This window comes from Sandaracinobacteroides hominis (assembly GCF_016464365.1).
Lineage (GTDB): Bacteria > Pseudomonadota > Alphaproteobacteria > Sphingomonadales > Sphingomonadaceae > Sandaracinobacteroides > Sandaracinobacteroides hominis.
In genome coordinates this window covers 57672-173014 of sequence record NZ_JADCUC010000002.1, presented here as the reverse complement: position 1 = coordinate 173014, position 115343 = coordinate 57672, and the positions used below count along the sequence as shown (strand labels likewise).

Below are 115343 nucleotides of genomic sequence, written 5' to 3'. Positions count from 1 at the left end.
CGCGTGACATCCAGGTTGATCGGCTGGATTGCCAGTTGCTGCGACTTCATGCGGAAACCGGCGGCCTCCGTGTCGGTCGTCACCTGCGGCACCAGCCGGCTTTTCTGTCCCGTTGATTGCCCGGCCGTCTGCACCGCCGCCTGCGCATCCACAGCGCCGAATCCCGCCACCGCAGCGGCGCACAGAAGCGCAAGGCCCTTGAAGGACCTCCTAAGCTGCAGAAAAGACTCGGACTCGTAGTGCATAGCCCCCAACTGTTAGCTCAACCGACGCCAGAATCCCACGCTTTGTCGCAGGAAAAAGGCCTGAATTTGAATCCCTTCCGGCATTTGCCGGCGTGTGTGGCTTTTGACCCACAAATCGTTGCGCCCGGATTAACCGATCCGCCTTTGCCGAATTGTGTAATTCAAGACAATCGCAATCTGTTCGTTCATCGCCCGTTCCGCTGCGCCCCTCCAAGCCTTGTCCGCAGGACGGTCATCGCGCGTGGCGGATTGCGCAAAGCAAGCAGCAGTTGCGTTGACCGCCTGCCGCCCTGTATGGCCGCCCGCTGGAGATATGGCCGGCAGACGGCCGAAACACTTGTGCCCAAATATCCAGTGCCCACAGACGGAGCATCGCTTGACCGACGGATCCAACAGCCAATCGCGCACTCCCTTCAGCGCCGCTCTTGCCCTGGCCCTTGTTTCGGGCGCCGTGCTGCTGGCCGGCTGTGGCGGCAAGAAAAGCAGTCCAAAGGCGCTTGCCGAACAGCAATCGGTGCAGACCATCGGCGTCAATTCCTACCTCTGGCGCGCCAGCCTGGAGACGATGCAGTTCATGCCGCTCGCGCAGGTCGATTCAGCCGGCGGCGTCATCGTCGGAGACTGGTATCAGAATGCAGCCGTCCCCGGTGAGCGCGTCAAGGTGACCGTCGCCATCCTGGACGGCGCGCTGCGCGCCGACGCCGTGCAGGTTTCGGCCCAGCGCGAAGTCATGACCAACGGCCAGTGGGCGGCGGCCCCCGTCCGCGCCGGCACCGTGCAGCGGCTGGAGGAAATCATCCTCGAAAAGGCCCGCACGCTGCGCCAGGCCTCGCTCGCCCGAAACTGAAATGACAGACACCGTGGAAGCGAGCCGCTTCGATTCGGCAGCCGCTGATGTGAAATGGCAGGCCCGCTGGGAAACGGGCGGCCTGTTCCGCGCCGACAGCGCTTCAAACAAGCCAAAGACCATGGTGCTGGAGATGTTCCCCTATCCATCAGGGCGCATCCACATGGGCCATGTGCGCAACTATACCATGGGCGACGTGCTGGCCCGCGCACGGCGCATGCAGGGCCATGCCGTGCTGCACCCGATGGGCTGGGATGCCTTTGGCATGCCCGCCGAGAACGCCGCCATGGAGCGCGGTGTGCATCCCGGCGACTGGACCCGCGCCAACATCGCCGCCATGCGTGCGCAGCTGAAGCGCCTTGGTCTCGCCATCGACTGGTCGCGCGAACTCGCCACCTGCGAGCCCGACTATTACGGCCACGAACAGGCGCTCTTCCTCGACCTGCTGGAAGGCGGGCTGGTCGATCGCCGCGAAGCCTATGTGAACTGGGATCCGGTCGACAACACCGTGCTCGCCAACGAGCAGGTGATCGACGGCCGCGGCTGGCGCTCCGGCGCGCTGGTCGAACGCCGCAAGCTGACCCAATGGTTCTTCCGCATCACCGCCTTTGCCGAGGAACTGGCAGCCGATCTCGCCACGCTGGACCAGTGGCCGGAAAAGGTGCGTCTGATGCAGGAAAACTGGATCGGCAAGTCGAAGGGCCTGCGCTTCCGCTTCGATGTGGAAGATCCCGGTTCGGCTCCGGCCAGCTTCGAAGTCTTCACCACTCGCCCCGACACGCTGTACGGCGCCAGCTTCGCCGCCGTCTCCGTGGATCACCCGCTGGCGCAGGCCATCGCCGCCGCGCAACCCGCTGCAGCCGCCTTCATCGACCAGTGCCGCACCACCGGCACGGCAGCCGCCGAGCTCGAAACCGCCGAAAAGCTCGGCTTCGACACGGGCCTCTCGGTTGTGCATCCGCTGGATGCAACCCGCCGCCTGCCCGTCTTCATCGCCAATTTTGTGCTGATGGAATATGGCACCGGCGCCATCTTCGGTTGCCCGGCGCACGATCAGCGCGACCTCGACTTCGCCCGCAAATATGCGCTGCCCGTGCCGCGGGTGGTCGCCCTTCCCGGCGACGAAAGCGTGCCGATCGCCGATGAGGCCTATACCGGCCCCGGCAAGCTCATCAATTCCGAATTCCTGAACGGCATGGAGGTCGAGGCCGCGAAGGCCGCCGTCATCGCCCGCGCCGAATCCGGCGGCTGGGGCGAGGGCACCACCGTGTTCCGCCTGCGCGACTGGGGAATTTCCCGCCAGCGTTATTGGGGCACCCCCATCCCGATCATCCACTGCGAGGATTGCGGCACGGTTCCCGTCCCCAAGGCCGACCTCCCCGTCGTGCTGCCGGAAGACGTCACCTTCGATCGCCCCGGCAACCCGCTCGACCGCCACCCCACCTGGCGCAACGTCGATTGCCCGAAATGCGGCAAGCCCGCCCGGCGCGAAACAGACACGCTCGACACCTTCGTCGACAGCAGCTGGTATTTCATCCGCTTCGCCAGCCAGCCCGCCGACAAACCCTTCGACAAGGCCGAGGCCGAAAGCTGGCTGCCGGTCGCGCAATATATCGGCGGCATCGAACATGCGATCCTGCACCTGCTCTACAGCCGCTTCTTCACCCGCGCGCTGGCCAGCATCGGCAAGATCGACGTCAAGGAACCGTTCCGCGGCCTGTTCACGCAAGGCATGGTCACGCACGAGACCTACAAGGGCTCCGAGGGCCAATGGCTGGAGCCGACGGCAATCGAAAAGCGCGGCGACACCGCCATCGAAGTCGCCACGGGCTTGTCCGTAGAAATCGGCCGCACGGAAAAGATGTCGAAGTCGAAGAAGAATGTCGTCGATCCCGACGCCATCCTCGATCGCTATGGCGCCGACGCGGTGCGCTGGTTCATGCTCTCCGACAGCCCGCCCGAGCGCGACCTCGCCTGGTCGCTTGCCGGCATCGAGGGCGCGCACCGCTTCGTGAACCGCCTGTGGCGCATCGCCCTGCTGGCCCGCGACAGCGCGCAAGGCGCCGATGAATCTCTCACGCGCCAGCTGCACAAGACGATCGACGGCATCACCCAGGATCTCGACAAGCTGCAGTTCAACAAGGCCGTCGCCCGCGCCTATGAACTCGCCAACGCCATCGAAAAGGCCGCGCCCTCCGCTGCCCGCGCCGATGCCGCGAAGACCCTGCTGCGGCTCGTCGCGCCGATGGTGCCGCACATCGCCGAAGAAGCCTGGGCGCTGCTCGGCGAAACCACCCTCATCGCCGACGCGCCCTGGCCCGTCGCCGATCCGGCCCTGCTCGTCGACGCGGAGGTCACCTACGCCGTGCAGGTAAATGGCAAGCTGCGTGAAACCGTGCTGCTGGCCAAGGGCCTCGACCGCGCCGAGACGGAAACCATGGTCATGGCGCTGCCGAAGATCGCAGCGCTGGTAGATGGCGCGACGCCGAAGAAGGTGATCGTCGTGCCCGACCGGCTGGTGAACATCGTCCTGTGAGGATCCTCGCCCCCTTCCTGCTGTTGCTTCTGGCGGCCTGCAGCCTGCAGCCGGTCTATTCCGGCGGCAATACCGGCGGCGCTCAGACGACGCTCGGCGCCATCGAAGTCTCGCCGATCCCGGAAAAGACCGGATTCCTGGTCCGCGACCGGCTGCTGCAACGCATGCCCGCCTCCGAAGTCGCGCGCTATCGGCTGGACGTCGTCCTGGATGACGACATCATCGGCTTCGGCGTCCGCGGCGACAACTCGATCATCCGCGAACGCCGCACCTTGCGCGCCCGCTATCGCCTGGTCGAAATCGGCACCGATAAGGTGCTGCTGGATACCACCGCCGTCGCCGATGCCGGCATCGATGTCGTCTCCTCCGAATATGCAGTCGTCGCCGCCGAAGCCACCGCGGTCGAGCGCCTCTCGCGCGACATAGCCGACCAGATCGTGGCCCGCCTCGCGCTCATGGGCAGTACGGCCACCAGATGACAGCCGTAAAGCGCGCCGATATCCAGCGCGCGCTCGCCCGCTGGGACGGCTCCCATCGCCTGCTGCTGTTCCACGGCAAGGGCGAAGGCGAGAGTGCCGAGCTCGCCCGCGAAGCCTTGAAAGCGCTCGCAGACCCCGCCGATCCGATGGCGGTCACGCAATTCTCCAACGAGGAACTGCGCTCCGACCCCGGCAAGCTTGCCGACGAAGCCGCCTCGGTCTCCATGTTCGGCGGCCGCCGCGTCATCCGCGTCGAGGGCGCAACCGATTTCGCCACCCCGGCCGTCAAGCTGCTGCTGGAATCCGCCGCCGCCGGAAACCCCGTGGTGATCGTCGCCGGAGACCTCTCCAGGACCAGCAGCCTGCGCGCCCTCGCCGATCAATCCCCCCTCGCCCTCGCCGTCCTTTCCTACGAACCCGACGCCCGCTCCATGGGGGCGATGCTGGCCGACCGCGCCCGCGAACAGGGCCTGCGCATCGAACCCGCCGCCGCCCAGCGCCTGATCGCCCTCTCCGACAACGATCCGCGCATCCTCTCGGCAGAGCTGGAAAAGTTCGCCATCTACTTGGGCGCGACACCCGCGAAGCCGAAGACGCTCGATCGCACCCACCTCGCCCTGCTCGGCGCCGACAGCGCCGAGGAAGACATGAACGCCCTCGTCTTTGCGGTCGTCACCGGAGACCGCCGCGCCGCCGAGCGCCAGCTCCGCCTGCTCAACGGCACCAGCTCCATCCCCGCACTCCGCGCCCTCTCCCGCAAGCTGATGCAGCTTGCCGATGCCCGCAGCGCCGTCGATGGCGGCGCATCGCCGCAGGCAGCGGTAAAGGGCCTGCGCCCGCCGGTGTTCTGGAAAGAGGCCGATGCCTTCGCCGCCGCCCTATCCGACTGGCCCATGCGCCGCATCCGTGCCGCACAGGCGGCGATGCTGGAAGGCGAGCGCGCGATCAAGACCGCAGGCGGCCCCGGAGAGCCCGCAGGCTGGCAGGCAATCGTCCGGCTTGGAATGGGCGCCGAAAGCGCTTAGATTTCGGATTGATGGCAGCCCCCATACCCGCAACCCGAGGTTTCTTCGCAGACAAGAACCGCGCTTTCTGGACCCTCCAGATCGGCGGCTGGGCAGGCTATTTCCTGCTCCGCTCGCTGGGCGGCCTCGCCAACCGCATGGGCATCACCTTCATCCTGCCCACCATCCTCGTCACCGTCACCGGCTTCTCCATCACCCTGCTGATGGCCTGGGCCTATCGCTCCGCCATCCGCAAGAAGCCGATTTGGGCCTGGTCGCTCACCTCCCTGATCGTCGTCGGCGCCGCCATCCTCTTCTCCGCGATAGAGGTCTGGGCGCACGCCACCTTCTACGAACCGGGCTGGCGGCCGGAGGGCATAGAATTCTTCGGCGCCATCCTGCTCACGCTCGCCATCCTCGGTGCCTGGACCGGCCTCTACTATGGCATCAACTATTATCTGATGCTCGATGAACAGGCCGAACGCTTTGAGCGCATGTCGGCGCAGGCGAACGCCGCACAGCTGGAAATGCTGCGCTACCAGATCAACCCGCACTTCCTCTTCAACACGCTGAACTCGATCAGCACCCTCGTCCTCCTCGCCGAAACCGAGAAGGCGAACACCATGCTTTCCCGTCTTTCCTCCTTCCTCCGCTACAGCCTCGTCGGCGAACGCGAGGGGCAGGCAACGGTCGCGCAGGAGGTGCAAGCGCTGAAACTCTATCTCGAAATCGAGCGCACCCGCTTCGAGGATCGTCTGCGCACCCGCTTCGACATCGCCCCGGAGGTCGTGAACGCCCGCATGCCCTCGCTGCTGCTGCAGCCGCTGGTGGAAAACGCCGTCAAATATGCTGTCACCCCGCTGGAGGAAGGCGCCGATATCTGGATCACCGCCCGCCGCCTGGGCGACCGTCTGGAGCTCTCCGTTGCCGATACCGGCCCCGGCGTCGGCGAGAACCGGCCCAATCCGGAAGGCACCGGTGTCGGCCTCGCCAACATCCGCGAACGCCTGGCGCAGGCCTATGGCGACGACCAGCGCTTCGAGATCCTGAACAACGGCAGTTCACCCCTCGTTCAAGCCGGTCTGGCAAAGGGTCCGGGAGTACTCGCACTGATCGAGCTCCCGCTGCAGATCGTCACGCCGGCCGATTCCGCCCGGCACGACAGCCTCGCCGGGCCGAATTATGAGGTCGTGACATGAATATCCGCACCCTGCTTGTCGATGACGAGCATCTGGCCGTCCAGGGACTCGAACTCCGGCTGCAGCCGTTCAGCGATATCGAAATCGTCGGCCGCGCGATGAACGGCCGCGAAGCCATCCGTGCCATCCGCACCGAAAAACCCGACCTCGTCTTCCTCGACGTGCAGATGCCCGGGTTCGACGGCTTCTCGGTCGTCTCGGCGCTCGCCGACATTACGCCGCCGCTGTTCGTCTTCGTCACCGCCTATTCCGATCACGCCATCCGCGCCTTCGAAGCGCAGGCCGTCGACTATCTGATGAAGCCGGTCGAATCCGAGCGCCTCGCCCAGACGATCGAGCGCGTCCGCCTGCGTCTGCAGGAGAAGCGCATGAGCGAAGAGGCCGAGCGCCTCGCCGCCAAGCTCGCCGAGATGGACCCGGAATCGGTCTCCACCCTGCAACCCGCCAGCGAGCCTGCCTCGGATCGCTTCGAGCGCATCATCAACGTCAAGGATCAGGGCCAGATCTTCCGCGTCGATGTCGACACCATCGAGAAGATCGACGCCGCCGGCGACTATATGTGCCTCACCACCGCCGACCAGACACTGATCCTGCGCGAAACGATGAAGGACCTGGAGCGCCGGCTGGACCCGCGCAAGTTCCAGCGCGTGCACCGCTCCACCATCGTCAACCTGGACAATGTCAGGCAGGTGAAGCCGCATACGAATGGGGAATGCTTCCTAACGCTGGCGTCTGGGGCGACGGTGAAGGTGTCGCGCTCTTATCGCGATGTGGTGGCTCGGTTTCTTTAGCCAACGCCAAGTCGCCCTTACCGATATATATGTCGCCCCGGACTTGATCCGGGGCCCATTGCGGCGCGCACACAAACCTCCGCGCGGTTTGCTCAACTTAGGAAGCAATCCGGGCCTTATCCGGGCTTTGAGGTGATTGAAGATGATCCCGCCGCTGCTGCATGGTCAGATCGACTGCAGCGACTTATGTTTTCAGCAACCGTTGAAACAGATCGCTTCAAGGTCAAGCTGGTTTTCCATGACGTCAGCTATGAGCGGTTGAACGATTGCGCGTCGACCGTGTCACAGGTGCTTATCCCGCTGCCCTCTCCGGATGACCGGTAACTTCCGCTATTGTGGCGCAAGCAGCCGTAACATCAGCCTGTCCTACATACCCCGATTTATGCCACCACATCCAAATGCAGGCATCAAACCAACCCGCATTTTCCCCTGTCCTACACAAGTCCTCTTCGCTACGCGCGCGCTCGCAGGCGCCAGCGCATATGCGCAGGAGTCAGTGTGAAGTTTGTGAAGTTTGCCCAGGTAAATCTCCAACAGGCCGGTGTGGAGAGGCACGGCCGGCGGCAAAGCCGCCGAGTCCGTTTGGAGCAGTCAGAAAGCGAGATTGCGGGCAAAGCCCGCTCGTCGGACGGGTTCGGCGGGTTTTTCCCGCCGCCCCGCCGGCCGGGGTTTCGCGGACTCGCGTGTTCGGCTACGCCAAAAACGTCGGCCGCTACACCCCCCCAAGCCACCCCTGCGTCACCATGCAATAGAGCATCGGCAGGCTCAGCACCGTGTTGGTCCTGCTGAACAGCATCGCCGTCGTCGCTGCCTTCGCCTTGGTGTCGGCATCCACCTCCACGATCCCCAGCGCCTTCTTCTGGTTCGGCCAGATCACGAACCACACGTTGAAGGCCATGATCAGCGCCAGCCACATGCCCAGCCCGATCACCCGGCCCCCCGGCTGCAACGTCAGCGCCTCGATCAGATAGCCCGACAGCATCGCCACGATCAGCCCCGTCAGCACGGTGAAGGCCGCAGCCCAGCGGAACCAGAAAAGCGCTTCGGGCGCGATAAACTTCGAAACCGCCGGCTTCAGCTCGGCCGGAACCTTCGGCATGGTCGGGATCTGCACGAAGTTGAAGTAGTAGAGCAGCCCGATCCACATGATGCCGCACAGCACATGCAGGAAGCGGAAGATGCCATTGGCGTAATGCACCCCCGTCTGCAGCGCCTCTGCGTGGAAGCCAAAGGCCACCACCAGCAGCAGAATGACGCCCAGCAGCAGCGCATAGTTCAGGTTTGCCAGAATTTTCGCCATGCGAAGTCCCCTCTTCCCACTTTGGGCTTTTTTGGTCGGCTATCTTGCCGGTTGATCACCGAATCATGCCCGCAAGATGAAACGGTTGCAATCACTTCAATAACTTCCCATTCACCGCGACATGCGCGCCGGACCGTTCCTGCTCTATGCCATCGGCATCGCCGTCTTCTGCGCGATGGACGCCGTGATGAAGCATCTGGTGCTGGGCAACCCGGCGCTGATGGCGACCTTCTGGCGCTATGTGATGGCGATTCTCTTCACGCTGGGATTCTGGGTGCAGGCCGGCCGCCCCCGCATCACCCGTGAAATGCTGCCCGTTCACGCCCTGCGCGGCTGCGTCATCGCCGGCTCTGCCTTCCTCTTCTTCTGGTCGCTGGGGCAGATGCCGCTGGCGCAGGCGGTCACCATCGCCTTCATCGCGCCGCTGCTGGTGCCGCCGCTCGCCAGCCTGCTCCTGGGCGAACGCATGCAGGGTGGAAGCCTGCTGGCAGGCGCCGCCGGCTTCGTCGGCGTCATCATCGCCGTCGGCTTCGATGCAGAGGCCTGGACTTCCTCGCAGCTGGTCGGCGTCGCCGCCGTGCTGGTGTCGGCCGCTACCTATGCGCTTTCCGTCGTGCTGATGCGGATGCGCGCCTACAGGGACGGTCCCGCCGTCGTCAGCCTGCTGGGCGCCGCCATCCCGATGCTGGTGCTGCTGCCGTTCCTCTTCGCCTTCGTGCCTGTCGGCCAGATCCTGCCGCGCGGACAGGACTGGCTCTGGGTTCTGCTGGCCGGGCTGTTCGGTGCCATTGCGCTCCAGTTCATCGCCCGCGCCTATGCCCGCGCCGAAGCGCAGCTGCTGGCCCCGTTCGAATATACCGCGCTGGTCTGGGCCGCGCTCTTTGGCTGGCTGTTCTTCGCCGAGCCGGTCGCGATGCGCACATGGGCCGGCGCCGCCGTCATCGCAGCCGCCTGCATCTGGCAGGCCCGCCGCGCCACCGTTGCCACGCCCACCTCCCCAGCCGCCTGATACTGACAGCTTGGCCGGGACGTCGGGCGTTGCCAAAGTACGCCCAACGCTTTGGAGGCTAGAATATGAACGCAGAAACATTTCCGGGCTGGTCCACCGACACGCTCGACGACCGCATCGTCAATCCGCACGTCTACACAGAGCCGGGCACGTTGCTGGCAGACTATGCCACGCTGCGCGCCACCGATCCCGTGCACTGGACCGAACCCAAGGGCTACCGTCCCTTCTGGGCCATCACCAGCCACGCGGAGATCACCGCGGTTTCAAAGTCCAACACCCTCTTCATCAACCGCGAGCGCACCTATCTCTCGCCCATAGAGGGCGAAAACTGGGTCCGCTCGATGACGGGCGACAGCCACCTGTTCCGCACGCTTGTCGATCTCGACGATCCGGATCACCGCAAGCTCCGCCAGATCACCCACAGCTGGTTCCAGCCGGGCACGGTGAAGAAGAATCTGGAGCCCAAGGTCCGCGAAATCGCCCGCGAACATATCGACATGATGCGCAACAAGGGCGAGACGATGGACTTCGTCAACGAAGTCGCCCTCTTCTACCCGCTGCGCGTCATCATGGAGATCCTCGGTGTCCCGCGCGAGGACGAGCCGCTGATGCTGAAGCTGACGCAGGAAACCTTCGGCGCCCTCGATCCCGACGTCATCGCCCGCTCGCAGCGCATCACCGCGGGCAACAACCTCTGGGGCAGCTCCGGCGACCCGCAGGTAGACCTGCTGGCGCTGGCGCAGACCTTCTTCCAGTATTTCGGCAAGGTGATTGCCGATCGCCGCGCCAACCCGCGCGACGATGTGGCAACCGTCATCGCCAACGGCCTGATCGACGGCCAGCCCATCCCCGAGCGGGAAGCGCTCAGCTATTATGTCATCACCGCCACGGCGGGCCACGACACCACCAGCAGTTCGGCCGCCGGCGGCTTCCTGGAACTCGCCCGCCGCCCGGCGGAACTGGCAAAGCTGCAGGCAGACCCGTCGCTGATCCCGCTGTTCGTGGAGGAAGCCATCCGCTGGACCACGCCAGTCAAGCATTTCATGCGCACCGCCACCGAAGACACCGAACTGGGCGGCAAACAGATCCGCAAGGGCGACGGCCTCTGCCTGTTCTACCTGTCGGGCAACCGCGACGAGCTGGTGTTCGAAAACCCCAACGAGTTCATCGCCGACCGCAACCCCAACCCGCACGTCTCCTTCGGCCACGGCGTCCACCTCTGCCTCGGCATGCACCTCGCCCGACTGGAACTGAAGATCCTGTTCGAGGAACTGCTGCCGCAGATCGCCTCGCTGGAAGTGGCCGGCGAACCGAAACTGTCGGTCGGCAATTTCGTCAACGGCCTGAAAACCCTGCCGGTAAGGGTGAAATGGGCCTGACGTTGCGGAGACCAAGGTGGCAGGGATGAAAATGGCGGGGATGAAGGAGGCCGTCTGGCGGCTGCAGGCGGCCGCCTACGCCAGCCGGCTGACCCTGCAGACCCGTTATGGCGATATGGATACCAACGCCCACCTCAACAACACGGCAATCGCCCGGCTGTTCGAGGAAGTGCGCGTGCGAAGCCTCAGTGCCCTGCACGCGCGCACGCGCGGGGCCGAACACGGCCACCGCCGGGCGGCGCAGGTGATGATCGCCCACCTCTCCATCGACTATCTGGCCGAAGGCGAATATCCCGAACCGGTCGAGGGGGCCTTCGCCATCCTCGGCGTCGGCCGCAGCAGCTACCGGCTGGCGATGGGCCTGTTCCAGCACGGAAAGGCCTTCGCGCTGGCGGAAAGCGTGATGGTGAACCTGGGAGAAGACCGCCGCCCCGATGCCATCCCGGACGCCCTCCGAACCGAACTGGAAAGCCTGCGCCGGCCCTAGCTGGCGGCAGAGATGAACCCGCCACCCAGCGTACGGCTGCCCGCATAGCAGACCGCCGCCTGCCCGGGCGAAACCCCGAATTGCGGCTGGGCCAGCTCCAGCCGCGGCTTTTCCCCGCCAAACAGCCGCGCAGCTGCCAGCGGCGCCATCGAGCGCAGCTTCACTTCCACATCCAGTCCGTCCGCCGGAATCTCGCCGGCCAGCCAGTTCAGCCCGTCCAGCTCAACGGTGGAAACGGCGAGCGCGGCGCGAGGCCCGACCACCAGCCGGTTCGCCTCGGGCTCCAGCCGAACCACATATAGCGGCTCGGCCTGACCTCCCACGTCGATGCCGCGCCGCTGGCCCACGGTGAAGCCCACCAGCCCGGCATGGCGGCCCAGCACCCGGCCCTGCAGATCGACGATGTCGCCCGGCGCATCCGCCTCGGGTCGCAGCTTCAGCACCACGGCGCGATAATCGCCGTTCGGCACGAAACAGATATCCTGGCTGTCCGGCTTGTTCGCCACGCGCAGGCCGAAATGCTCCGCCAGCAGCCGCACCGTCGGCTTGTCCAGCCCGCCCAGCGGAAAGCCCAGCCGCCCCAGCTGCGGCCCCGTCGTCGCAAACAGGAAATAGCTCTGATCCTTTGCCGGATCTTTCGCCCGATGCAGTTCCGGCCCCGATTCGCCGTCGATCCTCTGCACATAATGGCCGGTCAGCAGCGCTTCGGCCCCCAATTCTTCGGCCACCCCCAGCAAGTCACGAAACTTCACGGTCTGGTTGCAACTGATGCAGGGCACCGGGGTCCGCCCCGCCAGATAGGAATCGGCAAAGGCGTCCATCACCTCCGACCGGAAGGCGCTGACATAGTCCAGCACATAATGGGCAAAGCCGCGAGCGTCGGCGACAGCGCGGGCATCGGCAATATCGGACCCCGCACAGCAGGCCCCCGCGCGCGAAGGGGCAGCGTCACTGTCGGAAAGCCTTAGAGTTACACCGATAGTTTCGCAGCCATGGGCATGCGCCAGCGCCGCGACGACGCTGGAATCGACACCCCCCGACATCGCCACAACCACCCGCGAGCCGGGCGCAGGCAAGCGCGACGAGGCCAGCGCCAAAGCCTGTTGCAACGCAGACGCAGAGCCACCGTCCCCGTTTACGGGGTCGATCTCCAGGATTCCGTTAACAATGCTTTGCACCACTTTGCTCAGGTTTCCGCTACCAAGGCTTACCGGCGGTCTCAAGGCAGCCGGAGATCGGCCGTTGCAAGGAGAGGCACGCAACGCCCGGTGAGACGGAAACGGATGCAGCTCCCGGCTGTCACCGGATTGGCCCCCGAAATGGGGCCAGCCCGGCGAAAGCGCAAGAGCCGCCAGGCCCGAGAAGCCTGACCGCTTTCGTCGAAGTGTAGAGCGTATTCGTAACTGCTTTGTCGGAAGAGCAAGGGTCAAAACTATGTTGAAGCAAGAGGCCGCCAGCAGGCGACCGATCGAAGACACCAGCCGGTCGCAACCGGTGTCGCACAGCGCCGATGGCGCCCGCAGCGATGTCGTCCGCCCCACCTCCGTTCCCGGCCCGATGGGCCAGCCGGTCACCATGGCCACGCTGCCGCCGCCGGATACCCGCCGCTGGGTCGTTCGCCGCAAGGCCGAAGTGATCGCCGCCATCCGCGGTGGGCTGCTGACCTCTGCCGAGGCCTGCGCCCGCTATCGTCTTTCGCCGGAAGAGCTGGAGCTGTGGCAGGAATCGATCGACCGCGCCGGCATCCCCGGTCTGCGCGTCACGCGCATCCAGCTCTACCGCGATTATCCGGTGAAGCCACGCGAGACGGAGCGCGCCCGCCTCACCAACGCAGACATGGGCCGCACCGACCTCTGCCGTTCCTTCGGTATCTGATCGGGCGGGATTTGATCGGAGGTCTTCGGATCTGGCGACCCGGCACCGGAAACGGGCGCCGACTTGTACAAGCATAGGACACATTCATGATGAGTATCCCCAAGCCAGGCACTTCGAGCGACCCGCGCAACGAAATCGGCGGCATCCGCGTGAACGGCAGCCTTGGCGGCGACACGCTGACCTCGGACGAGGTGGTTCTGGGCGCCAGCCTGGGCGCAGACCGCCCCACCGCCAGCCGCGCCCGCTTCGCTGCCCCCGGCCGCACCACCCGCCTGCTGCTGGTAGAGGACGACCGGCTGCTGTCGGACGCGCTGTCGCGCACGCTGGAGCTGTCGGGCTTCACCGTCTACGTCACCGCCTTCGGCGAAGACGCGCTGGATCTCGCCCGCGCCTATCGCTTCGACGTGGTGGTGCTGGATCTGTCGCTCCCCGACATGTCAGGCGGGCAGGTGCTGCAACAGCTGCACCAGATGCGCCCCGACACGCCGGTCATCATCCTTTCGGGTGAATCCGACGTCGAAGCGAAGATCGAGAATTTCATGGGCGGCGCCGACGACTTCGTCACCAAGCCCTTCAACCGCGACGAGCTGATTGCCCGCATCCACGCCGTGCTGCGCCGCGCCCGCTCGGCCGCCCCGCAGGAACTGCAGCTGGGCAGGCTCACGCTGGACCTGGTGGCGCACCGCGCCTCCGTAAACGGCGTGACCGTTGCGCTGACCGGCAAGGAATACGCCTGCCTCGAATTCCTCGCCACCCGGCGCGGGATGACGGTGACCAAGGAAATGTTCCTCGCCCACCTCTATGGCGGCCGCGACGAGCCGGAGATGAAGATCATCGACGTCTTCATCTGCAAGCTCCGCCGCAAGCTCTCCGAAGCCGGCGCCGAGCCGCTGATCGAGACGGTCTGGGGCCGCGGCTACACGATCGCCAACGACGCCTGAAGGCGGCCGGGATCAGCGCGAGGCGCTAGTTCCCGGACTTGCCGAAAGGTCGGGACGGTCGGAAGCCCGTCCAACGGCCAAACAGGCAACACACCAGTTTGCCATTCAGGGTTGGATGGTAACTTCGCCGGGCCTGAGCTGCCGAAACGCGCCTCAGGCCCGGTGCTTCCGCACCTTCAGATGCGCCGGCGCCGCACCTCGGCCAGCGCGCGGATGATCCCGCGCAGCGTCCGTACTTCCTCCATGCTGAAACCCGGCCGGGTCAGCATCTGCGCCAGCATGCGCTGGGTCGCCGGCGTCCGATCCGGGATATGGAAATATCCGGCCTCCTCCAGCGCCGCATTCAGATGCTCGATCAGCCCGGCCACCTCGCCATGCGGCGCCGGCATATGCTCCGGCGGCGGCGCCCGCTCCGGCGCTGCCGCCTGAAACCATTCATACCCCGTCAGCAGCACCGCCTGCGCCAGGTTCAGGGAACCAAAGCCGGGGTTCACCGGGCAGGTGATGATGGTGGAAACCGGCGCCAGATCGTCGGCCGTCAGCCCCGAACGCTCCGGCCCGAACAAGATGCCGGATCGCATGCCCTTCGCCGCCGCCTCGCGGATCATCAACGCGGCTTCCTTCGGCGTCACCACCGGCTTCGGCATGTCGCGCGGCCGCACCGTCGTCGCAAAGGTCAGCTCGCAGTCGTGCAGCGCGTCCGCCACGCTCTCGTGCACGGTCGCCGCCTCCAGCACATGATCAGCGCCCGATGCCGGCGGCCCGGCATCCGGATTGGGCCAGCCGTCGCGGGGGGAGACCAGCCGCAGGTCGGAAAGGGCGAAATTGCCCATCGCACGCGCGGCCATGCCGATGTTCATGCCCAGCTGCGGGCGCACCAATATCATGGCGGGGGATGTCATGCCGCCGCCTGTCGCCGATTGCGCGCTTCCCGTCGAGTCCGCGCACCGCTATGCCCCGGCCATGAACGCTCCGGCCGAACCGCTTGCGCCGCTCAAGGCGACCCTCGCAAATCTCCCCGGCTGGGCAGCGCTGGCGCTCGCCTTCGCAGCCGGCCTGCTCTCGGCCCTGGGCTTCGAGCCGGTCGGCAGCATCGCTGGCCCGGTGCTCGGCAGCGCTCTCCTGCTGCTCCTCCTCGCCGCGCGCAGCACCCGCATCGCCTTCGGGCTCGGCCTCGCCTTCGGCTTCGGCAACTTCCTCGTCGGCCTCACCTGGATTGCCACCGCCTTCACCTATCAGTCGCAGATGCCGGTCTGGCTGGGCTGGGTCGCCGTTGCCGGCCTGTCGCTGTTCCTCGCCCTCTACCCGGCCTTTGCCGCACTCGCCGCCCGCCGCCTCAGCACCCGCCTCGTCCCGCTCACGCTCTATTTCGCCGCCCTCTTCCTGCTCACCGAAATCCTCCGCGGCGCCCTCTTCAGCGGCTTCGCCTGGAATCCGCTCGGCGCCGGCTGGCTGCAGCTTTCGGGCGTCGCGCAGCTGGCGGCGCTGATCGGCGCCAATGGGCTTTCTGCACTCGCCATCCTCGCCGGAGGCAGCCTCGCCGCGCTTCTGGGTGCCCGCGGCGAACCGGGGCGGCTCGGCCTCGTCCTCGTCTTCCCGCTGCTGCTGCTGATCGGCATCGCCGTGCCGCGCATCCAGAAGCCGCTTCCCGCCGCAACCGGCCCGGAACTTCTGCTGGTGCAACCCGGCACCGAGATTTCCGACAAGCATGTCGAAGGCGGTCTGCAGCGCAGCGTAGAGGACGCCGTCCGCCAGACCCGTGCCGCGCTCGCCACCGGCGCCCCGCCTGCCGCCGTCATCTGGCCCGAAGCAACGGTCGAGTTCCCGCTGGAGGAAGACCCGCAGCTGCGCGCCCTGCTGGTCGAAGGCTTCGCTCCCGGCACCCTGCTCCTCACCGGAGGCGTGGCGGTGGAGCGCGCCGCAAACGGCGAGCTGCAAGGCGCCCGCAACAGCCTCTACGCGCTGGACTCCACCGGCAAGATCCTCGCCCGCTACGACAAGGCGCACCTCGTCCCCGGCGGCGAATACCTCCCCCTCCGCTGGCTCGCCGAGCCGCTCGGCCTCTCCCGCCTCGTGCCCGGCGATCTCGATTTCTGGCCCGGTCCCGGCCCCGTCACCTGGCACCTGCCCGGCCTTCCGGCGATCGCTCCCAACATCTGCTACGAAATCATCTTCCCCGGCGCCATCGTCGACCATGGCGACCGGCCGGAGATGATCCTGACCGTCTCCAACGACGCCTGGTTCGGCGCATCCGGTCCGCCGCAGCACCACGCGCAGGCCCGCCTCCGCGCCATCGAGGAAGGCCTGCCCGTTGTCCGCGTAACCCCCACCGGCATATCCGGCGTGATCGGCCCGCGCGGCGAGCTGCTGGAAACAACCGCCCGCCATCAACCCGCCACCCTGCGCGTCCGCGCTCCGGCCCCGCTCGCCGCCACTCCCTTTGCACAGCTTGGCCTCGCCGCACCCGGCCTGTTCGCCCTCCTGCTCCTCGCGCTGGGCGCTTGGATTGCTCGCAGAAAGACATAAGCATTTCTTTATGTGTCTTGCCAAAGGCGCCCGATGGGTCTAGCCGTGCCACCCTTCCAAGGAGTGTTCATGGCCCGCAGCAGCTTCATCTTCACCTCTGAATCGGTTTCCGAAGGTCATCCTGACAAGGTCGCCGACCAGATTTCCGACACCGTCGTCGATCTGTTCCTGGCAAAAGATCCCGAAGCCCGCGTCGCCTGCGAAACGCTGACGACAACCAACCGCGTGGTGCTGGCCGGCGAAGTCCGGGGCAAGGGCATGATCGACCGCGAAGGCAATTGGGCCCCGGGCGCACAGGAGGAAATCCAGGCCGCCGTCCGCGAAACCGTAAAGACCATCGGCTACGAGCAGGACGGCTTCCACTGGCAGAACCTGGTCTTTGAAAACCACCTGCACCCGCAGTCGGCCCATATCGCCCAGGGCGTCGACGAAAGCGGCAACAAGGACGAAGGCGCCGGCGACCAGGGCATCATGTTCGGCTACGCCACCGACGAAACGCCCGATCTGATGCCGGCCACGCTCGACTATTCGCACAAGATCCTGAAGCGCATGGCCGAAGACCGCCATGCCGGCCGCGCCCCCTTTCTCGAGCCCGACGCCAAGAGCCAGGTGACCCTCGCCTACGAGAATGAAGTGCCGGTCCGCGCCACCGCCCTCGTCGTCTCCACCCAGCACGCGCCGGGCTATTATTTCCACAACAACGAAGGCGACCCCAAGCTCTACGCCCAGCTGCGCGACTATGTGACCGGCGTCTTCACCGACATCCTGCCCAAGGGTTTCGTGACGCCCGAAACGGTGATCCACGTGAACCCCACCGGCCGCTTCGAAATCGGCGGCCCCGATGGCGACGCCGGCGTCACCGGACGCAAGATCATCGTCGACACCTACGGCGGCGCCTCCCCGCACGGCGGCGGCGCCTTCTCCGGCAAGGATCCGACCAAGGTTGACCGCTCGGCCGCCTATATCACCCGCTACCTCGCCAAGAATGTGGTCGCCGCCGGCCTCGCCCGCCGCTGCACCATCCAGCTCAGCTACGCCATCGGCGTCGCCGAACCGCTCTCGGTCTATGTCGATCTGCACCACACCGGCAATGTCGAGGAAAGCCGGCTGGAGGAAATCCTCCCCCGCCTTGTCCGCCTCACCCCCAAAGGCATCCGCACCCACCTCGGCCTCAACCGCCCGATCTACCAACGCACTGCCGCCTACGGCCATTTCGGTCGCACGCCGGACGCCGACGGCGGCTTCAGCTGGGAAAAGACGGATCTGGTGGAGGCGCTGAAGGCGGCGCTTTAAGCCTCCGGCGGCCAAGAGCTCTGCCCCCTGCGCCCTCAAGGTTGGAACTCTGTCGGCAAGCTCAGCGCGCGCGACGGTGGTTTATTGCGCCTTCGGCGCGGGTCCGCTCGCGCCGAAGGCGCAATCAATACCGCCGCACCACCCATGAGATTTGAACCCAAGTCAAACTAAAAAACTAAAGGGGTGAAGGGGTCAAAACCCCTTCCGGGGTGCAGGGGCAGAGCCCCTGCTTTCACCCGCCCTCAACGGTCAAACCCGCCGTTCAGGCAAAACCCGATCCCGCCCGGCGCGCTTAGCCGCATACAGCGCCGAATCGGCCCGATCGATAATCGCCTCCACCGTATCGCCCGCGCGCAGCAGCGCCACGCCGGCGGAAAAGCTCACCCGGCCCAGGCTTGCCCCGTCGTCGGCGCGGCGCAGCACTTGTCGGGCCAGCACGGCGCGAGCGTTGTCGATGGCGGCGCAGGCTTCGCGCAGCCCCAGGCCCGGCAGCGCCACCAGGAATTCCTCGCCGCCATGCCGTGCGGCGAATCCGGCCTCGCCGGCAAGCCGCCGGGCGTGGGTGGAAAGATGCGTCGCCACGCAGCGCAGCACTTCGTCGCCGATGGCATGTCCCCACTGGTCATTGACCCGCTTGAAATGGTCGATGTCCACCATCGCCACGGTCAGCGGTTCGCCGTCGGCCAGCGCCGTTTTCAACGCCCGTTGCAGGGCATCGTCCAGCCCGCGCCGGTTCAGCAATCCGGTCAGCGGGTCGGCCCGTGCGCTGCGCTCGGCCGCCTCCAGCCGGTCCAGCAGCTTCGCCGTTTCCAGCGAGGCCGAGGAAATATCCGCCTCCAGCCGCCGGTTCGACGCCATCATCAACGCATTCGCTCGCCTAAGTCGCTGCACCAGCTCGGCCAGCTCCTGCGCCGAGCGCTGCGCCGCCAGTTCGGCGTCACCGCGGGAAATCGCATCGTCATAGGCGCGCAGATCGTCCGCGCCTGCCCGCAGCCGCCCGGCAAGCGCCTGCGCGCTTCCCTGTGCGGCCTCCACCAGCAGCTGCAGTTCGGCGGCGGCGATGTCGCCCAGATGCGCCTTGCGCAGCGCCTGCACCTGTATCGGTCCCAGCTCGCCTGCCGCCAGCGCCCGCTCCACCTCGCGCGACAATGTGGGGTCAGCGCCGCTCACATGCAGATACAGCAGCTCGTAGTTGTCGGGCTCCGGCGGCAACCCGGTGGAAGCGAACAGCGGCCGCACCTCGTCGAACAGGTGCAGCCGGGGGTGCCCCAGCGGCCCCATATCGCCTTCGACGCCCGCCGCCCGTTCGGCGACAAGCTGTCCTGTCTGTTGCATCCCCTGCTGCCTTTCTGCCGCTGTGGCTTTCCTGCGCCTTGATACGGCGGATGGCTGCCACTCCTTAAGCCATGCTTGCCGCTGGGGAGCGGTCGTTCTAGGAGCATCCCGCATCGCAGCATCGACATGAAGGACGCCCTCCCATGACTGCCATCGGGCAAGACACGCTTTCCACTCGCCGCACGCTCACCGTCGACGGCAAAAGCTATGATTACTACAGCCTGGAGGCGGCCGGCGCCCATTTCGGCGACGTCTCGCGCCTGCCCTTCTCGATGAAGGTGCTGTTCGAGAATCTGCTGCGATTCGAGGATGGCTTCACGGTCAAGGTCGCTGATGTCGGCGCCATCGCCGGCTGGGCAAAAACCCGCAAGTCCGACCATGAGATCCAGTATCGCCCCGCGCGCGTGCTGATGCAGGATTTCACCGGCGTCCCCTGCGTCGTCGATCTCGCCGCCATGCGCGACGCGATGACCAAGCTCGGCGGTGACCCGCAAAAGATCAACCCGCTCGTCCCCGTCGATCTCGTCATCGATCACTCGGTGATGGTCGATGAATTCGGCACACCGAAAGCCTTCGAGCAGAACGTCGAACTCGAATATGCCCGCAACATCGAGCGCTACGAATTCCTGCGCTGGGGTTCCTCGGCGCTCCGCAACTTCCGCGTCGTCCCGCCCGGCACCGGCATCTGCCACCAGGTGAACCTCGAATATCTGGCGCAGACCGTCTGGGTCAGCCAGGCCGAAGACGGCAAGATGATCGCCTACCCCGACACCCTCGTCGGCACCGACAGCCACACCACGATGGTGAACGGCCTCGGCGTGCTCGGCTGGGGCGTCGGCGGCATCGAGGCGGAGGCCGCGATGCTCGGCCAGCCGGTTTCGATGCTCATCCCCGAAGTCGTCGGCTTCAAGCTGTTCGGCACCCTGCCGGAGGGCGTCACCGCCACCGACCTCGTGCTCACCGTCACCCAGATGCTGCGCAAGAAGGGCGTCGTCGGCCGCTTCGTCGAATTCTATGGCCCCGGCCTCGATGCCCTGTCGCTCGCCGACCGCGCCACCATCGCCAACATGGCGCCGGAATATGGTGCCACCTGCGGCTTCTTCCCGGTGGACGACGCCACCATCGCCTATCTCCGCCTCACCGGCCGCGAAGATCACCGCATCGCCCTGGTGGAAGCCTATGCCCGCGCGCAGGGCATGTGGCGCGATGCCTCCACCCCCGATCCCGTCTTCACCGACACGCTGGAGCTGGATCTCGGCGCCGTCATGCCCTCGCTTGCAGGCCCGCGCCGCCCGCAAGACCGCGTGCTGCTCGATCAGGCCGACGAAGCCTTCGAAGCCGAACTGCTGGGCGGCTACGGCAAGGCAGCCGCTCCGAACGAGCGCGTCGCCGTTGCCAACGCCCCGCACGATCTGGGCCACGGCGATGTCGTCATCGCCGCCATCACGTCCTGCACCAACACCTCGAACCCCAACGTGCTGGTCGCCGCCGGCCTCGTCGCCCGCAAGGCGAACACGCTGGGCCTGAAGCCGAAGCCCTGGGTAAAGACCAGCTTCGCGCCGGGCAGCCAGGTCGTCACCGACTATTTCGACAAGGCCGGCCTGACGGCGGACATGGACGCCATCGGCTTCAACCTCGTCGGCTATGGCTGCACCACCTGCATCGGCAACTCCGGCCCCCTGCCCGAGCCGATTTCAGAGGCGATCAACGCGAACGATCTCGTCGCCGTCTCCGTACTCTCGGGCAACCGCAACTTCGAGGGCCGCGTCTCTCCCGACGTGAAGGCGAACTATCTCGCCTCGCCGCCGCTGGTCGTCGCCTATGCGCTGGCCGGCACCATCCGCTCCGACATCACCGAAACGCCGCTGGGCCAGGGCACCGACGGCCGCGACGTCTTCCTGCGGGACGTCTGGCCCACCAACGCCGAAGTCGCCGCGATGGTGCAGTCGGCGGTGACCCCCTCGATGTTCCGCGCCCGCTATGCCGACGTGTTCAAGGGCGACAACCACTGGCAGGCCATCCGCCTGACCGGCGGCGACACCTACAAGTGGAACCCCAGCAGCACCTATGTGCAGAACCCGCCCTATTTCGAGGGCATGACGATGACGCCGGCCCCGGTCAGCGACATCGTGAACGCCCGCGCCCTCGCCTCGCTGGGCGATTCGATCACCACCGATCACATCTCGCCTGCCGGCTCGATCAAGGCTGACAGCCCCGGCGGCAAGTATCTGCTGGATCGTCAGGTGCCCCGCGCCGAATTCAACAGCTATGGTGCCCGCCGCGGCAACCATGAAGTGATGATGCGCGGCACCTTCGCCAACATCCGCATCCGCAACCGCCTTGCCCCCGGCACCGAAGGCGGCGTCACCACCTACCTGCCCACCGGCGAAGTGATGCCGATCTACGATGCCGCCATGCTCTACAAGGCGTCGGGGACGCCGCTGGTGATCCTCGCCGGCAAGGAATATGGTACAGGCTCCAGCCGCGACTGGGCGGCCAAGGGCACCAACCTGCTCGGCGTCCGCGCCGTCATCGCCGAAAGCTTCGAGCGCATCCACCGCTCGAACCTGATCGGCATGGGCGTGCTGGCGCTGCAGTTCGTCGACGGACAAAGCGCAGAATCCCTCGGCCTGAAGGGCGACGAGTCCTTCACCCTCGCCAACCTGCAGGCGCTGAAGCCCCGCCAATCGCTGACGGTGGCCTTCACCCGCCCCGACGGCACCACCGGCAGCTTCGAAACGCTGTGCCGCATCGATACCGAAAACGAAGTCGATTACTTCTACGCCGGGGGAATTCTCCCCTATGTGCTGCGGAAGCTGGCTTCCTGATCGACGTGCGGGGGCGTGCTCGTCGCGCCCCCGTCTCGGCTTCAGCCCGTTCATCTGCCGCCCATTCAACAGCTGGTAGGGGCCAGACAACTACAGCGTGACGAGCTTGCCCCAATCCTTGTTGCCCCAATCCCTCCTGCTCCGGCTTGAGCAGCTATCGCCCGAGACGCGTCGACGCGCGGGCGGCATCGTCTTCACGCTCGCCGTGCAGGTCGTCTTCATCGCCCTGCTGCTCTCGATGGCACCCGACATCGTGAAGAAGAAGATCGCCGAGATGGCGATGTTCAGCGTCAGCGTAGCGCCAGACGAAAAGCCCCCGACAAGGGAGCCGGTGGAAACCAAGGCCAGCGAAGCCCCCAAGGCCGCCGAAACGCCACCGCCCGCACCGGTAAAGGCGCCACCGAAGCCGGTCGAGAAACCCGTCGTGGAGCTTCCTCCGGTCGAGGATACCACCGCCATCGAAACCACGCCGCCGCCAGCCCCTCCTGCACCGCCAGCGCCGCCCAAGCGCAGCTATGGCCCGCCCGACCTGCGCCCGAAAACCGGCATGTATGCCGATACCCCGCGCGTCGCAGGCTCCGGCCCCAACGGCGAGCCGCTCTATGCCGCCAGCTGGTTCCGCGAACCCTATGACGATGAACTGGCGGGCTTTCTCTCCACGGTGCAGGGGCCGGGCTATGGCACCATCATCTGCCAGACGGTGGCCAAGTTCCGCGTCGACAGCTGCCAGATCGTCACCGAATATCCGCAAGGGTCGGGCTACGGCCGCGCCGTTCTCGCCGCCTCCTGGCAATTCCTGGTGCGCCCCCCGCAAAAGGGCGGCAACCCGATGGTGGGGGAATGGGTGCAGATCACCATCTATCGCGGCACAAAGCCGGAGGATCGCCGGTCGCGATAACACGCGGCCGGCTGCAGCCTACCAGCGCACCCCCTTCTGCTTCTTCCCCTGCTGCTTCGGCGGCGGCACATTCGTCTGCTTCGGCTTTTCCGCCCCCTTCGGCTTCCGCCCCAGGATCAGGTCGGTATAGTCCTCGATAGAGCCGGTGAAATCCTTCGCCGTGCCCCCGTCCACCAGCAGCAGCCGATCCGCCACCAGCTCCAGCATGTGCCGGTCGTGCGACACCAGCACCACCGCCCCGCCATAGCCGTTCAATGCCTGCACCAGCGCTTCGCGGGTATCGACATCCAGGTGGTTGGTCGGTTCGTCCAGGATCAGCAGATGCGGCGCCTCCCGCGTGATCAGCGCCAGCGCCAGCCGCGCCCGTTCGCCGCCCGACATCTCGCCGACCTTCTGCGTCGCCCGCGGGCCCGAGAAGCCAAAGCGCCCCAGCTGCGCCCGCACCGCCCCCGGTGACGCCCCCTGCATCAGCCGCGTCATATGCTCCAGCGGCGTGTCGGCAGTGTCCAGCTCCTCCACCTGATACTGGGTGAAATAGCCGACCTTCAGCTTGCTCGGCGCGTGCAGTTCGCCTTCCATCGGCAGCAGCTGCCCGGCCAGCATCCGCGCCAGCGTCGTCTTGCCGTTGCCGTTCCGCCCCAGCAGCGCGAGCCGCTCGTCCGGGTCGATCCGCACGTTCAGCCTGTTCAGGATCGGCTTCCCCGGTTCATAGCCCACCGCCGCGCCGTCGGTGGTGATCATCGGCGGCTTCAGCTCGTCGGGGCTCGGGAAATCGAAGCTCAGCGTCGGATCTTCCACCACGGCGGCAATCGGCTGCATCCTCGCCAGCGCCTTCTGCCGTGATTGCGCCTGCTTCGCGGTGGAGGCCCGCGCCGAGTTCCTAGCGATATAATCCTGCAGCTTCGCCCGCTGCGCATCCTGGCTTGCCTTGGCCGCAGCCTGCTGCGCCAGCCGTTCTGCCCGCTGCGTCTCGAAACTGTCGTAGCCGCCGGTATAGAGCGTCACCTTGCCGCCCTCCAGATGCAGGATCTGGTCGACGACATTGTTCAGCAGATCCCGCTCGTGGCTGATCACCACCATCATCGCGGGGTAGCTCTTCAGGAAATTCTCCAGCCACATCGTCGCTTCAAGGTCGAGGTGGTTCGAAGGCTCGTCCAGCAGCAGCAGGTCGGGTTCGGAAAACAGCAGCGCCGCCAGCGCCGCCCGCATCTTCCAGCCACCCGAATAGGTCGACAGCGGCTGGTTCTGCATCTCCTCGTCAAAGCCAAGCCCGACAAGAATCCGCGCCGCCCGCGAAGGCGCCGCATAGGCGTCGATCGCCATCAGCCGCTCATGGATCTCGCCAAAGCGGTCCATGTCATCGCAGGTCTCGCTCTCCAGGAGCAGCGCCGCCCGCTCCTTGTCGGCAGCCAGCACCAGCTCGATGGGCGTAGTCGCCCCGTCGGGCGCTTCCTGCGCAATATAGCCGATCCGCGTCCCGCGCGGCATCTCCAGCTTGCCCTCGTCGGTCTCCAGGATTCCCATCATCACCTTCATCAAGGTGGATTTCCCGGCGCCGTTGCGCCCGATCAGCCCGATGCGGCTCTTCCCCGGCAACGCTGCCGTCGCCCGGTCAAGGATGGTGCGCCCGCCCAGGCGGACGGTGATTCCGTTCAGGTTCAACATATCGGCGCGCGCCTAGCCCATTTTTGCTGCGGGCGCGAACAGAATTCGGCTCGGGGCTACTCCCCCTTCACCACAGCCCCGCCCTTCATCACGAAGCCCACCTTCTTCAGCGCCGTCACATCGCTCAGCGGATCTCCCGCCACGGCAATGATATCCGCCTGATACCCCACCCGCAGCGCGCCGATATCCTTCACCCCCAGCAGATCGGCGGCATTGGTGGTCGCTGCGACAATTGCCGTCGTCGGCGTCATCCCATGCGCCACCATCAGCTCGAACTCATCGGCGTTTCGCCCATGCTTGCTCACGCCCGCATCCGTGCCGAAGGCGATCTTCACCCCCGCCGGCACCGCCTTCTCCAGCGCCTTGCCGGTCACTTCCAGCCGCCATTTCACCTTTTCCAGCACAGCCGGCGGATAGGCATTGGGGTTGGCGGCCAGCCGCTCCTTGTAGCCATTGATGGTGCTCAAGGTCGGCACATAATAGGCCCCCGACGACTTGAAGAGCTTCAGCGTCTTCTCGTCCGGCATCGTCCCATGCTCGATACTGTCGGCGCCCGCCTCCAGCGCCAAATTGATGCCGTCGGTTCCATGCGCGTGCACCGCCACCTTCTTGCCGTGCAGATGCGCGGTCTCCACCACCGCCTTCGCCTCATCCAGGAACATCTGCTGCCCAAGGCCCGCGCCGATACGGCTGTTCACGCCGCCGGTCGTCGCGATCTTGATCACGTCCACCCCGCGCCGCACCTGCATCCGCACTGCATGGCGGCAGGCATCGACGCCATCGCACAGGTTTTCCTGGTTGATCGCGCCGTGCAGGTCCTCCGCAAGGCTGTTGGTCGCATCCATATGTCCCGATGTCACCGAGATCGAGCGCCCGGCATCGACGATGCGCGGCCCCTGCACCCATCCCGCCTCCACGGCATCGCGCAGCGCCAGCGTAGCACCGCTGCCATCGCCCAGGTTGCGAACCGTGGTGAAGCCCGCGTTCAGCGTCTTCATGCCGTTCCACTGCGCCCGCAGCGCCGAAGTTCCGGCCGAGGAGGTAAGCCCCTCCACCAACGCCGCCTCGCCGCCTGCATCGCTGTCCAGATGCACATGGCTGTCGATCAGGCCGGGCAGCACGAAACGGTTGCCAAGATCGATAACCTTCGCCCCGGCAGGGGCCTGCCGGCCATCCAGCAGGGCGGTGATCCTGCCGTTCTCGATGACGATGGAGGTGACACCGCGCGGCGCTTTCCCCGGCTCGGCGAGAACGCGGTCGGCCTGCACAACGGTGACGTCGGCAAAGGCGGGCGAAGCGGCGAACAGCGCCGCAGCAAGGATCATGCGCATGCCGCTGGTTCGGGCTTTGGCGGCCGCCCTGTCAAGTCAATGCCGTGTCGAGTTATTGCTTGGGCGCCTCGGCTGTCGCCTTTTCCAGCCACTGGTCGGTCAGCGGCGCTGCCTCTGCCGCCGGTGCCGGCGCAGGCCTTTGCGGTGCGGCCTCTGCCGCGGGCGCATCCGGCTGCAGGCTCGGGTCCAGCCGCCCCGGATCCACCCCGCCACTGGCGCCGTCGTTGAACAGCTCGCCCCCCGGTGTGATTCCATAGGCCTCGGCATCCGGCTCCGTCCCGAATGCCGGCACTTCCACGGTATCGTCCAGCGGAGTCGGCGCAACGCCCGTCAGCGCCCGGCTCATGAAGGCAGCAAACACCCGCGCCGGCGCCTGCCCGCCGGCAAGGCCCGGAACCGCCCGTGCGTCGTCGCGGCCCATCCATACGCCAGCTACAAGCTCCGGCGTAAAGCCGATGAACAACCCGTCCTTGTTCGAACTCGTCGTCCCCGTCTTCCCCGCCAGCGGCCGGCCGATCTGCGCCGCCCGCCCGGTCCCCGTCTCCACCGCCGCGCGCAGCATGTTCGTCATGTGCTGCGCCACAAACGGCGCCACCAGGATGCGCGGCGAATCCGGCTCGCGGTTATACAGCGTCCGCCCCGAGGCGGTGGTGATCGACTGGATTGCCCAGGGCCGCGCCTCCACCCCGTTGCCGGCAATCGCCGCATAGGCCGCCGTCATCTCGATCAGCGTCGCTTCCGAAGCGCCCAGCGCCATCGCCGGCTGCTGTGAGATCGGCGTGGTGATGCCAAAGCGCCGCGCCATCGCCGCCACGCTGTCGAACCCGAACTGATTCGCCAGCCGCACGGCGACAGAGTTCACCGACAACGCAAACGCCTGCCGCATCGTCATCGCGCCCAGGAACCTGCCGTTCGAATTCTTCGGCGACCAGTTGCCGATGCGAATGGGCTCGTCCACCACCGGCGAATCCGGCGTCATGCCGTTCTCCAGCGCCACCAGATAATCAAACAGCTTCCACGAGGACCCCGGCTGCCGCCGCGCCGTCACCGCCCGGTTATAGATGCTGGTGGCATAGTCGCGCCCGCCCACCATTGCCGTCACCGCGCCGTCCTTGCGCATGGCGATGATCGCCGCCTGCGTCCCCGCCAGCGGCTGCGCCTTCACGGCGATTTCCGCCGCCTGCTGGTGGCGCGGGTTCAGGCTGGTGGTCACGTCCAGCGGCTCCACCGTCTCGTCGGTCAGCGTTTCCAGCTGCGTCAGCACCCAGTCGGTGAAATAGCGGACGTCGCCCTGATCCTGGTCCACCACGAAACGCACGCTGGAAACATCCGCTGCCTTCGCCTCGATCGGGGTGATGGCACCCGAATCCTCCATCGTCCCGATCACCACCCGCGCGCGCTGCCGGGCGCGCTCCGGATCGGCGGTCGGTGCATAGCGGCTCGGCGCCTTCACCAGCCCGGCGATGATCGCCGCCTGCTCCAGCGTCAGCTGGGTGGCGGGATGCCCATAGAATTTCCGGCTGGCCGCATCGATGCCGTAAGCCCCGCCGCCGAAATAGACGCGGTTCAGATACAGCTCCATGATCTGTTCTTTGGAGAATTTCCGCTCCATCGCCAACGCCAGCACAGCCTCGCGAACCTTGCGGCCATAGGTCTGCGTAGAGGTAAGGAACAGGTTCCGCGCGAGCTGCTGGGTGATGGTGGAGGCGCCCTCGGATTTGCCGCCTTCGGTGAAATTCACCTTCACCGCGCGCGCGATGCCGATGGGGTCCACCCCCGGATGCCAGTCGAAGCGGCGGTCTTCCACCGCCTTCATCGCCTCAATCATCTCCGGCGGAATCTCGGCATAGGGCAGCCAGCGGCCATAGCTAGGCCCCACGGTCACGAGCTCCGTCCCGTCGGCGGCGCGGATCACCACCGATTGCCCCTGCGGCGAGCGCATCAGTTCGGGATAGCTCGGCAGCGAGGCCATGCTCAGCGCCACAGCCAGCGCCAGCCCCAGGAAACCGACCAGCGACAGGGCAAGGCCCCAGCCGACAAGGCCGAGCATGAAGCGGGCGAAAAAGCTCCGCCGGGGGGGTTTCCGCCTGTGGTTGGGCTTGGGGTTCGGGGCGTGCATCTGAGGGGGCGGCATGTACCGCTGCATTGTGGCTGCCACAAGGCGCCGGCGCAACGCTTCGCCGCAACCACTTTACATGTAGGAGTATCAGGAGAATGCTCGCCCCCCGAAAGCACGAGGCGGGCAGCACGGGGAGAGCGAGATGCGGATTTCAGGCGGCTGGGCAGACGGCGCGGAGCGCAAACCCTCGCCCAACATCAACAGCGGCCACCGCAGCCGCGAATGCGTCGTGGTGCACTATACCGCCGGCTACACAGCGTCTTCCGCCGTCAACACCTTTGCCACCACTGCCGGCAAGGCCAGCGCCCATTTCGTCGTCGAAGTGGACGGCAAGGTCACGCAGATGGTCAACTGCAACGACACCGCCTGGCACGCCGGCTTCGGCGTCTTTCGCGGCGGCGGACAGTTGAACGCCCGGTCCATCGGCATCGAGATCGTCAACCCCGGCTACCATTTCCGCTCCACCACCGGGCAGATCCTGAACTGGGAGCGCAAGCCCGTTCCGGCCAGCCGCCTCGCCCCCTTCCCGGGCATGATCGAGGCGCGCGACCCGTGGGTCGGCTCGGCAAACCTGCTCTGGCCGCTCTATCCGGAAGCGCAGCTTAAGGCGGTCGAGAACATCATCCGCGCCTGCCTCGCAGCCTATCCCACCATCTCCGAAGTCGTCGGCCACCGCGACGTCGATACCGTGCGCAAGCTGAAGGTCGATCCCGGCCCCGCCTTCCCGATGGCCCGCATGCGCCGCCTGCTCAGCGACCGCGCCGACCCGGCCGACACCGGCGGCGTCAAGCTGAAGGTCGATGCTCCCACCTCACCGCTCAACATCCGCGGCGGCCCAGGCACCAATTTCGACAAGCTGGATCGCGGCCCGCTCAGGCACGGGCTGGTGGTGCTGGAACTGGAAGTGCGCGGCGACTGGATCAAGGTCCGCGTAGGCGACGGCAACAGCGCCTTCGAAGGCTGGTGCTTCGGAGACTATCTGAAGCCGGCCTAGAGCTGCAGATTGATCACCGAGCAGCCGCTCATCCACAGGACGGCGTTCAGCAGAACTGTCAGTGCAACCGAGATCAGGATGGACTTTTTGAAAGTGCGCATCATGGCTCCCATTCGGCAGGCATCGATTGCGCGCCGGCCACCACCCCGGTAAGCGGCGCCCGATAGCGATTACTGGAGTGTGCGCCGTGGCAGAGCAAGTGAAGAAGGTAGTGCTGGCATTCTCGGGCGGGCTGGACACCAGCGTGATCCTGAAATGGCTGCAATCCACCTATAATTGCGAAGTCGTCACCTTCACCGCCGATCTCGGCCAGGGCGAAGAGCTGGAGCCGGCCCGCGCCAAGGCCGAGCTGATGGGCGTGAAGCAGATTTTCATCGACGATCTGCGCGAGGAGTTCGTGAAGGACTTCGTCGCCCCGATGATGCGCTCCAACGCACTCTACGAAGGCCAGTATCTGCTGGGCACCTCGATCGCCCGCCCGCTGATCGCCAAGCGCCAGATCGAAATCGCGAAAATGGTCGGCGCCGACGCTGTTTCCCATGGCGCCACCGGCAAGGGCAATGATCAGGTCCGCTTTGAGCTCGGCTATTATGCCCTGGCGCCCGACATCCGCATCATCGCCCCCTGGCGCGAATGGGATCTCACCAGCCGCGAAGCCCTCATCGCCTTTGCCGAACAGCACCAGATCCCCATCCCGCGCGACAAGCGCGGCGAAAGCCCCTTCAGCACCGACGCCAACCTTCTGCACACCTCGTCCGAGGGCAAGGTGCTCGAAGATCCGTGGGAAGAAGTGCCGGACTATGTCTATTCCCGCACCGACAACCCCGAAGACGCGCCAAACACGCCCGAATATATCACCATCGATTTCGAACGCGGCGATCCGGTCGCGGTGAACGGCGAAGGCCTCTCGCCCGCCACCCTGCTGAAAAAGCTGAACGATCTCGGCAAGCTGCACGGCATCGGCCGCCTCGACCTGGTCGAGAACCGCTTCGTCGGCATGAAGTCGCGCGGGATGTATGAAACGCCGGGCGGCACCATCTGGCACGCGGCGCATCGCGGTATCGAATCGATCACGCTCGATCGCGGCGCGGCGCATCTGAAGGATGAGCTCGCCGTCCGCTATGCCGAAATGATCTACAACGGCTTCTGGTTCGCCCCCGAGCGCGAGATGCTGCAGGCCGCCATCGACTACAGTCAGGAAAAGGTAACCGGCACCGTCCGCCTGAAGCTCTACAAGGGCAGCGTGAGCGTTGTCGGCCGCAAGTCGCCCTACAGCCTCTACAGCCCGAAGATCGTCACCTTCGAGGACGACGCCGGCGCCTACGACCAGCGCGACGCAAAGGGCTTCATCAAGCTCAATGCGCTGCGCCTGCGCCTGCTGGGCCAACGCGACGGTCGCTGAGCGATATCATTCGCGGACCCCGGTTGCCGGCTGTGGGATATCATCCACTTCAAGGCCGGTGGGGAAGTCACCGCCAGCGTCGACGTCAGCGGCAACCGGCGCAACGCCGATGTCGACAGCCTCCCTCGCCTCAGCTGAACTTCACCCTCGCCCGCCGTCCGCCGGCGGCCTGATCGTCGCCAGAGCAATCGATGGGGCGCCGGGAAAGATCCCGGCGCATTTTTCATTTCCGGAAGATCGCGCGAAAGCGCGTAAAGGTGACCAGCGCCGCCGCCAGCATCCCGCCGGCAATCGCCACCGCATCCGCCAGCCCGGCCCGGTGCAGCAGCGCAAACACGCCATAGTTCACGGCCATCCCCAGCCCCGCCGCCAGCAGATACCGCCCCAACTCGGGCAGCGTCGGCCGCCCCTCGGCGCGAAACGTGAAGAAACGGTTCAGCAAGAACCCCGCCCCCACAGAGGCAGAGAGCGAAAACACCCGCCCCCAGAGCGGCGGAATGCCCAGCCGGGACAGCCCGGTCAGCACGCCCCAGTCCACCAGGAAGACAAGGGGCGCCACCATGCCGAAGCGGAGCGACTGGCCGATCCATTGCGGGCGGTTGGGCATCGTCCATCCCCAAGCCGCACCCCGCCCATTGGTCAACCCCGCAGATGTCGCTATGGCTTGCCTTCAGGAGACAGGAATGGCGGCAGAATCAGGTAAATACCCCAGTGACGGCACGATTTTCCGCCGCACCATGGTAGTGGCGGCTGCGGTGGGAAGCGCGGTGATGCTGTGGCGGCTCACCGATCTCATCCTGCTGCTGATGGCGGCCGCCCTCGTCGCCTTCATCTTCTACAAGTTCGCCGCCCAGCTGCAGCGCCGCATCCATGTCCCGTTTCCGGTCGCGCTGGTGCTGGCCGTCCTCCTTCCCGCCATCTTCCTGGCGCTGGTGTTCTGGGCCTTCGGCAGCATGATGCTCGATCAGTTCGCGTTGCTCGCCCAGCAGCTGCCCGGCGCCTTCGCCTGGGCGCAGGAATGGCTGAAAACCAGCAGCCTCGGCCGCGAAATCACCCAGGCCGCCGGTGGCTTCATTCCAGACGGCAGCCGCATCGTTTCCCTGCTGCAGCTGATCGCCAGCAGCGTCGGCACCGTGGTCACCAGCCTCGTCGTGGTGGTGGTCGCCGGCATCTATCTCGCCGCCCAGCCGCGCCTCTACGGCCGCGGCGTGCTCCACCTCGTGCCGCCCCACGCCCGCGACAAGACCGTCGCCACCGTCGGCGCCGTCGCCCACGCCCTCAGCAGCTGGCTGAAGGCGCAGGGCCTCAGCATGGTCTTCGTCGGGATCTTCACCGGCGTCGCCCTGTCCTTCGTCGGCATTCCGGCGGCGCCCGCCATCGGCATGGTCGCCGGCATCTGCGAGTTCGTGCCCTATCTCGGCACCATCGTCGTCGCCATTCCGTCGATCATCATCGGTTTCTCGATCAGCACCGACACCGGCATCCTGACGGTGATCGTCATCGTCGCGGTGCAGCAGATCCAGGGCAACATCGTCACCCCGCTGATCCAGAGCAAGATGGCCGAGCTGCCGCCCGCCCTTACCATCTTCTCGCTGATCGCCGCCGGCGTATTGCTGGGGCCGATGGGGGTGATCCTCGCCGTGCCGCTCACCGTGATCGGCCAGACGCTGGTGAAGGAACTCCTCGCCTATCCGGAGCTGCCGGAGGAGGGGGCCGGATCGCTGTCCTCGCTTCCGGGTGACCCGAAGCAGGAAATGCTCGATCCGACTCCGCCCCCACCCGCCAGGCCTAAGAGGCGGCGAGCTTCGAAGCAGCCCCCTTCAGCTTGAAGCCGACGGCCAGCAGGGCGACCCCGAACAGGATCGCCCAGATGCCGATCCACCAGACAAGGATCTTGGCGCCCAGCAGCGGCGCCAGGAACATCAGCGCGGCAAAGGCGAGGTTGAACAGCGCAGCGGCGATCAGCCAGCCCTGCCCATGCTCGCCATCCAGCTTGATCGAGGCAAACAGCAGCAGCACGCCGGAAACCAGCGCCTTGATGGCGATCACCAGGAACAGCACCACCATCGAGATCGCCGGCATCGTCAGAACCAGCATGCCGATGATGATCGAAGCAACCGCCTCCACCGCCAGCCAGACCCAGCGTTCGCCACGCCGCGCCCGGCCAAAGCTGGAAACCACACCCAGGATGCCGTCCACCAGCGCAAAGGCGCCAAAGACGAACAGCAGCGACAGCGCCGCAATCGCCGGGCTGGTAAAGCAGATGATGCCGAAGACGATGCCCAGCGCGCCGCGAAGGGCCAGCACCCACCAGCGCTTTTCAAGAAATTCCTGCAACGCCTCCTGAGCGGAATTTTCTGCCATGTTCCGGTCTCCCCACCACCAAAAACTATCCCATGAGACAGCCGAGCTAAGTTGACTGTTAAGCCCGGCTGCGCCAATCCCCCGCGCTGGCCTCCACCGCTCATCGGGGGACTGGCCATCAACTGGAGACAGAAAGTGGGATATCGGGTTGTCGTCGTCGGCGCCACGGGGAATGTGGGCCGCGAAATGTTGAACATCCTCGCCGAGCGGGAATTTCCGCTGGCGGATATTGCGGCCGTGGCTTCGCCCCGCTCGCAGGGCGACATTATCGACTTCGGCGAGACCGGCAAAACCCTGAAAGTCCAGAGTATCGAGCATTTCGATTTCGCCGGCTGGGATATCGCGCTGTTCGCCGCAGGTTCCGGCCCGACGAAGATCCACGCGCCCCGCGCCGCAGCTGCCGGCTGCACGGTGATCGACAATTCGTCGCTGTACCGCATGGAGCCGGACGTTCCGCTGATCGTGCCGGAAGTGAACCCGGAAGCGATCGACGGCTATACAAAGCGCAACATCATCGCCAACCCCAACTGCTCCACCGCGCAGATGGTGGTGGCGCTGAAGCCGCTGCACGACGAAGCCGGCATCAAGCGGGTGGTGGTTTCCACCTATCAGTCGGTTTCCGGCGCCGGCAAGGCAGGCATGGACGAGCTGTTCGAGCAGACCCGCGCCGTGTTCGTGGGCGACGAGAAGCAGCAGAGCAAGTTCACCAAGCAGATCGCCTTCAACGTCATTCCGCACATCGATGTCTTCGTCGGCGCCGACACCGGCTATGACGGATACACCAAGGAAGAGCTGAAGATGGCGCTGGAGACGAACAAGATTCTCTCCCCCGACATCAAGGTCTCCGCCACCTGCGTGCGGGTGCCCGTGTTCGTCGGCCACTCCGAAGCAATCTCCATCGAGTTCGAGCGCCCGATCACGGTCGCCAAGGCGCAAAGCCTGCTGCGCGAAGCCCCCGGGGTTATGCTGGTGGATAAGCGCGAAGACGGCGGATACGTCACCCCCGTCGAGTGCGTGGGCGACTATGCCACCTTCATCAGCCGCGTCCGCAAGGACCCGACGGTGGAAAACGGCATCACCCTGTGGTGCGTATCCGACAACCTGCGCAAGGGCGCAGCCCTGAACGCGGTGCAGATCGCCGAACTGCTGGGCCGTAGGCATTTGAAAAAGGCCGCCTGAGCCTCTTTCTGCAAACAACAATGACAGGGCCGGCGCCGACAAGGCGCCGGCCCTGTTGCATTTTATGGCACATATTTTGCCAATACATCCCGCAATCGCAGCAAATGCCTAATCGCCTAAACCGATTACGGCTTCCCATTAAATCGATTGGCCGATTGCTGCGCCGCACCCTATATCCGCCGGGCATTCACGCACATCTGCAAAGGATATTGCATGCCCATCATCGGTAGCTCGCTGAAGCCCTTCTCCGCCCAGGCCTTCAAGGAAGGCAAGTTCGTCTCGGTCACCGAAGCCGACGTGCTGGGCAAATGGGCGATCTTCTTCTTCTACCCGGCCGATTTCACCTTCGTCTGCCCGACCGAACTGGAAGACATGGCCGACCTGCACGGCGAGTTCCAGAAGCTGGGCGCGGAAATCTATTCCGTCTCCACCGACACGCATTTCAGCCACAAGGCCTGGCACGAAACGTCGCCAGCCGTCGGCAAGATCCGCTATTTCATGCTGGGCGACCAGTCGGGCCAGATCACCAACAACTTCGGCGTGATGCGCGAAGGCGCCGGCCTTGCTGACCGCGCCACCTTCGTCGTCGATCCCGACGGCGTGATCCAGTATGTCGAAATCACGTCGGAAGGCGTCGGCCGCAACGCCGCCGAACTGCTCCGCAAGGTGAAGGCCGCTGCCTATGTCCGCGCCCACCCGGGCGAAGTCTGCCCGGCGAAGTGGGAAGAGGGCGAAAAGACGCTCGCTCCCTCGCTCGACCTGGTCGGCAAGATCTAAGTCTGTTCCGGCGCGCTGCTTCCGGGCAGCGCGCCACCCAATCTGCGGAGTTACCCCATGCTCGATGCCAATCTGTCGGCCCAGCTGAAGGCCTATCTGGAGAAGGTGACGCACCCCATCGAGCTGCTGGCCTCCCTGGACGACAGCGCCAAGTCCGCCGAGCTCGCCGAACTGCTGCAGGAAATCGCCGGCTTCTCGCCCAGCGTCTCCTATGCCCGCACCGACGACGACGCGCGCCGGCCCTCCTTCCTCATCCGCCGCATCGGCACGGACGTCTCCGTGCGCTTCGCCGGCATCCCGATGGGCCATGAATTCACCTCGCTCGTCCTCGCCCTGCTGCAGGTCGGCGGCCACCCCAGCCGGGAAGCGCAGGACCTGATCGAACAGGTGCAGGCGCTCGACGGCGACTTCCACTTCGAAACCTATTTCTCGCTCTCCTGCCAGAACTGCCCCGACGTGGTGCAGGCGCTGAACCTGATGAGTGTCCTCAACCCGCGCATCCGCCACACCGCCATAGACGGCGGCGTCTTCCCGGCTGAAGTCGAGGCGCGCAAGATCATGGCCGTCCCCACCGTCTTCCTGAACGGCGAAAGCTTCGGGCAGGGACGCATGGACCTCGCCCAGATCGTCTCGAAGCTCGACAGCAACGCCGACGCCCGCGCCGCCGAAAAACTCTCCGCCAAGGCCCCGTTCGACGTGCTGGTGGTGGGCGGCGGACCCGCCGGCTCTGCAGCCGCCATCTATTCCGCGCGCAAGGGCATCGCCACCGGGGTAGCTGCCGAGCGCTTCGGCGGCCAGCTCAACGACACCATGGGCATCGAGAATTTCATCTCGGTTTCCTACACCGAAGGCCCGAAACTGGCCGGCCAGCTGGAAGCCCATGTCCGCGAGAATGGGGTCGACATCATGTCGGCCCAGCGCGCCGCCCAGCTGATCCCCGCGCCCACGCCCGGCGGCCTCGTCGAAGTCCGCTTCGAAAACGGCGCCAGCCTCAAGTCGCGCACCGTCATCCTCTCCACCGGCGCCCGCTGGCGGCAGATGGGCGTGCCGGGCGAAGACCAGTATCGCAACAAGGGCGTCGCCTATTGCCCGCACTGCGACGGCCCGCTGTTCAAGGGCAAGCGCGTTGCCGTCATCGGCGGCGGCAACAGCGGCGTCGAGGCCGCGATCGACCTTGCCGGCATCGTCGCCCATGTCACGCTGATCGAATATGACCGCCAGCTCCGCGCCGACGCCGTGCTGCAAGCCAAGCTGCGCAGCCTCGCCAACGTCACCATCCTCACCTCGGCGGAAACCACCGAAGTCGAGGGCAATGGCGAGCGCGTCACCGGTCTCGTCTGGAGGAACCGCACCACCGAGGAGCTGAACCCCCTCCCGCTCGAAGGCATCTTCGTGCAGATCGGCCTCGTCCCCAATACCGAGTGGCTGAAGGGCACGCTGGCGCTTTCCCGCCACGGCGAGATCGAAGTGAACGCCCGCGGCGAAACCTCTGTCCCCGGCGTCTTCGCGGCCGGCGACTGCACCACGGTTCCCTACAAGCAGATCGTCATCGCCATGGGCGAAGGCTCCAAGGCGTCGCTCTCGGCGTTCGACTATATGATCCGCCTGCCGCAGCCGATCGAAGAACCCATCGCCGCCTGATTTTTGTGGACATGCCGGGCTCCGGTGGACATGCCAGAGGCATGGAAACCGGACCGACTTCGCACAGCTACACCTCGCAGCGGCTGAAACTGCACTACGACGACTGGGGCAACCCTGATGCCCCGCCGCTGCTCCTCCTGCACGGCGGCCGCGACCATAGCCGCAACTGGGACTGGACGGCGCGCGCCCTGCGAAAGGACTGGCACATCATCGCGCCCGACTGGCGCGGCCATGGCGACAGCCAATGGTCGGCCGATGGCGAGTACAAGATGCTCACCTACATCTACGATCTCGCCCAGCTGATCCACCAGCAGCGTCTCGCCCCTGTCACTATCGTGGCCCACTCGATGGGCGGCAACATCGCCACGCGCTACGCCGGCCTCTTTCCGGACCATATCCGCAAGCTCGTCGCCATCGAGGGCCTCGGCGCCAGCCCGCAGATGCTGGCCGAACGCGAAGCCGTGGATTTCGCCGAGCGCATCCGCAGCTGGGTCGAGAGAAAGCGCGCTGCCTCGGCCCGCACGCCGCGCCGCTATCCCACGCTGGAAGCGGCGCTGCAGCGGATGATGGAGGAGAACAAGCACCTCTCCGAAGAGCAGGCCCGCCACCTCACCATCCACGGCGTCAACCAGAACGAGGACGGCACCTACAGCTGGAAGTTCGACCCCTATCTCAACATCTGGAGCGAAAGCGACATCACGCAGACGCAGATCGAAACGCTGTGGTCGCGCATCACCGCGCCGACGCTGCTGATGTACGGCGCCAACAGCTGGGCCTCCAATCCGGAAAAGGACGGCCGCCTCGCCCATTTCAACACCGCCCGCGTCAGCGTCTATGAAAACGCCGGCCACTGGCTCCACCATGACCAGTTCGATCAGTTCATCGCGGAACTCCGCGCCTTCCTGTAGGATGGACAGGTGAGCGACAGGATTCCCATCGGCGGCGGTCTCCCGAAGATCGCCTATGCCGCCGGCACCGTCGCCGAAATCGGCTTCGGCAAGGCGGCAAAGGCACTGACCGCGCACAACAGCTGCAAGGCCTGCGGGCTGGGCATGGGCGGCCAGAAGGGCGGGATGACCAACGAGCAGGGCGACTTTCCCTCCGTCTGCAACAAGTCGATTCAGGCCCAATCCACCGACATCCAGCCCGGCATCCCGCTCGAAAAACTCACCGCCCCACTCGCCCAGCTTCGCAGGCATAGCGGCCGCGAACTCGAACATCTGGGCCGCCTCGACACCCCCATCTACAAACCCGCTGGCGCACACCGCTTCCAGCCGCTCAGCTGGGAAGAGGCGATGGCCAAGGCCGCTGAGGGCCTCGCCCGCGCCACCCCTGCCCGCAGCTTCTTCTATTCCTCCGGCCGCTCCAGCAACGAAGCCGGCTTCCTCTTCCAGCTCCTCGCCCGCGCCTGGGGCACCAGCAACGTCATGAACTGCAGCTGGTACTGCCATCAGGCCACCTCCGAAGGGCTGAAGGGCACCATCGGCACCGGCACGGCAACAGTGGAGCTTGCAGACCTCGACAGCTGCGACTTCCTCCTCCTCGCAGGCGCCAACCCTGCCTCCAACCACCCCCGCTTCGTGCACAAGCTGAAGGGCATCCGCGACCGCGGCGGCGAAGTCGTGGTGATGAACCCGGCAAGGGAACCCGGCCTCGTCCGCTTCGCCCTGCCGAAATCGATCCGCAGCCTCGCCAGGGGCGGCGACCATATCGCCTCCGACTGGCTGCAACCCATGATCGGCGGCGACCTCGCCGTGCTGAAGGGCCTCGCCAAGGCGCTCCTCGAATCCGGCCGCGAAGCCCGCGCCTTCGTCGCCGCCCACACCGCCGACTATGAAGCCTTCGCGCTCGACCTCGCCACCCACGACTGGCCCAGCATAGAGGCCGCCTCCGGCGTCTCCCGCGCCGACATCCAGCGCATCGCCGCCAAGCTCGCCGGCGCGAAATCCGCCGTCTTCGCCTGGGGCATGGGAATCACCCACCACAGGAACGGCGTCGACACTGTCGAATATCTCGCCAATCTCGCCCTGCTCTCCGGCAACATCGGCCGCCCCGGCGCCGGCCTTCTGCCCCTGCGCGGCCACAGCAATGTGCAGGGCATCGGCACCATCGGCGTAAAGCCCGTCCTCCCCGCCGAAGTCCTCGACGCCATGGAGGCCCGCTTCGGCCTCAAGCTCAGCCGCACAGCGGGCTTCGACACCATGGCCGCCATGCAGGCCGCCCACGCCGGCCGGATCGATGCCGCCATCCTGATGGGCGGCAACCTCTACGAATCGAACCCGGACAGCCAGTGGGCGCGCGAAGCCATGTCCCGCATCGGCTTCCAGCTGGCGCTCACCACCACCCTCAACCGCGGCCATGTGCACGGGCTGGGAGACGGCGAAAGCCTGATCCTCCCCGTCACCGCCCGCGACGAGGAGTGGGAGCCGACCACCCAGGAATCGATGTTCAACTATGTCCGCCTCTCCGACGGCGGCATCCGACGCCACGCCCACACCCGCCCGGAATCCGTCGTGCTCGCAGACCTCGCCCAGCGGCTGATGCCCGCCAGCCCCATCGACTGGCCCAGCTTCGCCCGCCACCGCGAACTGCGGCAGGCGATTGCCGCCGTGCTCCCGGAAATGGCCGAACTCGCCGACATCGACGTCGCACGCCAGGAATTCCACATCCGTGGCCGCCTGCTGCACACCCCCGAATTCCACACCGCAGACGGCAAGGCGCATTTCGCCTGCCGCCCCACGCCTGCCCCGCGCACCGGCCTCACGCTTGCCACCATCCGCTCCGAAGGCCAGTTCAACACCATCATCTACGAAGAGCGCGATAGCTACCGCGCCACCACAGACCGCTGGACCATCCTGATGCGCGAAGCCGACATCGCCGCCCACGGCTTCCAGCCCGGAGACCGCGCCGACCTCGTCTCCTCGCAAGGCCGGATGAAATCCGTCCGCCTGCAGGCCTTCGACGTCAGCCCCGGCACCGTCCTCGCCTATTATCCAGAGGCCAACATCCTCACCGCCACCGACACCGACCCCCGAAGCAAGACGCCCGCCTTCAAGGCCACCCCGGTCAGGCTGGAACCGGCCAGCACCTGACTCACAGCTGACAGCGGTGATGAAGCATCTGGACGTGCTCGGCGATGCCGGCCTCGTCACCCGAACCAAGGCCGGGCGCACCGTTGCTGTGCGCCTCGCGCCGGAACCGCTGGAGGAAGCCATGGCCTGGCTTCGCAGATACGAACGCTTCTGGAACGCCAGCCTCGACCGGCTGGTTGCCTATGCCAAGGCAGAGGCCAGGCGTCTCGCCGCATCTGAACCGTCAAAGGCGGACAGGAGATGACCAGTTTCACCATCGTCCGGAACATCGCCGCCCGGCCTGAGCTTCCGGCAGTGCGCCCTCCGCCCGCCGCATCGCCGCCCCCTACAGGTGCAGGACGATCCGATGGCTTCCAGCATCCAGAGGCCAGCTTATCGCACCCTCTGTCACGTTCAGCGGCCGCCCATCCAGCGTCGCCGCCGGCCCGGCATTTTCCGCCCGGCCGATCAGGATTTCCCACTCCCCGCCCTCCAGCCGCAAGGTGAAGCGGGCCTCCGGCCAGTCCTTCGGCAGGCAAGGCTTCATCTCCATCCGGTTGCCCCAGCGCTTCAGCCCGAAAATCCCCTCCACCCCGGCGCGATACATCCAGCCCGCTGCCCCGGTGTACCAGGTCCAGCCCCCGCGCCCGTCGTTCGGCGGCACCGAGTAAACATCCGCCGCCACCACATAGGGCTCCACCCGGTAATGCGCTGCGTCGGCCGCATTCAGCGCATGGTTGATCGGGTTCAGATGGCCGAACAGCCGCACCGCCAGATCGCCGTCCCCCATTCGCGCCGCCGCCAGGATGGTCCACATAGCCGCATGGCTGTATTGCCCGCCATTCTCGCGCAGCCCCGGCGGGTAGCTGCGGATATAGCCCGGATCATGGTCGGTCTTGTCGAACGGCGGCGTGAACAGCTTCACGATGCGCCGCTCCGGATCGACCAGATGCCGCCCGACCGACTGCATCGCCTGCGCAGCGCGTTCCGGCTCGCCCGCCCCGCTCAGGATGCTCCAGGTCTGCGCAATCGAGTCGATCCTGCACTCGTCGCTGTCCTTCGAACCCAGCCAGGTGCCGTCGTCATAGGTCGCCCGCCGATACCATTCGCCGTCCCACGCATGCCGCTCGATCGCCGCGCGCACACTGTCCGCATGCGCCAGCCAGCGCGCCGCCCGCTCCGGCTCGCGAGTCTCGGCATAGCGGGCAAAGCGGCGCCAGGCGTGGATCAGGTGCCAGCCCAGCCAGACGCTCTGGCCCCGGCCGCCCTCGCCAACCCGGTTCATCCCGTCGTTCCAGTCGCCACCGCCAATCAGCGGAATGCCCAGCTCGCCCGTCAGCTGCATCGACTGGTCCAGCGCCAGCGCGCAATGCGCATACAGGGTCGCCGTGTCGCTGCTGGTCGACGGCTGGAAGAAAGCGTCGTGCTCGCCCGGTTCCAGCTTCCGCCCTTCCAGGAACGGAATCTGTGTTTCCAGCACGCCGATATCGCCGGTCGTCTCCACATAGTCCGCCACCGAAATCGCCAGCCAGCCGCGGTCGTCCGAGATCATCGTCCGCACCCCGCGCCCGCTCTCCGGCAGCCACCAGTGCTGCACATCTCCCTCTCGGAACTGCCGCCCCGCCGCCCGCAGCAGGTGCGGCCGCACCAGATCCGGTCGCGCCAACAGCAAGGCCCCGCCATCCTGCAGCTGATCGCGGAAGCCATAGGCGCCGCTCGCCTGATAGAAGCCCGCCCGACCCCACACCCGGCAGCCCAGCACCTGATACAGCAGCCAGCCGTTCAGCATCAGGTCCATCGCCCGGTCCGGCGTCTTCACCTCCACGGTGCCCAGCGTCTTCGCCCAATGCGCGGTCGTCCGCGCCAGCTCGGCATCCAGATCGGCCGAACGCCACTGCTGCACCAGCTCCCGGGCGCCTGCCCGATCCGCCGCCTGGCCGATAGTCCAGACGATCTCCCGCGCCTCGCCGGGCGCCAGCACCAGCTCGGTTCCCAGCACGGCACAAGGGTCCAGCCCGGCCCCCGCCGCTGAATTCAGCGGCGCATCATGCTTCAGCGCGTCCGGCGCGGCCGTGCTGCCGCCGCTGCCCAGAAACGTCGTCCGGTCGCAGGTCCACTGCGTCTGGCAGCCATCCAGATCGGCAAAGGCAATGCGCCCGCCCGTTTCGGGGTCAAACGGATTGCGCACGAACAGCGCCCCCGTCTCCGCGTCCAGTTCCGTCACCAGATGCGAGGCGGTCTTGGAGCGCGCCTGCCCCAGCACCCACTCGGCATAGCCCGTCACCGACAACGGCCGCGGCTCGCTGGAAAGGTTGCGCAGCGTCAGCCGCGCCAGCCGCACCGGCGACTCCAGCGGCACATGCTGCAGCAGGTCGGTCTCGATCCCATGCGCCAGCGCGTGGAACCGCGTGTAGCCGAACCCATGCCGCGTAATGCGGGTGGCACCCTCGCCGGCCGGCGCCCGCGTCGGGCTCCACACATGCCCGCTTTCCAGATCGCGCACATACAATACGTCGCCCGGCGGATCCGAAACTACATCGTTCGACCAGGGCGTCAGCTGGTTCTCGCGCGCATTGCCAGACCAGATCGCCCCGCAGGCATCCGCCGACACATGGCAACCGAACTGCGGGTTCGCCAGCACATTGATCCACGGCGCCGGCGTGGTACTGCCCGCCGGCAGGATCATCGCATATTCGCGGCCCCCGGCATGGAAGCCGCCAAAGCCGTTCCAATATTCCAGCGTCTCCGCCCGCGGCAGATCCGGGTCCGCCGGCCGCCCCTTGCGCAGCGGCCGCGCCGGCAGCAGCACCGGCGACGCCACCGCCGCCGGCTCTTCCGGTCGCTGCAACTGCCGCCGCAAGGGCCCGCGCTGCGCCAGCAGCTCCACCCGCGTCAGCGCCCTCAGCGCCAGCACCTGCGATTCCAGCATCAGGTCGGATCGCAGCGTGAACACATCGCCGCGCACGCCGGCCGGTGCCGGCCGCGACCGCACCGCCCGCACGGCATCGTCGATCCCCACCTGCAGGTCCTGGATATAGCTCGCCTTGCGCTCGTTCAGGATCACCAGATCAAAGGCCAGCGACCGCGCCCGCAAAAACTCGAACGCCTGCAGCAGGTCCTGCACCAGCGCCATGTCGCGGCCGTCCTCGATCCGGCACAGCAGGATCGGGATATCGCCGGAAATCCCATGCACCCACAGCGCGGATTGCGGCCCAGCATGCTCCGCCACCAGCGCCGCCGGCGGTGCATAGACCGGCCCGGCATGCACCAGATGCGCCGCCAGCCGCTGGAAGTCCGCCGCATCGCCCGGATCCAGCTTCAGGAAGCGCCGCTCGATCTGCGCCTGCGTCCACGCCCCCACATTGGCCCGGTCAAAGGCGGCCGGATCATGATGCCGGTCCACCGCCTCCAGCAACAGCTCGCGCGATTCCGCGGCAATCGTCCAGAAGGCGACGCGCACCGTCGTCCCCGGCTCCACCAGCATCGGGCAACGCAGCGCCAGCACCGGGTCCAGCACGGTGCCCAGATGCCCGGCCAAGGGGTGCGCAAAGCCCAGCGGATCGGCGCTCGTCCGCCCGCGCCCGATAAAGGCGGAACGGTCGGTCTCGAAGGTCACCGGCCCGGCCGTCGTCCCTTCCACCACGGCCAGATGCGCCACCCAGATCGGCGGATCGCCCTTGTCGCGCGGACGCCGCCGCCCGATCAGCACCAGCCCGCCCGTCTCCTCGCTTTCAAACAGCTCCGTCTCCAGGAACATCCGCGCAAAGGCCGGGTGCGCCAGATCGGTCTCGGGCTTCGCCAGCGCCAGCTCGATGCAGGATGTGATGTCGATCTGGTGCTGCCGCCGGCCGTTGTTCGCCACCGAAACCCGCCGCACCTCGGCGTCATCCTCGGGCGAGATCAGCACTTCGGTCGTCGTCGTCAGCATGCCGTCGCGGCGATGGAATTCAGCCCGGCCCTCCATGAAATTCGCCGCATAGTGCGCCGGCAGCGGTCCGGTCGCCGTCGCGGCAGGCGCCAGCGTCGCCGACCAGCCCAGCTTCGCCTGCCGGTCGGTCAGATAGATCCACTGGCCATAGCTGTTCACCACCGGGTCCTCGCGCCAGCGGTTGATCGCCATCCCCTTCCAGCGGCTGAACCCGGCCCCGGCGCTGGATACCAGCACCGAATAACGCCCGTTCGACAGCAGATGCACCGGTGGCACCGCCTCGCCATGCGCGCCATAGTTGCGCACCGACCCACTCTCCGGCGGGCGATCGACGGCAGCCACCGTCGCCTCCTCGGCACGCGGGTTGAAGGTACCCACCCCGCGCGGCCGCCGCTCCTGCAGCAGCAGCTCGGTCGCCCGGATCATCGGCTCGGAATGGAAGGCCTCGCGCAGCCTGCCGCCGTCCAGCACATTGGCAATGGCAAGCAGCGCCATCCCCTGGTGGTGCGCCATGTAGGTCTTCACGATGGCAAAACGCTGCCCCTCCGGCACCCGCCCCGGCGTGAAATCCAGCGCTTCATAGAAGCCATAGCGGCCGCGCGCGCCCATCGCCTCCAGAATGGCATAATTTTCCAACGCTGCCGGCGCATCCACCATCGTCGCCAGCCCCGTGGCATAGGGCGCGATCACCAGATTTTCCGAAAGCCCTCGCTTCAGCCCCAGCCCCGGCACGCCGAAATTGGAATATTGATAGGTCATCTCCCGGTCACGGCCGTTATAGGCCGATTCCGAAATGCCCCACGGCACCTCCGCTTCTTTGGCATAGTCCCGCTGCCGCTCCACCACCAGCCGGTTGGAAACCTCCAGCAAACTGCCGTCCGGCGCCCGCATCAGCAGCGACGGCATCAGATACTCGAACATCGATCCCGACCAGCTGATCAGCACCGATGCCCCGCCCACCGCTGTCGCGCTCCGCCCCAGCCGCAGCCAGTGCTTCGCCGGCAGGTCGCCCTTGGCAATCGCAAACAGGCTCGCCAGCCGCGCTTCCGAGGCGAGCAGATCATAGCAGCCCTCGTCGCGGCGATTGTCGGCTGCAGACCAGCCGATGGAGAGCAGGTTGCGCTCCGGATCGACAAGGAAGCTGAAGTCCATCGCCATCGCCGCCGCCCGCGCCTCTTCGGCGATCTTCAGGCTGCGCGCATCGCCCCATTCCTCCGCCAGGTTCGCCAAAGCGATCAGGTGGCCGGCCAGATTGCCGCTGTCCACTGCCGACACATAGGCCGGGTCCAGCACGCGCAGGTCGCGCGTGTCATACCAGTTGAACAGATGCCCGCGGTGCTTCGCCAGCCGGGCGATGGTGCGGAAACTCGCCTCCAGCCGGCTCAGCGCCGCCTCATGCGCGATCCAGCCGCGGTTGCGCGCGGTCGCCACCACCAGCAGGTAAAGCCCGATGTTGGTCGGCGACGTCCGCCCCGCCACGACCGGTTCCGGGTCCTCCTGGAAATTGTCCGGCGGCAGATGGTTGTGCTCGGCGGTCACATGCGCTTCGAAAAATCCGAACGTCTCCCGCGCAATCCGCTCCAGCGTCTCGCGCTGCCCGGCATCCAGCTCCGCCCCGGAGGGCACCGGGGTTGCCGTCCGCGCCGGGCGGCTCACCTGCCAGGCCACCACCGGCGCCAGCACCCAGGCCAGCGCCAGCGGCAGCACGATCACCCAGTCGCCGGGGTGCAGCCACAGCGCCAGCCCTGCTGCCACCAGCGCCAGCAATACCGAAGGCCACATCAGCCGATAGAGCGCACCGATGCCCGGATTGGGCGCCGTCGCCGTCTGGGCCGCCGTCGTCCATTCCAGCAGATGGCGGCGGCTGAGCGCCATCCGGAACAAGGTGCGGAATATCGCATCCAGCATCCGCACCGCCTGATCGGCGAGCGTCGCCAGCATCAGCGAGAAGTGGGCCACCGCCAGCACCACGTCCGTCGCCTTGCCATCCAGATGCGCGCGCAGCGGCACATCCCGCCCGCGCTTTGCCAGCAGCAGCGACGGCAGGTGCAGGAACGGCGGAATCGCCAGCAGCAGCAGGATCGCCGCGCACCAGCCGACGGCCGGCTGCGGCGCCAGGAACCAACCCCCGATCAGCGCTGCCAATGCCGCCGGCGGCGCCAGCGAGCGGCGCAGATTGTCCAGCATCTTCGCCCGTCCGGCAGCCGGCAACCGCTCCGGCCGGTCGCGCCCGGCCCACAATATCCACGGCAGCAGCTGCCAGTCGCCCCGCACCCAGCGGTGCTGGCGCCGCGTCGCCACGTCATAGCGTACGGGGAAATCCTCCACCACTTCCACGTCTGAAATCAGCCCGGCCCGCGCAAACACCCCTTCAAACAGGTCGTGGCTCAGCATCGTGTTCGGCGGCACCCGTCCGGCGAGCGAGGCCATGAAACTGTCGATTTCATAGATGCCCTTGCCGGTGAAGCTGCCCTCGCCCAGCAGATCCTGATAGAGATCGGAGGACGCCGTCGCATAGGGATCCATGCCCGCAGGCCCGCCGGTGATCCGCTCGAACGGCGATTGCCCGCGCCCCAGCGGCATCGCCCCCGTCACCCGCGGCTGCAGGATGCCATGGCCGGACACCACCCGCCGCAGCCGCGTGTCAAAGCGCGGCCGGTTCAGCGGGTGCGCCATCTTGCCGATCATCCGCCGCGCCGTACCCAGCGGCAGCCGCGTGTCGGCGTCCAGCGTGATCACATAGCGCACATTCTTCGGCACCACCGGCGAACCGCCTTCGGGGCCTAAAAAGCTGGTGTCCTTCGCCCCGCGCAGCAGCCGGTTCAGCTCGTGCAGCTTGCCGCGCTTCCTCTCCCAGCCCATCCAGCGGCCTTCCGCCGGATTGAACTGCCGGCGGCGGTGCAGGAACAGGAATCGCGGCCCGCCCTTGCCGCCCGGATAGCGCGAATTCAGCCGCGCCATCGCCGCCCGCGCCCGCTCCAGCAGCGCTGCATCATGCGGCAGCGTCTCGGCATCGGCATCGGCAAAATCAGAGAGCAGTGCATAATGCACCTCGCCCTCGCGGGTCGCCAGATGGTGCAGCTCCAGCCCTTCGATCTCATCCTCGATGGCGCTGTCGGCACCCAGCAGCACCGGCACCACCACCAGCGTCCGCAGCGATGGCGGAATGCCGGCCTCCAGCTCCAGCGCCGGGATCAACCGCGGCGGCAGCAGCCTCAGCAGCAGCCGATTCACCACCGCCGTGCCCGTCTCCAGCGCCACGATCAGCGCCGCCCCCACCAGCAGCAGCTGGTGCCAGGGCGCCGTCTGCACGCCGTCCAGCGCCGCCAGCGGCCACAGCGCAAACAACAGCCCCGCTACCAGCGTCAGCGCGATATACAGCTCGATCCCGCCCGCCCGCAGCCGCCGCGCCAGCCGCGTGCCCACCGGCGGCACGAAATGCAGCACTTCCTCCAGCTCGGCTCGGCCGTCGGCGATCAGGTGAAATCCGGGGTCCTTGTCGCCGCTGTTCTCGCTCAGCTTCTGCGACGCCAGCTGGATCGCCTTCGCCGCCACCTCGTCCTCGGCATAGGCCGATCCGCGCGAAAGCTCCTCCAGCGCATTGCGGTAAAGATTGCGCGACGGGAAATCCATCTGGGCGAAATTGCTGCCCTGCCGCAGCACCCGGTCGGCCAGGCTCAGCTGCTCGACCATCTCCCCCCAGTCGGCCTCGGCAATCGCCCGCATCGCCATGATCACATTGCGGATCGACGAGGTGGCGGCGATATGCTCGGCCTGCGCCAGCGTATCGAACGAAGCGATGCTCTCGCCCCGGCCGGCGGCCTGCGCCTCCAGCCAGCGCCGCGCCATTTCGCTGCGGCTGTCCACGTCGCGCAGCCTCAGCGCCAGCTGGCTGACAAAGGCCGGCGACTGCGGCCCCTGCTCCAGCTCGGCCAGGCTGGCCAGCGCCGCTGAATCGCTCTCTGCCGCAAACAGCGCGTCGGCAAAGGCATCGGCCCGCGCCCGCTGCTGCTCGTCGCCGATGGAAAGGTCGGCCAGCCGGCGCAGATTCTCCACCAGCACCAGCTCCAGCGAGATCGCCAGCGCCCACAGCTCGCCGATCGTCAGCGCATTCACCTTCTGATAGGCTGCGACGAAACGGCGAAACCGCTCCTCCTCGAACAGGCTGTCGCTGTGCGCCACATAAGCCCAGGCGATGCCGAACACCCGCGGCAGAGTCGCCAGCGGCCCATCCGCCAGCTTCGGCAGCTGGCGATAGAAATCCGGCGGCAGGTCATCGCGGATCTTGCGGATCTGCTTTTCGACGATGTGGTAATTGTCGATCAGCCACTCGGCCGCCGGCGCAATGGGCCGGTCCAGCTCCAGGGCCTTCGCCGTCTCGCGATAGGTGCGCGCCAGCGCCAGCGCATTGTCGTCCAGCCGGTTCAGCAGCTGCTTCGATCGCAGCACCCCCGGCTTGATCCGCTGCGCCTTCGCCAGCGAAATGCCATGCGCCTCCAGCCGCTCCAGGCCGAAAAGCTCCGACCGCACGGGACGCGGATCGGCCCAGACGGGCGCAGTCAGGCGGACCTTGGAGAGCTTTTCACCAAGGCCGGAGGATTCTAGCAGTGTCTCGCGCCCAGCCACCCGTGGACGCTAGACCCGACAGGCCCGCCCCCGCCAGCCCCGCGCCGTAAAATGAGCGCAAATGCCGCAACCCGCCCGACACGCCGGCAGGATGCGCATTCCCACCCGCCGCAAAAGCCCTATGACGTCAGGCAAACCTATCCGTCAGACGGCGAAATGGCGGCGACAGCGGCCCAACGGCCACGCCATGCAGCACAATTGCCGCCTTACGCCCGGAGACCATTTGAAATGACTGCCCAGCCGCTTGCCTCCCAGCCCCACATCGCCGCAACCCTGCGCGCGGCGCTCGGCGACGCAGCCGTCCGCACCGACACCGCCAGCCTCGACTACATGGCGAACGACGTCTACCGCACCGGCGGCCATCCCGCCGCCATCGTCCGCCCCGCCAGCGTCGACGCCCTGCAACAGGCCGTCCGCCTTTGCGCCCAGGCCGGCGTCGCCATGGTCCCGCGCGGCGGCGGCGCCTCCTACACCGACTGCTATCTCTACCCGCAAGGCGGCCACATCCTCTTCGACCTCACCGCGCTCAGCAGCATCGACATCGACGAAGCCAATGCCGTCGTCACCGTCGGCGCCGGCACCACCTGGGCCGCCCTCAAAGCCGCCCTCGACGCCCGCAACCTCCGCACACCCTTCTGGGGTCCCTTTTCCGGCATCGCCGCCACCGTCGGCGGCAGCATCAGCCAGAATACGGTCAGCCACGGCACCGCCGCCCACGGCACCTCCGCCCAATCCGTCCTCTCGATGGATATCGTGCTGGCCTCGGGCGACCTCCTTACCACCGGCATCGGCACCGCCACCCGAAACTACGGCCCCGATCTCACCGGCCTCTTCACCGGGGATTGCGGCGCTCTCGGCTTCAAGACCAGCATCCGCCTGCCGCTGCTCGCCGCCCGCGAAGCCGCCGTCACCGTCAGCTTCGCCTTCGACAGCTTCGCCAACTGCCACGCCGCCATCGCCATCATCCAGAAGGAACGGCTGGAAGACAGCCACTTCGGCCTGGATCTCGCCCTGTCGCAAGGCCAGATCGCGCGGCAGGAAGGCGCAGGCGCGAGGCTTAAGATCGCGGCCCAAGTCTTCCGCAAGGCCCCCAATCCCGTCGCCGGCCTGAAGCAGCTGCTGAAAATGGCGCTCGCCGGCGAAGACCCCATGCGCGCCGGCGCCTACATGGCGCACTTCATCGTCGAGGGCATTACCCCCGCCGAAGCCGAAGGCCGCGCCACGCGGCTGCGCGCGCTCGTCGACCCATACGGCCGGGAAATCGCCAACAGCGTCCCCAGCTTCGTCCGCGCCATGCCGTTTGCCCCGCTCGCCAACATCCTCGGCCCCACCGGCGAACGCTGGGTGCCGATCCACGGCGTCTTCAACCAGACCCGGGTCGTCCCCTTCCACGACGCGTGGGAAGCTCTCCTCGCCAAGAGGCAGACGGAAATGCAGCAGCACGGGCTGACGGTCGGCACCATGTTCAGCCCGGTCGGCCCCTCAGGCTTCCTCTACGAAATCGCCCTCTACTGGCCCGATGACCGCACCGCCTACCACCGCGAGACACTGGGCGAAGCCCACCTCTCCGCCCTCCCCGCCTACACCGAAAACCCAACCGCCCGCGCCTTCACGGACCGCTTCAAACAGGAAGCCGTCGCGCTGATGCAGGAATATGGCGCCTCCCACTTCCAGCTGGGCCGAGCCTACCCCTACCAGCAGCGCCTCGACCCCGAAGCGGCCACACTGCTTAGGGGGATCAAGGCTGCGCTGGACCCGAAGGGGCTGATGAACCCGGGAGTACTTGGACTTTAAGGTTTCGCAGGGGCTCTGCCCCTGCACCCCGGAAGGGGTTTTGACCCCTTCACCCCGTTGGTTTTTCTCGGCTTCTGACCGCATAGAGCGGGCCACGGAATGGATTGCGCCTGCGGCGCAATCAACCCAACCCCGCACGCGCAAAGCCTGGAGGTCAGCTTCCCACAACGAGGGTGCAGGGAAATCATTTCCCTGCCGGGGTGAAGGGGCAGAGCCCCTTCGAGTACCCGTTCAGGCCGACAAAATCTCCAGAACCGCCCGCTCCGAAGTCTCCAGCGCGCCCTCAAGCCCCCGCGCTCCGGTCGCCAGATGCTCACCGCAGAAGTGGATCCGCCCCGCCGCCGCGCCCATGTCCGCCACGAAGGCGGCGATCTGTCCGGGGCTGTAATAGGCGATGTCGCCGCCGTTGAAATATTCGCCCGACCAGCTGTGATAGGACACGGCTTTCAGCTTCCCCCTGGCCGACGGGCGCATGGCTTCGATAGTGGCGATCACGCGCTGCATGGCGGCGTCCTTGCCCAGCCGGTCCCATTGCTTCGACAGGTTCCCGCGCCCTTGCACCATGAGCCCGGTGACATCGGCGGGGTTGGCGCCGAAGCGTTGCGGGGCGACCCAGCCGCTGAAGCCGTCGGTCCACATGTTGGGCGAAAGGCCGTCGGTTTCCCAGAAGGGTTCGCTCGCCTGCAGCATGGCGATGGTGATCGGCTGATACGGCAGCGTGGCAACGGCTTGCGCCTGCTTGCCGGTGAGCGCGGGCGTGATGTGCACATGGCGCAACGCCGAGAAGGGCAGCGAGCAGATCAGCTGCTTTGCGCGATAGACGCTGCCATCGGCGCAGCGCACGTCCACCGCGTCGGGCTGGTTGTCGATGGCGACGACTTCCTTCCCCAGCAGCACCGGCCCTTTCAGCTTTTTCGCCATGGCGATCGGCAGGTTCATATTGCCGCCCTTCACGGCCAGCACCTTCTTGCCGGCAGCGATCTGCGTGGCGATGAAGCCCTGGTTGAACTCCAGCATCAGCGCCGAGGCGTCATAGCTGTTGGTGCCGTAATAGGGCGAGGTATCGCAGGCGAGCTGGATGGCGGCATCGCTCAACCCCTGCGTCTTCAGGAATTCGTGCACAGAGATGTCCAGCTTGGCGTTCGCCGGATCCAGCCAGGCCAGCCAGTCGGTCAGGCGGTTATGCTTCGCCACCAGGGCGTTCAACAGCTCCCACGGCATCACCGTCTTCAGCTCGGCCGGGAACGGGTTGCCGGGGAAGGCCGCCCATTCCTCGCGCGTCATATGCTTGCCGTTCAGCCACAGCGCCTGCGGCTTGCCCGTATAGAAGCGCTGCGCGACATCGACCATTTCCACCCCGGCCCAGCTGGCCGCATCGAGGCCGCGGCCATAGCCCTCGCCCATCGAGTTGAAGCCCATCTCCGGGTACCCCTCGACATCGAACAGCGTATAGATCCGCCCGCCGACACGCTGCCGCCCTTCCAGCACGGTCACCTTCAACCCCTGCGCTTCCAGTTGCCGCGCCGAGTTCAGGCCCGAGATACCGGCGCCCAGCACCAGCACATCGTCCATCTTCGCGGTCTTCGCTGCCAGCGGGGCTGCCACGGCGGCGGCAGTGGCCGCCGCCGCCAGGGTGAAGGTGCGCCGCGTCATGTCCATCTTTACCGCTCCATCGTCATTCAGCTCACACAAACCCGAATCCGCCAAATATGCCGCACCGGCTTGGTCGATACCCACCAGTCGGATAGCTATCGGCAACCGCATCCGCGCGGTTGCGAAACGGACAATATCGGCGGCAAGGCCCGCCCGCAAAACAGGTTGAGGGAAACGAACATGCAACGGAATGGACTGAAACTGCTGGTTCTGGCTGCCGCCGCCCTTTCGGGTGCCGCGCATGCACAGGCGGTGCCGGCCGGCGATCCCGCCGTCGGCCAAAAGCTCTTCATCCAGTGCAAGGCCTGCCACACCACCGAGCCTGGCGGAAAAAACCTCGTCGGCCCGAATCTCTCGGGCATCATGGGCTCGAAGACCGGCGAAGTCCCCGGCTTCGTCTTCTCGCCCGCCATGCAAAAGGCCAACATCACCTGGGACGCCACCACGATGGACGCCTGGCTGAAGCGCCCGTCCGCGGTCATCCCCGGCACCAAGATGGTATTCGCCGGCATGCCTGACCCGAAGAAGCGCGCCGACGTGATCGCCTATCTCAACACCCTCAAGAAGAAGAGGTGATGCGCCTTTCCACCCTGCTGGCCGTTGCCACCCTGTCTGTTGCCGCGCCTGCCGTCGCGCAGGCGGCGCAACCCTCGCCCTACCTCACGGTAGAGCAGCTGCGCGCAAAATTTGCCGACAAGGACAGCAAGTTCGCGAACATCGGCGGAGTGGAAATCCACTACAAGGATGAAGGCAAGGGCCCGGTCCTGCTGATGGTGCACGGCTCGCAAAGCAGCCTGCGCACCTGGGACGGCGTGGTGGCAAAGCTGAAGGACCGCTACCGCATCATCCGCTACGACGTCGCCGGGCAAGGCCTCTCGGGCAACATCTCCGACGAAGCAGCCGCCACGCTGAAGCCCACTGACATCGCCGAGGGCCTGCTGAAGCAACTCGGCGTGACGAAACTCAAAGCCGGCGTCGGCGTCTCCAGCGGCGGCACGCTGATCGCCTTCCTTGCCTCCGGGCGCCCCGATCTGGTCGAGCGCGCGATCCTGTCCAACATGCCCTCCGATCCGGTCGTCACGACACACCTGAAGCAGCCGCAGGCCTTCCTCGACGCGCAGGCGCGCGCCAAGGCGAACAAGGTCACCGACCTCGATTACTGGAACCAGTTCCTCAGCTATTTCTCCGGCGATCCCGCCCGAATCAGCCCGGCCAAGCGGCAGGAATATGCCGACTACAACCGCCGCGAACCCAACAAGAACCTCATCGCCCTCACCGCCCAGATCAGGGACGGCAAGGAATCGACCGCCACCTTCGCGGCCATGACAACGCCCGCGCTGCTCATCTGGGGTGGCAGCGACCAGCTGCTGCCGGTGCCCGCGGCAGACCGGCTGCAGCAGTATCTGACGAAATCCGAAGTCTCCCGCGTGATCCTGCCCGACGTCGGCCACTACCCACCGCTGGAAGTGCCGGACCGCTTCGCCGACATCATGGCCGCCTATATCGAATCCGGCGTGCCGAACCTGCCGAAGCCATGAAGACACTCTACGACAAGCTTTGGGAGAGCCACTGTGTCGCCGACCTCGGCAACGGCGAGGCCCTGATCTACATCGACCGCCAGCTCGTCCACGAAGTCTCCAGCCCGCAGGCCTTCGCAGCGATGCGGGCCGCACATCGCCGCCTGCGCCGACCGGAAACGCATCTCGCCGTGGCGGACCATGCCGTCCCCACCCGCCAGCGCAGCAGCATCGACGATCCGCTCGCCCGCTCGCAGGTCGCCGAACTCGAACGGAACGCCGCCGATTTCAACGTCCCCTATCTCGCGCTGCAGGGGGAAGGGCAGGGCATCGTCCATGTCATCGGCCCGGAACAGGGGCTGACGCTGCCGGGAATCACCATCGTCTGCGGCGACAGTCACACCACCACCCACGGGGCCTTCGGCGCGCTCGCCTTTGGCATCGGCTCCACCGAATCGAGCACGGTGATGGCCGCCCAGTGCCTGAAGCAGAAGAAGGCAAAGCGGATGCGGGTGAACGTCACCGGCAGCCTCGGCCCGCATGTCTCCGCGAAGGACATTGCGCTCGCCTTCATCGCCAGAATCGGGGCGCTGGGCGCGGTCGGCTATGCCGTCGAATACAGCGGCCCCGCCATCCGCGCGCTGTCGATGGCCGGCCGCATGACGCTCTGCAAAATGACGATCGAGGCCGGCAGCCGCATCGGTCTCGTCGCCCCGGACGACACCAGCTTCGCCTTCGTCGAAGGCCGCCGCCTCGCGCCGAAGGGCGCCCAATGGGAAGCCGCCAGGGCCTGGTGGCGCACCCTCCCCACCGACGAAGGCGCCGTCTTTGACCGCGAGGTCGACATCGACCTCGCCGACATCGAACCGCAGGTCAGCTGGGGCACCACCCCGGACGAAGTCGCCCCCATCACCGGCCGCGTCCCGGATCCCGCCCTGATCCCCGACGAAGCCCGTCGCGCCTCCGCGGAAAAGGCGATCCGCTACATGGGCCTGACGCCGGGCCAGAAGCTCACCGACATCGCCATCACCCACGTCTTCATCGGCAGCTGCACCAACAGCCGCATCGAGGACCTGCGCGCCGCCGCCGAAATCGTCCGCAACCGCCACGTAGCGGCGGGCGTGAAGGCCATCGTCGTCCCCGGCTCCGCCGCCACCAGGGCACAGGCCGAAAGCGAGGGCCTCGACCGCATCTTCACCGAGGCCGGCTTCGAATGGCGCTTCGCCGGCTGCTCGATGTGCGTCGGCATGAACGATGATCGCATGCGGCCGGGCGAACGCAGCGCCAGCACCTCCAACCGCAATTTCGAGGGTAGGCAAGGCCCGGGCGCCCGCACCCACCTGATGTCGCCGGTGATGGCCGCCGCCGCCGGAATCGCCGGCCACCTCACAGACGTCAGGGATCTGACAAGCATAGACGTCCGGACACTCGCATGAGCCTTAAACCCTTCACCACCCTGTCCGGTCCGGCGGCGTTTCTCCCCGAAGACAATGTCGATACAGACATCATCTTCCCGGCCCGCTTCCTCCTCATTACCGCGCGCGAGGGGCTGGGCACCTACGCCTTCCACGACCGCCGCTTCCTGCCCGACGGCACGGAAATCCCCGATTTCCCGCTGAACCGCCCACAGGTCCGCGGCGCCCCCATCCTCGTCACCGGCGCCAATTTCGGCAGCGGCTCCAGCCGCGAACATGCCGTCTGGTCGATGGCCGACATCGGCATCCGGTGCATCATCGCCCAAAGCTACAGCGAGATCTTCCACGGCAACTGCTTCCGCAACGGCGTCCTCCCCATCACGCTTCCCGCCGACAAGGTCGCAGCGCTCGGCGCCGCCGCAGCCGCCGGAATCGCCTTCCACATCGACCTCCCCGCCCAAACCATCCTCGCCGGCGGCCTCAGCCTCGATTTCGAAATCGACCCCGAGCGCAAACAGGCGCTGTTGAACGGCTGGGACGAAACCGCGATGCTGCTGGCCACGCAGGGCGATGCGATCACCGCCTTCGAAACCGCCCAACGCCAGACCCAGCCATGGCTCTACGAAAGCGAACCCGCCCAGTGAGTGACGATCTCGCCGCCAACTACGCCCGCGCCTACAACACCCGGGTGGGCTTCGGAAAACGCCCGGCGCTCCTCCTCATCGATTTCTGCATGGGCTATTTCGACCCCGCCTGCGACCTCTACGCCGGCGTCGAAGACGCCATGGCCTCGGCACTCCGCGTCCGCGCCGCCGCCCGCGCCGCCAACATCCCGGTCATCCTCACCAACGTCGTCTACCACCCGCAGGCCCTCGACGGCGGCCGCTTCTTCGAAAAGGCCGCCCCCCTCAAGAACTTCCTGAAAGGCAGCCCGATGGGGGCCTGGGGCCCCGGCCTCGCCCCCCACGACGACGAAATCATCGTCTCCAAACAATATCCCAGTGCCTTCTTCGGCACCTCGCTCGCCTCCACGCTGACGGCGATGGGCGTCGACAACGTCCTGCTCACCGGCCTCACCACCAGCGGCTGCGTCCGCGCCTCCTGCGTCGACTCCATGTCCCACGGCTTCCGCACCACCGTCATCGCCGACGCCTGCGGAGACCGCCACCCAGCCCCCCACGAAGCCAACCTCTTCGACATGAACGCCAAATACGCCGACGTGGTCAGCGAAGCCGAAGCGGTCGCCTTCCTTCAGTCGAGATAGGCCCAACCGCGCTTGCGCCGATCCGCAGCGACAAAGGCTGCGATCTGCTCGCGGTGACGCAGGGTGAGGTCAACGGCATCCAAGCCGTGGAGCAGCATCTCGCGCGCTTCCTCGGGCAGCGTGAACCCGTGGCTCGCCCCATCCGCCCCAATCACCCGGCACGCTTCCAGATCGACAGTCACCGGCCCGCCGACCAGCCCGGCCACAACCTCGGCGGGCAACGCCACCGGAACAATTCCGTTCCGCACGCAATTCCCCCGGAAGATCGGGTTGAAGCTCGGCGCGACAATCGCCCGGATGCCATATTCCGCCAGCGCCCAGGCGGCATGTTCCCGGCTGGAGCCGCAGCCGAAATTCTCGCCTGAGAGCAGTATTTCGGCGCCTGCGCAGGCCGGCTGGTTCAGCACAAAGGCCGGGTCCGGCTCGCGCCCGCCGATCTCGGTATAGCGCCATCCGGCGAACAGCCCGTCGGCAAGCCCGGCCTTGGAGACTGACTTGATCTCGCGCGAGGGGATGATGGCGTCGGTATCGACATTGTCGCGCAGCAGGGGCGCGGCCACCGACGTCAGCGTCGTGAAGGGCTTCATGCGATGCTCCGTGGGTCGGCGATGCACCCCGCAATGGCGCTCGCGGCCACCGTCTCCGGGCTGGCCAGGTGCGAGCGCGTTTCCGGCCCCTGCCGGCTTTCGAAGTTGCGATTGGTAGAGGTCACCACCCGCTCCCGCCGCCCAAAGCTCTCGCCGCCGGCAAAAAAGCACATCGAGCAGCCCGATTCCCGCCATTCGAATCCGGCGTCGAGAAATACACGGTCCAGCCCCTCGGCTTCGGCTGCCGCCTTCACTGCCGTCGATCCCGGCACGCAGATCGCCCGCACGCCCGCCGCCACCTTGCGCCCCCTCAACAATGCCGCCGCGCGCCGCAAATCGGAAATGCGGCTGTTGGTGCAGCTGCCGATAAAGGCGGCATCGATGGGCAACCCCACCAACGTCTCCCCGGGGGCGAGCCCCATATACTCCAAAGCCCGAGCCTCCGCCGCAGCCGGCACAACGCCATCCACCGCCACCGAATCCTGCGGGCTCGTCCCCCAGCTCAGCATCGGCGACACCTCAGCTGCGTCGATCAGAATCTCCCGATCGAACAGCGCGTCCGGATCGCTTTTCAATGTTCGCCAGTATGCCGCCGCTGCATCCCAATCCGCCCCCTTCGGCGCGAAATTCCGTCCCTCCAGATAGGCAAGGGTCTTTGCGTCCGGCGCGATGATCGCCGTAAACGCCGAGAACTCCGTCGCCATGTTGCACAGCGTCAGCCGCGCCTCGATCTCCAGCGCCTCGACCGCCTCTCCGGCATATTCCACCACATGCCCCTTGGCCCCGCCCGATCCGTGCCGCGCCAGGATAAACAGCGCCAGGTCCTTAGCCGTCACCCCGGCAGCCAGCCGTCCGGTCACCGTCACCCGCATCGTCTTCGGCTTCGCCACCCGCAGCGTCCGCGTCGCCAGCGCATGCTCCGCCTCGGTCGAGCCGATCCCCCACGCGAGCGCCCCCAGCGCCCCTTGCGAGCAAGTATGGCTGTCTGGGCAAACCAGCGTCACCCCTGGCAAGACAATCGCCTGCTCGGGCGAAATCACATGTACGATCCCCTGCCCCGGATCCCCGATATCAAACAGCCGGATGCCCGCCGCCTGCGCCTCGGCCCGCGTCGTCCGGATGAAATCGGTGCCCGTCGCCATGATCGTCCGGTCGGTCCGCCCCGGCAATGTGTCCACCACATGGTCCATCGTCGCAAACACATGCGCCGGATCGGCCACCACGCGCCCGGCATCGGCAAGGCTCTTCAGCGCCACCCCGCCCGTCCGCTCGTGCAGCAAAATCCGGTCGATCAGGATCAGCCCGCCATCCGCCAGCGGCGCAACACAATGCGCCTCCCAAAGCTTCTCGAACAAGGTGCGCGCCATCAGGCCGCCGCCCCGCTGGCCAGCATGGCCTCCACCTCATGCGGCACAAACCCAGCCGCGGCCAGTATCTCCGCCGTATCCTGCCCGGGCGCCTTCAGATCATGCCGCAAGCCCATCCGCTCGCCATCCACCTCGATCGGCAAGGCCGGCAACCGCGCCGCGCCGCCGCCCGGCAGAGTCATGTCCACCAGGCCGCCGGCCGCATTCAGATGCGGATCGTCAAACAACTGCTCGGGCCGCGCAATCGGTGCAAAGGGCAAACCCACCACCTCGCACTTCGCCAGTGCCTCGGCCAGCGTCATCCCGGCAAACAGCGCTCGCACCTCGGGCAATATCCGCTCGCGCGCCTGCACCCGCTGGTTGTTCTCGGCAAGCGCGGCATCCGCCCCCAGGGCCTCCAGCCCGAAGCCTGCACAGAATGCCCGCCACTGCGCATCGGACACCACCCCCACGAACAGCTGGCCGTCCGCCGCGTTAAACACATCATAGATCGCCCAGGCCGAAATCCGCGCCGGCATCGGCGCCGCCGGCTTCCCGGTCACCGCCATCTGCGCCATGTGCTGGCCCACCAAAAACGTCGTCGTCTCATACAGCGAAGCCTTCACCTCGCCGCCCAATCCAGTCCGGTGCCGCCGCTCCAGCAGCCCCAGCACGCCCACCACGCCGAACATCCCGCCGGTCACATCGATCACGCTCGCGCCGGCGCGCAGGGGCCGACCCGGAGGCCCGGTCATATAGGCAAGCCCGCCCATCATCTGCGCCACCTCGTCCAGCGCCGCCCGCTCCTCATAGGGGCCGGAAAGAAACCCCTTCGCCGAACAATAGATCAGCCGCGGATTCTCCGCAGACAGCGCCGCATAGCCCAGCCCCATCTTCTCCAGCGTGCCGGGGCGGAAATTCTCCACCACGATGTCCGCCGCCACTGCCAGCCGCTTCGCCGCCGCCAGTCCGGCCGGCTTCTTGAGATCAAGGCAGATGCTCTGCTTGTTGCGGTTATACATCGGGAAATAGCCCGCGCCCGAGCCCAGCAGCCGCCGCGTGCGGTCGCCGCCCGGCGGCTCGATCCGCACCACATCCGCCCCCATGTCCGCCAGGATCAGCCCGGTCGATGGCCCCATCACCATATGGGTCAGTTCCACCACCTTCAGGCCCGCCAGCGGCAGCTTGCTATCCGACATCCGGTCAGTTCTCCGATAAGATGGCGGAACCTCGCCGCATTTGCTGCACTTTCCCAGCCAGCCCCGCGGAATAACCGAAGACCGGACGAATCATGGCCAGCCAAGACATCCTCGTCAGCGAAGTAGGCCCGCGCGACGGCCTGCAAAGCATCAAGCCCATCCTCTCCACCGCCGCCAAAAAGGCGTGGATAGATGCCGAGGCCGCCGCCGGCGTGCGCGAGATCGAGGTAGGCAGCTTCGTCCCCGCAAAGCTGCTGCCGCAACTGGCAGACACCGCCGAAATCGTTGCCCACGCCCGCACCATCCCCGGCCTGATCGTCGCCGTCCTCGTCCCCAACGCAAAGGGTGCTGAGGCGGCCATCGCCGCCGGCGCGCACAAGCTCACCCTGCCCCTCTCCGTCAGCGAGACCCACAGCCTCGCCAACCTTCGCCGCACCCATGAACAGGTGCTGGCAGAAGCAAAGCAGATCGCCGACCTGGTGAAGGCTGAGCCCGAGGAGACACGCCCGCATTTCGAAGGCTCGCTCTCCACCGTCTTCGGCTGCACGCTAGAAGGCGCCATCCCCGACGCCCAGATCGCCCGCCTCGCCGAAGCGCTCATGGCAGCCGGCTGCGACGAAGTCGGCCTCTCCGACACCACCGGCTATGCCGACCCGCGCGCGGTGAAGCATCTGATCCAGCTCGTGCGCGGCGTGGTCGGTGAGAAAGCCCTCACCGGCATCCACCTGCACAACACCCGCGGCCTCGGCCTCGCCAACGCGCTGATGGCGCTGGAATGCGGCCTCACCACGCTCGACGCCTCCCTCGGCGGGCTGGGCGGCTGCCCCTTCGCGCCGGGCGCCTCCGGCAATATCGTCACCGAAGACCTGGTCTTCATGCTGGAATCGATGGGCTATTCCACCGGCATAGACATCGGCAAGCTGCTCGCCGTTCGCCAGATCCTGCGCGAAAATCTCCCCACAGAGCCGCTCTACGGCTTCACCCCGGATGCCGGCCTGCCGCTCGGCTGGAGGACTGCACAATGATCGTCGGCACGCGCATGGTCGAGGATGACCGCACCGCGAAGCAGATCTTCGAGGAGGTGATGGCAAACCCGGCCCGCACCAAATTCGGGTTCGGCCGCAAGCTCGCCGTCGTCAACGTCGATTTCCAGAACGCCTACACCCGGATCGACGAGTTCAAGACCGCCTACGAAACCGATCCCCGGCAGATCGAGTATGCCAACAGAATCTCCGATCTCGCCCGCGCCAGGGGCATGCCCGTCATCTGGACGCACGTCGCCTATATGGCCGACGCCTCCGACGCCGGCGTCTGGGGCACCCGCACCAACACGGCGGATTCGCTGCAGAACATCAAGGAAGGCAGCCGCCGCCACCAGTTCGACGAGCGCTGCCGCATAGACCCGAACGACGCCGTCTATACCAAGCGCATGCCGTCGGCCTTCTTCGAAACGCCCTTGCAAAGCCTCCTCGTCTGGCACGGCGTCGACACCGTCGTCGTCACCGGCGGCAGCACTTCTGGCTGCGTCCGCGCCACCGCGGTGGACAGCCTCAGCCGCGGCTATCGCACGATAGTCCCGATCGAGACCACGGCCGACAAGCACGCCAGCTACCACTATGCCAATCTCACCGACCTGCAGCTGAAATATGCCGATGTGGAGCCGGTGCAGACGGTCATCGACTGGCTGGAGGCGCAGGCGTGAACGAGGGCGCAGCTGACCCCGGCCTCTACGACTTCGAACGCTGGCGCGACCGCCCGCCCCTCGTCTGGCCGGGCGACAAGAAGGTCGCCGTCTGGGTCTCCCCAAACCTCGAATATTACGAGATCGACCCGCCGCAAAACCCCCACCGCAAGAGCTGGGCAAAGCCGCACCCCGACGTCGTCGGCTATAGCCACCGCGATCACGCCAACCGCGTCAGCCACTGGCGCATGGCCGACGCGATGACCCGCCACGGCTTCCCCGGCTCCGTCTCGCTTTCGGTCGCGCTCTGCCAGCACCACCCCGAAGTGGTCGCCGACGCCAACGCCCGCGGCTGGGAGTTCTTCAGCCACGGCATCTACAACACCCGCTACAGCTACGGCATGGACGAGGCGCAGGAGCGCGCCATCATCGAAGACTCCATCCGCACCGTCCGCGACGCGACCGGGCAGACAATCAAGGGCTGGCTTGCCCCCGCCCTCACCCACACGCCCCGCACGCTGGACCTGATCGCGGAATATGGCCTCAGCTACACCTGCGATCTCTACCACGACGACCAGCCGCGCCCGGTTCGCACGCGCTCAGGGCGCCTCATCTCCATGCCCTACAGCCTGGAGGTGAACGACCATTACGGCTTCTTCATCTACAATATGAGCCCGCGCGACTATGCCGAAACGCTGATCCGCCAATATCAGCGCCTCGCCGCCGAAGCGGAAACGATGGGCGGCACCGTCATGTGCATCCCGCTGCACAGCTACCTCATCGGCCAGCCGCACCGCATCGGCCCCTTCGACGAGGTGCTGAAGCATATCGCCGCCGACGGCCGCGCCTGGATCACCCGCAGCGGCGACATCGCAGACCATATTCTGGGGCCGCAAGCATGAGCCTAGATCCCGCCTATCTCGAATATCCCAGGCGCCGCCACGGCTACGATCACGATCTCTACCCATGGTCGCCGCTGAAGGACCGCAAGCCCATCGGCTGGCCCGGAGAGGCAAAGGTCGCCGTCTGGCTGGTCGTCAGTCTGGAATGGTTCCCGATCACCCCATCCGACACGCCCTTCCGCGCCCCCGGCCATATGCAGACGGCCTATCCGGACTACCGCCACTATACGGCGCGCGAATATGGCACCCGGGTCGGCTTCTATCGCCTGCTGGATGCGTTCGCGAAGGCCAGGGTGAAAGCCTCCATCGCCACCAACAGCGCCATCGCGGAGCGCTACCCTCAGATCATCGCCGACATCGTCGCCGCCGGCCACGAGATCATCGCCCACTCCACCGACATGAACGGCACCATCGCCAGCACGCTGCCCGAAGCCGACGAACGCGCCCTCATCCGGCAATCGCTCGATACGCTGGAGGCCGTCTCAGGCACCCGCCCGCAGGGCTGGCACTCCATCGCCCGCTCGCAAAGCTGGAACACGCCCAACCTGCTCCGCGAAGCGGGAGTTCGCTATGGCTGCGACTGGGTGAACGACGAGCTGCCCTACCGCTTCACCAACGGCGTTCTCAACATCCCGCTGAACCACGAACTGTCAGACCGGCAGATCCTCACGGTGCAACAACAATCGGTCGACAGCTACGCCCGGCAGATGCTCGACGCGCACGACTGGCTGGCAGCGGAATCCATGCGCGAAGGCGGCGGCCGGATGCTCCCGCTCCACCTCACGCCCTATATCATGGGCCTCCCCTATCGGATCGACGCCTTCGAACAATTGCTGGCAGACCTGACGGCCCGCCCGTCCACGGTCTTTCTTTCGGGCGGCGCCATCTGCGACAGTTTCGAGGAAAGCGAATGATCGCCCGCGTCGTCTACACCGGCATCCCGGTGTTCGGGCCGGCGGAACTGGCTCAGCGCCTGCAGAAGGCGCCGGATATCCCTACGCCCACCGAAGACGGCGAGGCCATCCTGGCCCACATCGGCCTGATGTGGACCTATGTCGTCGCCCAGCGTGATCCGGCGGTGCCGGAGCTGGATCGCGACATTTTCGATGTCGGCGTCCTGCAGATGGCCTCAGCCCTGCGACAGTTTCTAAACTAGGCACGGCCGGCGGCACAGCCGCCGAGTGTGCTTGGGTAGTTGAAGAATGAAGGAAGATTGCGGAGGTCTTGCTTGTCCGCCTCCGGCGGAACGCCCGCTCGTCGGACGGGTTCGTGGATGGTCATCCACGCCCCGCCGGCCGGGCCTTGCGGCGAGTCTGCGAGTTAGCGCTTTGCGCTAATCGCAGCCGCCTTCGGCCTCAGCCGATACCGGCTTCCTCGGCCAGGCTCTGATACATCGATTGCCGCAGCAGATAGGCCCGCCGCCGCGCGTCGTCCTTCACCACGCTTTCCAGCTGGATTTCCATTTCGCTGCGCTGTTCGCCATTGCCGCTTTCCATCATCCGCTTGTTCTCGATGGTCTGCGTCTGCACGAAACTGTGGGCGATCTGCCGCCGCTGCCGGTCGTAACGGTCCAGCAGGGCGTCCCCGTCGCCGCCGTCTTTCAGGATTTCCCGCAACTTCTCCGTCAGGTTCCACACATCGTGGATGCCGGAGTTCATGCCGAAGCCACCCAGCGGATTGTTCAGGTGCGCCGCGTCCCCCGCCAGCAGCGCCCGGCCGCTGCGGAAGCTCTTCGCCACACGCTGGTGCACGCGATACAAGGTCCGGTGCGAGGTCGCGACTGCCGGCCCGTTGTGCGTCAGCCGATCCAGCACGGAGTCCTTGTAGGCGTCGGACAACAGTTCCTCGTCGGTCACGTCGCTGTGCGTTGGCACCAGGATCCGCCAAAAGGCCGGAACCCGCAGCAACACGCACCATTCCTCGACATCGGCGACATAGTTCACCGATACCAGCCGGTCGAAATGCTTCTCGATCGGATAGGCGGTGGAGAGCGTCAGGAAGCGCTCGGGATAGGTGAAGCCCTCGAACTCGGTGCCCGTCCACTTGCGCACGCTGCTGTTGGCGCCGTCTGCGCCGATCACATAGTCCGCACGAATGGTCTCGATGGCAAAGGGTGTCTCGACCTGTGCGGTGATCCCGTCGGCGTCCTGCTCGAAGCCCACCAGCCGGTGCAGGAATCGGACGCTGCCGGGCTGCAGCGCCTCCAGCTTCCGGACCAGCAGCCGCGACAGCTTGAACTGCTCGCACTGCAGCCGATACGGGTGGCGCGAAATGTCCGAAAGCTCGGCCATGTCGAATTCGATCACCTCGCCGCTGCGGCGGTTGCGATACTGATAGACGGGCGCGCGCAGCCCCTGTACCTCTAGGTCTTCCAGCACGCCCAGCTCGGCCATCATGTCGAGCGTCGGGGGGTGCATCGTCGATGCGCGCATGTCCTCCGGGCAACCGGCAAGGGCCTCCACCACCATCACATCGATGCCTGCCTTCGCCAGGCGATAGGCAGCCGTGGTGCCCACCGGTCCCGCTCCGACAACAAGCACCTGTACGCGCTTCATCAAGTTCAGCCCCTCGGTCTTCGGTCGAGGCGCCGCGATTTCCATCGCGGAACCTTCGCCAACTGTGGGTTCGAACCTAGCCCCCGCCGTCCGCTCCTGTTTGGGCAAGCCTCCATACTCTCCGTCACGCGGGGAAAATCGGCCGGTCGCCAGCGCCGGAAATCTGAACTTCAGGCGGTTTCCTCCGTCTGTCGGAGAAGCAGCGCGGGGATGGCGCAGGCAGGCATATCGGGCCTAGGCTCGGCCGATGTCGTTTCAGCTAGATCGCCGCGCGCTTCTTGGCGCGCTCGCCGCCACCGCCCTTCCCCTGCGGGCCGCGGCGATAGCCGAGCCGCTGGCGCTGACCCTGAAGACCGCGACCGGCCGCCCGTCCCAGATCAGCCACTGGCCCGCGCAGGGTCGCTCTCGCGGTACCATCCTCTTCTCGCACGGGGCCTTTTCCGCGCCGCGCTTCTACACCGATCTCTATGCCCCCTGGATCGCAGCGGGCTTCGATATCTTCGCGCCGCTGCACATCGATTCGCGCGAACATCCCGACGCCGCCAAATATCCGCCAATGGCCAGCTGGGGTGCACGACTGCAGGACATGCGCACGCTTTCCGCCCATGTCGGCAAGCCCTATCTCGCCGCCGGCCACAGCTATGGCGGCCTCGTCGCATTGACGCTTGGCGGCGCTTCCTCCACGCCGCCCGAAGGCTTCTCCCCGCCGCTCCGCGATGCCAAGGCCAAGGCCGTCGTCGCCTTTTCGCCGCCCGGCCCGATGCCCGGCCTGATCGCGCGCGAAGGCTTCGCCACGCTCGCCACCCCCGCCTTCATCCAGACCGGCACCAAGGACGTTCCACCCGGCCCACCCGGCGCGCCGGTCGACCCCGAAGGCTGGGGCACCCACCTCGCCGCCTTCGAAGAGGCAGCGCCGGGCAACAGCCGCTACGCCCTCGTCATCGACGGCGTGGACCATTATTTCGGCGGCGCGATCTGCCGCCCGGACGTCCCCGGCCCGCCGCAGCTGAAGGAACTGGCCGAGGCAGGCCGCCTCTCCACCCTGTTCCTGAAATCCTATGGGTCGGGCGACAAGGCAGCGGGCAAGTCGCTGCAAAACAGCCTCAGCGACGCAGGCCCCTTCCGCCTCTCCCGAAAGTAGCGGCCATCTGGTAGCAGGCCGGCATGATCAACCTTGCCTGCCTCTGCGGCCATGTCCGGATCGAGCTCAAGACCCGGCCGACCTCACCGGAATCGAACTCCGCTTCCCCGATGGCAGGAACTGGCCGGGCGAAGGCGATTTCAGCTACCTCCGCGAGGCTCGCATCCTCTAGCCCTCTGCGATTTCCGCGATGGTGGAGGCATATTTCGCAGCCGAATCCGCCTGTGCCGCTTCGCTTGCGTCCTTGCGCATCAGGTAGAACAGCCGCTCCAGGAAATCCTGCCGCCAGGCCTCGCGCGCTTCAAGCGCCTGCTGGTCCAGCACCAGTGCCTCGATCCCGGCGGCCAGATCCAGCCCCTGCTCCCTGGCAGCGCGCTCGGTCGAATCCAGCCGGTCGTGCAGCACGGAAATCTCGTTCGCGAGCACCATGATCATCGACATCGCCTGGTCCATGCCGGGCGCTTCATAAAAGCTCGGGCGCTTGCCGCGCGCGTCCTTCACCACATGCGGTCGTTCGGTCGTCGTGAAGCTCATGCTGCCTTTGCCTGCGAAAGGGGTTTCTGCGAGATCAGCACTTCCCAGCCTCCGCCGGGGGCATATTCGCCCGCCGTGAACTCGCGTTCGGCAACGGCGCTCGCCGCTTCCGCGCTATAGCCTTCGGATTGGGTGCCGGCGAACTCCATCACCGCCATCGGCGCCGTGTCGAACTTCGTGTCGGCGCGGTTGAAGCCGGCCTTTTCCGCCAGCGCGAACTGGTCCATCTCGCGCATGGCGCCCCAGAAGGGTTCGTTGTTGTACCAGGTCTCGTTGTCGAGAATGAACTGGGTGAAGGGGTCCATCAGGTCGAACGGCGGCAGGTCGGCGTGGATCATCAACCCGCCGGGGCTCAGCAGCCGATGGCATTCCTGAAACACCTTCGGCATCGCCTTGCCGCTGGTTTCGTGCAGCAGGATATGGCTGACGACGAGGTCGAAATAGCCATCCGGAAAGCGCGTCTTTTCCGCATTCATCTGCGCGAAGTTCACATCCAGGCCCAGCCCGGCAGCCCGCGCATGGGCATAGCGCACCACGGGCGCCCCGACGTCGATCCCCCATACCTCGGCGTCGGGAAACAGCTCCTTGAACGGCAGCGTCGAGTGGCCGACGGTGCAGCCCATGTCCAGGATGCGGCGCGGCTTGAATTCCGGCATCTTCCGCTTGATATAGTTGCAGACCGAACGCCCCATGTCGTCGTTCAGCGGCCCCATATAGCCCATGGAATAGAGATAGACGCCGCGATCATAGAGCGCGCCCGCGGCGATATCGGCCGGCTGCACTTCGGTGGTGTAGCCGCCGGGCATGCAGTGGATGTCCACCGCCGTGACATAGCGCGGCGGCACGAAGTCCTCCGGAATGTCCAGCCGGGCCTTGGCGCCCTTCGAAAGCGTCGCCGCCGTCTCGGTCAGTTCCGGCAGCTGCCGCTCGATGGAGACGTTCACCGACTCCCACAGCAGCTCCTGGGCGATGCGGTTTGCTGCCGCATAGTGCTGGAAATAGAGGTCCTCGACCATGCCCGAGCGGATGTCGCGGCGATCGGCCGGCGCCCGGCCATGTTCCTTCTCGAACTTCGCGGAAACCCGGGTGCGATAGACTGGCGTCAGCCCCGGCAGCAGCCCCTGCTGGATGAACTGCTTGAAGCTCTTGGTGAATTCTTCGCGCGCTGCCTCGTCATGGGTGGCGCGCGGAAGCGCCGGATGCTGGGCCTGCTGGAACGTGTTGAGCATCACCGGGACTCCATCTCCATGTCCGCCATACTTGTTCGCCAGGCCTCGCCGATGCAAGCACCCCAAGGTTGCGCTATCCACCACGCGGACAATAAGAGCCGGGCGATGGCCATGCGGCTACCCAGGGACCCTAGTCGTTTACCCAAATCAAATCGCCGAAGGTTCGCACCATGGCAGAAGCCGCCACCCTGACTGCCGCCGAAGCCCCTGCCCCCCGCGCCGGCCTGGGGGTGCAGATCGGCTATGGTTTCGGCCAGATCGCCGGGCAGATCTTCCGCGAACTGCCCTCGCTGCTGCTGCTCTTCTTCATGACCAACGTGCTGGGCATCGCCCCGGCGCTGGCAGGCGCGGCGATCTTCATACCCAAGCTGGTGTGGGGCGCGACCGCCGATATTCTGGTGGGCATCTACTCGGACCGTTGGCGCCACAAGATTCCCCGCCGCTGGTGGCTGCTGGTCGGCGTCGTCGGCGCGCCCATCGCCATGGTGCTGCTGTTCCATGTGCCGGCGGGCTCCACCACGCTGAAGGTCGCCTATGTGTCTGCCGTCTTCGCGCTGTATATGGGCGTGTTCGCGGCCTTCTCGGTGCCCTATCTCGCCATGGCCAGCGAATATACCTCCTCGCCCGAGGAACGGAACGTCATCATGGCCTGGCGGCTGGTCTTCACCGCCATCGGCATCACCTTCTCCGGCATGATCGCTCCCTATCTGGTCGGCGCATTCGGCGGCGATCAGGCTGCGTTCGAAAAGATGTCCATCGTGCTCGCCATCGTCTGCCCGGCAGCTCTGCTGGTCACCTTCATCGCCACGGGCCGGGTGAAATCCACGCCGCAACCAACGGCACTGGCTGAACGGCTGGAGCGGATGAGTTTCCGCCAGGCGATTGCCGTCCTCACCCAGCCGCGCTTCGCGACTCTCATCTCCGCCAACCTGCTGCTGCTCACCGGCAGCGGCATGGCGCTTGCCTCGATGCTCTACTTCCTCACCTACAACATGGGCCGCACCGATGCGCTGCAGCTGATCGGCGGCATCGTCGGCGCCGCCTGTCTCGGCATCGTGATAGCCCAGCCGCTGTGGGTGCAGGTGGCAAAGCGCGTCGACAAGGTGACCGGCTTCCTGATCGCGGCAGCCCTCTATGGCAGCTGCTATGCCGTCTGGGCCTTCGCCGCCGGCTGGGGCATCGCAACTGCTTTCATCATCTCCTTCATTGCTGCCGTCGGCCAGTCCGGCTGGTCGATGCTGGGCTTCTCGATGGTCTCCGATTTCGCCGCAGAGGACGAACGCAACGCCGGCCTCTATTCCGCGACCTGGATTGCGGTGGACAAGATCGCCTTTGCACTCGGCGGCACGCTGCTGGTGGGCATCGTCCTCTCGCTGTTCGGCTTCGATTCCATGAAGGCCGTGCAGGGCCTGCCGCAGACCGATCAGGCGATGACCGGCGTCATGGTCGCCTTCGGCATCAGCCCTGCCGTGCTCAGCACCATCGCCTGCCTGATCCTGCTGAAGTTCCGCTCGCGCGATTGAAGCGACCTGTTGGGTATGGCACTTGTCGCCAGATCGAACCAAGGAGCGAACATGCATATCACCCGGATCGATCCCGGCAAGCGCATGAGCGAAGCCGTGATCCACGGCCAGACCATCTATCTGGCGGGCCAGATCGGCGCGCCCGGTGAAGATATCGTCGTGCAGACCAAGGCTGTGCTGGCAGAAATCGACGAACTGCTGGAGCGCTGCGGCAGCGACAAACACCATATCCTGATGGCGACGATCTGGCTGGCCGATATCGCCGATTTTGCCGGCATGAACACGGTGTGGGACGCGTGGGTTTCCGAAACCGCCCCGCCTGCCCGCGCCACCGGAGAAGCAAAACTGGCAGCACCGGAATATAAGGTGGAGATCATCATCGTCGCGGCGAAGAAGCAGGCCTAAGCCTCGCGCCCGGTCAGCTCCTGCTCGGCGGGATCCGTCTCCACCAGATTTAGCAACACCCCGTCCGGGTCGCGCAGGCACACCTCCTGCTGCGCCCGGTGCGGCATCACGAACAGCTCCGGCTCGGGGGACCAGCTTGCGCCCGCCGCGCGCAGCGCCGCCAGCGTTTCAGCCATCGACCGCACATAGAAAACCAGCGCCACCTCGCCGATCCGCGCCGGGCCTGACGCCATCGGCACCACATCGGGCGACAGTGCCGGGTCAATGCGGAACAGCCCGATCATCCCGTAGTTCGGGCCGCCGCTTTTCACGATCCGCACCGCCAGCGGCCCATATCCGGCAAAGCCGAGGATGGTAGAGGCCGACGCATCCGTCAGCACCCCCTCATAATAGACCTCGTCAAACCCCAGCGCCGCGTAGAACCGCGCCGCCCGATCCAGGTCGCGAACGAAGATCGTCCCCCGGATCAGGGCGGAAACGGGCCTGTCAGCCATCAGGCCGGATCGACGATCAGCCGCATTTCCAGCTCTGCACCTCCCTGCCGATGCGCCTTGCCGGCCTGATATTCAGCCGAGTTGATATAGCCCTTCGCCGCCTCGGCGCTGTCGAAACGGATCACCACCACCCGCTCGTCCGGGTGCACATCGCCTTCCAGCACCTCGGTCACCTTGCCGCGCGCCAGATAGCTGCCGCCATGCTGCTCGCAGACGCCGGCAATCGCCTTGGCATAGAGCGCGAACTTCTCCGGATCGGTGATGCGGACGGTGGCGACAAGATAGGCGGCCATGTTCTTCTCCTAGAATGTGAAACGAACCGTTCCCAGCACGGTGCGCGGATCGATGGCAAAGCGCGGCTGCACCACCGAGAAGCCGAAACCGGTGTTCCAGCCGCTCTCGTCCAGGATGTTCTTGCCGGTCAGCTGAAAGGTCCAGTGGCCCAGCTCATAGCCGACATAGCCGTTCAGGAACTTCTGCGAATCCACCCAGCCGATCTGCACATTGTCAGCCGTCGAATAATAGCTGTCGCGGGCGTTGAAATCCGACCCCAGCCGGAAGGTGCCCGGCCCCACGTCCACCGCCCAGTCGAAGCCGACGGCAAAGGTCCAGTCGGGGAACACCGGCAGCTGGTTGTCGATGATGGTGCAGGAAACCGCAGCCGCCGCCGAGCAGCCGGTGTATTTGCCCTCGTTCAACGCGCCGTTGGCCCAGATGGTCAGCCCTTCGGTGACCTTCATCGTCGCCTCCAGCTCGATCCCCTTCAGCTCGGCATCATAGTTTTCCACCGTGATGGTGCCGATATCCGGGCCCGAGGCGACGACGATGCTCTGCTGGCGGTTCTCCAGCTTGTTGTAGAAGGCAGCGAGATTGAATCGGAGCCTGTTGTCCAGCAGATCCGCCTTCACCCCGCCCTCATAGGCGGTGGTATATTGCGGCAGGAAGGCAGCCGTGATCTGCCCGTAGTTGCCGCCCAGCCCGTTATAGCCGCCCGAGCGGAAGCCCTGGCTGTAGCTCAGGTAGAGCAGCACCGAAGGATCGACCCTGAAGTCCACCCCCAGCTTCGGCGTGAAACGCGACCAGCTGTTGGACAGGTTGAAATCCTGCCCGTTGATCGAGCCGCGCAGCTTCTTGTCCTCGATCGAGTAGCGCCCGCCGGCGATCAGTGTCAGCCGCTCGGCCAGCTGCCAGCTCAGCTGGCCGAAACCGGCAAAACTGTCGGTCTTCGCGCGAAACTCGGTGTCGGTCGGGGCGAAGAAGATGCTTGTGAAGACATCCTGATCGCCCGTCTCGGTGAAGAAATAGACGCCGGCGACATAGTCCAGCCCCGGCAGCAGCGCGCCGCCCGCCTGCAGTTCCTGGCTGAACTGCCACTGGTCGGTGGCGCTGGTGCGATCGAACAGGGCGAGCATCGTGCCCGGCATCCCCAGCACGGCGCCATCGACCCCGCCCGAAAAATCCTGCCGCCACTTGTCGTCCAGCTTGGAATAGCCGGTGAGCGAGGTCAGCTGCCCGCCCGGCATGTCGGCCGAGAGCCTGAGCGTCGCGCCATATTGCTTCACATGGGTGTAGCTTTCGACCGGCGAGGCCACCCGGCGATAGGAGCCGGTGTTCGGGGTGAAATCATCGCCATCGGGATGGGTGTTCACCGCCCACTGCCCGTCGCCGCTCACATGCGTGTAGAACAACGACAAGCGGCCGGAAACGGCATCGCCCACATAGGCGAGATCGCCCTGCACGCCCTGCGTCTCGTCGCTGCCGACCGCCTTGTCGAGCGTCACATTATACTGCCGCCCGCCGTCGCGTGCCCTGACCAGCCCGTTCATCGACGCCCGCCACTTGCCGTCCGCGCTGATCGCGCCCGAGACGAAACCGCGAATGCGCCGCTCGTTCCAGGTGCCGAACCCGGCCTCGGCGGTCGCAGTGAATTCCTCGGTCGGCTCGCGGGTGATGAAGTTCACTGCACCGGCAGACGAGTTCCGCCCATAGAGCACGCCCTGCGGCCCGCGCACCACCTCGATCCGTTCCAGCTCCAGCGTATCGATATATGCCGCCGACAGCCGCGCCCGATAGATGCCGTCGACATAGATGCCGACTTCGGATTCCGACAGCACCATGCCGCCGTCCGCCACCCCGCCGCCGCGGATATAGGGCTTCAGGCCGGTGGAACCGCCGGACACCGGATCGAACTTCACGTTCGGCACGATGCGATTGAGGTCGGTTGCGTTGTTCACCTGCATCCGCTGGATCGTCTCGGTGCCGACCGCGGTGATGCTCAGCGGCACATCCTGCAGCTTCTGGTCGCGCCGCTGGGCGGTGACAACGATATCGTCGAGCCCGGTGGCCTCCGCTTCCTGCGCCGCAACAGGCGCCGCCAGCGCGGCGATGCCGGCTGCCAGCAGCCATCTGGAATGCAGTCTGTTTGCCATATGCGTACCCCTTGTCCTTGCCGGTTGCATCTTCGTGCGTTGAATTCGGGCCGTCCTGAGTCGCTCTGCGCCGGCTGTTCCGCCGGCTGCACGGCAATGGCTACGCCTGCGCGAGCGGCACGCTGCACGATTCCCGCAACCTCTCCACCAACCGGATACTTGCCGCCGATCCCATGTTTCCCAAGACCGACACATGGTTCGAGCGACGGCAACAGATGGAGGCGTGCATGGGTGATTCTCTGGGCTATCGGATGAAGTTTGCGGTCGTTGCACCATCCACCAACACCAGCGTCGAGCCGGAATATGCCGACATGCGCCCGCGCGGCGTCACCAACCATTTCTCCCGCATCGCCATCCCCGATACCAAGGTGACGGACGACGACAGCTTCCTGGTGATGCTGGAAAACATCCGCGCCGCCACCTTCGATGCCGTCGACGTCTCCATGTCGATGGAGCCGGGTTGTGTCATCATGGGCATGTCGGCGGAAACCTTCTGGGACGGTGCCGAGGGCGCGGACCGTCTGCACAGGAAGATGCTGGAGCGCACCGGAGGCGTCCCCGTGATCATGGGCTCCACCGCCGTCGACGCCGCCATCAAGGCCTATGAAACGGAAACCGGCCCCATCCGGAAGATCGGCATCCTCACCCCCTACGCCCCCGTCGGCGACGCCAATGTGAGGCGCTTCTTCGAGGACCAGGGCTATGAAGTCGTCCACATCCTCGGCCTCAAATCCCCCTCGCCGATGAAGATCGCCCACGAGGACAAGCAAAAGCTGAAGCGCACCGCCATCGCCGTTTCCGAAGGCGTCGACGCGATCATCCAGGCCGGCACCAACCTCGCCTTCGCGGAGGTTGCCGCCGCCGCCGAGTTCTGGCTTGAGAAGCCCGTCATCGCCATCAACACGGCGACCTATTGGCATGCGCTTCGCAGCATGGGCATCAACGACCAGAAGGACGGCTTCGGCGCGCTCCTGTCCCGCTTCTGAGGAAATATCCGCGATGGAATATGATTATGTCCCGATGCCGCAGCGCCAGCCGCTCCGCTGGCCCAATGGCGCGCGCGTGGCGCTCATCCTCACCTTCAACCTGGAAACCTGGGATCTGACGAAGGACACCGACAAACCCTATTACGCGGGCGGCCCGGCGATCCTGCCCGATATCCTCCCGGGCAATACCCCCGATTTCCCCAACTACAGCTGGCGCGAATATGGCCAGCGGGTCGGCATCTGGCGCCTGTTCGAGCTGTTCGACAGCCTGGGCGCCAAGGCCAGCTGCACCACCAATGCCGTCACCTTCGAACGACGCAAGGCGATGACCGACGCCTGCCTCGATCGCGGCTGGGAACTGCTCACCCACAATTGGGAACAGGGCGAGCTGCTGACGGATTTCGCCAGGGACCCGGCAAAGGAGCGCGAGATCGTCCTGCGCACACTGGAGCAGTTCGAAAAATACACCGGCCGCAAATCCAGGGGCTGGCTCTCGTCCAGCCTGCGCGGCACGCTGCAGACGGCCGACATCCTCGCAGGCGAAGGCTGCACCTTCTATTGCGACATCATGAACGACGATCAGCCCTATCTGCTGCGGACGCCGAACGGCCCCATCGTCTCTGTGCCCTATTCCAACGAAATCAACGATTTCACCTTCATCACCCGGAAGAACTTCACCACCGACCAGTTCCGCGACGCGCTGATCGAGGAGCTGGACGTGCTCTATGCAGAGGGCGCCACCTCCGGTCGCATCATGAATGTCGGCCTGCATCCGCATGTGTCCGGCCGCGCCCACCGCATACGCGCCCTTCGCGAGTTCATCCAGCACGCCCAGTCGCTGCCCGGCGTCTGGTGGGCCACACGTGAGGAAATCGCCGACTGGTATCTGCAGAACCACGAAAGCCACATTCCGGGGCAGCTGAAATGAGCCACATCCTTGTCGTCGGCGGCGGCATCGCCGGCGTCACCGCCGCCACCGCTCTTGCGCAGAGCGGCTTCCGCACCACCCTGCTGGAGGCGGCGCCGCAGTTCGGCGAAATCGGCGCCGGAGTGACGCTGTCGCCCAACGCCATGAAGGGCCTCGATTTCATCGGCGTGATGGAGGAAGTCGCCAGCGCCGGGGTGGAGCCGTTCCGCCAGCGCATCCAGCACTGGAAAGACGGCTGCACGCTCGTCACCATGGATCGCGCCGACCAGCGCGGCCGCTATGGAGCGCCCTATGTCTATGTCCACCGGGCAGACCTGCACGCCATCCTCGTGGAGGCCGCGCGCGAGGCAGGCGTGGAGCTGGTCACCAACGCCGCCGCCACCCGCGTCGAGGGCACTACCGTCCACACGGCTGACGGCCGCCGGTTCAGCGCCGACGCCGTCATCGGCTCCGACGGCGTCAAGTCCGTCATCCGCCAGCGCTTCGAGCCGCTGCCCGCGCATTTCACCGGCCATGTCGCCTGGCGCGCGCTGGTGCCCATCAGTCCGGAACTCGCCGAGCTGGCGAACTTCCCCGGCGTCCACATCGGGCCGGGCAAGATGGTCACCCGCTATCCCGTGCGCAACAAGGAGCTTCTGAACCTCGTCTTCTTCGCCCGCCAGCCGGGCTGGACCGACGACGGCTGGACCATCCGCTCCGACCCGAAGGAGCTGATCGCCGCCTATGACGGCTGGTGCGACGAGGTGCAGGCGATGATCTTCGCCGCCGCCCAGGGGCCGCTGTTCAAATGGGCGATCAACGCCCGTACGCCGCTGCCGACCTGGGTGCAGAACGGCAATGTCGCTCTCATCGGCGACGCCGCCCACGCCATGACCCCCTTCCTCGGCCATGGCGCCGCCTGCGCGATCGAGGATGCCGTGGTGCTGGCCCGGGCGCTGGAAGCCTCGCCCGGCATCGCCGAAGGGCTCGATCGCTTTGTCGCCGCCCGGCACGCGCGTGCCACCTTCATCCAGGCCGAATCCAACGCCAACGCCGACCGCATGCAGGGGCAGGAGACCGACATGTTCGGCCTGGGTGCGCTGCGCAACGAGGAATCCCTCGGCCTCTTCGACTATGACTGCCGGACCGTGCGCGTATGACCCCCTTCGACGGTAACCCGATCGCCCCCGAAATCGCCGCCTTCCTCGCCCAATCGCACCGGCTGCTGATCGACGGCCAGTGGGTCGAAGGCTCCGGCAGCCATGTCACCAGCGATCCGGCCACCGGCCTGCCGCTCGCAACCTTCGCCATCGGCGGAGCTGCCGAAGTCGACGCTGCGGTGAAGGCCGCCCGCCGCGCCTTCGAAGGCCCATGGGGCCGCCTGACCGCCGCGGAGCGCACCCGCCTTCTCTTCCGCGTGGCGGAACTGCTGGACCAGCGCGCCGCCCTCTTCACCGAGCTCGACATTGTCGACAACGGCATGCCGCGCTTCATCTCCGAACTGACGGTCGCCAACTGCGTGGAGATGACCGACTATTATGCCGGCGCCGTGATGCGGATCGAGGGCACCACCACCCCGCCGCCCCGCCACCTGGCGGCACTGGGCGAAGCCCTCACCTACACGCTGCGCGAACCCGTCGGCGTCGGCGGCATGATCATCCCCTGGAACTCGCCGCTCGCGATGGCGATCCTGAAGCTGGCCCCGGCGCTGGCGGCCGGTTGCACGCTGGTGGTGAAACCGTCCGAGGAAACGCCGCTGACGGCGCTGGCGCTGGGGCAGGTCCTGCTCGATGCCGGCCTGCCGCCGGGTGTCGTCAACGTCGTCAACGGCTTCGGCGCCGACGCCGGCGCTGCAATTGCCGCCCATCCCGGCATCGACAAGGTCGCCTTCACCGGCTCCACCGCCACCGGCCGCCGCATCGTCGAGGCAGCGCTCGGCAACCTGAAGAAGGTCAGCCTCGAGCTCGGCGGCAAATCCCCCGTCGTCGTCATGCCCGACGCGGATCTGGCCGAAGCCATTCCCGGCGTCGCCATGGCCACCTATTTCCTGCAGGGCCAGAACTGCATGGCCGGCACCCGCATCTTTGCCCACGCCGCCATCCACGACCAGCTGGTCGAGGGGCTGAAGGCGTTCAGCGAAGCGATGGTGCTGGGCCACGGCCTGAACCCGGCAACCCAGCAAGGCCCGCTGATCTCGGCCACCCAGCTTGCCCGCGTGAAGAGCCACATCGAATCTGCGCTGGCCGAAGGGGCAACGCTGGTAACCGGCGGCCAGTCCCCGGATCGCCCGGGCCACTTCCTGCAGCCCACGATCTTCACCGACACCCGCCCGAACATGCGAATCCAGCGCGAGGAAATCTTCGGCCCGGTCATGGCCATCGAACGCTTCGAAACCGACGATCTCGACGCCATCGCAACGCGCGCCAACGACAGCATCTACGGCCTTTCCGGCAGCGTCTGGACGCGGGATTTGTCCACCGCCCACCGCCTCGTCCGGCGCATCCACTCCGGCCATGTCTCCATCAACTGCCACGGCGCCGTCGGCACCAACATCCCCTTCGGCGGCACCAGGCAATCCGGCTGGGGGCGGGAATTTGGCCGTGAGGGGTTGGACGCCTGGCTGGAGACCAAGGCAGTTACGGCAAAACTGTAGCGCGGCCGGCGGCCAGGCCGCCGAGTCCGCTTGCGCCAGCAAGGAAGAAAGAAGGAAGGTTGCGGGCATAGCCCGCTCGTCGGACGGGTTCGGTGGCAGTCGCCACCCCGCCGGCCGGGCTTGCGCGGACTCGCGCGTTTTGGCTTCGCCAAAAGCGTCGGCCGCTTCAGCCTACTGAAGAGCGCGGTCTCCCAGCTCCTCGCTGATCGCTGCCGCCGTCGCCTTCAGGTCGTCCAGATAGGTCGCCAGCGCATGGTCCAGCTTCATCGCCGAAACGAAGAATACCATCGTCATCGCCGCCTGATAGACGCCGTTCTTGAAGATCGGCACGGCGATCGACGTGGTCTTGCCCGGCGTCAGGTTGAAGTGGTTGCGCCCCTGCACCGCATACCCCTGCGAGCGGATCCGCTCGACGTCCAGGCTGGCTTCGGCCGTCGCCAGATAGGCAAGGTCGATTTCCTGGCTGACCCGCATCCACTGCAGGATCATGCCACGCTCGTCATCCGGCGCGTAGGCCATCGAAACCTTGCCGGAGGCGCTCTCCAGGATCGGCAGCGTGAAACCCGGGTAATAATGCTCGAACGTCAGCGAGGTGTTCGCATGGGTGCTGTCCCGCAGCATCATGTTGCGTCCCACCCGCACCGCGACCGAAACCGGCCAGCCAGCCCGCCTGGTGAAATCGACGATGTGCGGCCGCGCCACCGTCACCAGCTCGTCGTCGTTCTGGAAGCCGTGCGCCAGCGTCTGCACCATCGCCGTCGGGCGATAGCGCTTGCGGCTCGGCTCCATCTCGATCAGGCCCTCATACAGCAGCGTCTGCACGATGCGGCAGGCCGTCGGATAGGGCACTTCGGAGGCCCTCGAAATCTCCATCATCGACAGCGAGCCGTGGCGGTTGATCGCCTTCAGCGCCGCAATCGAGCGGGTGATTGAACGAATCGGAACGCCCTTCTCCATGAGTCTCTCCCTCGCGTCGTATCGATGACGGGAATGTGACTCATTGATTGCGTATCCCTTGCGCCTTCCGCAAGCTTTGTCCGCCTGTCGGATATTAATTCCGGCTGGCGGTCACTGCCAGCCGGTGACCGGCAGGGGGTATGAAATGCCTCAGCCGGGCAGCAGGACCTGCCGAATCGCCTTCCCTTCCGCCAGCTCGTCCATGCAGGCATTGATCGCGGAAAGCGGGTTCACCGAGGTCAAAAGCCGTTCCACCGGCATTCTTCCGGCCTTCCACAGCCCCAGATAGCGCGGAATATCCCGCGCAGGCACCGAAGAGCCCATGTAGCTGCCCATCAGCGTCTTGGCGTCCGCCACCAGCGACACCGCCGGAATCGACAGCATTTCGGCCGGATTGGGCAGCCCGACTGTGACAATTCGCCCACCCCGCCGCGCCGCCGCATAGGCAGCCGCCAGCACCACTGCCTTGCCCACTGTTTCCACCACGAGGTCGGCCTTCGGCAGGCTCGCCGCTTCATCCGGGTGCACGGCCAGCGCCGCCCCCAGCTCCAGCGCCAGCGCCCGCTTCTCCGGAGACGGGTCGATCGCATACACCGGCTGCGCGCCACCGGCGACGGCGCCCAGCAGCGCCGCCAGCCCAACGCCGCCCAGCCCATAGACCAGCACCGACTCCCCGGCCCGCAGCGCCGCCGTGTTCAGCACCGCACCAACGCCCGTCAGCACCGCACAACCGAACAGCGCCGCGATCTCGGGCGGAATGTCCCGGTCCACCTTCACCGCAGAGCGGCGATCGATCACCGCATGCGTCGCAAAGGCGGAGACGCCCAGATGGTGATGCACCGGCTCGCCGTCGTCGCTCAGGCGGAAGCCGCCGCCCAGCAGCTCGCCCTTGCCGTTGGCGGCCGCGCCATTGGCGCACAGATAGCCCTCGCCGCTCATGCAGTTCACGCACGTCCCGCACGACGGCAGGAACACCAGCACCACCCGGTCACCCACTTCCAGGTCGGACACCTCCGGCCCCAGCGCCTCCACCGTAGCGCTCGCCTCGTGCCCCAGCGCCATCGGCATCGGCCGCGGCCGGTCGCCGTTGATGACGGAAAGGTCGGAGTGGCAGATCCCGGCGGCATCGATGCGGACCAGAATCTCGCCCCGCTGTGGCGCCGCCAGGTCCACCTGCCGCACATCCAGCGGCGCACCCGACGCATAGGGCCGATGATGCCCGCCGCACTGCCCCAGTATCGCCGCTTCGATCTTCATCGCAGATCCTCCGTCAGTCCCGCGCCCACTTCTTCTCGAACGCCCATACATCCTCAAAGCCGATCATCGAGCAGAACTCGTTGAAGCTGAAGAGCCCATCCGGCTGGCCGATCCCCTTTTCCTTCAGGTTCAACAGCGCCTGTTCCATCGCCCCCACCGCGACGAGGCTGGTGAGAGAAGGATAGATGGCAAAGGCATAGCCGATCTCGGCCAGCACGCCCGCATTCGGAACCGGGCTGTAGCCGCCATTCGACATGTTCGCCATCACCGGCAGATCGAACGTCTCGCAGCAGCGGCGCATGTCCTCCTCGCTGGTCAGCGCCTCGGGAAAGAGCACGTCGGCGCCGGCCTTCGCATAAGCCTCCAGCCGTCTGAGCACGCCGTCCAGCCCCTCGGACTGCATCGCATCTGTGCGGGCGATGATCACCAGATTGGGATCGGTCCGCGCATCCACCGCCACCCGCAGCTTCTCCGCCATGTCGGCCGGCGGAATCAGCCGCTTGCCCGGTGTATGCCCGCACTTCTTCGGGAACTCCTGATCTTCCATCTGCACCGCGGCAACGCCAGCTGCTTCATAGCCCTTCACGGTATGATGCACGTTCAGCAGCCCGCCATAGCCGGTGTCGGCGTCGGCGATGACGGCCGCCTTGCTGGTCCGCGCCAGCGTCCGCATCCGGTCCACCATCTCGGTATAGCTGGCAATGCCGGCATCGGGCAGGCCATAGGCCGAGGCGGTCAGCCAATATCCGGTGCCATAGACGACATCGAACCCCACGCGGTCGGCAACTACGGCGGCAATCATGTCCTGGATTCCAGGCACGACGAAGAACTTCCCGTCAGACAGCTTCTGACGGAGCACGGGACTGGCCATTTAGTTCAAATCCTTACTCAGCAGCTTCCGCAAACTTCTGCCACACCGGCTGCGTCGGAGCCGGCAGGCCCGTTTCCGCCTCGCAGTTGGCGCGCAGCGTCTCGATGTCCCCAAACGCGAAGGTCTGGATCGGCCCACGGGCGGCGCGCATTTCCGCCCGCAGCTTCTCTGTCGCGGCCGCATCGACGGCGCCGTCCACCAGCACCACGCCATAGCGGCGCGCGCCTTCAACCGTCACCAGCCCCTGTGTCAGCTCCTTCGCCAGCAGCGCCGGATCGCGTTCCAGCGGGTCGCCCCAGCCGCCGCCGCCCCAGGTGACGAAGTGCAGCTGGTCGCCGGCCTCGACAGCATAATTCTCCAGCTTGTTGCCCAGCACAATTTCGGTGCCATCTTCCTTCACCAGCAGCTTGCGCGCCCGCACGCCCGGCTCCCCGCCGTTCACGCCCCATGGCGGCACGAACCAGCGGTCGTCATGGATGGCGATCACCCCCGGCTCCAGGAAGCGATAGACCATGTTGATGCCATTGCCGCCGCGATGCAGGCCGGCGCCGCCGGAATCCGCCACCGTCTCATAGCGCTCGATGCGCAGCGGGAAGTAGCGCTCCAGGAACTCGTTCGGCACATTGGTAAAGCCCGGCCACAGCGAGTGCCCGTCCGGCCCGTCGCCCATCGGACGCCCCGGAATGCCGCCGAAGCCGATCTGGAACAGCTGGAACCATTTCCCGTTCTTGTCGGTCCCGGCATAGAAGAGGTGCGGCGAAGAACTGAACCCGGCAGCGTTCAGGAACTCCGGCGTCTTCTGGCCGAGCAGCCCGCCCAGGATATCGAACAGCCGCCCCAGCGCATGCGTCCGCCCCGACAGCGCCGCCGGGAAGTTCGGCTTCAGCAGCGAGCCCTTCGGGATGCGCACCTCGATCAGCGGATAGTATCCGTCGTTGAACAGGATCTGCGGATCGAACACCATGATCATGTAGATGCCGAAGAACATCTTCATCATGTTTTCGTTGAGGAAAAAGTTGATCGACGCGGCCGATTGCGGATCGGTTCCGTCGAAGTCCAGGATCACCCGGCCGTCCTCGCGCCACATCGTGCACTTGATCTTGTAGGGGCCGTATCCGACGCCATCGTCGCAGATATAGTCCTCGAAGCTGACCTTATCCTCGCCGATGGAAGTCTCGATCAGCTGTTTCATGGCGCGATAATTGCGTTCCAGCAGCAGGTCGGTTGCAGAGGCAAACACATCGTCGCCAAAGCGTGCCGCCATTTCCACCACGCGGTTCGCCGCCACCCGGCACGAGGCGATCAGTGCGTTCAGGTCGGCCTTGCACCAGGCCGGCGTGCGCGACTGGTGCATCACCAGCTTCACCAGATCCTCGTTATAGACGCCCTGCTTCCAGATCTTCACAGGCGGGATGCGAACCCCCTCCTGGAAGATGCTGGTGGCATCGATCGGCATCGATCCGGGCACCATGCCGCCGATGTCGCTCTGGTGGCCGAACATCGAGGTATAGGCAATCAGCCGCCCGTCCTTGAACACCGGCAGCAGCACCAGCCAGTCGTTGGAGTGGCTGATGGCGCCGCCCACCGAATAGGGATCGGAGAGGAAGATCATGTCGCCTTCCTCGACGGTGCCATCGAAGCCCTCCAGGAACGGACCGATATAGGAGCCGAACTGGCCCACGATCATCCGCCCCTTGTGGTCGGCGATCAGCGGGAAGGCGTCGCCCTGCTCGCGGATGCCCGGAGACATGGCCGTGCGCACCAGCGTCGCATCCATTTCGATGCGGGCGTTGCGAAGCGCGTTCTCGATCACTTCCAGCGTGACGGGATCGATGGGGACGGTCTTGAAGGGCGTGCTGTTCGCCTGAACGATAGTTGCTGGCATCGTTTTGCCCTTACGACTTGGGGTTGATGAGGATGTTGCCGTGCGCATCGACGGTGCCGGCGCAATCGGCTTCGATCAGGGTCGTCGAGTCCATCTCGATGACGATGGCCGGGCCGGGGATGACGTCGCCTGCCTTCAGCTTTGCACGATCATAGATCACCGCCGGCTGCATCGCCCCGTTCGACCAGAGCCGGTGGTCGCGCAGCTTCGCCTCGATCGGGTCGCCATTCCCCACCGGCAGCTTGGGCGCTTCCAGTTCCAGCAACGGCCCCAGCGCCACCGCGCGCAGGTTCACCAGCTCGTGGGCGCTATCCATGTTGAAGGTGAAGAGGCGCGCATGTTCCTCGTCGAAGCGGGCCAGCACGCCGGCAAGGCCGTCACGCTTCAAGAGCTCGGCGTCGATGGACAGCGGCACTTCGAAGGCTTGCCCCTCATAGCGCACGTCCAGCTCGAACTGGCTGGTGATGTCGGCATCGGATATGCCCTCCGCCGCCAACTCGGCGCGGGTCTGCGCCGCCATTTCCTCGAGGATGGCCAGAACTTCGGCCTCGCCGGTCTCGTCGAAGCGGCGCGAGAAGCTGCGCGCTGTTTCCGTGCGCATCCGTGTGGTGGCATCGCCCAGCGCACAGAGCACGCCAGGCGACACCGGCGAAACCGCGGGCCAGCTGCCCATCAGCCGGGCGACGGCATTCACGTGCAGCGGCCCGGCGCCGCCAAAGCCCATCAGCGCGAAGTGGCGCGGGTCATAGCCCTGCTGCACCGAGATCATCCGCAGCGCGCCGAACATATTCTCGTTGACGATGTCGATGATGCCGCGCGCCGCTTCCATCAGGCCGATACCCAGCGCGTCGGCAATGGTCTGCACGGCAGCCTTCGCGCCGTCGCGGTCCAGCTTGAACGTACCGCCCAGCAGCGCTTCCGGCAGATAACCCAGCACCACATTGGCGTCGGTGACGGTCGGCAGCGTGCCGCCCTTGCCATAGGCGACCGGCCCCGGCACCGCGCCGGCCGATTGCGGGCCGACGCGCAGCGCCTTGGTCAGTTCCGGCACATAGGCGATGGAGCCGCCGCCGGCGCCCACCGTCTTCACGTCCAGCGAAGAGGCGCGCACCGACAAGTGCCCCACTTCCGTCGTCCGCACGCGGCGCGGCTCGAGATTCTCGATCAGCGCCACATCGGTCGACGTACCGCCGACATCCAGCGTCAGGATATTCTTCAGTCCAGCCGCCTTCGCCACCCAGAGCGCGCCGGTAACGCCGCCCGCCGGGCCGGACATCAGCAGAGAAACCGGATGCTCTTCCGACTTCTCAGAAGACATCAGCCCGCCGTCAGACCGCAGCAGCGACAGCGAACCCGCCATCCCCGCCCCGCGCAGCTTCTCGCGCAGGTTGCGCACATAATTGCCGACGATCGGCCGCACCGAAGCGTTGGCGACCGTCGTCAGCGTCCGCTCATACTCCTGCATTTCGGGCAGCACGACGTGGCTCAGCGACAATGGCACGCCCGGCATCACCTCGGCGGCCAGTTCCGCCACCCGCTTCTCGTGCGCGCCGTTCAGATAGGCGTTCATCAGCGAAACGGTCAGCGCCTCGACACCCTGGGCCTTCAGCTTCTCCAGCACCGCGCGGATCGCGGCATCGTCGGTGGCACGAACCTCATTGCCCTGCGCGTCCATGCGCCCCGGAATCTCGAACGTGTCCTCCAGCGCCGCCAGCGGAGTCGGCTTCGGCCAGACGATCCAGCCCGCCAGCCCACCCGGCACAAAGCTGCGGGCGATCTGCATCACCTGCCGATAGCCCTCGGTCACGATCAGGCCGACACGCGCGCCCTTGCCCTCCAGCACGGCATTGGTGGCAACCGTCGTTCCATGCAGGAAGAAATCGATCTGGGCGGGCGTCACGCCGGCATGCGCGCAAATCGCGTTCACCCCGTTCAGAATGCCCTCCGAACTGTCGTGCGGGGTCGAAGGCGTCTTGTGCCGCCAGAACCCGCCGCTCCCAAGATCGAACAGCAACAGATCGGTGAAGGTGCCGCCGACATCCACGCCCAAACGATATGCCATGATACTCCCGATCCTATATCCCGGGCGCCTCGCAAACCGCCCCGCACATGCAACCTCCGTTATCGCAGCCAGGATAGGGGGGCCTGCGCAAAGCGCCACTTATCCGCTGTGCGAGCTTTGGCAGGCCACGTATGGCCGTCGGCCCCCGCAAAGTGGAACGTCGCGCCAAAGGAGACCTGATCAGATGCCAGCCAGCCCCGCCCCGCTCAGCGCCGCCACCCGCGCCTTTCTGGAACGTCGGGGATCGGGCACCGGCCTGCTGATCGGCGACAGCTGGCAACAGGCGGAAGGCGGGCAGACGATGGCCACCGTCGATCCGGCAACCGGCAGCGAGATCGGCCAGATCGCCATAGCCTCGCCCGCCGACATCGACGCCGCCGTGGAAGCCGCCGCCCGCGCCCAGCCGGGCTGGGCTGCAACCTTCCCGGTCGAACGCGCCCGCATCCTCTGGCGCATCGCCGACCTCATCGAAGCGAACATCGACGAGCTGGCCGAACTCGAAACGCTGGATCAGGGCAAGCCGCTCTTCATCGGGCGCTGGGCGGAAATCCCCGGTGCTGTAAACCAGTTCCGTTTCTTCGCGGGCCAGGCGATGGTGATCGAGGGCAACACGCTGGAAAGCAGCATCGCCTACCAGCCGCAGGGCAAGCAGATGCGCAGCTGGACCGTGCGCGAGGCGGTCGGCGTTGTCGCCGCCATCGTGCCGTGGAACTCGCCGCTGGTGCTCACCGCGATGAAGCTCGCGCCCGCGATCGCCGCCGGCTGCACCGTGGTGCTGAAGCCCGCCGAAGACACCTCGCTCTCGGCGCTGCGGCTCGCTGAACTGATGCTGCAGGCCGGGCTTCCCGCCGGAGTCCTCAACGTCGTCACCGGCCCCGGCGCGCAGACTGGCGCGCAACTCGCTGCCCACCCGAAGGTCGACAAGATCGCCTTCACCGGCTCCACCGCCACCGGGCGCGCAGTGCTGGATGCGGCCAAGACCAACTTCAAGCGGGTGACGCTGGAACTGGGCGGCAAATCCCCCAGCATCGTCTTCCCCGACGCCGACCTCAGCCTGGCCATTCCCGGCGTCGCCAACGCCATCTTCCTCAATGCCGGGCAGGTCTGCATCGCCGGCTCGCGCCTCTATGTGCACCGCTCGATCCACGATCAGGTGGTCGAGGGCGTCGCCGCCTACGCGAAATCCATGAAGCTCGGCCACGGCCTCGATCCCAGCACGCAGATGGGGCCGCTCGTCTCGGCGAAGCAGGCCGCCCGCGTCGCCTCCTTCGTGGCCGGCGCCAGGGCGGAAGGCGCCACCGTGCTGACGGGAGGCGACCTCCACGGAGAGGCCAGCACCTTCCTCTCGCCCACCGTCATCACCAACGCCCGCCCCGACATGACCATCGTCCGCGAGGAAGTGTTCGGCCCCGTCGTCGTGGCGCAAGCCTTCGACGAACCAGAGGACGTGCTCGCTGCCGCCAACGACAGCGATTATGGCCTCGCCGCCGGCGTCTGGACGGAAAGCCTCTCCACCGCGCACCGCATGTCCGCTGCGCTCAAGGCCGGCACCGTATGGATCAACTGCCACGCCATGTACGACGCCGCGCTCCCCATCGGCGGCATCCGCCAATCCGGCTGGGGCCGCGACAGCGGCAAGCAGGCAATGGACAATTATCTGGAGTGGAAGACGATCTGCGCGGTTGTCTAAGGCCGGTCAGGGCTTTTCCGGAAAGAGCCGCTTCCAGCGCGCATCCAGCTTCGCCTGCGCGTCGCCGGCCTTCACGCGCGACACCAGCGATACACCGCGCAGCGTCACGTCATGCCCGGTCAGCAGCCGGCCCGAAACGCTGTAGCCGATGTCGTACAGCGCGACATCCTCGTGCGTTTCGCCATCCACCAGAAACCGCGTGGTGATCACAACCGGAAGCCGCTCGTCGCCCCGGCTGTTGTCCGGCAGCCCGGCGGCATTGCGGGCCTTTTTCAGCTCGCTCTGAAACCAGCCGGCCTCAATGCGCGGCTCGCCCGTCGTTTCGGCAGGATCGACCTCCAGCGCCGAAGGAAACAGGATCGTCTGGCTCTGCACCGATTGTTCGGATGACGCCGGCGTCAGCGCCAGTTCACTCCCGCCAACACTGCTCGAAACCAGCACCATCGTCACCGCACGCCGCGATTGCTTGTGTGCATCTGCCGCCTTCATCGCTTCGCTGTCGCTGCGCTCGCTCCAATTGTTCCACAGCGTCAGCGCCGAGATGACGACCGCGACCACGGCAAGCACTTCGCCCAGCGTGATCCAGCGGCGGCGGATGGCGGCAGCCTCGGCCGCCTGGGCCTTGGCTTCCGATGTCGGTTTTTCAGGGTTTGGCACGTTGCCGTTCCATCACCTAAGGCAGTCGCGGTCAAGATGCGGGCCTCGCATCCCACACCGGCGCCAGCACCGCCTTCGGATCGGCCAGCTCCTTCGGCCGCTTCGCTTTCATGCCGGCCACCCATTCCGGCGGCAGCGAGTCGGGCGATCCGTTCATCCGGCCAATCCCCACGCACATCATATGCCCCGGCTTGTCGCCCAGCTTCAGCCAGGGCCGCCAGCTGCAGGCGATGGTGAAGCTCACTTCGCTCTGCACGGCCAGCGCGCCGCGCTTCATCACCGCGTCCAGCGGCGCGTGCATCGTCAGCACCTCGTTATAGCGGAAGGCCTTGCCACCCGGAGGCGCCGGCTGCACCACATGTGTCACTTCGTTGAACCAGATGTCGTTGCCACGCACCACCGCCGGCTCGATATGATGGTCGAACTCCAGCCCCGGCACATCGCGGCCCAGCTTGAACTTCAGGTTCGGCTGGATGATCAGCTTGGAGGGCGGCAGCCCGCCCACCGGGATCGTCACCCTCTCGCCGGTGTAGGGGTTGCGGAACGTGTCCAGCACCTTGCCCTCGGAATCGGTAAAGAAGGCGAATTCCGCCCCCACCGCCTCGAAGCCGCCCGCCGCGGCAGGCCGATAGCGGGTGAAGGTCGCGGAATAGACATCGAACAGCGGAGTCGCCTCGGCATCGACCATCCCGAAATAGCGCGCATGCGCCCAGCCGGTCACAACCCGATCGTCCAGCGCCCCGCGCATCAGGATATAGGCGCGCAGCTGCTGCTCCATCGTCGCCGGCCCGGCGACGGCCTTCGCATCGGCCATATCCGCACGCGCCAGCGCCACAGCACCTACCCCGGCAGCCGCCAGAAGCGCATCGCGCCGTTTCAACTCGAACCCCATTTTCGTCTCCCTCACCCAAGCACGCCGGTGGATTCCAGCAGCGCCAGCGCGTCCGGCGCACAGGCCAATGTCTCGACGGCTGCGGCCAGCGCCGCATGCGAAGCGCCAAGCCCTGCAAACTCCAGGCACCCCAGCGCCTTCGCCAGATGCTCGTCGCGGCTGAGCGGCCATTCCGGCGAGCCGAACTGCGCCGCCACCTCCGCCCGAATCTCCCGTCCATCGCGCAACGTCGCAATCGCCGTCGCCGGCACGAACGCCGCCGGATCACCGTTATCGTCGGCCACCACCCGCACCCGCTGCGCCAGTGCCACAAGTTCCGCGTCCGCCAGCCGTTCGGGTGTGAAATCGCCCAGCGAAACCGTGCCGCGCGTCAGCACCACCGCCGCCAACCAGGGCAGGCAGAGCCGCGCATATCCCGGCGCCATTCCCGATACGGCCGGGCGCCCTACCAGCCGCGCGATCAGGGGCGGCGCATGATAGTCCAGCCGCTCGAAGCTGTCGGCGGTCAATCCATCGGCCATCAGCCGCCGAATCGCGACGATGCCCCCGTGCGCTGCCCGCCCGGTGGGAAACGGCTTCCAGCTCACCTCGGCAATCCGGTGCGCCATCGGCTTCAGCTCGCCTGCGCGTTCCAGCACCGCATAATATCCGAAATCGCCGCCAATCGGCTTTGCCACCCCCGCCATCCCGGCCAGCGCCATATCTGCCGCAACCAGCCCGCCGCGGGCCGCATTCGCTACCTGCACCGGAAGCGCCGGCTTCCCCTCCACATGCGCCTGCATCGTCCCGCTGGCGAAGGACAGAGCATGGCCAAAGGCATCCAGCGCCGTCGCGCGGCGGAGCCGCCGCAGCCGCGCAATCCCGGCGACACAGCCAAATATCCCGGCCGTCGCCGGGCGGAAGAAGCTGAGCGGCCCGGCACCTACACCAAGCCCAATCGATACATCCGCCCCCGCCGCGATGGCCGACAGGAAATCCGCCCCCGAAACCGGCCCGCGCGAAGTCTCCGCCAGCAACGCCGCCAGCAGTGTCGCCATCGGATGCAGCACGGCGGGTTCGTGGACGCAGTCATATTCCTGATTGTGGATGAAATAGCCGTTTACAAACGCCGCGCTCGCCGCCGGCAGCCGCACCCCCGGCATCCCCAGCGCGCCCGCCGCCCCGCCTTCGCCCCATCCCTGCACCATTTCCAGCACGGCCGCCGAATGCGCCGCCCGACTGCCGGCAACACCCACGCACAGCGAATCGTGCAGGAAATCCAGCGTCGCCCGCTGAACCGCCGCGGGCAGCGCCGTCCATTCCACCGCCAGCGCGTGGTCGATCAGCGCTTCGGCCGGATCGATCAATCCCGGTGGAACGCCTCCGCTCAATGCGTCTCTTCTCCGCCCGACACGTTCATGCTCTCGCCGGTGATATAGACAGCCTCGTCGCTGCACAGGAAAGCGACTGCCTTCGCCGTATCCTCGGGCAGACCGGGCCGCCCCAAGGGAATCCGCGCCGCCATCCGCTGCAGATATTCCGCCACGCTCACGCCCTGCAGCTCGGCGAAATGCGCGTTCTGCCAGGCGCCAAGACCCGTCGTCACATGGTTGGGGCAGACATTGTTGACGGTGATCCCGAACGCGCCCAGCTCCACTGCGGCCGAGCGCGCCAGCCCCACCAGCCCATGCTTCGAAGCCGTATAGGCCTGCGCGTGCGGAAAGCCGGACTTTGCCGCCTGGCTGGCGATGTTCACGATCCGCCCGCCGGTTCCTTGCGCGATCATGATCTCGGCGGCCGCCTGCAGCCCGTAAAAGGCGCCCGACAGATTGACGTCGATCACAGCGCGCCAGTCTGCCGGCGAAACCTCCAGCAGCGGCTTCAGGATATAGCCGATGCCGGCGTTGTTCACCCAGATGTCGAGGCTGCCGTGCGCCGCTACCGCATGTGCTGCCAGCGCCCGCACCTGCCCCGGGTCGCGCACATCGCACACGAAGGTGGAGGCATTCGGCAGCGACGCGGCAATCGCTTGCATCTCCGCCGTGCCGCCGATCATGTCATCCGGTGTCGCCGCATCCTTCGAACCGCCGATGTCCGAAATCACGACGGTCGCGCCCTCTGCCGCCAGCCGCCGCGCAATCGCCTCGCCCAGCCCGCCGCCCCGGCCCGATCCGGTGACGACGGCGACCTTACCGGCCAGTCGCATCAGAGCTTCTCGGTCGTCAGGAAGGTCACGTCGGCCATGCCCTGGAACTGCGCGGCGATCTTCTGCATCGCCTCGCCAGCCACGTCGGCGCCGAACTGGTCCATGTCGGCCACATCGATGATTTCCACATAGGCATAGGGTGAAGGCGCGTCTGAGCCCAGCACCCCGGTCGCGCGGAACACCTCGAATGCCGAAACCGATCCAAGCCCGTTCACGGTCGGCAGATCCACCTCGCGCGCCCATTTCTCATAGTCGGCGACAGAGACACCGGGCTTCAGGTTGAACAGGGCGATAAGGCGCATGCAGAGTCTCCAGATGGTTGCCCAAGCCTCGCCCATCGCCCGCGCGCGCGCAAACCGGCGGCCCGGTCTATCCGCATGGTGGTGAACCAGGCGCCGCATCTGGCCCTGCGCCTGCCGCTCAGGCACACTGCCGGGCCAATCGAGGGAAGATCGACCGTGCGCAACAGCCCCGCCAGCCAGTATGACGGCCCGCCGGATTTCCGCGTCGTCGGCCGCCACGCCGTTTTCCCGGAAACCAGCCACGACGAGATCGAGCGCATCAACTTCCTGGCGCAGATGAACCGCCACCTGTCCGCCCGCGTCGTCCCCGGCGTCAAGGCCGCCTTCGACAGCCGGGTCGCCCCCGCCTTCGAGGCCAGGCATGGCCGCCCGCTGGCCGATCGGCACGAAACCCGCCGCGCGCTGCTGGCAGATCCGGCCTTCCAGACATGGTCGGCGCTTCGCCGCCTCACCATGGAACAGCGCCAGCAGGCCGGCCGCTGGACGGTTATCCGCCAGCGCGAGCGACTGGCCGAAATCGCCGCCCGGCTGACGGATGGCGACGAGCGGCTGAAGCTGGACCCCGATCTCGCCATCCCGCGCTATGTCTCGGCCGTCGATCATCACTGCATGCCGGGCAGCTACCACCGCGAATATTTCCCCGGCGATGTCACCAACGGCGCCAACTATGATCACGCCGGCTTCGTCACAACCGGCGGGTTGCTCGGCCGCTATTCCGACGGCGGCGGCCATGCAGTCGCCCGCTGGGTAAAGCGCAACCTTCCCGATTTCCAGCCGAAGGACATCCTCGAAATCGGCGGCACCGTCGGCCACAGCACGCTGCCGCTGGCCGAAGCCTTCCCGGACGCGCAGATGACCGTCGTCGATCTTGGCGCGCCGATGTTGCGCTATGCACTTGCCCGCGCCAAGTCGTTGAACGTCCACAATGTCCGCTTCGTGCAGGCCAGCGGCGAAGACCTGTCGCAGTTCCCGGATGCCAGCTTCGACTGGATCCAGACGACGATGTTCCTGCACGAACTCTCGACAGTGGCGCTGCGCAACATCTTTGCCGAAACCCGGCGTTTGCTGCGGCCCGGCGGGATCGTGCTGCACGTGGAGCAACCGCAATATGCGCCCGACATGCCGCTGTTCGAACAGGCGATGCGCGACTGGGACGCCTTCTACAACAACGAGCCGTTCTGGAGCCGGATGCACGAAATGGACCTCGATGCTGCAATGATTGCTGCAGGATTCTCTCCGGAGTCGCTGATCCACGGCGGCGTCACCGGAGTCGTCGACAAGGAAATCTTCCCCGACGCCGCCGACGACGAGACCGAGGATTATGGCCGCAAGGCCGCCTGGCATGTGATCGGGGCTGTTGCGTGAGCATATCCGACGCCATCGCCGAAGCCGGCGCGAAACCGGCCGGCAAACGCCCCTACTTCCTCGACCAGCAGGTCGAGCGCGTGCTCGCCATCACCATGGCCATCGCGCAGGAACTCGCCGTCACCCGCCAGCGCGCCGACACGCTGGAGCGAATCCTGAAGGCCAAGGGCCTGCTGGCCGACGGCGAGATCGACAGCTTTTACCCGGACGCCGCAGCACAGGCCGAACGCGGCCTCGCCAATCAGGAATATATCGCCCGCATCCTGCGCATCCTGCAGCAGGAAAATGAGGCCGCGAACCTGACAGGCGATATCGCCTCCGAAGAGGTGGGCGACGAGCTGAGCGCCGGATGAGCGAATTCGAGTTTACCGTTCCCGTCGTCATCATGGGCGGCGGGGCCTGCGGCGCGGTCGCAGCCCTCGCCGCCCACGACGCCGGCGCCGAGGTCCTGCTGATCGAGCGCGACGAGCGGCCAATGGGCACCACGGGCATGTCCATGGGCGTTGTATGCGCCGCCGGCACCAAATCGCAGGCCGCGCACGGCGTGACGGACAGCGGCGAGATCTTCCTCGCCGACATTCTCGCCAAAACCCGCGGCCAGACCGACCCGGAAATTGCCCGCGCCATTGCCTTCGGATCGGGGCCGGCAATGGACTGGCTGATCGACACGCACGGCCTGCCATTCCAGCTCGATACCGGCTTCCGCGCCGCCTATGGCAACTCCACGCTGCGCATCCACGGCTGGGAGGGCCACAACGGCCAGGACCTCATCGAGCTCCTCCACCAGCGCGTGGCAGACGCCGGCATCCCCATTCTCTCGGAAGCCCGCGTCACCGACATCTTCGCCACAGACGACCGCATCACCGGCATCGAAATCACGCGCCCCGGCGGCACCGTCGAACGCGTCGGCTGCGGCGCCCTCATCATCGCCAGCGGCGGTTTCGCCGCCAACCGCGAAATGCTCGCCCGCCACATCCCCGACATGGCCGACGCCCGCAACAACGGCCACGAAGGCAGCGAAGGCGACGGCATCCGCCTAGCCGCCAGCCTCGGCGCCGCCACCGCCGACATGGGCGCCTATCAGGGCTATGCCATGCTCACCGATCCGCAGGGGATCAGCGTGCCGCCCGGCGTCATCATCGATGGCGGCATCATCGTGAACAGGCTCGGCAACCGCTTCACCGACGAGATGGCCGACATCGCCGGCATGGTGCACCCGGTGCACGCGCAACCGGGCGGCCATTGCTGGGTGATCTATGACGACACCATCGCCGCGCGGCAGGCCTATGTGCCAGACCTGCAGATGCTGAACGAGCTGAACGCCCCGCGCTTGGCCGCAACCCTGCCGGACCTCGCCACCCGCATCGGCGTAGACGCCACCGCCCTCGAAGCCTCGCTTACTGAAGCCCGCGCCGCCTTCGCTTCAGGCCAGCCCGACCCCCTGGGCCGCCTCTGGCAAGGCGACGCCCGGCCAACCGCCCCTTACCGCGCGCTGAAAGTCGTCGGCGCCATCTATCACACCCAGGGCGGTCTGCAGATCGACGGCGACGCCCGCGTGCAACGCACCGATGGCGGAAGTTTCCCCAACCTCTTCGCCGGCGGCGGAGCAGCCCGCAGCGTCTCAGGCCCAGCGCACTGGGGCTACCTCCCAGCCATGGGCCTGTGCACTGCCTTCACGCTGGGCCGCATCGCCGGGATGAACGCGGCTCAGGCGGCCCGGTAAAACTCCAGCCGCGCGCCCCAGGGCGTCGTCGCAGCCCCCATCTCCACCGCTCCATAAGGCTCGATCCGCATCGTCCGCACGGCCGTGACCTCGCACCCGGCAGCCGCCGCCTTCGCCAGCACCGCAGCCGGATCGCCAACCGGAAAGCGCAAGCTGGCCCACCCGCGCAGCGGCGGCCTGGAAGCGGAATAGTCCATTCCCTCGCACGCCAGCGACACCAGCTCCACCGAGCCTTCGTTCAGCCCATTCTGCTGATAGATGCCGATCCGCATCTTCGTGCTCCGCGCCACGTCCAGCGGCAGGCCCAGGCAGTTCAACCCGCCATTTTCATGCACCATCTCTGTCTCGGTGACGGTGCCCCAACCCAGCCCCTCCACATAGAAGCGCCGCGCCGCATCGAAATCGGCAACCAGCTGCGTCGAGTTGAACACATAGGAGGCGTGGCCAGCCACATGCTCATATCCGGTCAGCGGCGGCGCTACCCGTTCCATCAGCGCAAAGGCCAGCCCGTCGGTATCGCGCAGCACCACTTCCTTCACCGAAAGCGGACCAAAATCCCACGCCGTCAGCGGCCCGAAGGCGACATGCCCGGCCTTCTGCATCGCCCGGTTCATCACCTCCAGCGGCCCCAGCGAACGGACATTCACATCATAGATGCCGCCGGCATCCCACGGCTGTGCGCCATCGCGCATCAGCCCCTCGTCGCGCCCCACCAGCTCCAGAAAGCGGATGAACCCCCGCGCCTGAGAGGGATCGCCGATCAGCACCTCGCGGCCGGTGTCGCCGGGCAACCCCAGCTGCGCCAGCATCCCGGCGTCAGACCCCCCCTCCCACAGCAGGGAATAGCCGAATGCCCGGCAATGCCGCTCCGCCGATGCCTTCGCATCGGAGACGATCGCCAGCGCTTCCTGGAAGCCGTTGTCGACAGGATGGATCATGCCGCGAACGCCTCGGCCTTTTCGTCGGGGAACTTGCGATACCGGCCCAGCAGCAGCAGCAGCGCCGCGCTGGCAACCAGCGCAAAAGACGAGAGATAGAGCGCCCGCTCATAGCTGCCGGTGGCGTCGAAATCGCGCCCCATCAGCAACGGCCCGAACCCCGCCCCCAGCGCGAAGAACACATAGAGAATGCCATAGATCGCCGAATAGGCCTTCAGCCCGAAGTAGCGCGCCACCAGATAGGCGACGAGGTCATATTCGATGCCCAGCGCAAAGCCGATCATGAAGATCGCGATCCCCGCCTCGGTCATGCCCAGCTGCCCCTTGGTCAGCACCAGCAGCGAAACCGCCGGCAGGCTGAGCAGCACGAAGCCCACCGCAGGCGCCCAGAACCGGTCCAGCAGCCAGCCGCCGGCGATCCGCCCCAGCAGCGCCGACAGCCCGATCAGCGGCGTCAGGCTCAGCAGATGCTCGGCGGGAACGCCCGCGGTCGTCAGGATATTCTCCATGTTGGGCACCGGCCCGCCCAGCGCGAACGACACCGGCACGATCGCGGCTGCCATCACCCAGAAGCGCCATTCCCGAAGCGTCTGCTTCAGGGTCAGCCCGCCCGGCACCTTCGCCGCGCCAGTCGCGGTCGCCACTGGCGCGCGCTCCCGAAACAGCAGCCAGCCCGCCGGCAGCGCGATCAGCAGCGGCAGCAGGCCCAGCCCCACATAGGCACCACGCCAGCCGAACTCGTGCACCAGCCAGCTGGTATAGGGCTTGGCGAAAATGCCGAACAGCCCGGTGCCCATCAGCGACAGCCCCAGCGCCAGGCCCTTCCGCTCGTCGAACCAGGCGTTCACCGTGCGCGTCCAGGTGATGGGCAGGGTCCCCGCCCCGACCAGCGCCAGCAGGCCGAACATCGCATAGAACAGCGGCAGAGATCCGGTCTGCAAGGACAGTGCGCAGAACACCAGCCCGAACAGCAGCACCGACGTCAGCGCCACGCGCCGAACGCCGATCCGGCCGGCCAGCATCCCCACCGTCGGCCCGGCGATCACCGTCACTAGCGTCGTCATGGTGATGGCGCCCATGATGTCGCCCATCGTCCAGCCGAAAGCCTGCTTCAGCTCGGGCGCGAGCACGCCGATGGTATAGAAGGGCATCGGCGACAGCCCCAGCCCGATGCCGAGCATCGAGGCCAGGACGATCTTCCAGCCATGCCGGAACTCGCCATATCCGCGCGGCGAATCGGCCGCCGCGTCAAAATTCGCCATTCGCTGCTCCAAACAGGTGTCTCTGATTGAACGTGCAACCACAGGGCAGCGCCCGACACCGCGCCCGCCAGCCAATCCGCCAATCGGATAGAGGCAGCTCCCACCCTCGCCGAAAGCCCTCCCGGGGCTAGCTTCGCAGGAATGGCCCGCCAGCCCGGGCACCAGCGGAGAGCAAGATGACCAAAACACTGCGGGAAGCCATGCCGATACTCGCCAGGAACGAGGGCGTCTGGGAGGGCTGGTATCGCTATTACGACGCCTTGACCGGCAAATTGGTGGACGAGCACCGCTCGCGCCTTCTGTGCCGGCTGGTCGAGGAAAACGGCGTCCAGCGCTATCACCAGACCAACTATTATTTCTGGGATGACGGCCGCACCGATACCCGCGATTTCCCCGCCGACTATCGCGAAGGCCGCATCTGGTGGGACAATGAGCTGATCAAGGGCTGGTGCGCCGCGATGCAGCCCGACGACAACCAGCTTTCCTCCTGCCTGTTCTGGGAACGCAAGAACGAGCCGGGCCTGACGCTCTATGAAATGATCCAGTGCGACGAGGCCTTCCGGAACCGCGCCCGCACCTGGCAGTGGTTCAAGGACGGCGTCTGCTTCCAGCGCACGCTGATCGACGAGCGCTTCATCACCCGCGACTGGCAGAGCTGGGACGACTACACCGCGCCGAAGAACTGACGACACGGCAGACAGGCGGACATGCACGGAAAGGCCATGATGCGTATTAGTCTCCTCTTCCTCCTCCTCCTGTCTGTCCCGGCTGCTGCCCAGCGCGACCCGGCATGGGAAGCGCAGTATAAGCAGCGCTTCACCGAGCTGATGAAGGCCGGCGGCATCATGACCGTCTATTCGCCGATGGAAGAGGTGAAGGGCGCGGCCAAACCCGAGCTGATCCCGATGGCGAAGCCCGGCGAGCGCAGCATCCGCCCCGAGGCGCTGGAAAAGGCGCAGGCCTATGCTGCTGCCAACAACAGCAGCGCCTTCCTGGTCTGGCGCGACGGCAAGCTGCAGGCAGCCTGGTTCCCCGCAGGCTCCGACGTGCACTCGCAGCTGGTTTCGAAGTCGCTGTCAAAGCCCGTCAGCGCCATCGCCATCGGCCGCGCCATCCAGCTCGGCAAGATCAGGTCGCCAGACCAGCCAGTCGCCGACTTCGTGCCGGAGTGGAAGGGCACGCCCAAGGAAGCGATCCTCGTCCGCCACCTGCTGGACATGCGCTCCGGCCTGATGCCGCAGGGTTTCAGCGACGATCCCGACCACCCGATGAACCGCGCCTATATCGACCCGGATCACGGCCAGCAGATCGTCGACAATTACCCGCTGACGCAGCCGCCCGGCTCCGAATATGGCTATAACAATGCCACGGCAGAGCTGGTGGCGCTGGTCATCGAGCGCGCCACCGGCCGCCGCTATGCCGAGTTCATCGGCACCGAGATCCTGCAGCCGCTGGGCGCGGAGGGCGGCAAGATCTGGGTGAACCGCGAAGGTGGCCTTGCCCATTCCGGCTGCTGCATGACGATGCCGGCGGAAAACTGGCTGAAGCTGGCAATCCTGTTGCTGGATGACGGCGTGTGGAACGGCAAGCGCCTGCTGCCCGAGGGCTTCGTAAAGGACATGCGCACGCCGACTCCGCAGAACCCGCATTTCGGCATGGGCCTGTGGCTGGGCGAGGGGTATGCCGAGCGCCGCAGCTTCGGCGGCCCGAAATTCCCCGGCGGCGTGCTGCACAGCCAACCCTTCGCCGACGGGCAGATGTTCCTGTTCGACGGCAACCACAACCAGGTCGTCTATATCTCGCCGCAGACGCGCACGGTGATCCTGCGCACCGGCAACAACCCACCGAAACAGCCCGAGTGGGACAACAGCGTGCTGCCGAACACGGTGATCGGCGGAATCATCCCGAAGAAGGGCGAGAAGCCGCCGGTGCCACAGGCGAAACCGTGAATCTGCTGCGCGCCGCCACCCTGACCGTCTCCGATGTGGGCGCAGCGGTCGGCCGCTTCGAACAATGGCTGGACTATCGCTGCATCGAGCGCGGCCCGTTCGACGCCGGGCTTGCGGCTGCATGGGGCGCACCCGCCAGCGCCGGATGCGATTGCGCCGTGCTGCAACCGGCCTCCGGCGCCAACGTCTTCCTGCGGCTGGTCGAAGGCGACTCGGTTCCCGGCTATCTCCCCATCCGCACCTATGGCTGGGCCGCTATCGAGATCAACGTGCAGGATGTGCTGGCAACGGCTGCCCGCATGGAAGCCTCCCCCTTCCAGATCATCGGCCCGCCCAAGCGCATCCCCGGCCTGCCGACCATCCACCCGATGCAGGTGCGTGGGCCGGACGCCGAAACCGTCTATCTCACCGAAATCAACGGCGACCCGGCCCTTCCCGAAGCCGCCTCTCCCATAGACCGCCTGTTCATCCTCGTGCTCGCCTGCCGCGACATGCGCGCCACGGCAGATTGGTTCGCGCAGACGCTCGGCCTGCAAAATGGCGAGTCGTCCGCCATCCCCTATTCGATGATCAACAAGTCCTTCGACCTGCCGCCGACCGAATTGCACGAGATTGTCACGGCAACCCGCGCCGGCCAGATCTTCCTGGAATTCGACCAGTATCCGGCAGCCGCCACCGATCGCCCCCGACACCCGCAGGCGCTGTCGCCGGGCGTTGCGGTCTGCACGATCTTCCATCCCGATTTCGCGTCGCTCGATCTGCAATGGGGCAGCCCGCCCACCCAACGCGAAGGTGCCATCTACGGCGGACGGCTGAGCGGCATTGCCCGCACCCCGGAGGGGGCGCTGCTGGAAATCGTCGACGCCGGCTGAGGCGCGGCCAGGGCACAATCGGCCCGCTGCAAGGTTATGCCGGCATGAACGCGGAATTCCCCTTCCAGCGGGAAGAGCTGATCGCCGCTCCCAATCGCGCGCTTCGCATCTTGCGCAACCTGCTGATCGGCCTCTTTATTGCAGTCTTTACCGTATGGCTGGCGCTGTTCCTCACCAAGGGTCGCTTCCTGAAGCCGCCGTTCGAACAGATCGCCTCCTCCATGGCCGAACGCGAGGTGCAGGTCGGCGGCGATTTCCAGCTCTATTTCGCGCCGTTCGACATCAAGTTCCTCGCCGAACGCCTCAGCGTGTCCAACCCGGACTGGGCCAGCAAGGATCACCTCCTGGCCGCCGAGCGCATCGAAACCCGCATCGCCCCGCTGTCTCTGCTGTTCGGCTCCGCCCGCCTGCACTGGCTGGAGCTCCGGGGCGCCGACATCGACCTCGAATGGGATGCCACTCACCGCTTCAACAGCTGGACCTTCAAGGGCGCGGGGAAGCCGCTCTAGCTGCCGCATATCCGTAGCGCATCCGTGCGCGAAACAAGCCTGCGCTACCGCGACCCGCAACTGCAGCTTCTGGCCGACATCCGCTTCAACGAGATCGCTGCGGCCGACAACCGCATAGCCGACGCCGTCCGCTTCGCCGGCGGCGGCAAGTTCCGCGCCACCCCCTTCACCCTCAGCGGCGCGCTGCTCAGCCCGAACGAAACGCTGACAATGGGCCAGAATCGGCTGGAACTGCACGCCGCGACAGCAACCGACAAGGTCGACATCACCGGCACGCTCCCCAGCCTGGCGCAGATCGAGGGCGCGCCGCTGAACGTGGCCGCGAGGGGGCGCAATGCGGCCGACCTGTTTGCGGTGCTCGGCATCATCATCCCCGATACCCGCCGCTACCAGCTGCAGGCGGAAATGCTGAAGCAGGGCAGCCGTTACCGCTTCCACGACATGGAGGGCCAGTTCGGCGCCAGCGACATCACCGGCAGCTTCACGCTGGATACCGGCGGGCCGCGCCGCCGTGTCACCGCCGATCTCGTCACCCAGACGCTGGATATCGTCGATGTCGCCCCCTTCATGGGCTATGATCCGAATATTGTCGCAGCCAAGGGTTTCGAGACAGCCGCCGCCGAAACCGGGGCGCCGCCGGATCGCCTGCTGCCCGATGCCAGCCTGCGCGCCGAGGGGCTGAGGGCGTTCGACGCCGATGTCCGCTATCGCATCGCCCGTTTGCGCGCCGAGAAGATGCCGGTCACCGATGTCGACGCCACCGTAAAGCTCAGCGACGGTCTGCTGGCGCTGGCCCCGGTCAGCTTCACCATGGCGCGTGGCAAGGTGACGTCCGATATCCGCATCGACTGGCGGCGGAAGCCGGCGCGCACCGTCTATGACATCCGCCTGGCGCAAACCCCGCTGGCGCGCCTCCTCACCGGCTACGGCGTCGAGGAGTCGGGCACCTCCGGCTCGCTCTGGGCCCGCGCGCAGCTGACGGGCGACGGCGACACCCTGCATCAGTCGCTGGCGACGTCGGATGGCCGCATCGCCGCGGTCATCCCCAGGGGGACCTTCTGGACCCGCAACGTGCAGCTCGCGGAGCTGGATTTCGGAACCTTCATCCAGAAGATGTTCGAGAGGAAGCTGAAGGAGCCGGTGCAGATCAACTGCGGGCTGGTCGCCTTCACCGTGCGCGAGGGCGTGGCTGGCGCCGATCCGATCCTGATCGACACGGCGAAGAACGTCGTCCTCGGGCGTGGCGGCTTCAGCTTCGTCGACGAAAGCCTGAATCTGACAGTGCGCGCCGACGCCAAGAAGTTCAGCCTGCTGTCCGGCCAGTCTCCGGTCAGGCTTGGCGGCAAGTTTGCGGAACCCTCGCTGCAGGTCATCACCCCCGAACTGCTGGGCCGCGGCGGCGCGGCAGTCGGCCTGGGCGCCGTGGTTGCGCCGCCGGCCGCGCTCCTCGCCTTCGTCGATATCGGCGACGCCAAGGCGGCGGATTGCGGCCCGGTGCTCGGCGCGAAATCCGCCGTCGCCCAGCGCACCGCCGGCAGCAAGCCGCGCGACGATGTGGGCGGAGGCAAGCCGCCGGAGAAGGCGCGCAAGAAGATCCTCGGGATCTTCTAGCCGAGGAAGCGCTGCATCCCCTCGAAGCGGGCCGCAGCAAAGTCGGCGTCCCCAAATCCCGGCAGCTCCAGCCATTCGCCGCCTGCCACCAGCCCGAGCGCCTCCCGGCTGTCTTCCAGCAACGGATCGTCCGCCGCCGACATCACCAGCGCCGGGTGCCGCAGCAACGGCAGTCGCTCGCGCCCCGGCCAGGTCATCGCTGCCCGATAGGGGATGGGATAGGTTTCCGCCGCCTTCAGCACTTCCATCAGCAGCCCATGCACCACCGCGGTCGGCGGCATCCCGCCCGGCCGCCGCCCGCGCGGCGTCCGGTCATACCAGGGGAAGAACAGGAACATGTCCCGGCAGAAGGTGAAGGCGCGGGCGAGATAGGCGCCCTCCAGATCCGGCGTGAACGGATGTGCATAGCGTGCCAGCATCTCGTCGCGGACTTCCGGCGTGAACAGGCCGACCCCGTCCAGCACCAACCTGCCCACCCGCTCCGGCGCCAGCAGCGCCAGCTCCACGGCAGTCGCCGCCCCCGTGTGGGTGCCATAGACATCCACCTTGTCGATCCCCAGCGCATCCAGCAGCTGCAGCTGCACGCGGGCGAAATCGCCGATCGTCGGCTCCGCCATGGGCAGCGCCGGACTGTCGCCATTGCCCGGCGTATCGGGTGCAATCACCCGATGCGTCGCTGCAAACCGGGCAATCATCGGCACCAGCTGCAGCGCGCTTCCCGGAGATCCGTGGATCAGCAGCAGAGGGCGGCCTTCCCCCGCCGTGCGCAGATGCAGCTGTCCATGCTCCAGGTCGACGAACTGCCGCTTCGCCATCAGGGCTTCTCTCCGTTCCGGCCGGGCCGCGGATAGCCGGGCGTTTCCGGCGGCACCTCCTCTGCATAGGCTTCCAGCGTGCCGCGCACACCCTCGTCCGGCCCCTCGGTCGGCTCTTCCAGCAGGTCCGGGCGGTCGCGCTCCACCCGTTTCAGGATTGCCTTCGGGATATCCTCCTCGGTGCCGGTGATCTTGTAGCTGTGCATCCGTCCCATCAGCACGCCCGGCACGCCGCTCTGCCCCATCTTCATCCACGGCCACCACGGCGCCTGCCGCATGAAGCCGGCGTGGAAACGCGCCGTATGGGTGGAACGATCGTCGATCTCGGCAGTCGGCGTAAAGATCACGAAATGTTCGGAAGGATTGACGCGCTTGCCCGTGGAGGCCTTGGGCCAGCCCTCGGGCGTGACGGGATTGGTATATTCATGCGCATAGTCCCAGCCGAGCAGATACTGGTCGCCGATGCGGTTCCACGGCAGCAGGAACGGCTCACCCTTGGCAGCGGGCTTGCCCATGTCGTTGTTGGTCGTCTCGCTGTCGCCGATCTTGAACACCTTGCGCTCCAGCCCCAGATGCCCGCGCCAGCGGTCGTTCAGGAACGGGAACACCTCGACGCGCTCGCCCGTCCACGGATTGTCCCAATGGTCGATGATCTCGCCCGAGGCGAGGTCGGTGAAATAGCCGCACTCTTTCCCCAGCACCTTCACCGTCCCGTCGGGAAGGAGGATGTTGCGGTTGTTGCCAAAGCCCGCATAGCCGAACAGCGGCTTGGCGCGCTGGTTGCCGACGATGGCATATTGCACGCCATAATATCCGGATTTCACCGCCTTCGGGCCGATCGTCCCCCACAGCTTTGCAAAGCCATAAAGATTGTCCCGCGGATCCTTCAGGTCCAGCGGACGGATATTGCCTTTCGCCGGCGCGGCAAGGACCGGCCCTGCCGCCATCATCGCCCCCATCCCGGCCATCCCTGTCAGCAGCCCGCGACGCGACGCCATGTTCTCGAATGTATCGAACAGCATATCTGCATTCCCTCAAACGCAAATGGGGCGCGCAACGGCCAGTCCGCTGCGCGCCCCGATGTTTCACATGGCGCCGGCCTCAGTATTTGAAGCTGGCGGTCAGACCGAAGCGGCGGGTTTCGCCCAGATAATTCTCGCCGATGGAGAAGGCGAAGGGCACGCCGGCACGCGGCTGGTTGATCGAGTTCGCCACATAGGTGACGTCGAACAGGTTGTTCACCCAGGCCGAGATATCGAAGCGGTCGTTGGAGAAGCCGACACGCAGGTTGGTCAACGTCCGCTCGCCCATCGCCGAGGTGTTGATGAGGTTCGAATAGCTTTCGCCGGTGTGGGTCACGTCAACCCTGCCGCTGGCCTTCCACTCGTCGGTGATCGGCACATCCACGGTGGCATGCAGGTTCCACTGCAGCTTCACCGAGCGCTGCGGCCGCAGCCCTTCCAGCGAAGGCACCGCAACGGTCGCACCATTGGCATTCTTGATCAGGAGGATCGGCGGGCAGCCGGGGGCGGCCGTGGCGGTTGCTCCGGTGCCGATCACGCACTGCGTGATCTGCGAGCCTTCATAAGCGCCTTTCTGGAACTTCGGATCGGAATAGACGAGGCTGCCGCCAAAGCTGAACATCTCCACCGGCTGGACTTCGGCCTGAACTTCAAAGCCATTGGCCTTGATGTCGCCGGCGTTGCGGACGATCCGCACCGGGTTCACTGCCGTCGGGTTCTGCGTGAAGCCGGAAACCTGCGCGTTCGACCAGTCCACATGGAACACCGAGGCGTTCAGCATCACCCGGTTTTCCCAGAAGTTGCTCTTGAAGCCCAGCTCGTAGGTCCAGTTGGATTCTTCCTGATAGGCGACTTCGTCGGCGAGGATGCCCGTGGGGCTGACCGGGTTGGCGGTGTTGAATCCGCCCGAACGATAGCCCTTCGCGGCCGAGGCATAGACGAAGAGATCATCCATCGCCTGCCAGTCCACCGTGAAGCGCGGCGCGAAGTGGGTGAAGGTGTCGCGGAACTTCGGGCCAACCACGGGGAACACGCCGGCAGCAGGCACTTCGCCCGCAACGATGTGCTTGTTCACGCCCGGCTGCGACAGCGGGTTGGAAACCGAGAACACCTGCGCCTGCTTCTGGTCGCTGTTATAGCGGCCTTCGGCGTTCACCCGGATCGTGCCGAAATCATAGCCGACGGCGCCGAAGATCGAGAAGTTCCGCGTGAACGACGCCGAATAGCTGCCCGACAGGCCATTGTTCAGGTAATCGCTGGCAAGGAACGGGTTGCCGGTGAACTCATAGGCGCCAAAGCCCGTGGGGGCCGGGGTGGCAACCTGCGTCACCTGCACCAGCCGGTCATTGACGCCAAGGCCGCTGTTGTCGACCGCGATGCCGCCGGCGGCCAGGGGAATGCGCGAGTTGAAATAGCTGGCGCCGGTGATCCACGAGAAGGGCGACGAGCCATCCGACTGGATCCGGAATTCCTGGCTGAAGGTGCGCACCATCTCCAGGCTGATCGATTGCAGGTTCGCCTTCTGCAGGCGGTTGTATGGCCCGGCCGGAAGGCAGGCGACACCCAGCGAGCAGATGCCGAACAGCGTCCCCTGCGAGGTGCCGTCATAGTCGTTGAAGGTCGAGTTCTCCGAGGCGGTGAAGCCGGTGACGCTGGTGAAGGCGATGCCGTCGCGGCTCCAGCTGATGTCCAGCGAGGCCTGCTTGTTCTCGGCCACCGTCTTCGGCATGTTCGGCGTGATGTCGCTGGTGCGGTTGGCCGGAAGCGTGCCGCAATAGAGCGTGGGCAGGCCGGTTGCCACGTTGGTGGTGCCGCAGTTGTACTCGGACAGCGGCGTCAGGCTGACAGCCGACATGTCGGATTCGGAATGGGTGATGAAGCCGGCGAGCTTCACCGTCAGTTCGTCGGTGGGTTGCCACAGAACGGCACCCGTGATCGCCCATTTTTCCGTCCCGTTCAGATTGTCGTCGGGGTTGGCGGCATTCTTTCCGAAACCGTCATAGGTGAGCCAGCCGCCAGCCACGCGCACCGACAGCGTATCGGTGATCGGCGCCGAAACCGCTGCGCGCAGGCGGAAATCCTTGTCGTTGCCGACCGTCGCCTGGCCGGAGAACTTCAGCGTGTCTGTCGGCTGCGCCGTGTTGATGCTGACCGCGCCGGCAAAAGTGGAGCGGCCGAACAGGGCGCTCTGCGGGCCCTTGGCAATTTCGATCTGCTCGATATCCAGCACCGAGATCATGTCCAGCGTGTTGCGGCTGGTCTGATAGATGCCGTCGATGAACACACCCACGTTTGCCTCGACGTTCAAGTCGTTGGCGGTGTTCGCAGGGGCAAGGCCGCGGATATAGATGTTCTGCGCGGTGCCGCCGGCGATGGACGTGATCGAAATGCCGGGCGTGGTGTTCGACAGATCGTTGAAGTTGCTGATGTTGCGCGCCGTGAGGTCGGCGGCAGTCAGCGCCGTCACGGCGATCGGAACGCGCTGAATGTCTTCCGCGCGCTTCCGCGCGGTAACCACGATATCCTCGCTGGCGCCAACCTCGTCGGCGGCAAGAGCAGGCGCCGCAAGGCCGCCCATCAGCGTGCAGAGGATCGCCGCACCCGAAACCGAGCCCAGTGCGCGACGCTGAAGAAACCTGTTCGCCTTGGTCATCTCTATTACCCCTTGGATGGGGCGCGGGGCAGCCATTCTGTGGGCCGACCGTTCCACGCTAAAATTTCCTACCCTTGGCAGGCCAGACCCGCCGACGCAGAAACTATAGCGTTACATGCCGCTTCCCATGCCTACGTGATGGCTATCCACCACGCGGCGATTTAGCGCTAATTCAAATCCATTCCTGGTATCGCCGCGCTCTAGATGCGCCGCATCCGCTCGCAGAAGCGCCGATGGCTGCGCTGCATTTCCGCCACCGCCGCCAGGATGACAGGGCGGTCGGCATGCAGGCCGCCCTCCAGGATCAGGCCGCGCGCACTTGCAACCAGCAACCAGCCGCGGGCGATCATCGCTTCCGGCTCCGAAATGCCCGCCCGTACGGCCAGCTCGGTCAGTTCCACCGCCACTTCCTGTTCCGCTAAACGGGTGACAGGCTCGATGGCGGCCGCCAGTTCGCGATCCCAACGCGCCGCCTGCAGGATTTCCGAAAGGGCAAGGCCGTCGGGCGTCGAATGGCTGTCCCATACGATCTGGCTATATCCGGCCAGCCGTTCGAACGGGTCGTCGATCGCCAGCGCCAGCCGACGGCCATCGCGGATCACCGTTTCCAGCGTCCGCCGGAAGGTCGCCTCGGCCAGCGCGATGCGGTTGGGAAACTGGTGCAGCACCGAACCCCGGCTGATCCCGGATTCGGCCATCACATTCTCCACCGTCATCGCCGCGAAACCGCGGCGCACGATGCAGGTAACGGTGGCCTCCAGAATGCGCTCGCGCGTGTCGGCTCCCCTGCGGGTCAGCCGTCGCTCCCGCAGCGATCCGGAAGCTGAATTTCCCGACGCTGAAACCTGTGTTGCCATGTCGCCTTCATCGGCCCGACACGGCAGATGGTCAACGGGTTCACGCCACCTCGCGCCGGCGGCCGCCCACTTGTCCGGTCAAAGCGGTTGCCTTCGGCCCCGGCGATGCGCCACAACAAGGGAAAGGACTGCCCGCCGCCGCGGCGGCGCTGGCAAATTCAGTCCGCACAAAAGGTAGATTGGCTGATGTCTCCCGAAAACGGATCCGGCGATCCACTCTATCTCCGCATCGCCCGTTCGCTGAAGACGGAAATCATCAGCGGCGTCTTCCCGGTCGGCACGCAGCTCCCCACCGAAGAGGATCTGTGCCGCCGTTTCAATGTCAGCCGCTATACAGTGCGCAGCGCGCTGGGCCGCCTGCGCGACGACGGGCTGATCTCGTCGCGGCGCGGCGCCGGCACCACCGTCATCCCGCCGCCGACGATGGGGATGCGCAGCTTCGGCGCCATGTCGATCGAGGATCTGCTGCACGCCGGCAGCGGCTCCTCCCTCACCATCGGGCATATCGGCATGCTGACCCTGGACAAGGCGACGGCGCAGCGCACCGGGCTGAAAGCCGGCGAGGAGTGGCTGTTCGTGGAGGCGCTGGGCTTCAACACCGGTTCCGACATCCCGCTCGGCCACGCCCAACATTACATCAACAAGGATTTCGCCGGTGTCAGCCGCCTTCTCACCACGCACAAGGCGCCGATCTTCCCGCTGATCGAGGATCTGTTCGGGGTGACCATGGCCGAGGTAACCCAGGAAATCAGCGCCAGGCTGGCAGCCGGAAATCTCGCCCGGCAACTGATGGTAGAGCCGGGCAGCCCGGCGCTGGAAGTGCGCCACAGCTATCGGCTGTCCAGCGGCAAGATCGCCCAGCTCACCATCAATTCACACCCGGCAGACCGCTACAAACACGCCGTGACGATGCGCAGGCTGAAGGGCTGACAGCGGCGAGATTGTCCGGACAGATGCCCCCGCTGATCGGCAGATCTCCCATGGCATCCTCCCCAAATTGCGCCCTGTTCAGACGCCGTCCATCCGCTTAATCTATTGTTATTAGTTTAGCGGCCTCGAACTGCCGCGCAAGGGAGACCAGGCATGGCGACAGCGGCTGCAAGCTATCAGATGACAATCGACGGCAAGGGCGTTTCCACGCCGGCGCATATCGACGTCCGCAACCCGGCCACCGGCGAGGTATTCGCACAGGCCCCGGCTGCAACGGCCAAGGATCTCGATCATGCAGTCGCAGCCGCAAAGCGCGCCTTCGAAAGCTGGAAGCTGACCTCCATCGCCGAGCGCAAGGCCGCGCTCAACAAGGCCGCAGCGATCCTGAAGGCCCACGCCGACGAACTCGCCTCGCTCTTCGTCGCCGAGCAGGGCCGTCCGCTCGCCGGCGCCAAGGCGGAAATTCTCGGCGCCTCGATGTGGATGCAGGCGACCACCCTGCTCGACATCCCTGTGGAGGTCACCGAAGACAGCGATACCCGCCGCGTGGAAGTGCATCATGTGCCGCTGGGCGTCGTCTGCGGCATCGTGCCCTGGAACTTCCCGGTGCTGCTGGCCGTGTGGAAAATCGGCCCCGCCCTCCTCGCCGGCAACACGCTGGTGCTGAAACCCTCCCCCTTCACCCCGCTCACCACGCTCCGCATCGGCGAGCTCTTCCGCGACTGCTTCCCGGCAGGGGTTTTCAACGTCATTTCCGGCGGCGACGACCTCGGCCCGCGGATGACGGCACACAAGGGTTTCGCCAAGATCAGCTTCACCGGCTCCACTGCGACCGGACGCCGGGTGATGGAATCCGCCGCGAAAGACCTGAAGCGCATCACGCTGGAACTGGGCGGCAACGATGCCGCCATCATCCTTCCCGATGTCGATGTCGATGCCGTGGCGGCGCAACTGTTCGAAGGCGCCTTCCACAACACCGCCCAGGTCTGCGTCGCCACCAAGCGCATGTACATCCACGCCGACATCTATGACCGCTTGCGCGATCGCCTGCACGAACTCGCCAAGGCGACTCCGGTGGGCGACGGCGCCCAGCAGGGCAACCGCTACGGCCCGGTGCAGAACGAGCCGCAATACCGCCGCGTGCTGAACCTGCTAGAGGATGCCCGCGCCACCGGCCTCACCCTGCTGGAGGGCAGTGCCGTGCCCGAGGCCGGCTATTTCGTGCCCCTGACACTGGTCGACAACCCGCCCGAGGCCAGCCGCGTGGTGCAGGAGGAAGCCTTCGGCCCGGTGCTGCCGCTGCTGAAATGGAACGACCTCGACGACGTGATCGCTCGTGCCAACGACAGCGACTATGGGCTCGCTGGCGCCGTCTGGTCTGCCGATGTCGCCAAGGCCACGGAAATCGCCCACCGGCTGGATACCGGCACGGTGTGGATCAACCAGAACCTGCAATCGACCCCCTTCACGCCTTTGGCAGGTGCCAAGCAATCCGGCTTCGGGCAGGAGAATGGGCTGGCCGGGCTGCTCGAATTCACCCGGCCGAAATCGATCTTCATTCCGAAGGTGAATGCCGCTTGAGCCTGAAGCTCTCCCCCGCAGACGAGGCCTTCCGCGACGAAGTCCGCGACTTCCTTGCCGCCAACCTCACGGACGACATCCGCCGCGCCGGCGAGCGCATGACCAGCGTCTATGCCGATCACGACGCCTCGATGAAATGGCAGGCGATCCTGCACGCCAAAGGCTGGGCGGCGCCGGCCTGGCCGACAGAGCATGGCGGCGCCGGCTGGAGCGTGGTGCAGCGGCATATCTTTGCGCGGGAACGGGTTCTGGCCGGCGCGCCACCGCTGTCGCCGATGGGCATCGCCATGGCCGGCCCGGCGATCCTGCATTTCGGCACGCCCGAGCAGAAGGAATTCTTCCTGCCCAGAATGCTGAACGGCGCGCATTTCTGGTGCCAGGGCTATTCCGAACCGCAGGCCGGTTCCGATCTCGCCGCCTTGCAGATGCGGGCCGAGAGGCAGGGCGACGACTTCATCTGCAACGGCACCAAGATCTGGACCACCCACGCCAATGTCGCCAACTGGATGTTCTGCCTCGTCCGCACCACCCGCGGGCCGAAGCCGCAGCAGGGAATCACCTTCCTGCTGATCGACATGACGACACCGGGCATCGAGGTGCGCCCGATCGTCATGAACTCGGGCGAGTGGATCCAGAACCAGGTCTTCTTCGACGATGTCCGCGTGCCGGTCGCCAATGTGCTGGGCGAGATCGACGACGGCTGGACCGTCGCCAAATATCTCCTGCAGTTCGAACGCGGCGGCAGCGCCTATGCACCGGAGCTGCAGGTGCGCCTCGAAGCGCTGAAGCGCGATGCGCCGGCGCTCCCGGAGCTTGCGGAGAAGCTGACCGACTTCGAGATCCGGCTGGAAGTGCTGGACGCGCTCGAGGGGGAGATACTTTCCGCCGTGTCGCAGGGGCGCGATGTCGGCACCGATGCCTCGATGATGAAGATCCTGGGCACCGAACTGCAGCAGCGTCTGACCGAACTGGCGCTGGAAGCCGCAGGACCGCTGGGCCGGGCCTGGCAACCGGGCGTCGCCGCGCCGGGCGGGCCGGTGCTCGACTATCCGGGCCAGATCAACAGCCATGCCAGCGGCGAGCCCTGGCAGGCAATCGCCCCCTTGCGCTACCTGAACGAACGGGCCGGCAGCATCTATGCCGGCACCAACGAGATCCAGAAGGGCATCATCGCCAAGGCCGACCTGAAACTGTAGGTGCATGGCTGCTGACCGCAGCGGCCGGGTTGTGCTGCGCTGCAGCATGACCCATGTTGCGCCGATGAACGCTGCACATCCTCCGTCCCCCTCCCGCGCCTGGCCGGTTCTGCTGGCGCTGGGCCTCGGCGGTTTTGCCATCGGCACCACCGAGTTTGCCACCATGAGCCTGCTGCCCTTCTTCGCGCCCGATCTAGGCGTTTCAGAAGCCAGCGCCAGCCATGTGATCAGCGTCTATGCGCTGGGCGTGGTGCTGGGGGCGCCGCTGCTGGCCGTGCTGGGCGCCCGGATGGACCGCCGCCGCCTGCTGGTGCTGCTGATGCTGCTGTTCGCCGCCGGCAATGCGCTGTCGGCAGTCGCCACCGGCTATGGCTCGATGCTCGCCTTCCGCTTCCTCTCTGGCGTTCCGCACGGCGCCTATTTCGGCGTCGCCGCGCTGATGGCCGCCAGCCTGGTGCCGCCGGAAAAGCGGGCGCAGGCGATGGCGCGGGTGATGCTGGGGCTGACGCTGGCCACCATCATCGGCGTGCCGTTTGCCAACGCCATCGGCCAGCAGTTCGGCTGGCGCTGGGGCTTCGCCATCGTCGCCGCCTGTGCGCTGGCAACGGCGGCACTGATTGCCCTGTTCGCCCCCAGCCAGCCGGCAGGCCAGGGCAAGAGCCCGCTCACCGAACTCAGCGCGCTGGGCAACAAGCAGGTCTGGCTCACACTTTCCATCGGCGCCATCGGCTTCGGCGGGCTGTTCGCGGTCTATACCTACCTCGCCTCCACCCTGCTGGAAGTGACGCTGGCACCGGCCTCCTCGATCCCGATCATGCTCGCCGTCTTCGGGCTGGGCATGACCATCGGCACCCTCATTTCCGGCTGGGCCGCCGACAAGGCGCTGATGCCCACGGTAGGCATCATGCTGCTGCTGGCCGCGGTGATGCTGTTCCTCTTCCCGTTTGCGGCCCACAGCGTCTGGACGATGGGCCCGGTCATCTTCCTGATCGGCATCACCGGCTCCTTCGGCGTGCCACTGCAGGCCAGGCTGATGGACGTGGCCGGCGAGGCCCAGACACTGGCAGCCTCCCTCCACCACAGCGCCTTCAACTTCGCCAACGCGCTGGGACCGTGGCTGGCGGGCATGGCCGTGGCAGCTGGTTACGGCTTCGAATCCAGCGGCTTCGTCGGCGCTGGTCTGGCGCTGGGCGGCCTGTTGATGTGGTCGCTGGCGCTGGCCTCAGACCGCAAGCGAGCTTTGGCGGCCGCCTGAGAGCCTGTTTGACAAGGGTCCGGGTCGGTCCTGCTCCTTGTCAAACAGGCTCTAAGCCGCCAGCCGCGCAAACCGCGCCCGGTGCTGCGCCGCCGTGCCCAGCTGGCCTTCGATCACCGTCAGGCGGCGGAAATAGCGTCCCACGTCCAGCTCCCGCGTCATGCCCATGGCGCCGTGCAGCTGGACGGCGTTCTGGCCGACGAAGCGGGCGGTTTCGGATATGGTGACCTTGGCGGCGCTGGCGAGGCGGCCGCGTTCGCGCCAGTGGCCCGGCAACGCCTCCACCGCTCGCGCGGCAATGGCGGCGGCGCGGCGGCATTCGATTTGCATGTCGACGAGCCGGTGCTGCAGCACCTGGAACTTGCCGATGGGCTGGCCGAACTGCTGGCGCTCGCCCAGATGTTCGCGTGTGCGCTCGACGAGACGGCGCATCAGGGCGGCGGCTTCGACGGCGATGCCGGCGATGGCCGTGTCTTCGGCCAGCTCCAGCGAATCTGTGGCATCGGCTGTGAGCAGACTGGCCTCCACCCCCACGAACAGCAGGTCGGCTGCCTCGCGGTCGTCTATCGTTGGATAGGTACGCGCGGTAAGGCCGGGCTGGCCGTTGCGCACCCGCAGCAGCGCGGGTGTTCCCGCTTCGGTGCGGGCGACCACAAGAACGTGGGCGGCGGAACCGCCATCGAGCACCAGCTTCGCTTCGCCGTCGAGACGCCAGCCGTTTGCCGTGGGCGTGGCGGTGACGCCGCCGCGCAGGCTGCGCTCGAGCCCGGCGATGGCCACGAAGGAGCCGCTGGCAATGTCGCGCAGCAGATCCCCGGCGTCGGTAAGCAGCGGGGCGAGGATCGAGGTTTCGAGGAAGGGCGTGGAAAGGCCGAGTTCGCCGAGCGCATCCAGCACCGGGGCGGCGTCGCCGACGGTGAGGCCAAGGCCGCCGAGGGCTTCAGGCACACAGATACCGGGCACGCCCGCCTCGACCAGCGCGGCCCATGCCGCGTCGGGCTGGACGCCCGCCAGCCGACGGCGCAGCATGTCCCCCAATTCGCTCAAAGCAGGGCTTCCAGCGCCTCGTAATAGTGGATGATATTCGCCTCCAGCCCGCAATAGATGGTTTCTTCCGGCACTCCGCACGACAGCCCCGCCTGGGTGATTTCGGCGGCGCGGAAATCCTCGCCGCCGAACACGCTCAGGATCAGGTCGTAGGACCGCTGGAACACTTCCTCTGCCTTTTCGGTCTGCGCGGGGCCGGGCGTCAACATGGCGTAATGCACAGTCGTGCGATCCGGCGCCGTCGGCATCAGGATCATCATGCTGGTGTAATATTGGCTGGAGACGAGGACGAGGTTGGGGAAGGCGGTATAGGCGTGCGTCACCAGCTTGTGGATGTTGGCGTCGGGGTTTTCGTCGAGCATCGCCGGATAATAGCCGATGCGGCCCGACACCTGGCGGATGTTGGGGCCGAACATGTCGACGACGTTCGGCGCGTCGGGGAACAGCGCGCCGATGGACGCCGCATGCAGCCGCTGGACATGATAGCCCTCCAGGAAGGGTTCGAGAACGACCTTCCAGTTGGCCTTCAGGTCGAAGGTGCGGCGGCCATAGACATGGGCGCCGGGGATCCCAAGCGCTTCGAAATCGTCGGCAATCTGCTGCGACAGCAGCGACCAGTCAGGCTCGCGGCCATCGAGCTGGGCGTAGATCACCCCGCCCCAGACGCGCGACGGCAGTTCCTTGAGCCCGCGCGCCTGCTTGTCCACGCCCTCGAACATGTCGGGCCGGGCGACACCGATCAGCTTGCCGTCGATTCCATAGGTCCAGGCGTGATAGGGGCAGACGATGCGGCCCTGCCGGTGCACCGCGCAGTCCTCGACCAACTTCGACCCCTTGTGCTGGCAGGCGTTGATGAAGACGCGGATCTCGTCTTCTCGCGTGCGGGAGACGAGCAGCGGCTTGCCATAGGCTTCGACGGCGACGACCGAGCCGGGTTCGGGGAGGAGGGCAGAGAGGGCGACCGGCACCGGGTACTTCCGGAAGATGCCGGCCTGCTCGGCGTCGTAGCGCGCCTGCCCGGTGAAGATGGCGTTGGGGCGGGTGGCCGACAGCGGCACGTTCACCGCGTCCTTCTCGGCCGGGATCATGCGGATCGCTGCCTGCTGGCTTTCCGTCAAGTCCGACAGGCGCGTGACCTTGCGCTCAACCGGCCGTACCATTTCCGCTACGTTGTTCATATCGCACAGGCCTCCCCAGCATGTGCGCCCTATGTGGCTCCGATTTAATCTAATGTCAATAGATTAAATCGGCAGATGACGATCGAGGAATTCGATGACCCCGCTGGCGAACGCATCGTTGCGGTCACCGGCCACCATGTGCCCGGCGCCGCCGACGTCGACGACTTCGAGGCGGGGGGCCTGGGCCTTGAAGGCGGCGATGCCGGAGTCGCTGACGACATCGCTTTTCAGCCCGCGCACCAGCAGCAGCGGCACATCGTCCATGGTGGCGACCTTCGCCGCCGATTGCTGGAGCACGGTGTGGAAGCCGTCCTCGCGGCCCATTTCGTCGCGGCCGGCGACCGTGCGCGGATCCCAGTGCCAATAGAGGCGGCCGTCATCGCGCAGGCGCAGATTCTTCATCAGCCCGCTGGGGTCGGACGGGCGCGGCCGTTCCGGATTATAGGCGGCGACGGCGTCCACCGCTTCGTCCAGATTGGCGAAGCCGCCGGTGTGGGCCTTCATGAAATTGACGATGCGGGCGATGCCCTGCGGCTCCGGCTCGGGGACGATATCGACCATCACCAGTGCGGCGGGTTTCAGGCCGCTGGCGGCTGCGTGTAGCGAGGTGGCGCCGCCCATCGAGGCACCGACGAGCGCAAAGCCTGCCCGGCTGTCGGCAAGAACTGCGCGGAGATCGTCGACGCGGTCGTCCAGCTGGTAGCTGCCGTCGGAAGACCAGTCGCTGTCGCCGTGGCCGCGGGCATCATAGTTTATCACCCGATATCCCCTGGCGGCGAGCGTATCGAGGGTGCCGGCCCAGCTGTGGCGGGTCTGGCCGCCGCCATGCAGCAGCACGACCGTGGGGGCGTCTTCCGGCCCCGCCTCGTCGGCCACCAGCTCGACGCCGTCTGCCGAGCGGAAGCGGCGTTGGCGGATGCGCGTGGCCGCCGTCCTTGCTGGTGTCATGGGGATTTCTCGTTTCGCACTATAACTAATACCTATAGATTTTCTGCAAGGCGACACCCGAAGCACTGGAACTTGTGCTGGTGCGGGTCTAGCGTGGCCACATGAGCACAAGTGCAACGGCCGGCGACACCATGAAACATGCCAGTAAAGAGGCGAAGAAGGCGCGCATTCCACGCGCCGGGCGGCCGGCTTCGCCACTGATTACGCGCCAGGCGGCTGCAGAGGCGGCGCTGGCGCTGATCGACAAGGCCGGGCTGGATGCGTTGAGCCTGCAGGCGGTGGCGCGCGAACTGGGGGTCAGCGCGCCGTCGCTCTATCACCATTTCCGCGACAAGGACGAGCTGCTGGCCCAGGTGGTGCGGACGCTGCTGGAGGAGATCAACGCCGAGCGGGATGTCTGGTCTGCCGACTGGGAGACGCGGACCATCGAGCTGAGCCTGGCCACCCGCCGGGTGGCGCTGCGCCACCCGAATGCGGCGACGCTGACGCTGCGCTTCTTCCCGCGGAAACTGATGCTGCCCGCCTACGAGCGGACGTTGAAGGACTGCCCCTATCCGCCGGAAACGCACGCCGTCCTGCTGGAGGCGATCGAGAAGTTCACCTATGGTTCGTCGCTGTTTGCGGCGGCGGCGGAATCGCACCACACGCCGGCCATGCCCGAAGTGGACGAAGGGCATTTCCCCAATCTGTCCCGCGCGCTGACGGCAGCCCCGGTCGATGACGAGATCATCTATGTGGAAGCGCTGAAGGTGCTGCTGGCGGGGCTTCGGGCGCGCTACGCCGCCCTGTAGGCGGCCGCGTCGGGGGACGCAGCCGCCAGGGAGGCTCTTCAGAACTTCAGCGCGAACTCCAGGAAGATCTCGCGCGGGTTGTCCACGAACGACGACATGTCGGCGACGATGCCGGATGTGGTGCCGGTGCCGGTGCCGCCCATGAAGGGGATGTCGTTGGCCGAAGTCACCACCAGCTTGTTGGTGAGGTTGCGGCCGATCAGCGACACCTGCCAGCGGTCGTCGGGCCCATCGAGGCTGATGGCGGCGTCCACCTTGGCATAGCCCTTTTGCCACGCATCCGGGCGCAGCGCGTCGGTGAAGGCATAGCTGGAGGTGTAGCCGACGTCGCCGGAAAAGCGCAGGCCCATGCCGTTGTCGCTGAGCGGCAGCAGGAAATCGGCGCCCACACGGCCTGCGAACTTCGGCGCCTTCGGCGGCGTGCGGCCGGCATAGTCCTGGCCGTTGAAGGTGCCGTTCGCCGGCAGCTGGTCGCAACCCTGGGCGATGGTCTGGCCGGGATAGCATTGGCCGATGAAGTTCCGGTATTCGGCATCGTTGAAGGCGGCCGCGCCGCGCAAGGACAGCCCGTCCACGCCCGGCACGCGCCAGTTGATGTCGGCCTCGACGCCCATGGTGCGCAGCTCGCCGGCGTTGCCCGCCGTCAGCGAGACGGTGGTTGGATCGAAGAACTGCACCTGCAGGTCGGAATAGAGATAGTAATAGGCCGTCAGGCTGAAGCTGAGCGCGCGATCGAACTGCAGCGTGCGCAGGCCGATTTCGCCGCCCTCCGCCGTTTCCGAGCCATATCGCCCGCTTTCGACGGTAGAGGCCGGGTTCAGCACCTGCGAGATATTGAAGCCGCCGGCCTTGAAGCCCTGCTTGTAGGAGGCATAGACGGTGGTGTCCGGCTGCGGCTTCCAGCGCAGCGTCACCTGCGGCGACAGATTGTCGTCGTTGTAGCGGTCGGTCAGCTCCAGCCCGCCCGGAAAGGCGCCGGAAAAGGCGATATGGCCCGGCAGCGAGCGCTGGTAGCTGTTGCGCGATTCCATACTATAGCGGGCGCCGGCGGACAGCTCGAGCTGTTCCGTGATGTCGTAGGTGCCCTCCAGGAAGAAGGACATGGAGTCGGTCTGGAAGCCGTTGTCGCGCTTGAAGGTGACATAGGTGTTGTTGATCGGATCCAGCGGCAGCGGCACGATATAGGCATCGGTGTTGAAGACGAACTTGCCGTGCGCATAGAAGGCGCCGAGCAGCATGTTGAACGGTCCGCTGAACTTCGACTGGAAGCGCAGTTCCTCGGAGAATTGGGTGAAATCCGCCTTCTGCGAAAAGCTGGCCGGATAGGCTTCGCCCGAGACATTGTTCAGGTCGTATTGGCGGAAATGGTAATAGCCGGTGATCGACGAGACATCGAACATGTCGCTCTGGATGCCGGCGTTCAGGATCGCATACTGCGACTTGAAATCGCCATACATGTGGCCGTCGCGGGCATGGCGGAAGTTGGTTTCGGCTACCTGGATCGGCAGTGCCGAGCTGTCCGACCTGCCGTTCACGAAGCAGTCCGCATTCGGGCTGGGCGGGAAGACGAGGCCGGGACCGGCAATGGCGCCCAGCGGCGTCGTGCGGCCGCCGCCGCAGAGGCGCTCCACCAGATCGGTCGGGCCACCGTCCTCGACGCTGGTCATCCCTGCCTTCAGCTGCAGGTTGATGCTGTCGGCAGGGTTCCAGTCGATCGTGCCGCGCACGCCATAGCTCTTCTGGAAGCCGCGCTTGTCGGAATTGCGGGTGCGATACTGGCCGGGGATATAGTTGGTATAG

Annotated in this window: 97 protein-coding genes and 1 pseudogene (2 of these 98 cut by a window edge); 57 read left to right on the top strand and 41 right to left on the bottom strand. The window is 66.3% G+C overall.

From position 1 onward, the window contains the following. Positions 1–170: the beginning of a hypothetical protein gene (locus IM784_RS05455; RefSeq protein WP_199554301.1), read on the bottom strand. Its footprint begins 559 nt before the window's first position; 170 of the gene's 729 nt are visible here — the first part of the coding sequence; the start codon lies at positions 168–170; its stop codon lies off the left edge, out of view. 451 nt (positions 171–621) lie between these two features. Here IM784_RS05455 and IM784_RS05450 point away from each other — a divergent pair, with 451 nt between their 5' ends. From IM784_RS05450 to IM784_RS05420, 7 genes are all read left to right on the top strand, one after another. Continuing rightward, on the top strand, positions 622–1092 hold the full coding sequence (locus IM784_RS05450; protein ID WP_408015281.1) for a DUF3576 domain-containing protein: 471 nt from the start codon (positions 622–624) through the stop codon (positions 1090–1092). Position 1093: 1 nt separating this feature from the next. After that, positions 1094–3628: a leucine--tRNA ligase gene (leuS, locus tag IM784_RS05445; RefSeq protein ID WP_199554299.1), complete on the top strand. Its 2535-nt coding sequence runs from the start codon at positions 1094–1096 to the stop codon at positions 3626–3628. Continuing rightward, positions 3625–4107, top strand: a complete 483-nt coding sequence (gene lptE / locus IM784_RS05440) for an LPS assembly lipoprotein LptE (RefSeq protein WP_199554298.1) — start codon at positions 3625–3627, stop codon at positions 4105–4107. Before leuS ends, lptE begins: the two co-directional genes overlap by 4 nt. After that, complete coding sequence (gene holA / locus IM784_RS05435; protein ID WP_199554297.1) at positions 4104–5132, top strand: DNA polymerase III subunit delta; 1029 nt, start codon at positions 4104–4106, stop codon at positions 5130–5132. Before lptE ends, holA begins: the two co-directional genes overlap by 4 nt. Positions 5133–5143: 11 nt before the next feature. After that, positions 5144–6310, top strand: coding sequence for a sensor histidine kinase (locus tag IM784_RS05430; protein ID WP_199554296.1), 1167 nt, complete (start codon positions 5144–5146; stop codon positions 6308–6310). Continuing rightward, positions 6307–7101 carry a LytR/AlgR family response regulator transcription factor gene (locus IM784_RS05425; protein WP_199554295.1) on the top strand — a complete coding sequence of 265 codons (795 nt, stop codon included), beginning with the start codon at positions 6307–6309 and terminating at the stop codon, positions 7099–7101. The genes IM784_RS05430 and IM784_RS05425 overlap by 4 nt, the downstream gene beginning before the upstream one ends. A gap of 132 nt (positions 7102–7233) precedes the next feature. Next, positions 7234–7425, top strand: coding sequence for a hypothetical protein (locus IM784_RS05420; RefSeq protein ID WP_199554294.1), 192 nt, complete (start codon positions 7234–7236; stop codon positions 7423–7425). Positions 7426–7813: 388 nt separating this feature from the next. Here IM784_RS05420 and IM784_RS05415 read toward each other — a convergent pair whose 3' ends face one another. Continuing rightward, entirely contained in the window at positions 7814–8401 is a 588-nt protein-coding gene (locus IM784_RS05415) for a urate hydroxylase PuuD (RefSeq protein ID WP_199554293.1), read from the bottom strand. 121 nt (positions 8402–8522) lie between these two features. On the opposite strand from IM784_RS05415, the gene IM784_RS05410 reads away from it, so the two are divergent. From IM784_RS05410 to IM784_RS05400, 3 genes are all read left to right on the top strand, one after another. Next, positions 8523–9410, top strand: coding sequence for a DMT family transporter (locus IM784_RS05410; RefSeq protein WP_199554292.1), 888 nt, complete (start codon positions 8523–8525; stop codon positions 9408–9410). A 65-nt stretch (positions 9411–9475) separates the two neighbouring features. After that, entirely contained in the window at positions 9476–10789 is a 1314-nt protein-coding gene (locus tag IM784_RS05405) for a cytochrome P450 (protein WP_199554291.1), read from the top strand. Between the two features lie 31 nt (positions 10790–10820). Continuing rightward, positions 10821–11276 carry an acyl-CoA thioesterase gene (locus IM784_RS05400; protein ID WP_199554290.1) on the top strand — a complete coding sequence of 152 codons (456 nt, stop codon included), beginning with the start codon at positions 10821–10823 and terminating at the stop codon, positions 11274–11276. On the opposite strand, the gene mnmA is transcribed toward IM784_RS05400, so the two are convergent. Then, positions 11273–12373 carry a tRNA 2-thiouridine(34) synthase MnmA gene (gene mnmA / locus IM784_RS05395; protein WP_268920818.1) on the bottom strand — a complete coding sequence of 367 codons (1101 nt, stop codon included), beginning with the start codon at positions 12371–12373 and terminating at the stop codon, positions 11273–11275. The genes IM784_RS05400 and mnmA overlap by 4 nt on opposite strands. 397 nt (positions 12374–12770) lie before the next feature. Between mnmA and sciP the strand changes: the two are divergent. After that, positions 12771–13061 (top strand): annotated as a pseudogene (gene sciP, locus IM784_RS17055) (CtrA inhibitor SciP); the annotation flags it as partial. Positions 13062–13423: 362 nt separating this feature from the next. Next, positions 13424–14092 carry a response regulator transcription factor gene (locus IM784_RS05385; protein WP_328799477.1) on the top strand — a complete coding sequence of 223 codons (669 nt, stop codon included), beginning with the start codon at positions 13424–13426 and terminating at the stop codon, positions 14090–14092. A gap of 176 nt (positions 14093–14268) precedes the next feature. On the opposite strand, the gene IM784_RS05380 is transcribed toward IM784_RS05385, so the two are convergent. Further along, the gene (locus IM784_RS05380) at positions 14269–14994 is read right to left on the bottom strand and encodes an RNA methyltransferase (protein ID WP_199554288.1); all 726 of its coding nucleotides are present in this window, start codon (positions 14992–14994) and stop codon (positions 14269–14271) included. Positions 14995–15055: 61 nt separating this feature from the next. On the opposite strand from IM784_RS05380, the gene lnt reads away from it, so the two are divergent. Then, the gene (gene lnt, locus IM784_RS05375) at positions 15056–16618 is read left to right on the top strand and encodes an apolipoprotein N-acyltransferase (RefSeq protein ID WP_199554287.1); all 1563 of its coding nucleotides are present in this window, start codon (positions 15056–15058) and stop codon (positions 16616–16618) included. Between the two features lie 69 nt (positions 16619–16687). Further along, positions 16688–17911, top strand: coding sequence for a methionine adenosyltransferase (metK, locus tag IM784_RS05370; RefSeq protein WP_199554286.1), 1224 nt, complete (start codon positions 16688–16690; stop codon positions 17909–17911). A gap of 249 nt (positions 17912–18160) precedes the next feature. Here metK and IM784_RS05365 read toward each other — a convergent pair whose 3' ends face one another. After that, a complete protein-coding gene (locus IM784_RS05365; RefSeq protein WP_199554285.1) occupies positions 18161–19246 on the bottom strand; it encodes a GGDEF domain-containing protein in 1086 nt (361 codons plus the stop codon). Positions 19247–19389: 143 nt separating this feature from the next. Here IM784_RS05365 and acnA point away from each other — a divergent pair, with 143 nt between their 5' ends. Next, the gene (gene acnA, locus IM784_RS05360; protein WP_199554284.1) at positions 19390–22074 is read left to right on the top strand and encodes an aconitate hydratase AcnA; all 2685 of its coding nucleotides are present in this window, start codon (positions 19390–19392) and stop codon (positions 22072–22074) included. Between the two features lie 121 nt (positions 22075–22195). Further along, entirely contained in the window at positions 22196–22972 is a 777-nt protein-coding gene (locus IM784_RS05355; RefSeq protein ID WP_199554283.1) for a hypothetical protein, read from the top strand. 18 nt (positions 22973–22990) lie between these two features. Here IM784_RS05355 and IM784_RS05350 read toward each other — a convergent pair whose 3' ends face one another. Genes IM784_RS05350 through IM784_RS05340 form a run of 3 tightly spaced genes read right to left on the bottom strand, consistent with a single transcriptional unit; the run spans position 22991 to position 28087 of the window. Further along, the gene (locus IM784_RS05350) at positions 22991–24637 is read right to left on the bottom strand and encodes an ABC-F family ATP-binding cassette domain-containing protein (protein ID WP_235976585.1); all 1647 of its coding nucleotides are present in this window, start codon (positions 24635–24637) and stop codon (positions 22991–22993) included. 56 nt (positions 24638–24693) lie between these two features. After that, positions 24694–25968, bottom strand: coding sequence for a metal-dependent hydrolase family protein (locus tag IM784_RS05345; RefSeq protein WP_199554282.1), 1275 nt, complete (start codon positions 25966–25968; stop codon positions 24694–24696). Positions 25969–26020: 52 nt separating this feature from the next. Beyond that, positions 26021–28087: a transglycosylase domain-containing protein gene (locus IM784_RS05340; protein WP_235976584.1), complete on the bottom strand. Its 2067-nt coding sequence runs from the start codon at positions 28085–28087 to the stop codon at positions 26021–26023. A gap of 142 nt (positions 28088–28229) precedes the next feature. Here IM784_RS05340 and IM784_RS05335 point away from each other — a divergent pair, with 142 nt between their 5' ends. Both IM784_RS05335 and IM784_RS05330 read left to right on the top strand, forming a co-directional pair. Continuing rightward, positions 28230–29081 (top strand): N-acetylmuramoyl-L-alanine amidase, encoded by an 852-nt coding sequence (locus IM784_RS05335; protein ID WP_199554281.1) that lies wholly within the window; start codon positions 28230–28232, stop codon positions 29079–29081. Between the two features lie 199 nt (positions 29082–29280). Further along, the gene (locus IM784_RS05330) at positions 29281–30483 is read left to right on the top strand and encodes an argininosuccinate synthase (RefSeq protein ID WP_408015280.1); all 1203 of its coding nucleotides are present in this window, start codon (positions 29281–29283) and stop codon (positions 30481–30483) included. 223 nt (positions 30484–30706) lie between these two features. Here IM784_RS05330 and IM784_RS05325 read toward each other — a convergent pair whose 3' ends face one another. Continuing rightward, positions 30707–31090 (bottom strand): GtrA family protein, encoded by a 384-nt coding sequence (locus tag IM784_RS05325; RefSeq protein ID WP_199554279.1) that lies wholly within the window; start codon positions 31088–31090, stop codon positions 30707–30709. A gap of 76 nt (positions 31091–31166) precedes the next feature. On the opposite strand from IM784_RS05325, the gene IM784_RS05320 reads away from it, so the two are divergent. Continuing rightward, positions 31167–32312 carry an AI-2E family transporter gene (locus IM784_RS05320; protein ID WP_199554278.1) on the top strand — a complete coding sequence of 382 codons (1146 nt, stop codon included), beginning with the start codon at positions 31167–31169 and terminating at the stop codon, positions 32310–32312. Here the strand turns inward: IM784_RS05320 and IM784_RS05315 are convergent. Then, on the bottom strand, positions 32272–32847 hold the full coding sequence (locus IM784_RS05315) for an HdeD family acid-resistance protein (RefSeq protein WP_199554277.1): 576 nt from the start codon (positions 32845–32847) through the stop codon (positions 32272–32274). The genes IM784_RS05320 and IM784_RS05315 overlap by 41 nt on opposite strands. Positions 32848–32982: 135 nt before the next feature. Between IM784_RS05315 and IM784_RS05310 the strand changes: the two genes are divergently transcribed. From IM784_RS05310 to IM784_RS05285, 6 genes are all read left to right on the top strand, one after another. Beyond that, positions 32983–34026, top strand: a complete 1044-nt coding sequence (locus IM784_RS05310) for an aspartate-semialdehyde dehydrogenase (RefSeq protein ID WP_199554276.1) — start codon at positions 32983–32985, stop codon at positions 34024–34026. A gap of 213 nt (positions 34027–34239) precedes the next feature. After that, positions 34240–34803, top strand: a complete 564-nt coding sequence (ahpC, locus tag IM784_RS05305; protein WP_199554275.1) for an alkyl hydroperoxide reductase subunit C — start codon at positions 34240–34242, stop codon at positions 34801–34803. Between the two features lie 57 nt (positions 34804–34860). After that, the gene (gene ahpF, locus IM784_RS05300; protein WP_199554274.1) at positions 34861–36444 is read left to right on the top strand and encodes an alkyl hydroperoxide reductase subunit F; all 1584 of its coding nucleotides are present in this window, start codon (positions 34861–34863) and stop codon (positions 36442–36444) included. Positions 36445–36485: 41 nt separating this feature from the next. Beyond that, on the top strand, positions 36486–37352 hold the full coding sequence (locus IM784_RS05295; protein WP_199554273.1) for an alpha/beta fold hydrolase: 867 nt from the start codon (positions 36486–36488) through the stop codon (positions 37350–37352). A gap of 9 nt (positions 37353–37361) precedes the next feature. Then, on the top strand, positions 37362–39536 hold the full coding sequence (locus IM784_RS05290) for an FdhF/YdeP family oxidoreductase (RefSeq protein WP_199554272.1): 2175 nt from the start codon (positions 37362–37364) through the stop codon (positions 39534–39536). Positions 39537–39552: 16 nt separating this feature from the next. Beyond that, positions 39553–39780: an ArsR/SmtB family transcription factor gene (locus IM784_RS05285; RefSeq protein ID WP_199554271.1), complete on the top strand. Its 228-nt coding sequence runs from the start codon at positions 39553–39555 to the stop codon at positions 39778–39780. Positions 39781–39861: 81 nt separating this feature from the next. Here IM784_RS05285 and IM784_RS17570 read toward each other — a convergent pair whose 3' ends face one another. Then, positions 39862–48069 (bottom strand): GH36-type glycosyl hydrolase domain-containing protein, encoded by an 8208-nt coding sequence (locus tag IM784_RS17570; RefSeq protein WP_199554270.1) that lies wholly within the window; start codon positions 48067–48069, stop codon positions 39862–39864. 228 nt (positions 48070–48297) lie between these two features. Between IM784_RS17570 and IM784_RS05275 the strand changes: the two genes are divergently transcribed. Continuing rightward, on the top strand, positions 48298–49863 hold the full coding sequence (locus IM784_RS05275; protein ID WP_199554269.1) for an FAD-binding oxidoreductase: 1566 nt from the start codon (positions 48298–48300) through the stop codon (positions 49861–49863). Between the two features lie 231 nt (positions 49864–50094). Here the strand turns inward: IM784_RS05275 and IM784_RS05270 are convergent, their stop codons facing one another. Next, positions 50095–51522 (bottom strand): flavin monoamine oxidase family protein, encoded by a 1428-nt coding sequence (locus IM784_RS05270; protein WP_235976583.1) that lies wholly within the window; start codon positions 51520–51522, stop codon positions 50095–50097. Between the two features lie 174 nt (positions 51523–51696). Between IM784_RS05270 and IM784_RS05265 the strand changes: the two genes are divergently transcribed. Genes IM784_RS05265 through IM784_RS05245 form a run of 5 tightly spaced genes read left to right on the top strand, consistent with a single transcriptional unit; the run spans position 51697 to position 55712 of the window. Further along, complete coding sequence (locus IM784_RS05265) at positions 51697–52092, top strand: c-type cytochrome (protein ID WP_199554268.1); 396 nt, start codon at positions 51697–51699, stop codon at positions 52090–52092. Then, positions 52092–53054 carry an alpha/beta fold hydrolase gene (locus IM784_RS05260; protein ID WP_199554267.1) on the top strand — a complete coding sequence of 321 codons (963 nt, stop codon included), beginning with the start codon at positions 52092–52094 and terminating at the stop codon, positions 53052–53054. Before IM784_RS05265 ends, IM784_RS05260 begins: the two co-directional genes overlap by 1 nt. Next, complete coding sequence (leuC, locus tag IM784_RS05255) at positions 53051–54469, top strand: 3-isopropylmalate dehydratase large subunit (protein ID WP_199554266.1); 1419 nt, start codon at positions 53051–53053, stop codon at positions 54467–54469. The genes IM784_RS05260 and leuC overlap by 4 nt, the downstream gene beginning before the upstream one ends. Continuing rightward, positions 54466–55092: a 3-isopropylmalate dehydratase small subunit gene (gene leuD, locus IM784_RS05250; RefSeq protein ID WP_199554265.1), complete on the top strand. Its 627-nt coding sequence runs from the start codon at positions 54466–54468 to the stop codon at positions 55090–55092. Before leuC ends, leuD (IM784_RS05250) begins: the two co-directional genes overlap by 4 nt. Further along, entirely contained in the window at positions 55089–55712 is a 624-nt protein-coding gene (locus IM784_RS05245; protein WP_328799454.1) for an isochorismatase family protein, read from the top strand. The genes leuD (IM784_RS05250) and IM784_RS05245 overlap by 4 nt, the downstream gene beginning before the upstream one ends. On the opposite strand, the gene leuD (IM784_RS05240) is transcribed toward IM784_RS05245, so the two are convergent. The 3 genes from leuD (IM784_RS05240) to IM784_RS05230 are packed head-to-tail and all read right to left on the bottom strand — an operon-like array spanning position 55700 to position 58844. Beyond that, the gene (gene leuD, locus IM784_RS05240) at positions 55700–56299 is read right to left on the bottom strand and encodes a 3-isopropylmalate dehydratase small subunit (RefSeq protein ID WP_199554263.1); all 600 of its coding nucleotides are present in this window, start codon (positions 56297–56299) and stop codon (positions 55700–55702) included. The genes IM784_RS05245 and leuD (IM784_RS05240) overlap by 13 nt on opposite strands. Beyond that, positions 56296–57666, bottom strand: a complete 1371-nt coding sequence (locus IM784_RS05235) for a 3-isopropylmalate dehydratase large subunit (RefSeq protein WP_199554262.1) — start codon at positions 57664–57666, stop codon at positions 56296–56298. Before IM784_RS05235 ends, leuD (IM784_RS05240) begins: the two co-directional genes overlap by 4 nt. Then, positions 57666–58844, bottom strand: coding sequence for a CaiB/BaiF CoA transferase family protein (locus IM784_RS05230; protein ID WP_199554261.1), 1179 nt, complete (start codon positions 58842–58844; stop codon positions 57666–57668). Before IM784_RS05230 ends, IM784_RS05235 begins: the two co-directional genes overlap by 1 nt. A gap of 92 nt (positions 58845–58936) precedes the next feature. Here IM784_RS05230 and IM784_RS05225 point away from each other — a divergent pair, with 92 nt between their 5' ends. From IM784_RS05225 to IM784_RS05205, 5 genes are read left to right on the top strand one after another with little or no spacing between them, the layout of a single operon-like run. After that, positions 58937–59869 carry a hydroxymethylglutaryl-CoA lyase gene (locus IM784_RS05225; RefSeq protein WP_199554260.1) on the top strand — a complete coding sequence of 311 codons (933 nt, stop codon included), beginning with the start codon at positions 58937–58939 and terminating at the stop codon, positions 59867–59869. Then, entirely contained in the window at positions 59866–60546 is a 681-nt protein-coding gene (locus tag IM784_RS05220; protein ID WP_199554259.1) for an isochorismatase family protein, read from the top strand. Before IM784_RS05225 ends, IM784_RS05220 begins: the two co-directional genes overlap by 4 nt. Next, complete coding sequence (locus IM784_RS05215; RefSeq protein ID WP_199554258.1) at positions 60543–61427, top strand: polysaccharide deacetylase family protein; 885 nt, start codon at positions 60543–60545, stop codon at positions 61425–61427. The genes IM784_RS05220 and IM784_RS05215 overlap by 4 nt, the downstream gene beginning before the upstream one ends. Further along, complete coding sequence (locus IM784_RS05210) at positions 61424–62341, top strand: polysaccharide deacetylase family protein (protein WP_199554257.1); 918 nt, start codon at positions 61424–61426, stop codon at positions 62339–62341. The genes IM784_RS05215 and IM784_RS05210 overlap by 4 nt, the downstream gene beginning before the upstream one ends. Further along, positions 62338–62583 carry a hypothetical protein gene (locus IM784_RS05205; RefSeq protein ID WP_199554256.1) on the top strand — a complete coding sequence of 82 codons (246 nt, stop codon included), beginning with the start codon at positions 62338–62340 and terminating at the stop codon, positions 62581–62583. Before IM784_RS05210 ends, IM784_RS05205 begins: the two co-directional genes overlap by 4 nt. A 199-nt stretch (positions 62584–62782) precedes the next feature. On the opposite strand, the gene IM784_RS05200 is transcribed toward IM784_RS05205, so the two are convergent. Next, positions 62783–63982: an FAD-dependent oxidoreductase gene (locus IM784_RS05200; RefSeq protein WP_328799453.1), complete on the bottom strand. Its 1200-nt coding sequence runs from the start codon at positions 63980–63982 to the stop codon at positions 62783–62785. Between the two features lie 247 nt (positions 63983–64229). On the opposite strand from IM784_RS05200, the gene IM784_RS05195 reads away from it, so the two are divergent. Then, positions 64230–65123, top strand: a complete 894-nt coding sequence (locus IM784_RS05195; protein WP_199554255.1) for an alpha/beta hydrolase family protein — start codon at positions 64230–64232, stop codon at positions 65121–65123. 168 nt (positions 65124–65291) lie between these two features. Here IM784_RS05195 and IM784_RS05190 read toward each other — a convergent pair whose 3' ends face one another. Both IM784_RS05190 and IM784_RS05185 read right to left on the bottom strand, forming a co-directional pair. Next, positions 65292–65657 carry a hypothetical protein gene (locus IM784_RS05190; protein WP_199554254.1) on the bottom strand — a complete coding sequence of 122 codons (366 nt, stop codon included), beginning with the start codon at positions 65655–65657 and terminating at the stop codon, positions 65292–65294. Further along, positions 65654–66886, bottom strand: a complete 1233-nt coding sequence (locus IM784_RS05185; protein ID WP_199554253.1) for a class I SAM-dependent methyltransferase — start codon at positions 66884–66886, stop codon at positions 65654–65656. Before IM784_RS05185 ends, IM784_RS05190 begins: the two co-directional genes overlap by 4 nt. A 170-nt stretch (positions 66887–67056) precedes the next feature. Here IM784_RS05185 and IM784_RS05180 point away from each other — a divergent pair, with 170 nt between their 5' ends. Further along, positions 67057–68409 (top strand): MFS transporter, encoded by a 1353-nt coding sequence (locus tag IM784_RS05180; RefSeq protein ID WP_199554252.1) that lies wholly within the window; start codon positions 67057–67059, stop codon positions 68407–68409. A gap of 51 nt (positions 68410–68460) precedes the next feature. Then, a complete protein-coding gene (locus tag IM784_RS05175) occupies positions 68461–68814 on the top strand; it encodes a RidA family protein (RefSeq protein WP_199554251.1) in 354 nt (117 codons plus the stop codon). Here the strand turns inward: IM784_RS05175 and IM784_RS05170 are convergent. Genes IM784_RS05170 through IM784_RS05160 form a run of 3 tightly spaced genes read right to left on the bottom strand, consistent with a single transcriptional unit; the run spans position 68811 to position 71737 of the window. Beyond that, positions 68811–69308: a VOC family protein gene (locus IM784_RS05170; RefSeq protein WP_199554250.1), complete on the bottom strand. Its 498-nt coding sequence runs from the start codon at positions 69306–69308 to the stop codon at positions 68811–68813. The genes IM784_RS05175 and IM784_RS05170 overlap by 4 nt on opposite strands. Then, positions 69308–69601 carry a DUF1330 domain-containing protein gene (locus IM784_RS05165; RefSeq protein ID WP_199554249.1) on the bottom strand — a complete coding sequence of 98 codons (294 nt, stop codon included), beginning with the start codon at positions 69599–69601 and terminating at the stop codon, positions 69308–69310. Before IM784_RS05165 ends, IM784_RS05170 begins: the two co-directional genes overlap by 1 nt. Before the next feature lie 9 nt (positions 69602–69610). Continuing rightward, positions 69611–71737 (bottom strand): TonB-dependent receptor, encoded by a 2127-nt coding sequence (locus IM784_RS05160; RefSeq protein ID WP_199554248.1) that lies wholly within the window; start codon positions 71735–71737, stop codon positions 69611–69613. Positions 71738–71964: 227 nt separating this feature from the next. Here IM784_RS05160 and IM784_RS05155 point away from each other — a divergent pair, with 227 nt between their 5' ends. The 4 genes from IM784_RS05155 to IM784_RS05140 are packed head-to-tail and all read left to right on the top strand — an operon-like array spanning position 71965 to position 76283. After that, complete coding sequence (locus tag IM784_RS05155; protein WP_199554247.1) at positions 71965–72723, top strand: maleate cis-trans isomerase family protein; 759 nt, start codon at positions 71965–71967, stop codon at positions 72721–72723. A 13-nt stretch (positions 72724–72736) separates the two neighbouring features. Then, positions 72737–73651 (top strand): polysaccharide deacetylase family protein, encoded by a 915-nt coding sequence (locus IM784_RS05150; protein WP_199554246.1) that lies wholly within the window; start codon positions 72737–72739, stop codon positions 73649–73651. Beyond that, positions 73648–74790, top strand: a complete 1143-nt coding sequence (locus IM784_RS05145) for an FAD-dependent oxidoreductase (protein ID WP_199554245.1) — start codon at positions 73648–73650, stop codon at positions 74788–74790. The genes IM784_RS05150 and IM784_RS05145 overlap by 4 nt, the downstream gene beginning before the upstream one ends. Continuing rightward, positions 74787–76283, top strand: a complete 1497-nt coding sequence (locus tag IM784_RS05140) for an aldehyde dehydrogenase family protein (RefSeq protein ID WP_199554244.1) — start codon at positions 74787–74789, stop codon at positions 76281–76283. The genes IM784_RS05145 and IM784_RS05140 overlap by 4 nt, the downstream gene beginning before the upstream one ends. Positions 76284–76454: 171 nt before the next feature. Here IM784_RS05140 and IM784_RS05135 read toward each other — a convergent pair whose 3' ends face one another. From IM784_RS05135 to IM784_RS05115, 5 genes are all read right to left on the bottom strand, one after another. Next, the gene (locus IM784_RS05135; RefSeq protein ID WP_199554243.1) at positions 76455–77240 is read right to left on the bottom strand and encodes an IclR family transcriptional regulator; all 786 of its coding nucleotides are present in this window, start codon (positions 77238–77240) and stop codon (positions 76455–76457) included. A gap of 150 nt (positions 77241–77390) precedes the next feature. Next, positions 77391–78497 carry an alcohol dehydrogenase catalytic domain-containing protein gene (locus tag IM784_RS05130; RefSeq protein ID WP_199554242.1) on the bottom strand — a complete coding sequence of 369 codons (1107 nt, stop codon included), beginning with the start codon at positions 78495–78497 and terminating at the stop codon, positions 77391–77393. 13 nt (positions 78498–78510) lie between these two features. Further along, positions 78511–79368, bottom strand: a complete 858-nt coding sequence (locus tag IM784_RS05125; RefSeq protein WP_199554241.1) for an isocitrate lyase/PEP mutase family protein — start codon at positions 79366–79368, stop codon at positions 78511–78513. A gap of 13 nt (positions 79369–79381) precedes the next feature. Then, positions 79382–81253 carry a hydantoinase B/oxoprolinase family protein gene (locus IM784_RS05120; RefSeq protein WP_199554240.1) on the bottom strand — a complete coding sequence of 624 codons (1872 nt, stop codon included), beginning with the start codon at positions 81251–81253 and terminating at the stop codon, positions 79382–79384. A gap of 10 nt (positions 81254–81263) precedes the next feature. Then, positions 81264–83315: a hydantoinase/oxoprolinase family protein gene (locus IM784_RS05115; protein WP_199554239.1), complete on the bottom strand. Its 2052-nt coding sequence runs from the start codon at positions 83313–83315 to the stop codon at positions 81264–81266. A gap of 184 nt (positions 83316–83499) precedes the next feature. On the opposite strand from IM784_RS05115, the gene IM784_RS05110 reads away from it, so the two are divergent. Continuing rightward, positions 83500–85005, top strand: coding sequence for an aldehyde dehydrogenase family protein (locus IM784_RS05110; RefSeq protein WP_199554238.1), 1506 nt, complete (start codon positions 83500–83502; stop codon positions 85003–85005). A gap of 6 nt (positions 85006–85011) precedes the next feature. On the opposite strand, the gene IM784_RS05105 is transcribed toward IM784_RS05110, so the two are convergent. The 5 genes from IM784_RS05105 to IM784_RS05085 are packed head-to-tail and all read right to left on the bottom strand — an operon-like array spanning position 85012 to position 89041. Beyond that, complete coding sequence (locus IM784_RS05105; RefSeq protein WP_199554237.1) at positions 85012–85662, bottom strand: hypothetical protein; 651 nt, start codon at positions 85660–85662, stop codon at positions 85012–85014. Between the two features lie 31 nt (positions 85663–85693). Then, positions 85694–86554, bottom strand: a complete 861-nt coding sequence (locus IM784_RS05100) for a DUF1838 family protein (RefSeq protein ID WP_199554236.1) — start codon at positions 86552–86554, stop codon at positions 85694–85696. An 11-nt stretch (positions 86555–86565) separates the two neighbouring features. After that, a complete protein-coding gene (locus tag IM784_RS05095) occupies positions 86566–87924 on the bottom strand; it encodes an MmgE/PrpD family protein (protein WP_199554235.1) in 1359 nt (452 codons plus the stop codon). Beyond that, on the bottom strand, positions 87921–88739 hold the full coding sequence (locus IM784_RS05090; protein WP_199554234.1) for an SDR family NAD(P)-dependent oxidoreductase: 819 nt from the start codon (positions 88737–88739) through the stop codon (positions 87921–87923). Before IM784_RS05090 ends, IM784_RS05095 begins: the two co-directional genes overlap by 4 nt. Continuing rightward, the gene (locus tag IM784_RS05085; RefSeq protein WP_199554233.1) at positions 88739–89041 is read right to left on the bottom strand and encodes an REDY-like protein HapK; all 303 of its coding nucleotides are present in this window, start codon (positions 89039–89041) and stop codon (positions 88739–88741) included. Before IM784_RS05085 ends, IM784_RS05090 begins: the two co-directional genes overlap by 1 nt. Before the next feature lie 156 nt (positions 89042–89197). Between IM784_RS05085 and IM784_RS17565 the strand changes: the two genes are divergently transcribed. Genes IM784_RS17565 through IM784_RS05070 form a run of 3 tightly spaced genes read left to right on the top strand, consistent with a single transcriptional unit; the run spans position 89198 to position 92129 of the window. After that, positions 89198–90406, top strand: coding sequence for a class I SAM-dependent methyltransferase (locus IM784_RS17565; protein WP_328799452.1), 1209 nt, complete (start codon positions 89198–89200; stop codon positions 90404–90406). Then, complete coding sequence (locus IM784_RS05075; RefSeq protein ID WP_199554231.1) at positions 90403–90759, top strand: hypothetical protein; 357 nt, start codon at positions 90403–90405, stop codon at positions 90757–90759. The genes IM784_RS17565 and IM784_RS05075 overlap by 4 nt, the downstream gene beginning before the upstream one ends. Continuing rightward, a complete protein-coding gene (locus IM784_RS05070; protein ID WP_199554230.1) occupies positions 90756–92129 on the top strand; it encodes an FAD-dependent oxidoreductase in 1374 nt (457 codons plus the stop codon). Before IM784_RS05075 ends, IM784_RS05070 begins: the two co-directional genes overlap by 4 nt. On the opposite strand, the gene IM784_RS05065 is transcribed toward IM784_RS05070, so the two are convergent. Together IM784_RS05065 and IM784_RS05060 are read right to left on the bottom strand one after the other, a co-directional pair. Then, entirely contained in the window at positions 92114–93067 is a 954-nt protein-coding gene (locus tag IM784_RS05065) for a VOC family protein (protein WP_199554229.1), read from the bottom strand. The two genes, IM784_RS05070 and IM784_RS05065, sit on opposite strands and share 16 nt — an antisense overlap. Further along, positions 93064–94329, bottom strand: a complete 1266-nt coding sequence (locus tag IM784_RS05060; RefSeq protein ID WP_199554228.1) for an MFS transporter — start codon at positions 94327–94329, stop codon at positions 93064–93066. Before IM784_RS05060 ends, IM784_RS05065 begins: the two co-directional genes overlap by 4 nt. Before the next feature lie 176 nt (positions 94330–94505). Between IM784_RS05060 and IM784_RS05055 the strand changes: the two genes are divergently transcribed. From IM784_RS05055 to IM784_RS17035, 5 genes are read left to right on the top strand one after another with little or no spacing between them, the layout of a single operon-like run. Further along, positions 94506–95015 carry a DUF3598 domain-containing protein gene (locus tag IM784_RS05055; RefSeq protein WP_199554227.1) on the top strand — a complete coding sequence of 170 codons (510 nt, stop codon included), beginning with the start codon at positions 94506–94508 and terminating at the stop codon, positions 95013–95015. Positions 95016–95051: 36 nt separating this feature from the next. Beyond that, positions 95052–96278, top strand: coding sequence for a serine hydrolase domain-containing protein (locus tag IM784_RS05050; RefSeq protein ID WP_199554226.1), 1227 nt, complete (start codon positions 95052–95054; stop codon positions 96276–96278). Then, entirely contained in the window at positions 96275–97150 is an 876-nt protein-coding gene (locus IM784_RS05045) for a VOC family protein (RefSeq protein ID WP_199554225.1), read from the top strand. The genes IM784_RS05050 and IM784_RS05045 overlap by 4 nt, the downstream gene beginning before the upstream one ends. 44 nt (positions 97151–97194) lie before the next feature. After that, entirely contained in the window at positions 97195–97659 is a 465-nt protein-coding gene (locus IM784_RS17040) for an AsmA family protein (protein WP_235976582.1), read from the top strand. A 24-nt stretch (positions 97660–97683) separates the two neighbouring features. After that, entirely contained in the window at positions 97684–99270 is a 1587-nt protein-coding gene (locus IM784_RS17035) for an AsmA family protein (protein ID WP_328799451.1), read from the top strand. Here the strand turns inward: IM784_RS17035 and IM784_RS05035 are convergent. From IM784_RS05035 to IM784_RS05020, 4 genes are all read right to left on the bottom strand, one after another. Continuing rightward, positions 99267–100085, bottom strand: a complete 819-nt coding sequence (locus tag IM784_RS05035) for an alpha/beta fold hydrolase (protein WP_199554224.1) — start codon at positions 100083–100085, stop codon at positions 99267–99269. The genes IM784_RS17035 and IM784_RS05035 overlap by 4 nt on opposite strands. After that, a complete protein-coding gene (locus tag IM784_RS05030) occupies positions 100085–101107 on the bottom strand; it encodes a DUF1838 family protein (RefSeq protein ID WP_199554223.1) in 1023 nt (340 codons plus the stop codon). Before IM784_RS05030 ends, IM784_RS05035 begins: the two co-directional genes overlap by 1 nt. Positions 101108–101186: 79 nt before the next feature. Then, positions 101187–103760: a TonB-dependent receptor gene (locus IM784_RS05025; RefSeq protein WP_199554222.1), complete on the bottom strand. Its 2574-nt coding sequence runs from the start codon at positions 103758–103760 to the stop codon at positions 101187–101189. A gap of 200 nt (positions 103761–103960) precedes the next feature. Further along, positions 103961–104617 (bottom strand): TetR/AcrR family transcriptional regulator, encoded by a 657-nt coding sequence (locus tag IM784_RS05020; RefSeq protein ID WP_199554221.1) that lies wholly within the window; start codon positions 104615–104617, stop codon positions 103961–103963. Between the two features lie 186 nt (positions 104618–104803). Between IM784_RS05020 and IM784_RS05015 the strand changes: the two genes are divergently transcribed. From IM784_RS05015 to IM784_RS05000, 4 genes are all read left to right on the top strand, one after another. After that, positions 104804–105547: a GntR family transcriptional regulator gene (locus IM784_RS05015; protein WP_199554220.1), complete on the top strand. Its 744-nt coding sequence runs from the start codon at positions 104804–104806 to the stop codon at positions 105545–105547. 153 nt (positions 105548–105700) lie between these two features. Next, positions 105701–107128: an aldehyde dehydrogenase family protein gene (locus IM784_RS05010; protein WP_199554219.1), complete on the top strand. Its 1428-nt coding sequence runs from the start codon at positions 105701–105703 to the stop codon at positions 107126–107128. After that, complete coding sequence (locus IM784_RS05005) at positions 107125–108324, top strand: acyl-CoA dehydrogenase family protein (RefSeq protein ID WP_235976581.1); 1200 nt, start codon at positions 107125–107127, stop codon at positions 108322–108324. The genes IM784_RS05010 and IM784_RS05005 overlap by 4 nt, the downstream gene beginning before the upstream one ends. A 46-nt stretch (positions 108325–108370) precedes the next feature. Next, a complete protein-coding gene (locus IM784_RS05000; protein WP_235976580.1) occupies positions 108371–109579 on the top strand; it encodes an MFS transporter in 1209 nt (402 codons plus the stop codon). A gap of 51 nt (positions 109580–109630) precedes the next feature. On the opposite strand, the gene IM784_RS04995 is transcribed toward IM784_RS05000, so the two are convergent. The 3 genes from IM784_RS04995 to IM784_RS04985 all read right to left on the bottom strand — a co-directional run bounded on the left by IM784_RS04995 (position 109631) and on the right by IM784_RS04985 (position 112752). Continuing rightward, positions 109631–110626: an acyl-CoA dehydrogenase family protein gene (locus tag IM784_RS04995; protein ID WP_199554218.1), complete on the bottom strand. Its 996-nt coding sequence runs from the start codon at positions 110624–110626 to the stop codon at positions 109631–109633. Continuing rightward, on the bottom strand, positions 110623–111804 hold the full coding sequence (locus tag IM784_RS04990; protein WP_199554217.1) for an aromatic ring-hydroxylating oxygenase subunit alpha: 1182 nt from the start codon (positions 111802–111804) through the stop codon (positions 110623–110625). The genes IM784_RS04995 and IM784_RS04990 overlap by 4 nt, the downstream gene beginning before the upstream one ends. A 63-nt stretch (positions 111805–111867) precedes the next feature. Next, positions 111868–112752: an alpha/beta fold hydrolase gene (locus tag IM784_RS04985; RefSeq protein ID WP_199554216.1), complete on the bottom strand. Its 885-nt coding sequence runs from the start codon at positions 112750–112752 to the stop codon at positions 111868–111870. Positions 112753–112853: 101 nt separating this feature from the next. Between IM784_RS04985 and IM784_RS04980 the strand changes: the two genes are divergently transcribed. Then, the gene (locus IM784_RS04980; RefSeq protein ID WP_199554215.1) at positions 112854–113543 is read left to right on the top strand and encodes a TetR/AcrR family transcriptional regulator; all 690 of its coding nucleotides are present in this window, start codon (positions 112854–112856) and stop codon (positions 113541–113543) included. A gap of 38 nt (positions 113544–113581) precedes the next feature. Here the strand turns inward: IM784_RS04980 and IM784_RS04975 are convergent, their stop codons facing one another. Next, a protein-coding gene (locus tag IM784_RS04975) for a TonB-dependent receptor (RefSeq protein ID WP_235976579.1) crosses the window boundary here: on the bottom strand, positions 113582–115343 show its 3' portion. The gene runs 680 nt beyond the window's last position; 1762 of the gene's 2442 nt are visible here — the last part of the coding sequence; the start codon falls outside the window, past its right edge; the stop codon is at positions 113582–113584.

Excerpts from the sequence above, each read along its gene's own strand:
- leuS (WP_199554299.1), top strand. The coding sequence starts at position 1,094 with ATGACAGACACCGTGGAAGCGAGCCGCTTCGATTCGGCAGCCGCTGAT.
- holA (WP_199554297.1), top strand. The coding sequence starts at position 4,104 with ATGACAGCCGTAAAGCGCGCCGATATCCAGCGCGCGCTCGCCCGCTGG.
- IM784_RS05430 (WP_199554296.1), top strand. The coding sequence starts at position 5,144 with ATGGCAGCCCCCATACCCGCAACCCGAGGTTTCTTCGCAGACAAGAAC.
- IM784_RS05425 (WP_199554295.1), top strand. The coding sequence starts at position 6,307 with ATGAATATCCGCACCCTGCTTGTCGATGACGAGCATCTGGCCGTCCAG.
- IM784_RS05415 (WP_199554293.1), bottom strand. The coding sequence starts at position 8,401 with ATGGCGAAAATTCTGGCAAACCTGAACTATGCGCTGCTGCTGGGCGTC.
- IM784_RS05410 (WP_199554292.1), top strand. The coding sequence starts at position 8,523 with ATGCGCGCCGGACCGTTCCTGCTCTATGCCATCGGCATCGCCGTCTTC.
- IM784_RS05405 (WP_199554291.1), top strand. The coding sequence starts at position 9,476 with ATGAACGCAGAAACATTTCCGGGCTGGTCCACCGACACGCTCGACGAC.
- IM784_RS05400 (WP_199554290.1), top strand. The coding sequence starts at position 10,821 with ATGGCGGGGATGAAGGAGGCCGTCTGGCGGCTGCAGGCGGCCGCCTAC.
- IM784_RS05380 (WP_199554288.1), bottom strand. The coding sequence starts at position 14,994 with ATGACATCCCCCGCCATGATATTGGTGCGCCCGCAGCTGGGCATGAAC.
- lnt (WP_199554287.1), top strand. The coding sequence starts at position 15,056 with ATGAACGCTCCGGCCGAACCGCTTGCGCCGCTCAAGGCGACCCTCGCA.
- metK (WP_199554286.1), top strand. The coding sequence starts at position 16,688 with ATGGCCCGCAGCAGCTTCATCTTCACCTCTGAATCGGTTTCCGAAGGT.
- IM784_RS05365 (WP_199554285.1), bottom strand. The coding sequence starts at position 19,246 with ATGCAACAGACAGGACAGCTTGTCGCCGAACGGGCGGCGGGCGTCGAA.
- acnA (WP_199554284.1), top strand. The coding sequence starts at position 19,390 with ATGACTGCCATCGGGCAAGACACGCTTTCCACTCGCCGCACGCTCACC.
- IM784_RS05350 (WP_235976585.1), bottom strand. The coding sequence starts at position 24,637 with ATGTTGAACCTGAACGGAATCACCGTCCGCCTGGGCGGGCGCACCATC.
- IM784_RS05345 (WP_199554282.1), bottom strand. The coding sequence starts at position 25,968 with ATGCGCATGATCCTTGCTGCGGCGCTGTTCGCCGCTTCGCCCGCCTTT.
- IM784_RS05340 (WP_235976584.1), bottom strand. The coding sequence starts at position 28,087 with ATGCACGCCCCGAACCCCAAGCCCAACCACAGGCGGAAACCCCCCCGG.
- IM784_RS05335 (WP_199554281.1), top strand. The coding sequence starts at position 28,230 with ATGCGGATTTCAGGCGGCTGGGCAGACGGCGCGGAGCGCAAACCCTCG.
- IM784_RS05325 (WP_199554279.1), bottom strand. The coding sequence starts at position 31,090 with ATGCCCAACCGCCCGCAATGGATCGGCCAGTCGCTCCGCTTCGGCATG.
- IM784_RS05320 (WP_199554278.1), top strand. The coding sequence starts at position 31,167 with ATGGCGGCAGAATCAGGTAAATACCCCAGTGACGGCACGATTTTCCGC.
- IM784_RS05315 (WP_199554277.1), bottom strand. The coding sequence starts at position 32,847 with ATGGCAGAAAATTCCGCTCAGGAGGCGTTGCAGGAATTTCTTGAAAAG.
- ahpC (WP_199554275.1), top strand. The coding sequence starts at position 34,240 with ATGCCCATCATCGGTAGCTCGCTGAAGCCCTTCTCCGCCCAGGCCTTC.
- ahpF (WP_199554274.1), top strand. The coding sequence starts at position 34,861 with ATGCTCGATGCCAATCTGTCGGCCCAGCTGAAGGCCTATCTGGAGAAG.
- IM784_RS05295 (WP_199554273.1), top strand. The coding sequence starts at position 36,486 with ATGGAAACCGGACCGACTTCGCACAGCTACACCTCGCAGCGGCTGAAA.
- IM784_RS05275 (WP_199554269.1), top strand. The coding sequence starts at position 48,298 with ATGACTGCCCAGCCGCTTGCCTCCCAGCCCCACATCGCCGCAACCCTG.
- IM784_RS05270 (WP_235976583.1), bottom strand. The coding sequence starts at position 51,522 with ATGGACATGACGCGGCGCACCTTCACCCTGGCGGCGGCGGCCACTGCC.
- IM784_RS05265 (WP_199554268.1), top strand. The coding sequence starts at position 51,697 with ATGCAACGGAATGGACTGAAACTGCTGGTTCTGGCTGCCGCCGCCCTT.
- IM784_RS05260 (WP_199554267.1), top strand. The coding sequence starts at position 52,092 with ATGCGCCTTTCCACCCTGCTGGCCGTTGCCACCCTGTCTGTTGCCGCG.
- leuC (WP_199554266.1), top strand. The coding sequence starts at position 53,051 with ATGAAGACACTCTACGACAAGCTTTGGGAGAGCCACTGTGTCGCCGAC.
- leuD (WP_199554265.1), top strand. The coding sequence starts at position 54,466 with ATGAGCCTTAAACCCTTCACCACCCTGTCCGGTCCGGCGGCGTTTCTC.
- leuD (WP_199554263.1), bottom strand. The coding sequence starts at position 56,299 with ATGAAGCCCTTCACGACGCTGACGTCGGTGGCCGCGCCCCTGCTGCGC.
- IM784_RS05235 (WP_199554262.1), bottom strand. The coding sequence starts at position 57,666 with ATGGCGCGCACCTTGTTCGAGAAGCTTTGGGAGGCGCATTGTGTTGCG.
- IM784_RS05230 (WP_199554261.1), bottom strand. The coding sequence starts at position 58,844 with ATGTCGGATAGCAAGCTGCCGCTGGCGGGCCTGAAGGTGGTGGAACTG.
- IM784_RS05225 (WP_199554260.1), top strand. The coding sequence starts at position 58,937 with ATGGCCAGCCAAGACATCCTCGTCAGCGAAGTAGGCCCGCGCGACGGC.
- IM784_RS05220 (WP_199554259.1), top strand. The coding sequence starts at position 59,866 with ATGATCGTCGGCACGCGCATGGTCGAGGATGACCGCACCGCGAAGCAG.
- IM784_RS05210 (WP_199554257.1), top strand. The coding sequence starts at position 61,424 with ATGAGCCTAGATCCCGCCTATCTCGAATATCCCAGGCGCCGCCACGGC.
- IM784_RS05205 (WP_199554256.1), top strand. The coding sequence starts at position 62,338 with ATGATCGCCCGCGTCGTCTACACCGGCATCCCGGTGTTCGGGCCGGCG.
- IM784_RS05200 (WP_328799453.1), bottom strand. The coding sequence starts at position 63,982 with ATGAAGCGCGTACAGGTGCTTGTTGTCGGAGCGGGACCGGTGGGCACC.
- IM784_RS05195 (WP_199554255.1), top strand. The coding sequence starts at position 64,230 with ATGTCGTTTCAGCTAGATCGCCGCGCGCTTCTTGGCGCGCTCGCCGCC.
- IM784_RS05190 (WP_199554254.1), bottom strand. The coding sequence starts at position 65,657 with ATGAGCTTCACGACGACCGAACGACCGCATGTGGTGAAGGACGCGCGC.
- IM784_RS05185 (WP_199554253.1), bottom strand. The coding sequence starts at position 66,886 with ATGCTCAACACGTTCCAGCAGGCCCAGCATCCGGCGCTTCCGCGCGCC.
- IM784_RS05180 (WP_199554252.1), top strand. The coding sequence starts at position 67,057 with ATGGCAGAAGCCGCCACCCTGACTGCCGCCGAAGCCCCTGCCCCCCGC.
- IM784_RS05175 (WP_199554251.1), top strand. The coding sequence starts at position 68,461 with ATGCATATCACCCGGATCGATCCCGGCAAGCGCATGAGCGAAGCCGTG.
- IM784_RS05170 (WP_199554250.1), bottom strand. The coding sequence starts at position 69,308 with ATGGCTGACAGGCCCGTTTCCGCCCTGATCCGGGGGACGATCTTCGTT.
- IM784_RS05165 (WP_199554249.1), bottom strand. The coding sequence starts at position 69,601 with ATGGCCGCCTATCTTGTCGCCACCGTCCGCATCACCGATCCGGAGAAG.
- IM784_RS05160 (WP_199554248.1), bottom strand. The coding sequence starts at position 71,737 with ATGGCAAACAGACTGCATTCCAGATGGCTGCTGGCAGCCGGCATCGCC.
- IM784_RS05155 (WP_199554247.1), top strand. The coding sequence starts at position 71,965 with ATGGGTGATTCTCTGGGCTATCGGATGAAGTTTGCGGTCGTTGCACCA.
- IM784_RS05150 (WP_199554246.1), top strand. The coding sequence starts at position 72,737 with ATGGAATATGATTATGTCCCGATGCCGCAGCGCCAGCCGCTCCGCTGG.
- IM784_RS05145 (WP_199554245.1), top strand. The coding sequence starts at position 73,648 with ATGAGCCACATCCTTGTCGTCGGCGGCGGCATCGCCGGCGTCACCGCC.
- IM784_RS05140 (WP_199554244.1), top strand. The coding sequence starts at position 74,787 with ATGACCCCCTTCGACGGTAACCCGATCGCCCCCGAAATCGCCGCCTTC.
- IM784_RS05135 (WP_199554243.1), bottom strand. The coding sequence starts at position 77,240 with ATGGAGAAGGGCGTTCCGATTCGTTCAATCACCCGCTCGATTGCGGCG.
- IM784_RS05130 (WP_199554242.1), bottom strand. The coding sequence starts at position 78,497 with ATGAAGATCGAAGCGGCGATACTGGGGCAGTGCGGCGGGCATCATCGG.
- IM784_RS05125 (WP_199554241.1), bottom strand. The coding sequence starts at position 79,368 with ATGGCCAGTCCCGTGCTCCGTCAGAAGCTGTCTGACGGGAAGTTCTTC.
- IM784_RS05120 (WP_199554240.1), bottom strand. The coding sequence starts at position 81,253 with ATGCCAGCAACTATCGTTCAGGCGAACAGCACGCCCTTCAAGACCGTC.
- IM784_RS05115 (WP_199554239.1), bottom strand. The coding sequence starts at position 83,315 with ATGGCATATCGTTTGGGCGTGGATGTCGGCGGCACCTTCACCGATCTG.
- IM784_RS05110 (WP_199554238.1), top strand. The coding sequence starts at position 83,500 with ATGCCAGCCAGCCCCGCCCCGCTCAGCGCCGCCACCCGCGCCTTTCTG.
- IM784_RS05100 (WP_199554236.1), bottom strand. The coding sequence starts at position 86,554 with ATGGGGTTCGAGTTGAAACGGCGCGATGCGCTTCTGGCGGCTGCCGGG.
- IM784_RS05090 (WP_199554234.1), bottom strand. The coding sequence starts at position 88,739 with ATGCGACTGGCCGGTAAGGTCGCCGTCGTCACCGGATCGGGCCGGGGC.
- IM784_RS05085 (WP_199554233.1), bottom strand. The coding sequence starts at position 89,041 with ATGCGCCTTATCGCCCTGTTCAACCTGAAGCCCGGTGTCTCTGTCGCC.
- IM784_RS05070 (WP_199554230.1), top strand. The coding sequence starts at position 90,756 with ATGAGCGAATTCGAGTTTACCGTTCCCGTCGTCATCATGGGCGGCGGG.
- IM784_RS05065 (WP_199554229.1), bottom strand. The coding sequence starts at position 93,067 with ATGATCCATCCTGTCGACAACGGCTTCCAGGAAGCGCTGGCGATCGTC.
- IM784_RS05060 (WP_199554228.1), bottom strand. The coding sequence starts at position 94,329 with ATGGCGAATTTTGACGCGGCGGCCGATTCGCCGCGCGGATATGGCGAG.
- IM784_RS05055 (WP_199554227.1), top strand. The coding sequence starts at position 94,506 with ATGACCAAAACACTGCGGGAAGCCATGCCGATACTCGCCAGGAACGAG.
- IM784_RS05050 (WP_199554226.1), top strand. The coding sequence starts at position 95,052 with ATGATGCGTATTAGTCTCCTCTTCCTCCTCCTCCTGTCTGTCCCGGCT.
- IM784_RS17040 (WP_235976582.1), top strand. The coding sequence starts at position 97,195 with ATGAACGCGGAATTCCCCTTCCAGCGGGAAGAGCTGATCGCCGCTCCC.
- IM784_RS05035 (WP_199554224.1), bottom strand. The coding sequence starts at position 100,085 with ATGGCGAAGCGGCAGTTCGTCGACCTGGAGCATGGACAGCTGCATCTG.
- IM784_RS05030 (WP_199554223.1), bottom strand. The coding sequence starts at position 101,107 with ATGCTGTTCGATACATTCGAGAACATGGCGTCGCGTCGCGGGCTGCTG.
- IM784_RS05025 (WP_199554222.1), bottom strand. The coding sequence starts at position 103,760 with ATGACCAAGGCGAACAGGTTTCTTCAGCGTCGCGCACTGGGCTCGGTT.
- IM784_RS05020 (WP_199554221.1), bottom strand. The coding sequence starts at position 104,617 with ATGGCAACACAGGTTTCAGCGTCGGGAAATTCAGCTTCCGGATCGCTG.
- IM784_RS05015 (WP_199554220.1), top strand. The coding sequence starts at position 104,804 with ATGTCTCCCGAAAACGGATCCGGCGATCCACTCTATCTCCGCATCGCC.
- IM784_RS05010 (WP_199554219.1), top strand. The coding sequence starts at position 105,701 with ATGGCGACAGCGGCTGCAAGCTATCAGATGACAATCGACGGCAAGGGC.
- IM784_RS05000 (WP_235976580.1), top strand. The coding sequence starts at position 108,371 with ATGACCCATGTTGCGCCGATGAACGCTGCACATCCTCCGTCCCCCTCC.
- IM784_RS04990 (WP_199554217.1), bottom strand. The coding sequence starts at position 111,804 with ATGAACAACGTAGCGGAAATGGTACGGCCGGTTGAGCGCAAGGTCACG.
- IM784_RS04985 (WP_199554216.1), bottom strand. The coding sequence starts at position 112,752 with ATGACACCAGCAAGGACGGCGGCCACGCGCATCCGCCAACGCCGCTTC.
- IM784_RS04980 (WP_199554215.1), top strand. The coding sequence starts at position 112,854 with ATGAGCACAAGTGCAACGGCCGGCGACACCATGAAACATGCCAGTAAA.